This window comes from Bacteroides sp. 41_26 (genome assembly GCF_949740115.1).
Classification (GTDB): domain Bacteria; phylum Bacteroidota; class Bacteroidia; order Bacteroidales; family Bacteroidaceae; genus Bacteroides; species Bacteroides nordii.
Genome location: NZ_CATJGZ010000086.1, coordinates 1 through 104,644, shown reverse-complemented (window position 1 = coordinate 104,644; position 104,644 = coordinate 1). Strand labels below are relative to the sequence as shown.

The following is a 104,644-nucleotide window of genomic DNA, read 5'->3' as shown; positions in this document are numbered from 1 at the left end:
TCGCTTTGTGTCATCTGTGTCCCCTGTGAAACTCTGTGCCACTCTGTGGTGAACCAAAGTAAACACCGCCTGGAGAAAACTACCCGTGCGGGAAGCACAATATAAAGAGCGATAGGACGTTATATATTAGTAAATCTATATTTATATGCAATTTATTGATATTCGACGTATAAAGGTTGTATTGGTTGTTTCTGCTGTAGTTATAGCCGTGGCTTCTTTGTACATTTCTCATCAGCTGGTTAGAGATCTTTCAATGGAAGAAAGGCTTAGGATGGAGGTTTGGGCGGAGGCCATGCGCGCTTTTAATACAGCTGATGAAAAGACAGACCTTAATCTGGTGTTGAAGGTATTAAATGCTAATAATACAATTCCTGTAATTGTAGCAGGCGAGGCAGGAGATATCCAAACCTATCGTAATATAGACGTTGCTTCCAATGACTCTGTTTCTTTCTTATATAAACGGTTGGAACATTTGAAGCAATATGGAAGTGTGATCCGTATTAATTTGTCTCCAGGGAGTGATTATATAGATGTTTACTATGAAGATTCCCTGATGTTGACTCGCCTTTCTGTTTATCCTTATGTGCAGTTGGGAGTTGTTCTGATATTCGTATTGGTAGCTATTTTTGCTTTACTTAGTTCTAAAAAGGCTGAGCAGAATAAAGTTTGGGTTGGCCTTTCTAAGGAGACGGCTCACCAGCTGGGAACTCCTATTTCTTCTCTTATGGCCTGGACGGAGTTACTAAAGAGTGAATACCCTTCGGATGGTCTTATTCCCTGTATGGCCGAAGATGTAGCCCGTTTACAGATGATTGCTAATCGCTTCTCTAAAATTGGTTCCGCACCAGAAATGGAGGAAGTTGATTTGCGGATACTATTAAAAGAGGTGACCGAATATATGGCACGCCGTACCTCAGATAAAGTGAAAATTGTTACTCACTTGCCGGAAACCTCAGTAACTCTTCCTTTGAACGCTTCTTTATTTGGCTGGGTAATAGAAAATTTGTGTAAAAATGCGATAGATGCTATGGATGGTGTAGGAAGAATTACCATCTCAGTCACGAACTCTTCAAATCGCTGGTACATTGATGTGGAGGATACGGGAAAAGGAATTATAAAAAGTAAGCATCAAACAGTCTTTACACCGGGCTATACAACTAAAAAAAGAGGATGGGGGCTTGGCTTGTCATTGGCTCGCAGAATCGTCGAGGAGTATCATTCCGGACGTATTTTTGTGAAACAATCGGAATTAAATAAAGGTACAGTATTTAGAATAGAACTTAAAAAGTGAATATTTACTGATGATTTGTGTGTTATGAGGATTATTATTTGTATCTTTGTCGCCCGAATTCTGTCCATCTAATTGTCCTAAATCGGAAAATAACTGGTGAAGAACAGAATATTTAGGCTTTTTTTGTACCTTTGCAACGATTAAAAAAGTAAAGCTTTGGGAAAGTTTGATAAATACAAAATTGATTTGAAAGGAATGCAGTCAGACTCTGTTAAGTATGAGTTTGTACTGGATAATCTTTATTTCACTCACATTGATGGCCCTGAGGTTCAGAAAGGTAAGGTTAATGTGGAATTAACTGTAAAGAGAACATCTCGTGCTTTTGAACTGAGTTTTCAGACCGATGGTATGGTATGGGTGCCGTGTGACCGTTGTCTGGATGAAATGGAACAGCCTGTTAGTTCTTCTGATAAGTTGATGGTGAAATTTGGTCATGAATATGCAGAAGAAGGTGATAACCTTATTGTGATTCCTGAAGAAGAAGGAGAGATCAATGTAGCATGGTTTATGTATGAATTTATAGCTTTATCTATTCCGATGAAGCATGTACATGCTCCCGGAAAATGTAATAAAGCGGTAACAAGTAAGTTAAGTAAACATTTAAGAACCAATGCTGATGATGACAACGAAGATTCATATGAATCTGTCGGAGGAAATGATATTGTTGTGGAAGAAGAGACAGAGGAGCAAATAGATCCTCGATGGAATGAATTAAAAAAAATATTAGATAATAATTAAAGTTTAAAGAAAAATGGCACATCCTAAGAGAAGACAATCAAAAACAAGAACTGCAAAGAGAAGAACTCACGATAAGGCAGTAGCTCCTACATTGGCTATTTGCCCAAATTGTGGAGAATGGCACGTTTATCACACTGTATGTGGCGCCTGCGGCTATTACAGAGGTAAACTCGCTATCGAAAAAGAAGCAGCTGTATAAATTCTGGTACAGTCTGAATAGACTTATACTTAAATAAACAGCCAGGGAGCTTGCTCTCGGGCTGCTTTAAGTATTATAAGTATTGCTAAATTAAATTTGAATTGATGGAAAAAATAAACGCAGTAATTACAGGAGTCGGCGGATATGTACCTGATTATGTCTTGACTAATGACGAGATATCAAAGATGGTAGATACAAACGACGAGTGGATTATGACTCGTATTGGAGTAAGAGAAAGACGAATCCTGAATGAAGAAGGATTAGGTACCTCTTATATGGCTCGTAAAGCCTGCAGACAGTTAATGCAGAAGACTGGTGCTAATCCTGATGACATTGATTTGGTTATTGTTGCTACTACTACAGCTGACTATCACTTTCCTTCCACTGCTTCTATTCTTTGTGATAAACTCGGATTAAAAAATGCATTTGCTTTTGATTTACAAGCTGCTTGTAGTGGTTTTTTGTTTGCAATAGAAACTGCAGCAAATTATATCCGTTCGGGAAGATATAAGAAGGTGATTCTTGTGGGAGCTGATAAAATGTCATCGATGGTGGACTACACGGAACGTGCTACATGTCCTATCTTTGGAGACGGTGCAGCTGCTTTTATGATGGAACCAACTACTGAAGAGCTTGGTGTTATGGATTCTCTGTTGAGAACAGATGGTAAAGGTTTGCCGTTTCTCCATATGAAGGCTGGTGGTTCTGTTTGCCCCCCTTCTTATTTTACTGTAGACAACCATATGCATTATATCTATCAGGAAGGTAGAACTGTATTTAAATATGCTGTTTCAAACATGTCTGATAGTTGTGCTGCTATTGCTGAGCGGAATGGTCTGAACAAAGACAATATTAATTGGGTTATTCCTCATCAGGCTAATATGCGTATCATTGACGCAGTGGCTCATCGTTTGGAGCTTCCGATTGAAAAGGTTTTAATCAATATAGACAGATATGGTAATACCAGTGCTGGTACTTTGCCTCTTTGTATCTGGGATTATGAAGATAAACTGAAGAAAGGTGACAACTTAATCTTTACTGCATTCGGTGCAGGTTTTACCTGGGGAGCTGTTTATGTGAAGTGGGGTTATGATGGAAAGAAGGAATAGTAACAAATGTTACTAAAATATAACATATAAAACGCATCTTATTTCGATTCGATGCGTTTTTTTGTCTAAATCAATAAATGAAAGGCGATGCATAAAGCAGGTTTTGTAAATATAGTAGGTAATCCGAATGTCGGAAAGTCGACGTTGATGAATGTGTTAGTGGGCGAGCGTGTTTCTATTGCTACCTTTAAGGCACAAACCACTCGTCATCGTATTATGGGGATCTATAATACGGATGATATGCAAATAGTTTTTTCCGATACTCCGGGAGTTCTGAAACCAAACTATAAATTGCAGGAGTCTATGCTGAATTTTTCTACTTCAGCATTGACGGATGCAGATATATTGCTTTATGTGACAGACGTGATAGAGACTCCTGATAAAAATAATGAGTTTGTTGAGAAGGTGCGTCAGATGACAGTTCCGGTGTTGCTACTTATTAATAAAATAGATTTAACAGATCAGGAGAAGCTTGTTAAACTTGTAGAAGACTGGACTAATTTACTTCCGCAAGCAGAGATTATTCCTATTTCGGCAACATCAAAATTCAATGTGGATTATGTGATGAAGCGAATAAAGGAATTGCTGCCGGATTCTCCGCCTTATTTTGAAAAAGATCAATGGACTGATAAGCCGGCTCGCTTTTTTGTAAACGAGATTATTCGTGAGAAGATTCTTCTGTATTATGACAAGGAGATACCTTATGCAGTAGAGGTTGTCGTGGAAGAGTTTAAGGAAGAGGCGAAGATGATACATATCCGTGCGATAATCTATGTGGAGCGAGACTCTCAAAAAGGGATTATTATCGGAAAGCAGGGAAAAGCTTTGAAGAAAGTGGCTACTGAAGCTCGACGGGATCTGGAACGTTTCTTTGGGAAAACTGTCTTCCTGGAGACGTATGTAAAGGTGGATAAAGATTGGCGTAGTTCGGACAAGGAATTGCGTAACTTTGGTTATCAGCTGGATTAAGAAAATATTCATACGACTGTGATAGTCGCAAAAACAACACGTGAACTATGGGAAATTTAGTTGCAATTGTTGGACGTCCCAATGTGGGAAAGTCAACTTTATTTAATCGCTTGACAAAGACTCGTCAGGCAATCGTGAATGATGAAGCGGGTACAACCCGTGACAGACAATATGGCAAGTCGGAATGGCTGGGACGTGAGTTCTCAGTAGTTGATACCGGCGGTTGGGTTGTCAACTCGGATGATATATTTGAAGAAGAAATTCGTAAACAGGTATTGATGGCAGTTGACGAAGCTGATGTAATACTGTTTGTGGTGGATGTGATGAATGGTGTTACTGATCTGGATATGCAAGTAGCAGCGATTTTGCGTCGTGCGAAAAGTCCGGTAATTATGGTGGCTAATAAAACGGACAATCATGACTTACAGTATAATGCTCCTGAATTTTATCGTCTGGGACTAGGTGATCCTTACTGTATTTCGGCTATGACCGGTAGTGGTACAGGGGATCTGATGGATCTTATTGTTAGTAAATTTAAGAAGGAGTCAGCTGAGATTCTGGATGATGATATTCCTCGTTTTGCTGTAGTAGGCCGTCCGAATGCAGGAAAGTCATCTATTGTTAACGCTTTTATTGGTGAAGAGCGTAATATTGTTACTGAAATAGCCGGTACGACTCGTGACTCAATCTATACCCGTTATAATAAGTTCGGTTTCGACTTTTATCTTGTTGATACAGCGGGTATTCGTAAGAAAAATAAGGTCAATGAAGATTTGGAATATTACTCGGTTGTTCGTTCTATCCGTTCCATAGAAAACGCGGATGTATGTATTCTTATGGTTGATGCAACCCGTGGTATAGAAAGTCAGGATCTGAATATATTTTCTTTAATCCAGAAGAATCAGAAAGGACTTGTAGTAGTTGTGAATAAGTGGGATTTGGTAGAGGACAAAACAGCGAAAGTAATGAAAACTTTTGAAGAAGCGATTCGTTCTCGTTTTGCACCTTTTGTGGATTTTCCTATTATATTTGCTTCAGCATTGACCAAACAGCGTATTTTAAAAGTACTTGAAGAAGCACGCGCTGTTTATGAAAACAGGACTATAAAGATACCTACTGCGCGTTTGAATGAAGAATTACTTCCATTGATAGAAGCTTATCCGCCTCCCGCAATAAAAGGGAAATATATAAAGATTAAGTATATTACTCAATTGCCTAATACACAAGTACCCTCTTTTGTGTTTTTTGCTAATTTGCCGCAATATATTAAAGAACCATATAAGCGATTCCTTGAGAACAAAATGCGTGAGAAGTGGAATCTGACTGGAACTCCTGTAAATATTTATATTCGTCAGAAATAATATGAAATAAATAATGCAAGATCTTCATTTTTCTAATGATAATATTTATATTTGTCAAAAATAGCAACAGACAATAAAATAGTATGGTAGAGAAAGCGGAGATTTTGCTGGTTGATGATCATGCATTAATCCTGGAAGGGATATGTCATATTCTTAAACGGCTTCCGGAAGTTGTAGTAGCAGACGCTGTAACAACTGGTGAGGAAGCCGTTGGATTAATAGCCGAGCGTGATTATGATATTTATATTTTGGATGTTGGGCTTCCCGATGTATCTGGATTTGAATTGATAGATATGATTCGTGAGCTCAATGAGGATGCGCGTATTATTGTAAATACGATGCATGAAGAAATATGGTATATTAACAGGCTTGTACGGCAAGGGGTAAATTCTGTAATTCTAAAGGCTTCAGATTCAATTGAAATAGAAAATGCAGTGAAGAGTGTACTACGAGGCGAAGCTTATACTTGTCCACGGTTTGAGGGGATACGTAAGAAACTGGGACATACATCTTCACAAATACATCCTAAAGATGTGCCTACTAAACGTGAAATAGAAGTATTACAGGCGGTGGCTGAGGGACTCTGTACACATGAGATTGCAGGACGATTGCAGATTACGGAGAATACAGTTGAAACATTTCGTAGGAGGCTGATTCAGAAGTTTAATGCAAAGAATGCTATTGATATGGTAGTAAAGGCAATGGCACAAGGATGGATTAATGTTTTGTAAACAGATTTTTTCTTTTGTCACGGTTTTCGGTGATGTTTCTGTGTGAATTTTCGACTATCTTTGAAGCGGTAATTGAAATACTCTCTTTTAGAGTTTTATAAAGAAAAGGGACAGTCAATATGTCGTGATGATATATGTCAATTCTATTAACTGGTTTTTACAATTAAGAAGGGCGCATTCTGAAGTGAGTGCGCCCTTTTTCTATACTATGCATTGTGCTATTTAACCTTCTATGTTTTGTATTTCTACATCTTTCACTTTACGAAGCAAGTCGGAAGCAAAGATAAAGTCGTTCAAACGTTTATTGGTCGATGTAAAAATGTCATCTTTTGTACCTTCCCACTCTTTTGTACCTTCATAGATATAAATAATTTTTTCCCCAATACCCATAACGGAGTTCATATCATGTGTATTGATAATAGTAGTCATGTTATATTCGCGGGTAATGTCATGTATAAGATCGTCAATTACCAATGAGGTTTTGGGGTCAAGACCAGAATTGGGTTCATCACAAAATAGATACTGGGGATTTAATGCAATAGCCCGTGCAATAGCTACACGTTTTTGCATACCTCCACTGATTTCTCCCGGATATTTATCTTTAGCTTCTGTCAGATTTACACGGTCCAGGCAAAACATTGCACGCTTGGCACGGTCCCGTACCGTATCATTGCTAAACATATTCAACGGGAACATCACATTGTCCAACACGGACATGGAGTCAAATAAGGCAGCACTCTGGAATATCATTCCCATTTCCCGTCGGAGCATCTTTTTTTCCTTCTTTCCCATGGTTAGAAAGTTACGATGGTCGTATAGTAACTCTCCTTTTTCCGGGACAAGCAAACCAACGATGCATTTCATCAATACAGTCTTTCCCGAACCACTCTGACCAATAATCAGATTGGTCTTTCCATTTTCGAAGGTGGCATTGATATCTTTCAGTACCGTTTTGTCCTCGAATGACTTATAGAGCTTTTTTACTTCAATCATCCCATTAAAAGTTTAGTTAATATCAGGTCGGCAAATAAGATTAGTACACTACTGGAAACCACAGAGTCTGTAGATGCTTTTCCTACGGCTATCGAACCACCCTCTACTGTATAGCCGAAGAAAGAAGATACACTGGCAATGATAAATGCAAAGAATAGTGATTTTATGATACCGCACCACACAAACCATTCTACGAACATATATTGCAGACCATACTCTAAATTGGTAGCCGTCATAATGCCCCCAAACCAACAGGTGGCAAAGGCACCGATAATACCAGCAAAAATACTAAACGTTACCAGAATCGGAATGGTTGTTACCATTGCGGCTATTTTAGGAAGTATCAGGTAGTTAGCAGAGTTAACTCCCATTATTTCGAGAGCATCTATTTGTTGTGTTACACGCATTGTTCCCAATTCTGAGGCAATATTAGAGCCCACTTTACCTGCCAGTATCAAACACATGATGGAGGAGGAGAATTCCAGTAACATGATTTCGCGGGTTACGTAGCCCACCGTCCAACGAGGCATCCAGGGGCTTTCGATATTCAGCTTGATTTGTATGGTGATAACCGCTCCTATGAAAAATGAAATCAGCAGTACGATTCCGATAGAGTTCACACCCAGCTGTTCTATTTCATTGAGATATTGACGGAAGAACATTCTCATACGTTCAGGCCGTGAGAAAGTGCGCCCCATCAGCACCATATATCTTCCAACCGTTCTTAATGCTTTGATCATAACTTCGTATATTTGTCTGCAAATGTACGTTTTTTCGGCTTATTTTTGCTACATTTGCCGCAAAATAACAAAGATATGGAAGAAAGCAAGATGGTGCTTCGTACGGAGGACCTGGTAAAAAAGTACGGTAAGAGAACTGTGGTTAGCCATGTTTCCATTAATGTGAAGCAAGGTGAAATCGTAGGTTTGCTGGGACCGAACGGTGCTGGTAAGACTACCTCATTCTATATGACCGTGGGCCTGATTACTCCTAATGAGGGCCGTATCTTCCTCGATGATCTTGAAATAACAAAATATCCGGTGTATAAGCGTGCGCAAACTGGTATCGGTTATTTGGCACAGGAGGCTTCCGTATTTCGTCAGATGAGTGTGGAAGATAACATTGCTTCTGTGCTTGAAATGACAAACAAACCGAAAGAATATCAGAAAGAAAAGCTGGAAAGTCTGATTGCTGAGTTTCGTTTGCAGAAAGTGCGTAAGAATAAAGGTAACCAACTTTCGGGAGGAGAGCGCCGTCGTACGGAAATAGCTCGTTGTCTGGCTATTGACCCCAAATTTATTATGCTTGATGAACCTTTTGCCGGAGTTGACCCTATTGCAGTAGAAGACATTCAGCAAATTGTCTGGAAACTAAAAGACAAGAACATCGGTATTCTTATTACTGACCATAATGTGCAGGAGACGTTAAGTATTACGGATCGTGCCTATCTTCTGTTTGAAGGAAAGATCCTTTTTCAGGGAACTCCGGAGGAACTTGCAGCGAATAAGATTGTTCGTGAAAAATATCTGAGTAACAGTTTCGTGCTTCGTCGTAAAGACTTCCAGTTAGAGAAAGATTAATCTTTCTCATTCGGGAGGTACTTCAAATAAATCATATCTATACATTGTTCGCCGTTGTCTTCGAATATAGGTTCGGGATAGTTGTCAACGAAGAAGTTTCTGATAATGTGTGAATCAACAAAACCGCATTTCCGGTAGAATGCCAATTGGTAGAATTCCCGTTCAGGGATACCGGTACTTCCTGTACCAACAATGATTTCAGGAATTTCTTTGAAATAATTGAAAATAAATGAAATCATACGGCTGGCATATCCTTTTCTTAAATGATCGGGATGCGTAACCAGATTTTTAATTTCTGCAGTGGAGCCATCTGATACAACTACGGCTGCGCATACAATCTCTTTTTTTACCTGCATAGTAAATAAATGCCCCTTGCTGAGATATTTATTTATCATGTCTACTGAAGGATCTGCTATTAGCAGTAATTCGATGAAAGCTTCTTTATTCTCAGTGATTTCCTCTATCACCATGTCTTGTGGATATTTCATATAGACAAATATAACAAAAAAGAACCTTCCGACAAAATTAAGTATATCGGAAGGCCATTTCTTTTTTTCTTTTGTTAGAATTTGGGTCTTGCCTCTTTAACCACCATTGTACGGCCATGGTATTCTGCGCCATTCAATTCGGTGATAGCTTTTGAAGCAGCAGCATCGTCTTCCATTTCAATAAAAGCAAAACCTTTTGATCTGCCGGTTTCGCGATCCATAATAACTTTTACTGAAGATACTGTTCCGTAGTCTTCCATGACTTGTTGCAAATCTGCTTCCTTAACGCGGTAGTTAAGGTTTCCAACATAAATGTTCATAGTGAAAATGATAAAAAATAAATAATGAAATAAAACTCTCAGGAAGATGATTGATAATAAAAAGATTAAAACGACAGAGAGTTTACAAATGCGTTTTTCAAACGAAGTAAAGCCTTGTAATAGAAATCGAGAAACTAATACATCATCATTCCGTAACAAAGAAAAACATAAAAAATGAAAATACAATTATTTTTCTTGTGTTTTTTTGCTGTTAATGTGATGATATACTGTGCTTTTGTTCGTTTTGTAGTATAAATTGGTGTATTTTAGAGGGGCTTTTTCCGATAACAAGGATTTGCTGAAAATTAGTTCCGGATAGTTTATAAAACCACCTAAAGACCTGTTTTTATACAGATATCTTTAGGTGGTTTCTCTTTTTTGTTAGATAAAGAGAGAGAGAATATCATTCGATTACAACTTTTGTTGCATAGGATACCTGGTCTTTTGTGATTTTTACAATGTATAATCCGGCAGAAGTTCCCATCTTTCCTATGGCTTCCAGTACCTGATTGGCTGCGGAGATTGATTTATATGATCGGTTCCACAAGGCATACGGATCTTCTTGCCCGTTCAGTTTCTTATCGGCATATATCAAAAAGAGGTTCGTACATTGTAGTTTCAATGACAGGCTGTTCAGTTTCCAGTTGGCTATCAATGCTTTTGGGAAATCATAAGACAAGCCTATTTCTTTCATTCGGATAAATCCGCCGTCAGCAATGCGCATATCAGAATAGTTGTAGGCATTGTAGGCCCGGCTTAAATAAGGATCCAGTCTGTTTTGGCGCGTACTGGCTATTACGGGTATATTAGTAAACTTTTCGTCTCCCGGCACCATCCAGCGGTTTTTGAATTCTTTTGGAGTAGCGGTGAGGTCGGAATAACTGGAACTGAAAACATTGTCCAGACACACCACGTTGCCGAATGAATAGGTGATGAATAAGTTTAGTTTAAACCCTTTATAGCCGAATGTATTCCCGAAACTACCCAGATCTGTTGGGGCAGCAGCTCCCGAATATTTCAGGAAATCAAGTTTTTTACTTTCCTGAAAGTTGATATCTGTTGTTGTAATCTGTCCGTCCTGATTGAGGAAGGTAGGTATACCATCTTTGTTTAATCCCTGAAATGGAATAGAGAAGATAGAACGTACCGGATAGTAAACCATATCCGGATACCAGCCCCATCAGTGTCTTGTTTGATTTTAGTTTGGTAATCTCGTTATGGGTATGAGAATAGATGAAGTCGGTAGTCCAGCTAAAATCTTTAGTCTGGATGTTTCTTGTTGATAGAGTGAACTCTACACCATTGGATTTCAGCTCGGCGATATTACCCATTTTCAAAATCTCGCCTCCGGCTCCCTGAGTACTTACCGGTCCTATGAGGTCATAGTTGTTACGCTGATACCAGTCTACTGCAACACTGATACGATTGTCCAGCAATCCTACATCAACTCCTATGTTCAGTTCATGTTTTTTTTCGTAAGTCAGATCAGAGTTTCCAAGATTCACTACCTGCAATCCCATTTCACCTGTAGAGGCTGTTGGTCTCCAGGGCTTATAAGCGGATAAGATGGCTGTGGAGTTTGTTACACTTTCGGGACCACGGTCTGTTGTCAAGCTATAAGATGCTTTAAGCGATAAATGAGATAGAGCCGGTTCCCAGTCTTTGAAAAATTCTTCCTCATGGATATTCCATGCCCCCGATATATTCCATGTTGGTAACCAACGGGACGAGCGTGTCTTTCCCAGCGTATTGGAACCTTCGTAACGAATCGTACCATTGAGGGTATATATTCCTTTATAAGAATAGGTCGCATTGGCGAAGAAGGCAATGTTACGCACCCTTCCCTTTGCGATTGAATAGTAATCAGTGCCTTCTTCGGCACCTTTTTTAAATACCTGATAAGCATAGAACGGTACTTCACCCATTGAGTACTGAAGCCCCCATCCGCGTATCCACTTTCTTTGCCGGTCAATATAGTTTGATTCCATACCGCCAAATAAGTTCACGATATGTTTCTCTTGTAAATACCACCTTCCGGGAGTATGCTGATAGGCGGTGCATGTGGATTGTCCGGATCACGGTATAAATGAGGGGTTTGGTCTCTGATGCTGGAAGTGGGCATGGTCCTGTAGGCCATTGCCTAATTGGAAAAGTCAGTGATAATATGTTCCTGCGATGTTGATGAGTACTTCAGGTCGGATGCGTTGATATCCATGTAATTATTCTCCAGTTCATGGAAAATATTGAAAAGGAACATAATTACGGGTATAGCTTGTTATACTATAGTAATAAGAATATAATTTCATTATCAATATTGGTTGTTTTTTATTACAAGTCGTGATGAAAGTATTTTTTGAGATTTATGTTCCTTGTCATCTTTTATGAATAACTTGTCGGTTTCTCACCGAGAAACGCCTCGTTTGTCGTAGAGAATCGGTTCGATCTTCGTAGAGTTTCGACGCGTTTCTCGTAGAGAAAAAATATGTGTATTTAATATATTGATATTCAGTGTTTTGTTAGCGCTTGTCTATGTCTTGTATTTTCTTAATAATACAATCTTGCTTATTTCTTCTTTTCTTTGTGTTTTTATTTTATAAATAATTACAGATGCGGGTTTAGGGGTGAATGTTATTTTTATATTTAAGAATGGTAATACTTTCGGTGGTTTTTTATCAATTTTGGTAGAAATATTTATGGGAAGTATGGCAAGCGATGCTTGGTTGAAATGCATGTTAACTCAGACTCTCGAAAATAAAAAGATGTGTAAGATAAAGAAAAACAGTTTTTTAATCTCTGTTTTATTGAATACTAATACTTAGTAGAACTTTGTGTGGTTCTGTGATGAGTTTAACTCATTTATTGATTCATATTAAAAAATCTTCAATACGTTAGTTATATAAATAATTCTTCCGCGTTTTTTTGATAATTGAAAGATTAGCACTAATTTTGCACCCTCATTTGAATATAGAATAAAGTATAAATCAAATAAATAATTGTCAGAATGAACGTTTCATTTCAAAACATTGACAAAGTAAGCGCATTGCTTACAGTAAAGCTGGAAAAAGCTGATTATCAGGAAAAAGTAGATAAATCTTTGAAGACATTCCGTCAAAAAGCTCAGATTCCGGGATTCCGTAAAGGGATGGTACCGATGAGCCTGGTGAAGAAAATGTATGGTAAATCAGTGGTTGCTGAGGAAGTAAATAAACTTCTTTCAGAAAAAGTATATGATTATATTAAGAGTAATAATATAAATATGCTGGGCGAACCAATGCCTAACGAAGAAAAGCAGCAGGTGATTGATTTCGATACAATGGAAGATTTTGAATTTGTATTTGATATTGCTTTGGCACCTGAATTTAAGGCAGAAGTAAGTAGTAGTGATAAGGTAGACTACTATACAATCGAAGTAACTGATGCAATGGTAGACAACCAGGTGAAAGCTTATACACAGCGTAATGGTAAATACGAACAGGTTGCTGCTTACGAAGATAACGATATGCTGAAAGGTCTGATTGCAGAACTGGATGAAAACGGTAATACTAAAGAAGGTGGCATCCAGGTAGAAGGTGCAGTATTGATGCCTTCTTATATGAAGAACGATGAGCAGAAAGCTATCTTTGCCAATGCAAAAGTAAATGATGTATTGGTGTTCAATCCGAATACTGCATATGACGGACATGCTGCTGAAATCGCATCGTTACTGAAGATTGAAAAAGAGGCTGCTGCTGAAGTGAAATCTGATTTCAGTTTCCAAGTGGAAGAAATTACTCGTTTTGTGTCAGGTGAATTGAATCAGGAAATCTTTGACCAGGTATTTGGCGAAGGTGTTGTGAAGACTGAAGAAGAATTCCGTGCTAAAATTAAGGAAAGCATTGCTGAGCAGCTTGTAGCCGACAGTGACTATAAATTCCTGATTGACGCTCGTAAGATGTTGATGGAAAAGGTGGGTAAACTTGAATTCCCGGATGCATTACTGAAACGTGTAATGTTGCTGAACAACAAAGAGAAAGGCGAAGAATTCGTAGCTGAAAACTATGACAAGAGCATTGAGGAACTGACTTGGCACCTGATTAAAGAACAATTGGTGAAAGACAACGAAATTAAAGTTGAGCAGGAAGATGTAATCAAGATGGCTAAAGATGCTACCAAAGGACAGTTTGCTCAGTATGGTATGATGACAGTGCCCGAGGATATTCTTGAAAACTACGCTCAGGAAATGCTTAAGAAAAAAGAAAATGTTGATGGCCTTGTAGGTCGCGTGGTTGAAGCTAAATTGGCTACAGCGCTGAAAGCTAAGGTGACACTGAACAACAAGACTGTTCCGATGGAAGAATTTAACAAGATGTTCGAATAATATCCTTTTACAGGAAAGAACATAAAGTCACAGAAACACAGAGTTTTTATAAAATTATAACTCTGTGTTTTTTTGTGTCTCTGTGTTCTTTTTTGTTTCTTTGCAGTTACATATTAAAAATAAGAAAGGAACATAAAAATGGATGATTTTAGAAAATACGCAACCAAGCATTTAGGAATGAACAGCTTGGCACTGGATGATGTGATTAAATCACAGGCTGGGTATTTGAATCCCTATATTCTTGAAGAAAGACAACTCAATGTAACACAACTTGATGTGTTCTCGCGTCTGATGATGGACCGCATTATCTTTCTTGGTACCCAGATAGATGATTATACAGCCAATACTTTACAGGCTCAGTTATTATATCTGGATTCAGTGGATCCAGGTAAAGACATCTCTATCTATATTAACTCTCCGGGAGGATCTGTGTATGCCGGATTGGGCATCTATGATACAATGCAATTCATTTCCAGTGATGTGGCTACTATCTGTACGGGTATGGCTGCTTCTATGGCTGCTGTTCTGCTGGTAGCGGGCACAGAGGGCAAACGCTCCGCTTTAAAGCATTCACGCGTAATGATTCACCAGCCGATGGGGGGGGCACAAGGACAGGCTTCGGACATCGAAATCACTGCCCGCGAAATAATGAAGTTAAAGAAAGAACTCTATACTATTATTGCAGACCATTCTCATACAGACTTTGAAAAGGTATGGGCGGATTCTGACCGTGATTACTGGATGACAGCAGAAGAAGCCAAGGAGTATGGTATGGTAGACGAAGTGTTGATTAAAAAATAAAAATGGCTGAATCAAAAAATAATAAAAAGAGATGTAGTTTTTGCGGCCGTACGGAGAATGAAGTCGGCTTCCTGATAACAGGAATGAACGGCTATATTTGCGATAGTTGTGCTACCCAGGCTTATGAGATAACTCAGGAAGCGTTGGGGGCTGACAAAAAGGGCGTAGGAACTACAACACTGAATCTGAAAGAACTGCCTAAACCGGTAGAAATTAAAAAGTTTCTGGATCAGTATATTATCGGACAGGATGATGCGAAACGATTCCTGTCTGTGTCAGTGTATAACCACTATAAACGTCTTTTGCAGAAAGATACAGGAGATGATGTGGAGATTGAAAAGTCGAACATTATTATGGTGGGAAGTACCGGAACCGGAAAAACTTTATTGGCACGTACAATTGCGAAGCTGTTACATGTGCCGTTTACTATTGTAGATGCTACAGTGCTTACTGAGGCTGGTTATGTAGGAGAAGACATCGAGAGTATTCTCACTCGTCTGCTCCAGGTAGCCGATTATAATGTACCCGAGGCAGAACAGGGAATTGTATTTATAGATGAAATAGATAAGATTGCCCGTAAAGGTGATAATCCTTCTATTACCCGTGATGTTAGTGGTGAAGGCGTACAACAAGGGCTACTCAAACTATTGGAAGGGTCTGTTGTGAATGTACCGCCTCAGGGTGGCCGTAAACATCCGGATCAGAAAATGATTCCTGTGAACACCAAAAATATTCTGTTTATTTGTGGTGGCGCTTTCGATGGTATTGAAAAGAAGATAGCACAACGCTTGAATACGCATGTAGTAGGCTATAGCGCTTCACGTAAGACAGCTACGATTGATAAAAGCAATATGATGCAGTATATTGCACCGCAAGACCTGAAATCATTCGGGTTGATACCCGAAATTATTGGTCGTTTGCCGGTGCTTACTTATCTGAATCCGTTGGATCGTGATGCACTTCGTGCGATACTGACCGAACCGAAAAACTCTATTATCCGTCAATATGTGAAGTTATTTGAGATGGATGGAGTCAAACTGACGTTTCAGGATGAGGTGTTTGAGTACATCGTAGATAAAGCAGTTGAATATAAGCTCGGAGCACGCGGATTGCGTTCCATTGTAGAGACAATCATGATGGATGTCATGTTTGAAATCCCTTCGGAAAATGAAAAAGAGTACGAAGTAACATTGGACTATGCGAAACAGCAGCTGGAAAAAGCAAATATAGCAAGATTGCAAACTGCTTAAAATCAAAAGGTAAGAAGTATCGGATGGTTCGTTTCTGTTTTTTATTGAAAAATATTAGTCGAATTATGCTTGATATTTAAGAAGTTGTTTATAACTTTGTTAGAGCTCTTTTACAGAAAGAGTTTTTAAAGTTAAACCATGAACTGAATAAAACAACCTATTTAAGATGGCAGGGAAGATTAATTTGACAGACCAACTGAAACAGTATTTCGGATTTGATAAATTCAAAGGAAATCAGGAAGCGATCATTCAGAACTTGCTTAATGGTGGCGATACTTTTGTGTTGATGCCTACCGGTGGCGGCAAATCTTTATGCTATCAGTTGCCTTCTCTTTTGATGGAGGGTACGGGAATTGTTATTTCTCCATTGATTGCATTGATGAAGAATCAAGTGGATGCAATGCGTAACTTCAGTGAGGAGGATGGTATAGCCCATTTTATTAATTCTTCATTAAATAAAGGTGCGATAGATCAGGTGAAGTCTGATATTCTTGCCGGAAAGACAAAGTTGCTGTATGTGGCTCCTGAGTCATTGACAAAGGAAGAGAATGTGGAATTTTTGCGGTCAGTAAAAATCTCGTTTTACGCAGTAGATGAGGCTCACTGTATTTCGGAATGGGGACATGATTTCCGTCCGGAATATCGAAGAATACGTCCTATTATTAATGAGATAGGCAAAGCGCCACTTATTGCGCTTACAGCAACTGCAACACCCAAAGTGCAACACGACATCCAGAAGAATCTGGGAATGGTAGACGCACAAGTCTTTAAATCGTCGTTTAATCGGCCGAACTTATATTATGAAGTACGTCCGAAGACTACAAATATAGATAGAGATATCATTAAGTTTATCCGAAATAATCCGGAAAAGTCAGGTATTATTTACTGTCTGAGCCGGAAAAAAGTGGAGGAACTTGCTGAAATTCTTCAGGCGAATGGTATTAATGCGCGAGCTTATCATGCAGGTATGGATTCGGCTACAAGAACTCAAAACCAGGATGACTTCCTGATGGAAAAAATTGATGTGATTGTGGCAACCATTGCTTTTGGTATGGGCATCGATAAACCGGATGTCAGGTATGTAATGCATTATGATATACCAAAGAGTTTGGAGGGATACTATCAGGAGACAGGACGTGCCGGTAGAGATGGCTGTGAGGGTAAGTGTATTACCTTTTATACCAATAAAGACTTGCAGAAACTGGAGAAGTTTATGCAAGGCAAACCTGTGGCAGAACAGGAAATAGGCAAGCAGCTTCTGCTGGAAACTGCTGCATATGCCGAATCTTCCGTTTGTCGCCGTAAGACCTTACTACATTACTTCGGCGAAGAGTATACGGAAGATAATTGTGGAAATTGTGACAACTGTTTAAACCCTAAAAAACAAGTGGAGGCTCAAGAATTATTGTGTGCTGTGATTGAAGCGGTCATAGCGGTAAAAGAAAACTTTAAGGCAGACTATATAATAGATATTTTACAAGGAAGAGAAACTTCTGAAATACAAGCACATTTACATGAAGATCTGGAAGTATTCGGATCGGGTATGGGCGAAGAAGATAAAACCTGGAACGCTGTTATTCGTCAGGCATTAATTGCCGGTTACCTAAGTAAAGACGTTGAGAATTATGGTCTGTTGAAAGTGACAGAGGAAGGACATAAGTTTCTGAAGAAACCTAAATCGTTTAAAATTACAGAAGATAATGATTTTGAAGAGGTAGAAGAAGAAACTCCGGCCAGAGGTGGTGGATCTTGTGCTGTAGATCCGGCACTTTACTCTATGCTTAAAGACTTACGGAAAAAACTTTCTAAGAAACTGGAAGTTCCCCCTTATGTTATTTTCCAGGATCCTTCTTTGGAAGCAATGGCAACGATCTATCCGGTAACGCTTGATGAACTTCAGAATATTCCGGGAGTTGGTGCTGGAAAAGCAAAACGTTATGGTGAGGAGTTCTGCAAACTGATTAAGCGTCATTGTGAAGAGAATGAGATAGAACGTCCTGAGGACTTACGGGTGCGTACTGTTGCCAATAAATCTAAGTTAAAGGTTGCTATCATTCAGGCTATTGACCGTAAAGTTGCATTGGATGATATTGCTTTGTCTAAAGGAATTGAATTCGGTGAACTATTGGATGAAGTAGAGGCAATTGTTTATTCGGGCACAAAACTGAATATTGATTATTTTCTTGATGAGATAATGGATGAAGATCACATGCTTGATATTTATGATTATTTCAAAGAATCAACAACAGACAAAATAGATGATGCCCTGGATGAATTGGGAGATGAGTTTACCGAAGAGGAAGTGCGTCTGGTGCGTATCAAGTTTATCTCGGAAATGGCTAATTAAAAAACAGCAAAATATTTTTTGCGGAGAATAGTAAAAGTCCGGTTACCTGTTGAGGTAGCCGGACTTTTTTTATGAAGGAAAATGAAGGTTTCTTTTTGCAATGTTGTAATACTGAATTGTTATAAAAACACGACTTTTCCCTTTCATTTGGATGGAAATGGGAAATTTTAACAATAAAGTAGGAGTTTTTACGGAATTATATTTAACTTTGTAGCATAAAATAAAAAAATACAAGTATAAGTTTCACACCTGACAAAACAAGTTTATCATGAATGGAGACTATTTAATAAATGTATTAACTGCACACGCTCTGAATATTTGGGTCAAGATAAAAAAGTGCCCTGTCTGAATATCTTCTCTTGAGCTGTTATAATAATGTATTCAAAAGTGATTTTCTCACTTTTGCTCTTTTCTGTATACATTGAAATTGCTCATACTATAAATATCCTAACGAAAAGATTTTTTTTATTATAATCAATGTTATCACACCTGACAAAACAAGTTTATCATGGATGAAGATTACTTAATTGCTGTTTTTCCTGTACATGCTTTAAAAAATATTTGGGTCAAGATAAAAAAGTGGCCTGTTTGAATACTCTCTTTTAATCGTATTAAAGTTTATGCGAAAATAGTTACCCTCTTTTAAAGAGGGCTGGATTTGTTTTATCATATCTGATTGCATCCCCTGCCTTTGTACGCATATGAATAGTCTAAATAGTATATAGAATAAAGTTTAATTAAAAAGAACGCAGAAGATGAGAAAAAGTATCCTTTTGTTTGTACTTTTTTCAGTTTTGCATATCTCAATGCTCTATGCACAGGGGTATGTTGTGAGCGGACATATCATTTCGGTTGAAGATAATCAGCCTTTGATAGGTGTTTCTGTCCTGGAAAAAGGTACAACGAATGGTGTAATTACCGATATAGATGGTAATTACAGACTGAATGTAACAAAGTCTCCGGCAACCTTGCAATTCTCTTATATAGGAATGACAATGGTAGAAAAGCAGGTGACAGGTACTTCAACAATTAATGTTACAATGGAAAATGCCACTCAAATGGTGGACGAAGTTGTAGTAGTAGCTTACGGGGTAAAGAAAAAAGGGACAATAGCCGGTTCGGTTTCCGTAGTTAAAGGGGATAAGATCGAAAATACACCCACAGCCAGCTTCGATCAGGCACTACAAGGTAAGTCTGCCGGATTAACCGTTTTACAGAATACAGGAGAACCGAGTGCTGCTGCCAGTTTTCAGATTCGCGGAACGAATTCAATTAATGCAGGTACTGCACCTCTTTTTATAATGGATGGAGTTGCTATCTCTGCTGATGATTTTTCGTCTATCAATCCCAATGATATAGAAAGTTTTACAGTACTGAAGGATGCATCGTCTACTTCAATTTACGGAGCTCGTGCTGCCAATGGTGTGATTGTAATTACAACAAAGAGGGGGCGTACGGCTGAAAAAGGAAAAATCATTCTTCGTGCTCAATATGGTTTTTCTGATCTGGCCTATGGCAAGTGGGACCAGATGAATACAACGGAACGCCTTAACTATGAGGAACAGATTGGGTTACGCGTGCCGGGTACGTATGACCGTGAAGCATTAGAGCGCATTGATATAAACTGGCGCGATGTAATATACAATAATAATGCCCCCATGTATTCTTATGAATTGAGTACATCGGGTGGAAGTAACAAGTTCAACTATTTTGTTTCAGCAGCTTATTTCGGTCAGGAAGGTATTGCGGTAGGATCTGATTTTGAACGCTATTCGGTTCGTGCCAATTTGGAAGTCCGCCCGGTGGAATGGTTGAAAATCGGCACGAATACTTCTTTGTCATATGAAAAAATAAAGGAAGCAGATGAAGGTGATTATAATGTAGTAACTCCGGTTTCGGCTTCTAAGTTTATGTTACCTTATTGGAATCCTTATAAGGAAGACGGCTCTTATACATCTATAGGAGACGGTTCCTGGAATGGTACGAATCAGAATCCTTTGGAGTGGCTGGATAATAATCCGGTAAAACGGAATCGTATGAAGGTATTGACCAGTCTGTTTGCTGAGTTGAGACCCATTGAAGGATTGGTACTACGTACTGTCGGAGGTCTCGATGCATCGGACAATCGTCTGACTGCTACCTCTAATCCTTCGTACGTCCCTAATTATGGTTCCGGTACGGTAGCCAAATCATTTGAGCGTTATAGTAACCTGACATGGACAAATACTGCCAATTATACATTTACGATAAAGGACGATCACAATATTAGCCTGCTGCTTGGACAAGAGGCGGTTATTAACCAGTCTGAAGGATTCAATGTAACCACAAGAGGACAATCCAATGACAAACTGTTGACCATGGCTACTGCCACCTCTGCCACTTCATGGGACGACATTGTATCAGAAGCTACTTATTTGTCCTTCTTCGGGCGTGCGGAATATAACTATAGTAATAAGTATTATGCTGATTTTTCAGTTCGTAGAGACGGTTCTTCCAAGTTCGGTAAGGATGCACGTTGGGCCAACTTCTGGTCGGTAGGTGCAATGTGGAATCTGAAATCAGAAGACTTTTTAAAGGATATAGATTGGCTGACCAATCTTCAATTGATTGCAAGTATCGGAACATCGGGGAACTCTTCCATTCCTAATTATGATCATACAGCCTTGTTTGCGGCTGGGCCGCAGTATTCCGGTAAAACAGGTATTGCACCTTATTCACGTGGAAATGAGGACTTAACCTGGGAAAAGTTAATGACTACCAATGTTGGTGTGAAGATCGGGATTTTTGACCGTTTGAACCTGAACGTTGAGTTCTATAATAAAAAGACAACCGACATGTTGATGGAAGTTCCCATAACTTTTGGTAATGGTTTCAGTACTAAATGGGATAATATCGGAGCAATGATTAACAGAGGAGTGGAGTTTGATGTGGATGCAGATATTATTCGTACGAAAGACTTTACATGGAATATCTCAGCAAATGCTTCTTATAATCATAATGAAATAACAGAATTGTATAACGGTTTGGATGAATATGAAATAAGTACGACTGGGTTACTTTTGAAAGTAGGACATTCTTATGGTGAATTTCATGCAGTACGTTATGCCGGAGTTAATCCAGCCAATGGCGATGCTTTATGGTACACTAAAGAGGGAGAACTGACAAATCGTTTTAGCAATGAAGACCGTGTGCTATTGGGTAAATCTTATGTAGCTCCTTGGCAAGGTGGTTTTGGTACAACCTTTTCTTATAAAGGTATTCAGCTATCTGCCCTGTTTAGTTGGGTAGCAGACCGTTGGATGATGAATAATGATCGCTTCTTTGATGAAAGTAATGGTACATATGCTGTTTATAACCAATCTGCTAAATTATTAAATCGCTGGCAGAAACCTGGTGATATAACAGAAATTCCCCGTGATGGAGCCCAGACGCAGCTTGATAGCCATTTGGTAGAAGATGCTTCGTTCATGCGTTTGAAAAATTTGGCGCTTAGTTATACTTTCCCGCAATCGTTATTGAAAAAGACAAAAGTGATAGAACGTGCTAAAGTATTTGGGCAAGCACAGAATTTATTGACTTTCACTAAGTTCACAGGTCTGGATCCGGAATCTAATTTGAATATGTACCGGGCGTCGTATCCGTTGTCCCGTCAGTTCTCATTCGGCATTGAAGTTACATTCTAATAAGTAGAAGAAAAAGTATGAAAAAGATAAGAATATATTTATTAGTGGCACTATTGTGTGGAATGTCCTCCTGTAGTGATTTTCTGGACAGATACCCGGATACAGCTGTGCCCGAAGAAGAATCGATGACCGATCTGGTGTCCAGTGAACAAATTGTAATCGGTATTTACAGTAGTTTTAAGAACTCGGCTCTGTATAGCGGAACTTTAACCTTGGCCCCCGATGTACAGACTGATCTGGTATATGCTGTTAAAGGGTATACAAATGTATATGGCCCGATGTATCGTTGGGATTTCCGGGATAGTGATACCAGCATTGAGTCGGTGTATTCGGGTTTGTATCAAGTGATAGCCCGTTGTAATTTCTTTATGGATCATAAAGATGAAGTATATAGTAAACTAACAACAGAGGCTGATAAAACTACTTTCAAGAAATATGAAGGGGATGTTTATTTTTTCCGTGCGTTAGCTTATTCTGATTTGATACGTATGTATTGTGAGGCTTATGATCCGGATAATGCGGAAAACCAGCTGGGAGTTTCTTTGTATTTGCGCTATCGCAAAGAGGGTGAAGACAGTTCTATTGAACCTCGTTCTTCATTAGCCGATTCTTATAAGCAAGTATTAAGCGATCTGGAACAAGCGGAGAAATATGCAACCCGTAAGGGAGCAGATACGCAGTGGATTACAATAGGAGCCGTGCAGACTTTGAAAACAAGAGTTTTTCTTCATATGAAGAATTGGGAAAAGGTGATAGAGTATGCTACAAAGGTAGTTGACTCTAAAGTATATACCTTGGCCGATGCAATGAAAGCAAAATGGGTAGATGAAGAAACTGGTAATACGATGACCGACTATCAACGGATGTGGAAATATGATGAAGGTGATGAAGTGATCTGGCGTGTACAAATGAGTACGACGGATAGAGGCGGAGCTTTGGGAACAATTTTCCTGAATTATAATAATGTGGCTTATCTGCCCGATTATGTACCGGCAAAATGGTTACTCGATTCATATAGTGCAAATGATATGCGCTATTCTGCTTTCTTTTATTCCATTAAGACCGGATATTCTCATGGATTAACCTGGCCTATTGTTATCAAATATTTGGGTAATGCGGATATTGATGCCGGTGTTGGTAAGTATTATACAAATATGCCTAAAGTATTGCGTTATGCTGAAGTCTTTTTGAACCGTGCTGAGGCTTATGCACAATTGGGAAAAACGAAAGAGGCCAATAATGATTTGACTAAGTTGAGAAGAGCGCGTATTGCAGATTATGGCAGTGCATCCTATACTCAGGATAAACTGATGAAAGCAATTCAGGATGAACGTGCAAAAGAATTATTTATGGAAGGTTTCCGTTTGTCTGATTTGAAGCGTTGGAATTTGGGTTTTGAACGTATGCCCCAAACCGGAACGATAGATGGAGCTTTAAATAATTCATTGAAAATAGGAAAAGACAATCCGGCCTTTATATGGCCTATCCCGAAACATGAACTTGATGCTTCGATGGGATTGGTTAAACCAAATGAAAGCAATAAATAAGAGAGATGATTATGAAGAAAAGTATATATAGTTTATGTACACTGTTTGCAATTCTACTGGTAGGTTGTGACAGTAAAGAGGTGCTTTATTCAGATGCTTCGTATGTCATGTTTACCGATTCTGCCATGGTAATGCCTGTGACGGTGAATTCGGAAAGAACTTTTGATGTTGTGGTTGCTGCCACTCAGGCAACGGATTATGACCGGAATTATGTGGTTAGTGTAGATGTAGATCATACGAATGCCATTGAAGGATATCATTTTGAGCTTTTGAATAAGAATGTTTTGATAAAATCGGGTGAGCGGACAGGAACTGTAACGATAAAGGGGTATTTTGATAATATGAATCGTACAGATAGCCTGGCAGTGACTTTGAAACTGATCAACGATAAGAATGAAACGATGAGCCTGTATGGGAATAAGACAAATATTTTTTTATTTAAATGCTATCCGTTTAATATAAATGATTACATAGGTGATCTGCGTATGACATGTACATTCCCATTCAGTGAGGACTCAAAGAGTTTTTTAGTGAAAAGCGAGAAAGTAGACGATCATACTATACTTATCAAGGCACCCTTTGACGACAGTTATGATTTAAAGGTCAAATTTAATGCGTCGGATGAGGAACCGATGAATGATGGAGTAACTGTTGTGGAACAGGAAGCGTTTCTTGACGCAGGATATGGATTAGTTTTTGCACAATCGGTGGCAAGTAATCCGAGCTTTTTCATAACAGCAGATAGAGGAGTAGTTCTCTATTTGAATATATTCCTTCCTAAAGTGGGTTCATTTGGAACGTACCTGTATATATTTGAGTGGATTAGCCCTTATGAGGCTGAAGCAGAAAAGAACGGTATTACTCCTCCTTATGACATTAAAGTACAGCCTAAGGGATATTCATTGAAGAAATAATCGATTAAAAGAAAGAAAATATGAATACAATTACCCATTTGAAAAATCGGTTGGGCTATTGGGCGTTACTCGTAATGACCTTTGCCATTGTAGCCTGCTCGGATGATAAGGAAGAATCACCGGAGGTGCAGGGAAAAACAACGTTTGATGTTGAAGATATAGTTTTTGTAAGTGAAAAAGGAGAACAGGAGACAACCTTCTCTTTTGAAGCAGGAAATGAATGGACGGCTTCTTTTTCGGAAGGTGGCAGTGTGTTTTTCTCGGCTTCACAAACTAAAGGAAGTAAAGGCAAAGCGGAAATTACCATACAACCTTTGAGAACAAACCTGGAAGCACAGGTACGTACAGCGGAACTCCGTATATCAGTTGTTGGAGATGAAACGGTATATGTAGTGAAGATCTCTCAATTGGGCAAAGGGGCCAGTCTCGTGGTTGACACAGAAAGCTTGGTTTTAGAGGCAGATAATGTTGGAGAGTACTTTGTAGATACGTTGACTGTAAGTTCTGATCAAGCTTGGGAGCTGGTTGATGCAACCAGTGGAATACTTTTCTCTTTTATAGACGAACATCAGTCTGACCAGATTACTACTAAGAAGTTAGAAGTGAAAGTACTGTTTACCGATTTTGAATCAATGGTTCTGGAGGGTGGGTTCAATATTAAGGCTGGTACTACTCTAAAATATATTTCAGTGAAAGCTACAGCTGAATGTAAAGCTTATCTGACAGAAGAAATGGACGCTGCAGTTGAAAAGTTGGAATTGTTGATAGATCCCGCTACCCCTGGAGTCTATATGGCCCCTCTGTATGTTTCTTCAAATATCCAGTGGAAATTGGAATTGCCAGAATGGCTGTCTACTCCTCAGCCTACTAATATTACTGTATCGGGAACGTTGGCTACGAATCCTTTATATGTAGAAGTGCGCATAGCTGACGGTATGATTCCTGCGTCAGAAAAAGAAGATGTGATTATATTATCGGATATTCGTTCCAAGCAACTGATTACTATTCCGATCCACTTTGCCGGAATTAGTGATGATTATATTAATCATAATTTTGAGTTTCCGGCATTTGACCCGTATGGAAATGATTTTGCATTTGATCCGATACCTGGTACGGCACGGATACTCGAATTGCCATTTATGATTGAAACAGGTAAAAATTATACAGATGTAACCGATGCACCATTCAAGTTACTTTTATGTAAATGTGTGAACGGTGCACTTGAACGGACAGCTGTTCATTGGGCTACTCTGCATATAGGCGATTCTTCCAAAGATAAGACATCCAATGGGGTATACACAAAAGAACTTTATCTGGCAGCCAATCAGCGTGGTGACGAAGATGATATGAATAAGATTACTTCGATGGGAGAAGATAGAGAGGCTTACCTGTTTATTGTTCCCAATTCGGTAAGTTTTGATGATTTGTTTGAAGATCCGGTTTCTACTACTTTGAAGAGTCAGTATATAGGGTCATATATACGGCAAAAAAATGCTTTTCTGGAGTATAAGATGAGCGTAACCGGTATTGAAAATGGAGCAACAATCACCTTTCCGGCAGCAGGTGAAACCAAATCTTTTGATATGCTTTCTGATGCAGTGAAAATTTTTACATCCCGGTTAGATGTGACAGAAGTCGTAACAGGAGTTGAGAACCCACGTACTTTTGTTCCTAATGATGTAAATATTGAGTTTAAAATGAAAGATGGAGTGGTCGATTTAACGAAGTTCGTACTTGCCGTAGGAAAAAACAAGGATAAACGGGATCGTGTAATCAAGATTGAGTTCAAGGCATTTAGAGGTATTAATCCGGAAGATGGTAGTGACAATACCTTTACGATGTTTACTTTTTATATTAAACAACCATTTCAATAATTAAATATACTGTTAATAATGAAGTTATTATATCAAATATTAGGGGTGTTTGTTGCTTTTCTGGGACTTGTTTTGGCCGGAAGTTGTTCTGATGATGAAATAGCCGCTTCTCAGGAAGGTTACGGATATATGCAGCTTCAGTTGCATAAGAAGGGTGCGGACTCCCGCGCGCTGGATAGCGGAAAGGAACTCAGCTATCTGAAAGATGTACGTAAGATTCAGGTTACCTTGACGTCTGCCGATAATCAATCTTTCAGTATGGCATTGATGCCGAAGTCTGTCAGTGAGGAAGGTGCTGAATTTGGATTATCTACTGTACCGGTGCAGTTGATGCCCGGTACCTATAAGATCACTTATTTTGTTGTTTATGGAGATGAGGTGGTAGACGGACAAGCTGAAATCTTACAGTCGGGGACGCCTGACGAGGAGGTTCGTTTCCGGATAGAGAATGATCGTCTGACAGAGGTTGACTTTGCATTGGAAGCTGTTTTGTATGGTAAATATGCAGCGGTATTTGGAAAAGATTTGTCGGCTATTGAGTCTCCTCTTTCCCGCGCCACTGTTGATAACAGTAGGGTGAAATATGAAGACATTGCTTCGGCAGTGTTCACATTCAAGTATTCAAATAATGGCATTAGTTATATTGAGAGCTATCCGGTAAAGGCAAAAAAGGAAAAGAAAGCTCAGCTGTTTTCTACCGATACGATTCAGATGAAACAGGGAGATTATGTTCTGTCTCATTATAAATTGTATAATAAAAACAAGGAGCTGATCTATGCAATGGACAAAGAGCAGAATGTAAAGATTGAACATTTTAAGCTTTTACGTGATACGGTAGATGTGAAACTATATGAGACGGCAGCGATTCGTGATTACATTGCTTTGTATAACATATGGAAGGCAATGGGTGGTGAAGAGTGGTCATGGAACGGTGAAGGTTATAATATAGGTTCAAACTGGGTGTTTAAGTTTGCCGACGGTACCCCGCGTCCTATCGACATGTGGGGAGATCAGCCAGGGGTAGGGCTTGGCAGTAATGGCAGGGTTACTTCTTTGAATTTGGGAAGTTTCAATCCTAAAGGTTTTGTACCCGATGCTATCGGAGATTTAACTCAGCTCGAAATGTTGTATCTTGGAAATCATGATGAGACAGGTGCTATTGTTGGAGATGAAGGGATGGAAGGTATTCTTAGCTCTTACTTGCTTGCCCGTGAAGGAGTGGATGTACGTGCACATCGTATGGACATTGCACGTGAAAGGTTTGTTTTGAGAAGGGCGCAGCTTCAGGTAGCTTCAAAATTAAAGTATGAAAGCAGAAATGTACGTCCTGTCGTATATACCAAATATGCTGGTAAGAATAAAGGTTCCATGTCAAACCGTATTACAGGTATTTCTGAACGTATCGGCGAGCTGGCAGGTACATTGACTATGGTTTACATAGCAAATGGCTATATAGAAGAGTTACCGGAATCATTTGGCAAACTGGAAAATCTTACAGATCTTGAAATCTATAACAGCCGGATGACTACCTTTCCGGAACAGTTGAAACAATTGCCCAATCTGATTTCTTTAAACTTTTCCATGAATGGGAATCTTGATTTAGAATCGACTTATAAGAATCTGGATGACTTCTTTACGAATGGAAAATCACAGGGGACGGTTCAACTGTTGTATCTGAATGATAATAAGTTAACAAAATTGCCATTCAGTATTCGTAATATGAAAAAACTGGGAATGCTCGACTTGGCTTATAACAAGTTGGTTGAACTTCCTCCCCTTGGCAATATATCTCCTGTTCAGTTTATGGTTGATTGCAATGAACTGGGAAATGAAGCTCTGGGAGCCGGAAGTAATCCAATTCCTAATAATTTCTGTATTACAAATGATTTAGAGCTATTCTCGGCTTCTTGTAATAAGTTGAAGAAGTTTCCGGTATTGTTGTCTAACATGAAAAATGATGGTAAATATTCCATTGAGGAGATAGACCTGTCTGTCAACCAGATTGATGGTTTTGAACCAGGTTTTAAAGGGGTACGTGCAGAGAAGCTTAATCTATGTTCTAACAGATTTGCCAAGTTGCCAGTCGAATTCTCCCAACATTCGTCGGTGATTAACTTCCTTCGTCTGTCTTATAATGAAATAACGGAGGTTTCATTTGAGTCGTTTAAGAACCTGAAAGCACTGGAGGCATTGGAACTGGCAGGTAATAAGATAAAATCTATGCCGAATGAATTCAATTCGGAATATCTGCCTCACTTCTCCGGAATAGATTTGAGCCAGAATCGTTTTGTTGCATTCCCTGTCAATATCTTATATGTGAATAGCCTCAATCAGTTGATTCTTAATTCTCAGGGATATTATACCGATGCCGCTCAGAAGAAATTCAAACGTACATTGGTTGAGTGGCCCACAGGTTTGGATCAGCACATGGCTTTGAAGGTGTTGGAGGTTTCCGGTAATGACCTGCGTATGATACAAACTTTCCCGGACAATCTTAATAAGTTTGATGTTTCGGATAATCCGAATATCAAGATGACTGTTCCCTCAGCGATTATTGCTCGTATGAATGATGGCTCATTCCTACTGGTTTATGATGAGACTCAGGATATTACAAATGTTAACAACTAATGACAAAGAAGATGAAATCAATCAGATATAAAAATAGAAATATCCAGGTTTTCCTGTTAATCAGCCTGGGGATAGTTGCTCTCTTCTCTTGCAAGGACGATGACGATATTCAGTCTTCTTTTTTTGGAGTAAGCGAAGAAGAATCAGAGTTTGTTGTTCCTGATTGTGGTGATACATATGCTGTCAATCTGTCCGCAGATCAGGATTGGTATGTAGAATCGAATGCAGAGTGGTGCATGGTATCACCTGCCAATGGCAATGCTTCCACGATTTGTGAATTGCGTGTAGATACCAGCTATTTGTATAAAGAACGGGAAGCGGTTATTACATTCCGTTCCGGTTCCAAAGCCTCTCAGGTAAAGGTGTTCCAGTATGGTTATGAGAAAATCATAAAGTTGGATAAAGAGGAGGTTGAAGTAGAGGATTTTGTAGATTACGAAAAGATGTTTACTGAGTTGAATGTTACTTCAAATGTTAAGTATGAAGTAATACCGGTTGATGCTGCCCAGAAATGGGTACGTGTGAGTGTTCCGGAGAAAAAGGTCGCTTCAGTACCTCGTCCGGATAAGGTACGTTTCGATTTCGACATTTACACACAGTCGGATGCGGATCGGGTGGCTAAATTTACGTTTCGCCAGACAGATGCAAAAGAGGGTGAAATACCTATAGAAAAAACATTCACTTTCCGTCAGAAGAAATCAGAAAGAATAGTTCCGTCACGTCGGGGAGATTCACTTGCCTTATTGGCTATCAGCCGCATGATGAAGTGTTATACTGTATGGGACGTAAGTCAACCGATGATTTACTGGAATAATGTAAAGACGGAAGAGGTTGACTATAAATATGTGGATGGTGATTTTGTACGGGATACAACCGAACTGCGTGTCGTTGGGGTAAACTTTTATATATTTAATACGGATAATAGTATTCCTTTCCAGATTCGTTATTTAAATCAGTTGAAAACATTGGTTTTTACGGGTAATGAAAATAGTTATCGCAAGTCTATTAAGCTGGAGGATGACGTGACCTATCTGGATAGTTTGGAGAACCTTGCCTTTATAGGCTATGGAATTAATTCACTTCCTGCCCGGATGACTAATCTGAAGAAATTGAAGGAACTGGAAATGACCGGCAATCCTTTACAGGAATTTCCGATGGATATTATTGAGGCTTTGGATAAGGATAGTTTGCTTTATGTGAACTTGAGTAATTGTCGTCATTACGAAGCTGGTAGTAATCTTTTTACGAACAAAAAAGACAGCATTGGCTTGGGTGGTGAACTTCCGGATCGTTTATTCCGGTTGAAACGGGTGGCTTATATTCACCTGTCATACAACTATTTTGAAGGCTCTATTCCAGCTATGGAAGGCGTAGCTGATGTGATGCCGCAATTAAGGGCTTTGTCATTGAATCTGAATTATCTGTCGGGTATGATTCCCGAGTGGATATTGAAGCATAAACGATTGAAATGTTGGGACCCCTATACATTAGTCTTTAACCAGACTTACAATGGCAGGGATAGTAAGAACCGGCGTGTTGGTTTCGATAATGAACCGGATTTCATAGAAACTCCGTGTCCTGATTGGGAAGAGAATACGAACAACACGGCTCTGACTCCATCTTCGTTTGATCGCACCTTTAGATGGTTTCACTATTATGATGCAAGTAAGAAACAATATCCCAAGCTTTCATTGGATGGAAACTGGGGTGAAATAGATGATTAAAACTAAAATGATTATGAGGAAGATTAAGAATATACTGGCGATTGTCTGGACAGCTTGTTTTTTACTGGTCTTAATTTCGGCTTGTAAAGAGGATGATAAGGATGCTTTGTTGCCCAATCAGGGAGAAATTTGTTTCCAGTTTACCAAGATAACAACCTATACATTGGCCGATCTGGATGATATTGCTACCGTAAAGATTGTGTTAGAGAAAGACGGGGTAAAAATAGAACTACCCAGTTGCCCGCTTACGGGAAACACTGAATTATTGTCTACTGAAAAAGTAAGATTAGAGGAAGGACATTATAAGCTTTTAAGTTATCGGGCTTTTGGTAAGGATGCTAATTTAATTGAAAATCTGGATATTACTTTGACAGAAGATAATGAGTTTGATGTGAAAGTAGGAGAACTGCAGGAATATATTTTACCGGTGAAGGTAAAAACAGTTGTTGATCCTACTAACAACTATACCAACGTGCTTTTTGCTATTTGTAAAGAGGTATTGGGGGATGATAGAAGTAAGTGGCCACCTTCTTGGGATGTGGAAGAAACTCTGGATACCTGGGCCGGACTCTCGTTTGAGACAGATGATTATGGAAATCTGCTTTATATTACCGATTTGGATATTGACGGCGACGGGAATTTGCCTGAATTCAAACATATGAAAAAACTGTCCCGGGCGATCATCAACTTCCCGAGTATGACGGGACTGCATATCAGTAATTGCGATCTGGAAGAACTTCCCGATAATATGGGTGAATCGAGGATTGCTTCTATTTATATTGAGAATACTAATTTTAGCACCTTTCCAAAGTCTTTCCGGGATATGAAAAAGCTGAATGACCTGACACTGATAAACAATAAAGTGACGGAACTTCCAGAATCGATAGGTGAGATTAAGACACTGAGAACCATTGACGTGGTTAATGAAAAGGTAAGCGAAATACCGGCTAGCATTGTCAATCTGACGGAATTGGTCAGCTTGCGTTTTATGAATACTGAAATTAGTGAACTTCCCGATGTCTTTGACCAGCTGTACAAAATATCAACGTTGGATATGCGCAACAACAAGAACCTGAAATCGTTGCCTCCTTCCATTGCCAATACGGTAATTGGTGAAGAAGGAAACCGAACCCGTAAATATCTGCGTGGCATGTTATTGGATGGATGTTCTTTTACTTCTATACCTAAAGAGGTACAGCATGAGAATATGCAACTATTGTCTATGGCTGATAATCAAATCCAATCTGTGACGAAAGAAGAATTAGAGAAGATGCCTAATCTGCATTCGCTGATATTAGATGGTAATAAATTGCCGTTGTTTCCTGCTATGAAAAGTGATAATCTATTGATGTTGAGCTTGATTAATTGTGGATTGAAAGCTACTGATATAGATCGGAGTAATCTACCTAATCTGAGATTCCTGTTTATGACACAGGAAGAATATGATGCAGTAATGAAAGGTTATGAAGTAAACGCGGACTATCTGCTTAATAATAAATAACTCTCTCTTAAAGAAAGTTGTTAGGAAGGCTGCCGTTGTGAAGCCATAGGCCTTCCGAAACAACTTTATAGAGAGTTATTTTAATATATGAATAAGAATGAAGACTTTAAACTGTACTATTACCATACTATTAGGCTGTATATGTGCGGTCTTTACTGCTTGTAAGGACGACGACCCTATTGTGCAACCGGTTACTCCATATGAAAAGCAATATGGTGAAGCAACTGTTGTGTGGGAGGCTACTCATCAGAGCTTGTTCAATTTTAAGGGAAATCCACTCTATGTACAGGTGTCAGAAGAGAGCACGGACGACGACTTGGCAGTATTCAATGTAACCAAGAAATATCTGTTCGACAAACGAGGGCACTTGCTAATCTATAATCCAATCAATGAATTTACTGATGTAGTATCCGGCTTAACGAGAGGATGGATTACTGCCGGTGATGCTATGAGGTATTCTTATGGATATGATTCTGCCGGGAGGCTGGCGGTAGTTACCGAAACAGAGTTGGGAGGCACTTCCGTCGTTTATGAATTGAAATACGGCACTCATGCTGTATACGTACCTTTTCCTTTATCATTTGCTGGTTTACCTCTCTTCTTGCTGAAAGGATTGGTCGCGGTAGAAGGTGATAATGGCTTCAAATACGAATTTGATGGAGAGAAAGCTGTTTGCGAGACTGACAGCTGGATGGGGATTACCCGAACAGAGTACTTGTTTCGGAACTCTTACCCGTCAATGTGTACCAAACAGCTGATCAGAGGTGACGAGGTACTTCAGCATGAAGAAACGGTCTATGCTTTCGGAGAGAAAGGGTTATTGCTTGGAATGACAATTTCCGTCCGTACCAATGATGATCCCGATATGGTTCAGAAGCAATCATTGATTTATGCTTCTCCCTGGTTACAGGTAAAGGAAGTTGCTTATGAAGCCGGATTGGTGCAAGAAAGAACTGTGTATGCATATACAGAAGAGGGTTTTCTACTCTCTGCCACTAAGAGCGATAACGAGGAAAATATGGCATCTGTCCATTTGAACGCTTATGAGCTGGATGTGCAAGGAAACTGGACTTTTGCCGAGCGTGTCATCAAAGGCTACTTTAATGATTATTGGCCGGAGGGTACGATGACTTTGAAACAAGAATTTTCTTATAAATAAACTTAGTAATTAATTAAAATTTAGTGTAACATGAGAAAAAAGAACTACTACTTTTTGCTAATGTTTGTCATGATGAACATTATGGCAGTGGCTACATCTACCGTAAAGGCGGAGGCGTGGGATGGTTCGTGGAGAACTATCAGATTTGAATCCGGGGAGGATGAAATAAATTTAGAGTTTACAGCTCCTGAAGCTAAAACTTATACTTTTAAGAGCGATACCCAAGAGTTTGGGATAAAAATTAAAGCTGTATGTGGAGAGGTGACCGAGTGGTCTGATGCACTTCATGGTTGGTTTGGTGCAACAGTCAGCATTGAGGCTAAAGCTAATGAAGTTATTAAGTTGACAGTTGTAACTGATGGAGAAGAATTTTTCCCTATAATAGTGCCAATGGAATTGGTTAAAGACAGTGGGGATGATACTGCCTGGGATGGTACAAAGAAAGATATTACTATTACAGGAGCTGATGATGCAATGACTTTAACATTTACTCCTACTGAATCAAAGCAATGTACTTTTAAGTGTGATACAAAAAGTTATGCAGTAAAAATAAAGGCTACTTGGGAAGGACAGAGTTCTGCAGCATGGTCTGAGGGACTTTACGATTGGGCTGGCGCAACGTTAACAGTAGATGCTGTTAAAGACCGGGTTATTACATTAACAATAACCGCAGCAGAGGAAGAGTCATATCCTGTAACTTTCCCGCTTGAACTGGGTGATGGTAACGGTGATGATGATACTCCTGCTGAACCTTGGGATGGAACTACTATGGCTATTACTTTAAACGATGTGGCTACTTCTAAAACATTCAGTTATACAGCTACTCAAAATGGAATGTTCTATCTCTTTTCTAAAGCTGAGGCTTATGATGTGAAATTTGCAGGTGGAGTAGTTGGAGAACCTGATCTCGTATTAGAGTGGGAGGCTTATGATAATCTGGTAGGTGGTTATTCGGCTATAAAGCTGATGGAAGGCGATGTGCTGAAATTTACTGTGACTTCTACTGAGTTCTTAGAAGGACAAGGTGCAGAGTTTCCTCGTCAATTTTCAATTAGCAGTTTGGTTGTACCAGTATCAGGTTTTTTCCTTCCGGGGGCAACTTTTGAGAATGCAGTCAACTTGCAACCGGATGTAGAGACAATTATTCCTGTAAACGAGAATACCAATGTAGACGATTTTCCTGATTTTGCAAGTTATTCGGAAATGTCATGGTTGCAATTTACAGCACCGATAACAGGGCTTGCCAATATAGATATTGAGCAGTATGTATTGTTTGTATATGAAGGAGAAGATAAAATAGGGGCTGTGGATTATAAGCCGATGATGGTTGTACAAGATGAAAATAATAATAGCCATAAATTTGCAGTAAAAGCCAATACTACTTATTATGTAGTAACTACTAATAATCGTCCAACAAAAGCAACTTTGAAGCTTACGGAAGTTGAAGAAGGCAATGATTGTATTATACCTATTAATATCACTTCTACGACTTCGGCTCTTTCTGTAAAAGCAGGATCTACCTGGTATAACTATACTATAACAAAGAGCGAAGATAGTGCATTTAATTTGTTGGAACTGGCTTCTAATAAAGGTTGGACAGGAACGATCAGTTATTATGTGGATTGTTCAGATGCCGAGCCTGTGATAGATGAAGTGGCAGCCAGTGCTAAATCATACTTTGAAATGGATGTTACCAGAACTAATTATCTTATCTGTGTGAACAGTGCTAAGGCTGTTGAAGATGCTATTAAATTAGTACAGCGTGATCCTAAACCAGGTGAGGCGAAAGTCAATCCGTTAAATGCTAAATTAGGTGATAACGAATATGGTGGTGAAAAACGTAATTATTGGTTTAAGTATATTGCTACTCAGGATTGTATGTTGAAACTTACTTATCCGGAAGATGCATTGACTATGATAACTTTGAATTCCGGTACAACGAATATTGCTAATTATGGTTCTACAAGCTGTATAGTGAGAGTAAATGCAGGCGAAGAGTATAGAATGAGATTTGTGGCATCAAGTACAGATAAGGCTACATTCACAGTTGTTGAAGATGAGAATATTCCATTAGGAGATTATTGCGATTATCCGAGACCGTTTAATCTGGATGAAGATATTGTAATGAAGAACCGGGACGCTCGGGAAGAATGGTATCTATTTACCGCTCCTGATGATGGTACTGTAGAATTTGAAGTGGAAGATAAAATATGGGTTAGAGATCACTGGTCATGTGGCATAGTAAAAGAATGTGGTACTACACAGGATAAATTGTCGTTTGAAGAATTGATGGGAAGGCTTACTTACCGTTATTCTGTAATCAAAGGCGAAACATATCGGTTTACTGTTTATCAGTTTAAGAATGAAGAAGGAGCAGATATTGTAATCAAAACTAAGTTTACTGCAGCAGGTGAAGGCGAATCTTGTGACAAAGCCATCAGTATTGATTTTGATAAAACTGTGATATGCAAAGATGTTGCCAGTGAGACATGGTATGAATTTGTTGCTCCTGAAATTGGCGAATACTACCTGGTAAGTTCATTGGGACAAGGTGCTGGTGTATCTTATAAGATTAATGATTGTAGTACAAAAGCTACAGCCGCAGAAGTGAAAGACTTTATGTATGGAAGAGCGTATACAACACTAAATCTGGTAAAAGACCAAGTTGTAAAAATATGCGCTATTATATCAAAGGATAAGCCGGAAGATCAGGATTATGATTATTCATTAATTGTAAGAAAGAAAGCTCAGGGCGATGATTTGGAAACTCCGTTTGTTGCTAAGGCTGGAGAATATTATGCATTGGGTGCCGGAAATGTAACAACTGCAGCTACTCTGGAAGGATATGTTTATTCTATCACTACCACAGATGATAAACTGGAATTTACTATTCTTACTAAAGAGGCATATTTTAGTGGAAACTTCTTCGTTTATTATGAAGGAAACAGAATTGGATTTACTCCGGCCAAGGTCAAAACAGATAATGGGGATGGTACATATACTTATACCTATACGTTGACTAATACAGCTATTGAAGCGGGTAAAACTTATACTGTTCTCTTCCCGTTCACTGTAGATGGTTTCAATCTGGGTACTTCGTTGATTACAGGAATCGAATCAACCGAATCTTCTGATAAGATTATTGTTTGTCCTAATCCGAATGACGGAAACTTCTGGGTTACTTTAGGTGAACTGGCTACCAATGGTGCTTTGGTTGAAGTTATTAATATGGCAGGTGTAGTTATTTATAAAGAATATACAACGTCAACTATGTTTTCTGTAAATCTGAAAGGTATTACAGCAGGGGTTTACTTTGTCAGGGTATATGCTGATGGTAAAAATGCAGTTGCTAAGCTGATTGTTCGTTAATCGTTTGTCTGGTTATATTATAAAGAATCCTCTTGCCTTCTGGCAGGGGGATTTTTTTATTTCTATTTTTGTCTGTATTGAATAAAAACCGTATATTTGCACGCAATAAATTTTAAACGCATAGCCCTATGTCATTTATTGCTGATAAGATTGTAATGGATGGATTAACGTATGATGACGTTTTGTTAATCCCTGCCTATTCAGAAGTTTTACCGCGCACTGTCGAGCTCTCGACAAAGTTTTCAAGAAATATTGAGTTAAAAATTCCTTTTGTTACTGCCGCCATGGATACGGTTACTGAGGCTAAAATGGCTATTGCCATAGCTCGTGAAGGAGGAATTGGTGTTATTCATAAAAATATGCCGATAAAAGATCAGGCTAAGCAGGTGGCCACTGTGAAGCGTGCTGAAAATGGTATGATTTATGATCCGGTAACTATCAAAAAAGGCTCCACCGTGCGTGATGCGCTTGCTTTGATGGCTGAATATAAGATTGGTGGTATTCCGGTAGTGGATGATAACAGATATCTGGTTGGTATTGTTACCAACCGTGACCTTCGTTTTGAACGTGATATGGATAAACATATCGATGAAGTAATGACAAAAGACAGGCTGGTAACTACTAATCAGTCTACTGATTTGGAAGCTGCTGCACAAATCCTGCAAAAATATAAGATAGAAAAGCTACCGGTAGTTGATAAGGATAACAAACTGATTGGATTGGTAACATACAAAGATATCACCAAGGCAAAAGATAAACCGATGGCTTGTAAAGATTCTAAGGGGCGTTTGCGTGTAGCTGCCGGTGTAGGAGTGACTGCCGATACGATGGAACGTATGCAGGCTTTGGTGGATGCCGGAGTGGATGCTATTGTTATTGATACAGCTCATGGACATTCTAAATTTGTAATTGAAAAATTGAAGGAGGCAAAGAGTCGTTTTCCTAATATTGATATTGTAGTAGGTAATATTGCTACCGGAGAAGCTGCTAAAGCATTGGTCGAAGCTGGTGCTGATGGTGTAAAGGTTGGTATCGGACCAGGCTCTATTTGTACAACACGCGTAGTGGCCGGTGTGGGTGTACCTCAATTATCTGCTGTCTATGATGTAGCAAAAGCTTTGAAAGGTACAGGTGTTCCTTTGATTGCAGATGGCGGGCTTCGTTACTCAGGTGATGTTGTAAAAGCACTTGCAGCCGGAGGATATTCTGTAATGATCGGTTCTCTGGTTGCCGGTACAGAAGAAAGTCCGGGTGAAACTATTATTTTTAATGGACGTAAATTTAAGTCATATCGTGGCATGGGCTCTTTAGAAGCGATGGAAAACGGATCGAAAGACCGTTATTTCCAGAGTGGAGAAGCAGATGTGAAGAAACTTGTTCCGGAAGGTATTGCTGCACGTGTACCTTATAAAGGAACACTGTTTGAAGTGATTTATCAGTTGACTGGTGGTCTGCGTGCAGGTATGGGGTATTGTGGTGCGCAGAATATTGAAAAGTTACATGATGCTAAATTTACACGTATTACCAATGCAGGTGTGATGGAAAGTCATCCTCATGATGTAACAATTACAAGCGAGTCGCCTAACTATAGTCGTCCGGAATAATATAATTCTCGATAACGTGGGAGCTACTGAGTTTACCACGAGTTGATGCGGAGTCTCACAGAGTTATTTTTCTACTATCGTATGGTAAGAAAAAGAATAATACTCTGTGGGACTCTGTTTTACTCTGTAGGAAGTCCTGTTTTTTATTATCGTTAAATACAATTTTTCCAGTCTTTCAGCGTTTAATAGAACGTATGTATATAAACGAAGCTTTGTATGAAAAGAAACTTGGTTTTATTAGTAACTTGTCTGTTGGGACTTTCTGCTGTTGCACAGCAAGATCCTGTATTGATGCGGATAAACGGAAAAGATGTAACTCGTTCTGAATTTGAGTATATCTATAATAAGAATAACTCTCTTAATGAACAAGAGTCAAAAACACTTGATGAGTATGTTGATCTTTTTGTCAACTTTAAGTTGAAAGTTGCAGCTGCTGAAGCTGCTGGCATTGATACCACCCGGACTTTTCGGGAAGAGCTGGAAGGATATCGCAGGCAATTAGCGAAATCTTATTTGACGGATGAAGAAGCCGAAGAAGCGTATGTGCGTCAATTTTATGATGAAATGAGTGCTAAATCCCGGGCTGGTTATGTACAGGTGATGCATATCTTTAAATATCTTCCTCAAACTGTATCAAAATCGTATCTGAATGAAACGGAGGTTCGGATGGATTCAATTTATAAAGTATTATCTGCTGCACCGAATACGGATGACTTTGCAACTTATGTAGAAAAGTTCTCAGATGATAAGAAACCGTTTTGGGTAGGGTTTCTTCAGACACCGGAAGAGTTTGAAGATGTTGTTTTCTCTTTGAATAAAGGAGAAATTTCTAAACCTTTTTTTACTCCTCAGGGTATGCATATAACAAAAGTTCTTGATACCAAAGAGTTGCCTCCGTTTGAAGAAATAAAGGGAGAAATAGCCCGTCGGCTTACCCGTAAATTCGGAGTTGACAAAGGAACAGAGTCAATGGTAGAAAAATTAAAGAAAGAATATAACTACCAGGTGGACGGTGAAGGTATGAAAGAACTGTTGTCTAAGGGTGAAACAGAAAAAGCGCTCTTTACATTAGATAATCACTCGTATACCGGTTTGGATTTTAAACGTTTTGCTGCGTCATTTCCGAGAGGTCTTAAAACACAAGTAGATGCTTTTGTATTAAAAACTGTATTGGATTACGAAAATGGGCGTTTGGAACAGAAATATCCCGCTTTCCGGTTGTTGATGCAGGAATATAAAGAAGGAATGTTGCTGTTTGAGATTAGCAATCGTGAGGTTTGGGAACGCGCAGTGGCCGATGAACCCGGACAGATAGCTTATTTTGCTTCTCATAAGTCAAATTATAAATGGAAAGAACCGCGTTATAAGGGCGTTGTAGTCCATTGTGCCGATAAAAAAACAGCTAAGCAGATTAAGAAATTAATCCGGAAGCTTCCTGAAGAAGTATGGACAGATACAATAGCAAAAACTTTTAATGATTCTGTAGAAGTTGTAAAAGTAGAAGGGGGCGTGTTTGCTAAAGGTGATAATAAATATGTAGATAAACTGGTTTTTAAAACCGGAAGCTTTGATTCTCTGGAGTCTTATCCTTTTACTACTGTTTTTGGTGAAAAACGGAAAGGTCCTGATAGCTATACAGAAGTGCGAGGGCCGCTTGCAGCCGATTATCAGAACTTCCTTGATTCGCTTTGGATAAAGCGTCTACGCGAAGAAAGTAAGGTTGAAATTAACCAAGAGGTTTTAAAAACAGTTAATAACCACTGATATAACCGATTATTGCATTATCTTCGTACCTTGAATATAAGTATAATTTCAGTTGACAATGCGAATAACGGGCCTCTTGCTGGTTTCTCTTTTTTTCTGTATATCATGTGCTGAAAAGCATGATCATAGGGGAAGAACACCTCTGGTGGAGGTTAATGGAACTTTTTTATACAAAGAGGATCTTCAATCTGTACTTCCTGCCGGGTTGACTAAAGATGATAGTTTGCTTTTCGCAGAACATTACATACGCACTTGGGCTGAGGATATTTTGTTGTATGAGAAGGCTCAGAATAACATTCCTGACAATGAAGAAATAGACCGTCTGGTGGAGAATTATCGTAAAGCATTGATTATGCATACTTATCAAGAAGAATTAATCGACCAGAGACTTACCAAAGATATCCCTGAACAGGAAATTGCTGAATATTACGAGAAAAACAAAGAACTTTTTAAACTGGATCGTCCTTTGGTGAAAGGATTGTTTATAAAAGTTCCGTTGACAGCACCACAACTTACCAATGTGCGTAAGTGGTATAAATCCGAAGCACAAGAAGCCGTAGAACATTTAGAGAAGTACAGCTTTCAGAATGCGGTGAAGTATGAATACTTTTATGATAAATGGGTTTCATTGGCAGATATCCTCGATTTGATTCCTTTAAAGACAGATTCACCGGAAGAATATATCAACAAGAATCGGCATGTGGAGTTGAAAGATACCGCTTTTTATTATTTTCTTAACGTCAGTGATTATCGGGCGATAGGAGAGCAGGAACCTTATGAATTTGCAATGCCTGAAGCAAAAGATATGCTTGTTAATATAAAGCGGGTTGACTTTATGCGTCAGGTAAAAGATGACTTGTATAAGCGGGCCATAGATCGGAAAAAGATTATATATAATTATTAAATACAAAGAATGAAGAAGTTTGTAAACTTTAGATTTGTTGTTTTATTTGCCTTAGTAATGCTTGCTAATGTGGTAGCATACGGACAGGACAACGTGATTGATGAAGTGGTCTGGGTCGTAGGTGATGAGGCTATTTTGAAATCGGAAGTAGAAGAGGCACGTTTGAGCGCCCTGTATGAAGGACGTAAAATAGATGGTGATCCTTATTGTGTAATTCCGGAGGAGTTAGCAGTGCAAAAGTTGTTTTTGCATCAGGCGCGTCTTGATAGTATTGATGTTCCCGAAAGTGAGGTTATCCAGCGTGTGGATGCTATGACAAATCACTGGATACAGATGTTGGGTTCAAGAGAGAAAATGGAGGAGTATTTCTTCGAACAGCAGAATAAAACTCCGTCACAGATACGTGAAACCTTGCGTGAAAATGCGCGTGAAGGACTTACTGTGCAAAAGATGCAACAAAAACTCGTAGGTGATATCAAAGTGACTCCTTCTGAAGTGCGCCGTTACTTTAAAGATCTGCCACAAGATAGTATTCCTTATGTACCAACTCAGGTGGAGGTGCAGATAGTTACTTTGCAGCCCAAAATTCCTATTACTGAAATAGAAGATGTAAAAAGTAGGTTGCGTGAGTATACGGATCGTGTGAATAAGGGAGAAACTGAATTTTCTACTTTGGCTCGTATGTACTCGGAAGACCGTGGCTCTGCTATGCGGGGCGGTGAAACCGATTTTATGGGTAAAGGTATGATGGACCCGGCTTATGCAGCGGTTGCTTTCGGTTTGCAGGATCCTAAGAAAGTTTCCAAGATTGTAGAGTCTGAATATGGTTATCACATTATTCAGTTGATTGAAAAACGTGGTGACCGTGTGAATACTCGTCATATATTGTTGCGTCCCAAAGTTTCCGAGAAGGAGTTAATAGAGGCTTGTGCACGTTTGGACTCCATTGCTGATGATATTCGTGTCGGGAAGTTCTCTTTTGATGATGCAGCCGCCGCACTTTCTCATGATAAGGATACAAGAAACAATCATGGATTAATGGTGAATACTAATTCCAATGATGCCATGGCTACTTCTAAGTTTGAAATGCAGGAATTGCCACAGGACGTGGCTAAGGTGGTAGATAAATTGAACGTGGGTGAGATTTCGAAGGCATTTACAATGGTTAACGAGAAAGATGGAAAAGAAATTTGTGCTATTGTAAAGTTGAAAACTCGTATCAATGGTCATAAAGCAACGATTACAGAAGATTATCAGAACCTGAAAGAGATTGTTATTGCTAAACGCCGGGAGGAGATGTTACATAAGTGGATTCTGGAAAAACAGAAACATACGTATGTTCGTATCGATGAAAACTGGAAGAATTGCGATTTCAAATATCCAGGTTGGATTAAAGATTAATGAGAACTAACAACTTCTTTTTTAAATGCATCCTCACGGGGATGCTATGCTTGTTTGGTGTATACCTTCTTTGGGCACAGGGGCAGAAACCACAACAGAAGCCTCAGAAGAAAAAAACGAAAGTGGATCTTCTGCATGCTGATGAGGGGAGGGCAGACAAATTGGCCCGTCCGGATGTGCAGGTGCTTATCGGTTCAGTAAAGTTGCGTCATGATAGTATGTATATGTATTGTGACAGTGCGTTGATCTATGAAAATACGAACTCATTTGAAGCATTCAACAATGTGCGTATGGAGCAGGGGGATACATTGTTTATTTATGGTGATTACCTGTATTATGATGGAATATCCCAATTAGCCCAGCTTCGTGAAAACGTAAAGATGATTAATCGGAATACGACTTTGTTGACCGATAGTCTGAATTATGATCGTATTTATGATCTTGGATATTATTTCGAAGGTGGTACATTGATGGATGAAGAAAATGTACTTACTTCTGACTGGGGTGAGTACAGTCCTGCTACGAAGCAGTCTGTTTTCAATCATGATGTCAAGTTAGTAAATCCCCAGTTTATTCTTACCTCAGATACTTTAAAGTATAATACTTTGTCTAAAGTGGCCACTATTCTCGGTCCGTCTGAGATAGTAAATGAAAAGAATCATATTTATTCGGAACGGGGTATTTATAATACATTGACGGAACAGGCTGAGTTACTTGATCGCTCTGTGTTGACCAATGAGGGGAAACGAATGACCGGAGACAGTCTGTTTTATGACCGTAAGTTAGGTTATGGAGAAGCCTTTGACAACGTGATAATGAATGACAGCATTAATAGAAATATGTTGACTGGTGATTATTGTTTCTATAATGAACTAACTGACAGTGCTTTTGCTACAAAACGTGCAGTCGCTATTGACTATTCACAAGGAGATAGTCTTTTCATGCATGCTGATACTTTGATGATGGTTACATCTCATCTGAATACTGATTCTATGTTTCGTGAGATGCGGGCTTATCATAAAGTTCGTATGTATAGAACTGATGTTCAGGGCGTTTGTGATTCATTGGTTTATAATTCAAAAGACTCTTGTGTGACAATGTACCGTGACCCTATTCTTTGGAATGAAGGACAGCAGTTACTGGGAGAAGAAATTAAAATCTACCTGAATGACAGTACGATTGACTGGGCACATATTATCAACCAGGCATTGACGGTAGAGATGAAAGATTCGTTGCACTATAACCAGGTGTCCGGAAAAGAAATTAAAGCGTATTTTGATGAAGGGGAAATGCGGAAAGTCGATGTTATAGCCAATGTGCTTGTGATTTTCTATCCGCAAGAGGAGGATAGTACTATGATTGGTATGAATACTTCGCAAACCAGTTTGTTAACAATGCATTTGAAAGACCGCAAAATGAAAAGGATGGTCATGAGTCCGAAATCGGATGGAGTGCTTTATCCGATGGATCAGATTCCTTCGGACAAAATGAGGTTGCCTACATTTGTGTGGTTCGATTATATACGTCCTCAAAATAAAGAGGATATATTTGAATGGAGAGGTAAAAAAGAGGGTGAAACATTGCGTAAATCTACCCGAAAACCATTAAATTCGCCCAAGCGTGAATTAATTAATATGAAATAGCTCTATGGGAATGTTTAATAGTGGTATGAGAAAGCCGCGTCGCTTTAATCATCAGTACATTTACGTGAACGAGCGGAAAGAGAAGCTTGATAAAATGGAAGAGCAGGCCAAGCGCGAATTGGGTATGCTATCTGAAAAAGAGTTCTCTCCGGAAGATATTCGTGGGAAGTTCGTAGAGGGAACTACTCATCTGAAACGCCGTAAGGAAAGTGGACGAAAACCTGTACATCTGGGAGTGATCCTTTTGATTATTGCCCTGTTGCTTTTCCTTTGGCATTATTTGCAAACCGGTAGTTGGGCGCTATGATTTATGAGGGAGGTATGTCCTAACTCCTGCTTACTCCTAACTACTAAATTCTAACTACTAAATATTATGAGTGATATCATTCATTTGTTGCCAGATTCAGTTGCTAACCAGATTGCAGCTGGTGAGGTGATACAACGTCCGGCATCTGTCATTAAAGAGTTGGTAGAAAATGCGATTGATGCTGAAGCTTGCAATATACATGTATTAGTGACTGATGCGGGTAAGACCTGTATACAGGTTATTGATGATGGAAAGGGAATGTCTGAAACAGATGCCCGCTTGTCTTTCGAGCGTCATGCAACTTCTAAAATCCGTGAAGCATCCGATCTTTTTGCTTTGCGTACAATGGGATTTCGTGGTGAAGCGCTGGCATCTATCGCGGCTGTAGCACAAGTAGAACTTAAAACCCGCCTTGAGGCTGAAGAACTCGGAACGAAATTGGTTATTGCAGGTTCTAAAGTCGAAAGTCAGGAAGCAGTATCCTGTCCCAAAGGGAGTAATTTTTCTATTAAGAATCTTTTCTTCAATATCCCGGCACGTCGAAAATTTCTGAAAGCCAATTCTACAGAGCTTAGTAATATACTTACTGAATTTGAACGCATTGCTCTTGTACATCCCGAAGTGGCTTTTTCGCTTTATAGTAATGATTCGGAATTATTCAATCTTCCGGTGAGTTCTTTGCGGCAACGTATTCTCGCTGTTTTTGGTAAAAAGCTTAATCAGCAATTACTGAGTGTGGATGTGAATACAACGATGATAAAAATTTCGGGTTATGTAGCCAAACCTGAAACCGCTCGTAAGAAAGGCGCCCATCAGTATTTCTTTGTAAACGGGCGTTACATGCGGCATCCCTATTTCCATAAGGCTGTGATGGATGCCTATGAACAGTTGATCCCGGTAGGTGAACAGATTTCTTATTTTCTTTATTTTGAGGTAGACCCTGCTAATATTGATGTGAATATTCACCCTACAAAGACCGAAATCAAGTTTGAGAATGAACAGGCTATCTGGCAGATTATCTCAGCAGCTGTTAAGGAGTCATTAGGCAAGTTTAATGCTGTTCCTTCGATTGATTTTGATACGGAAGATATGCCTGATATTCCGGCTTTTGAACAAAATCTTCCACCGGAGCCGCCACGTGTACAATATAATTCGGACTTTAATCCTTTCAAAACTTCTTCTTTCGGATCTGGAGGAAGCGCTGCGGGGTATTCCCGTCAAAAAGTGGATTGGGAAGATCTTTATGGCGGATTGGAAAAGGCCAGTAAAATGAATCGGCCTGTTATCGATGAACCAGAGGCAGAACCGGATTATTTCTTTCCTACTGATGCAGAGGTTCAGTCGGTGACTCCTCCGACTTTATATGCTAATGAACCTATTATGGAAAAGGGAAATTTGCATTTACAGTTTAAGGGGCGTTTTATTCTTACTTCTGTAAAATCCGGTCTAATGCTTATTGACCAGCATCGTGCTCATATCCGGGTATTATTTGATCGTTATATGATGCAGATTAAGCAAAAGCAAGGAATGTCCCAGGGAGTTCTTTTTCCGGAAATATTGCAATTACCCGTTTCTGAGGCAGCTGTGTTGCAAAGTATTATGGACGATCTTGCTGCTGTGGGTTTTGAACTTAGTGATCTGGGTGGAGGAAGTTATGCTATTAATGGAATTCCTGCTGGTATCGAAGGGTTGAATCCGGTAGAACTGGTGCGTAGTATGTTACACACAGCAATGGAAAAAGGTAGCGATGTGAAAGAAGAAGTACAAAGTATTCTGGCACTGACTTTGTCTCGGGCTGCTGCTATTGTTTACGGTCAGGTTTTGTCAAACGAAGAGATGGTGAATCTTGTAGATAATCTGTTTGCCTGTGTGGCCCCTAACTATACTCCCGATGGCAAAGTGGTACTTTCCACAATAAAGGAAGAAGAGATAGAGAAACTCTTCAGATAGTGCTTCCCGCACAGGGAGGTACGCCAAGCGATGGTTAATTGATAAAAAAATGAGCTTAATAGATTTGTTTTCTATATGGCACACGGATGAGCCAGATCAGGCAGATGATAACAGGTCTTTCATTTATTGGTAATCAGGGAAAAGAAAATTTGATCCGTCGTCATCTGCCTGATCTGGCTTATCCGTGTGCCATAGAAATAGAACGCTGTTTCACTTAAAAAGCTGATTAATAATCTGTCAATATGCCAATTCATCAATTAGATTAAAGCTAATCATAAAGTAGTATGCCGACTGCTCCATCAGGCTCTTCACTCTCCTTTTCTCACAAGAAAAAACATAAAATCATCTATTTTCAGAACCTTTTATTTCCCTTGGTGTTATTTAAACAGTTTCAATAGGAAAAATAATAACCACTTTAACTATTTAGGTATATGAAAAAGATTCTAATGTTGCTGGCGTTTGCCGGCGTTACTGCTGTAGCTTCTGCTCAGCAGGTTACTGTAACCGAGTTTGAAGAAATTCAGGTTCAAGACAAATATCAAGTGTTAACCAACCCGTTCTGGAGTAACTGGTTCTTTTCTGTTGGCGGAGGTGCTCAGGTGCTTTATGGAAATGGTGATAAAGCCGGAGCGTTCAAAGACCGTATCAGTCCTGTATTAAATGTTGCAATTGGTAAATGGTTCACTCCCGGATTGGGATTGCGTTTGCAATATAGCGGACTTGAAGCTAAAGGTTTTACATACGATAAAACTGCCCCTTATGTAACCGGTAATGAACTGGGTGATGGATATTACAAACAGAAATTTGACTACATGAATCTGCATGGTGATATTATGTTCAATCTGAATGCCCTTTTTGGTGGTTACAATTCACATCGTGTATATGAGTTGATTCCTTATTTGGGAGCTGGTTTCACTCATGCTTACACAAGACCTCACGTAAATGCATTAACAATAAATGCAGGTTTGATAAACCGTTTCCGTATTTCGAGTGCAGTTGATATCAATCTTGAGTTAAGTGCTACGGGAGTAGAAGGCAAATTTGATGGTGAACATGGTGGCAAGCACGACTACGATGGTATTTTCGGAGCTTCTATAGGTTTGACTTATCGTTTCCCGAACCGTGGATTCCAACGTCCGTTCCCGCAGATTATCTCTGAATTGGAATTGAGAAATATGCGCGAACAGATGAATGCAATGGCTGCTGCCAATCTTACATTGCAACAGCAACTACAGGAAGCAGAAAGTCAGCCAACAACAGAAGTTGTGGAACAAGAGGTTATCGTAGATGCTAATATCGCTCCTCGTACCGTATTCTTTAATATTGGTTCTGCCGAGATATCTCCTCGTGAAGCAATGAACTTGTCTTATCTGGCTGAACAGATGAAGAAATTCCCGGATACTAAATATGTTGTAAACGGATATGCAGACTCTGCAACAGGTACTCCAAGCTTCAATAAAGAATTGAGTATGAAACGTGCACAAGCTGTTGTGAATGTATTGGTTAAACAATATGGTATTTCAGCAAACCGTCTGAGCGTTGATGGTAATGGTGGCGTAGATAAATTCGGACAACCTATCCTGAACCGTGTTGTATTGGTGAAATCTAACAATTAAGAGATAGGATTATATAAAAAAGAAAGCCCCGCTATCGGTTTACCGGTAGCGGGGTATTTTCATAAATGATTCTCAACGTTGCTTACTTTTCAGGAGTGCTGAACTTTTTTACTTGTTCTGCTATCAGATCTGCGTCGTCAAAGTAATTGATCTTCATAGATCTGCGAACATCTGCCAGTGTATCGGCCGCAGCGGCTCTTGCCACTTCGCATCCTTGTTTCAACATCTCATAGATGGCAGGAATATCTTTCTCGAACTCTTTCCGGCGGTTACGGATCGGCTCCAATGTCTCCTGCATGATGGCATTTAAGAAACGTTTTACTTTCACATCTCCCAGTCCACCACGCTGATAGTGGGCTTTCAACTCATTCAAGTTCGGATAATCCGGCAGATAACGCTCGAAATGTTCCGGATGGCAGAATGCATCAAGATATGTGAATACAGTGTTGCCTTCTATCTTACCCGGATCCTGTACACGCAGATGATCGGGATCGGTGAACATGCTCATTACCTTTTTCTGTATTTCGTCAGCATCTTCGGAGAGATAAATACAATTACCCAATGATTTACTCATTTTAGCCTTACCATCGGTACCCGGCAGACGTAGACAAGCAGCATTATCCGGCAACAGGATTTCCGGCTCTACCAAAGTTTCACCATAGATGTAATTAAAGCGGCGTACAATTTCTCTTGCCTGTTCAATCATAGGTTCCTGATCTTCACCTACCGGAACCGTTGTTGCACGGAATGCAGTGATATCAGCAGCCTGACTGATGGGATAAGTAAAGAAACCTACCGGGATACTCGTCTCAAAGTTACGCATTTGGATTTCTGTCTTTACCGTCGGATTGCGTTGCAAACGTGATACAGTCACCAGATCCATGAAATAGAAAGACAATTCACAAAGTTCCGGAATCTGTGACTGAATGAAAATAGTAGCTTTGGCCGGATCGAGTCCGCAAGCCAGATAGTCGAGAGCTACTTCAATAACATTCTGACGTACTTTCTCGGGATTATCAATATTATCCGTCAAAGCCTGTGCATCAGCAATGAAGACAAACATCTTACTGAAGTTGCCGGAGTTTTGGAGGTCTACTCTTCTTTTCAAAGAGCCCACGTAGTGTCCGATGTGAAGTCTACCTGTCGGGCGGTCGCCCGTTAATATGATCTTTTCTTTTCCCATTTTCTTTATACTTTTATATATTAGGTGCAGCTTATTTTCGCTTTGGCAAAGATACGAATAAAAAAGGATAAAATAAAAAGGCGGCTATCGCATCGTTTAGAAAGTCCAACCCAATCGGAGAACCGGTTCTATATAAGTCTTAACCTTTGTTGTAATAGCCTTATCGGTCGTTTCTTCGAGGTAATTGGTTTTATCTGCCACTGCTCTGTAAGTCATTTTGCTCGATTTACGGTTCTCCAGTTTCAGCCCAAGCTCTGTACCTACATAGAGTCCTTTGTATACGTAAAAATCCAGACCGGTGAAAATTGCTGCATTGATTCCCCAGTAAGCCCTGTCATTCACGGCTGGCAACATATTTTCAATATCCAGCTCGTCTGCATTTGAGTCAGGGGTAATGGCTCCATTGGTGATTTCGCCCTTGAATGTGGTTGAGAGTTCATTAGAAACAGTTTCTAACTTAGTGGAGGCAAAATGACGGGTGAATCCAAAAGAACCTCCAACATAGATGTTCACTCTTTTGCTGATATCGAAATGACGTTCGTAACCTGCATCCAGACGGAAGTCTCCCACATTATATTTAAATTCGGTCGAAGTGTAATCTGCCTGTGTTTCACCTTCTTCTTTATTTGTAAAGTTAGAATGGTCCAGATTGAATCCCAGTTTCAGGCGAATAGCGTCTTTGTCTGTTACGAAGTAGCGGAACTTTAGTCCGTCCAATTTGAACGTTTCTCCGTTTTGATCAAACGGGTTAAACTGAACTTCAGTACCAAATGAACCTTTACCTGGTTTGTTTTGAGCAGATAGGTTTGCTGCAATACATAATGCGGCAAACAGAATAAGTGTAAGTCTTTTCATGTTTTGAAATTATTGATGTTTACGAGGTGCAAATATAGGAAACAAAATGATGTCGAATACTACTTTGTAGGAAATATTCTTTCCCGAATCTTTTGTATTTATAGAAATAAGTCGTTACTTTGCACAAATTTTAAAAATAGCAATGAATCAACAGGAAATAAGAAGTAAGCAATATCTTCGTTCGGATGTTTTCCATCCGGAATCTGTATACTTCTTCTATTTTCTCCAAAAACGATATTTTAGTTCTTTGGTAATGCGTTAGTCCTTTTGTTAGGGTAACGCATTTTTTTTATGTGGTAACTTTAAGAAACAACAACATTATAACAACAAGAGAAATGGAAAAGGAAATGAAGAAAGTCCTGGTTCTGGGTTCAGGAGCACTCAAAATCGGACAAGCCGGGGAGTTTGACTACTCTGGTTCGCAGGCACTGAAGGCCTTGAAAGAAGAAGGTATCAGTTCGGTATTGGTTAATCCGAACATTGCAACCATTCAGACTTCTGAAGGAATTGCTGATAAAGTGTATTTCCTTCCCGTGACAACCTACTTTGTAGAAGAGATTATAAAGAAGGAACGTCCTGATGGAATTCTCCTTGCATTTGGTGGTCAAACGGCGCTGAATTGTGGTGCTGAACTTTACACAAATGGTGTTCTCGACAAATATGGTGTGAAAGTATTAGGTACTTCTGTTGAGGCCATCATGTATACAGAAGACCGCGACTTGTTCGTGAAGAAGCTCAATGAAATTGACATGAAGACTCCTATCAGCCAGGCGGTGGAGAATATGGAAGATGCCATTGCTGCTGCACGTCGCATCGGATATCCGGTAATGGTTCGTTCGGCTTATGCATTGGGAGGTCTTGGAAGCGGTATTTGTGCCGACGAAGAAGAATTCCTGAAATTGGCTGAAAGTTCATTTGCATTCTCCAAACAAATTCTTGTAGAAGAGTCTCTGAAGGGATGGAAAGAAATTGAGTTTGAGGTAATTCGTGATGCCAACGATCACTGTTTCACAGTGGCAAGCATGGAAAACTTCGACCCGCTGGGTATCCATACAGGTGAGTCTATCGTGGTAGCTCCTACCTGCTCGCTGGATGATAAGGAACTTACATTACTGAAAGAACTTTCTACAAAATGTATTCGTCATTTGGGCATTGTAGGCGAATGTAACATTCAATATGCTTTCAATTCCGAAACGGATGACTATCGTGTCATCGAAGTAAATGCCCGTTTGAGCCGTTCTTCTGCCTTGGCTTCCAAAGCTACCGGTTATCCGTTGGCATTTGTTGCTGCCAAAGTTGCTTTAGGCTATACACTCGATCAGATTGGTGAGATGGGAACTCCGAATTCTGCTTATCTGGCTCCGCAACTTGATTACTATATTTGTAAGATTCCCCGTTGGGACCTTACTAAATTTGCCGGTGTATCCCGTGAGATCGGTTCAAGTATGAAGTCGGTAGGTGAAATTATGTCTATCGGTCGTTCTTTCGAGGAGATCATCCAGAAAGGACTACGTATGATCGGGCAAGGCATGCACGGATTTGTAGGCAACGATGACGTGACTTTTGATGACCTTGACAAAGAACTGGCTAATCCTACTGACCTGCGCGTATTTGCTATTGCACAGGCTTTGGAACAAGGATATACGATTGACCGTATCCACGATCTGACTAAGATTGATCCGTGGTTCCTTGGCAAATTGAAAAATATTGTTGACTATAAAGTGAAACTTTCTACTTATAGTAAAGTAGAGGATATCCCTGCCGATGTGATGCGCGAAGCGAAGATTCTTGGTTTCTCTGACTTCCAGATAGCTCGTTTCGTATTGAATCCGACCGGCAATATGGAAAAAGAAAATCTGGCAGTTCGTGCACATCGTAAATCGTTGGGTGTTCTTCCGGCTGTAAAACGTATCAACACAATTGCTTCTGAACATCCGGAACTGACCAATTATCTCTACATGACGTATGCTGTAGAAGGGTATGATGTAAACTATTATAAGAATGAGAAATCAGTAGTCGTTCTCGGTTCGGGTGCATATCGTATCGGTAGCTCGGTAGAGTTTGACTGGTGTTCGGTAAATGCTGTACAGACAGCTCGTAAGTTAGGTTACAAATCTATCATGATTAACTATAACCCCGAAACGGTATCTACTGACTATGATATGTGCGACCGTCTGTACTTTGACGAGCTTTCCTTTGAGCGTGTACTCGATGTTATCGATCTCGAACAGCCTCGTGGTGTCATTGTTTCCGTGGGCGGACAGATTCCGAACAACTTAGCAATGAAACTTTATCGTCAGTCGGTTCCTGTACTGGGTACTTCTCCGGTTTCTATCGATCGTGCCGAGAACCGTAATAAATTCTCTGCTATGCTCGATCAGCTGGGCATTGACCAACCGGCATGGATGGAGCTCACCAGTCTTGAAGAAGTGAAAGGCTTCGTTGAAAAGGTAGGTTATCCGGTGTTGGTTCGTCCGTCTTACGTACTTTCGGGTGCAGCAATGAATGTTTGCTATGACGATGAAGAGTTGGAGAACTTCCTGAAGATGGCTGCTGAGGTTTCAAAAGAATATCCGGTAGTTGTTTCTCAGTTCCTCGAAAACACGAAAGAGATAGAATTTGATGCAGTAGCTCAGAATGGTGAAGTGGTGGAATATGCCATCTCTGAACATGTTGAGTTTGCCGGTGTTCACTCCGGTGATGCTACATTGGTATTCCCTGCACAAAAGATCTACTTTGCAACAGCTCGCCGCATTAAGAAAATCAGCCGCCAGATTGCAAAAGAACTTAATATTTCCGGTCCGTTCAACATCCAGTTCCTGGCTCGCAACAACGAGGTGAAAGTAATTGAATGTAACCTGCGTGCCTCACGTAGTTTCCCATTCGTGTCTAAAGTACTGAAACGTAACTTTATCGAAACAGCTACCCGTATCATGCTTGACGCTCCGTACAGCCGTCCGGACAAGTCTGCCTTTGATATCGACTGGATTGGTGTGAAGGCTTCTCAGTTCTCATTCTCTCGTCTGCATAAGGCCGACCCTGTTTTGGGTGTAGATATGTCTTCTACCGGTGAGGTGGGTTGTATCGGTGATGACTTCTCCGAAGCCTTGCTGAATGCGATGATTTCTACCGGATTTAAGATACCTTCAAAAGAGAAAGGTGTTATGTTCTCTTCCGGTGCCATGAAATCAAAAGTTGATTTGCTGGATGCCAGCCGTGCTCTGTTTGCGCAGGGATATAAGATTTATGCTACTGCCGGAACGGCTGCTTTCCTCAATGCACACGGTGTAGATACCACTCCGGTGTACTGGCCCGATGAAAAGCCGGGAGCAGAAAACAACGTGATGAAGATGATTGCTGACCATAAGTTTGACTTGATTGTCAATATCCCGAAGAATCATAGCAAACGTGAGTTGACGAATGGATATCGTATCCGTCGCGGTGCTATTGATCACAACATTCCGTTGATCACCAATGCCCGTTTGGCAAGTGCATTTATTGAAGCATTCTGCGAGTTGAAACTGGAAGATATCCAGATAAAGAGCTGGCAGGAATATAAATAAGTTTCTCTTACTATAAAGAGTTCAGGGTGGTAATGCGTGGCATTATCACCCTGTTTTTTTTCTTATGCGGAAGTGTGTTGGGCGATCGAAGGGAAGGTGACTTACTAAAGTCGTAGTCGAACTCACAGAGAGTCGTAATGGAACGTTGTTTTACATGTACATGTATTACTGCTTTACATGTACATCTAACGCTGCTTTACATGTACATGTTTAACAGCTTTACATGTACATGTAAAACAACGCTCCTCACCGGGAAAGATAGAGTTCCTTTACTTGGTAGAGATCGTTCGTCGGTGAAGGATAAATAACAGTATTAGACCAGTACACCTTCCTTACTCAAAAGGAGGGGGGAGGTGTACCGATATAACGCAGCCAATTGGCATATTGACACATTATTTATGTTCCGATACCTCTTTGAAATTTTTCTTCTGTTGTTCTCTATATTGCCGTGGAGGCATATTATACTTCTGTGAAAATATCTTATAGAAAGTTCCGCGATTTATAAATCCCGATTTGTCCATGATTTCTTCTATTGACAAATTAGTAGTAAGCAATAGATTTTTCGCTATGGCTAATCGATATTCTTTGATGATATCGGCAGGAGTCTTTTCTGTAATCTCCTTCAGCTTTCGGTAAAAATGCCGGGTACTATACCCTAAGGAACTGCTTAAAAATTCAACAGACAATTCATCGTTGGTAATATTCTTATCAATCAATTGCATCATTTTCTCAAAAAACACCTTATTCTCTTTGTGTAAGAATTGCCCGTCGTCCAGCTTGAAAGTACTGAGTATTGAATTATAATACTCCTTCAATTCTTTTTCCCGCAGGATAAGCCGTTCTGCCAGTTTCATCAGATACTCCGCATTGAAAGGTTTGGTGACGTAGGCTTCTGCTCCGGACTCAATGCCCTTCATCTGATCGTTCACACTATTGAGCGCCGATAATAAGATTAATGGGATATGTGTAAGCAGCTTGTTCGATTTCACTCTTTTTGCGAATGATATTCCGTCTATATCCGGCATCATTACATCTGAGATAATCAGATCGGCAGATTTGAGTTCCAGTTGTTCTATCGCTTTTGCTGCATTATCGAATGAAAGCACATTGTATTTGCCTGCAAACAAATCGGAAATAAACCATAACATAGAAGGATCGTCATCGATAATGACTACCGTTTGCCTGGAAGGATCATAAGTTGCCGGTATATTTTCTAATTCAACCGGTTTGTTATCTGCCTGTACAGGTGGTTCTGTGAGTATACTTTCTTCGGGAACAGAAGCTGTTGTAACAGCCAATGCCGGCAGAGTAACTTCAAAAGTGGTGATCTGACCGGGTACACTTGTTACCTGAATCTGACCGTCCAGAAGGTTTACCATGCTATGGCAAATGGCGAGTCCCAATCCGTTTCGGGGAGAAATACCATTCTTGTTTTGCACTTCAAAATTCTCCAATATCTTGTAGCGGTCGAATATCTTGGTTAGATTCTCCTTAGCAATTCCCTTCCCCGTATTTGAGATACGAATGCAAAGCTGTCCTTCTGCTATACGTTGTTCTACGATTATGCTTCCATTCTCCGGCGTATATTTGAAGGCATTGGACAATAGATTATTTACTATCTTATTGAAGCAACTGGTATCCGAATTCCAGTAAACATCTTCTTCTATTTTCAATTGATAGTTTATCTTTTGACTCTCGGCCAGTTCACAGAAAGATTCGGCTATGTCCTTCGTCTGTTCGGATATAGGGAGCTGTTTTATTTCAAGTGTTTTATTTCCGGTTTCCAAACGACGGAATTCTATTAACTCCAGAATCAATGCATTCAGCTTCTGAGCGTTCTGTAGAATCATCGTGGCATATTTGTGAACATAATTATCTGCTTCCGTATGTGATAATATCTTCTGGCAGGGACCATAGATCAAGGTTAACGGAGTGCAGAACTCATGAGTGACATTGGTAAAAAAACGAAGTTTAGACTCATACAATTCATTGCGTTGTTGGCGGTTCATTTGCTCGATCATGCGATCCCTTTTGTGCCGATACCGCTTAATTAACATGTAAATACACCCGGATACGAATCCGAGAAATAGCATAAAGTAAATAGAGTAAGCAATAGTAGTTCTGTACCAGGGAGGGATGATACGGATAATCAGGGATTGGGGAGTGCTTTCCTCTCCCGTGATATTGCTCCGGTATTTTACCAATAGTGTATACTGTCCGGGGGAGAGGTTAGAAAATACAGCTGTAGTAGAAAGCCCGTTCTCTATCCAATTTTCACTCAAACCGTCAATCTTGTAATAGTAAGTGTAATTATTTCCATTGACATAGTCGATAGCTATGAATGACAGGCTAAAGAAGTTCTGGCTATAGTCCAGTTCCAGTACCTTTTGCTTTTTGTCTTCCCTGAAGAAATCATATATATCATATTCCTTGCCAAAGATAGACAAACGATTGAATTGCAGGGCGGGCATATATTCTATGGCCGTGGAGTTGTTCTCATTAATCGTTATAAAACCGTTCGTACCACCAAAGAAAAGAGTATTCGTGCGTTTGTCTTTAAAGTAAGCTCCGTCACTGAACTCTGTCACTTTCAGATCATTTCGCTGATGATAAGTCTGCACAGCATTGGTTTGGATATTAAATCTTACCAGACCTTGATTGGTACTGATCCACAGATTTTGTTTCTGGTCTTCAAGAATGCCATGAATCGTATTATTGAGAAAACCGTTGGTCTCGTTATATATGTAATAATCGTCATTATAAATACGCGTCAGCCCGAAGCTTGTACCGAACCAATATCCCGCATCATTTTTCAGAATAGCAAAGATGTCGTTTACTGTCTGGCTTTTTATCGCCTGATCAAACAGATAGGTTTTCATTTGCCCCGTATGCGTATTGATCCGATAGGCTCCGTATCCGCGGTTGCCAAACCACATGACGGAATCACTTTCCTGGAAAGAAACAAAAAAGTAGTTGGATGCACGTTTGCCTTTGTCCAGGATAATCCTTTCCGCACTTTTTACAGTGGGAGAACTACCGGAACCATTTAAAGACACTTTCACAATACCTTCTCCTACTGTGGCAATCCAGAGGGTACTATCGTTTTGTTCGCAGATAGAATGGACATACTTTACTGTTTTTCCTTCTGCCAGAACGGGGAACTGTTTTATTTTCCGGTCCGGATACGAATAGTAGTTTATACCGTTCTCGGTTCCTATCCAGAGTCTTTTCCAATGACTCGGAGCAAAACAATAGACAGAGTTGTCTGTAAGTGTACTGTTGTTGGTCAGCAGTTGTTCTGTTTTGAGGCTTATATCCGTCTCTGCCTCCGGATGATAGTTGAACATGCGTAATATCCCATTTCCTTTCGTTCCGATCCATAGCGTTTGTTCATCATCAAGATAGAGTGCGCGAACCGGATTGTTTATCTGATAGGCCGGTGTATTTAGGAGGGTGTTTTTTATAGAAAATGTATCAGCAAAATACATGTACACTCCTTGTCCGTCTGTACCTATCCAAATGATGTCCTGGTATTTATCTTTCAGCAGACAAAATATTCCGGTGCGGATATCGGTAGGTTGTATGATATACTTTATTTTCTGGTCGGGCTGATACTTCAGTTGGATCAGGCCGCTGCTCTTAAATCCGATATAGTAATCATTTTGTTTCTTTATAATGGAGGATACTTCCCCGCGTTGATGTATCTCAGATTCGAGATCAACGATATAATATTTCTTTTGGCTATTCAAGTCATATTCATAGAAAGCGTAAGTACTGTCTATGAAATAGAGCAGGTCATTTTCAGTTGAAGCCCAAAGCAATTTCTCCGGGTGATTAAAATGATTGCGTGGTGAGAGTTTTATTTCGTTCCTCTCTTTTTCTATTGCATAACTTTGGTTGCTACCGTCTGAAGAGAAAATCCAAAGAATGTCTGAACTGTCTACAACTATTTGCAGGACATTCTCAAAAACAACCGTTCCTGCATCTAATCTTCTGAACTCTTTGTCGTGCCGGTTGAAATAATAGATGTTACCGTCATCTTTGATGATATATACGTCTCCTGCTGCACTCTTTGCCATTTTGTTGATGTCTTTGAACTCCTTGAAGCTCTGAATCGTCTGCTGGTGAGAGTCGAAGCGGTCAAGACCATAATTAGTCTGTATCCATAATACATCTTCTTCGGTCTCCATTATATTGCCTATGATATTGCCGGAGAAACCAATACGGGAATTTGCAGGTTTGTACAGTCGTGGGGTAGTTCCATCGAAAATATTTAGTCCGTCACAGGTTCCTATCCACATTAAGCCATTATTATCTTGGCAAAGAGATAGAATCGCACTGTTCGATAAACCGTTCTGGCTGGAATATTGCCGTAGGTTATATGCGTTGATTTCACTTGTCATATTAAATAGAAATAGCAGAAGTGAAAAGGTATAGTATAGATAGGAGGTTCTCATAAAATATAGTTGTGTGTCACGATTAATATAAAGAGTTCCTGTACTTGCTGCAAAATTAAATAAAAAAGAGTGATAATGGTAGAAAGGGAATTTAAAAAGTATACGATTTTATGACATATATGTTTATTCCTCTGTCTTTCGGGTCTTTAAGTACACTAATGTCATAAAAATATATACTGATAATCTAATTGGAGTCATAGTTTTGTGACGTCTAATTAGAATAACAATAGGTATAGTATAAAGGGGTAAAAAAGATTGTTGCTGGGATAACAATTCTGTAATAAGGCGGGTATAATGATTACTCGTTTTTGAATTTAAATTAATGTACAGGTTTAATGACATGAAGAACATTCTTTTCTTTTTCGGTTTTATTTCGTTGATAACTTGTCGACTTTCGGCACAAGAGTTAAAATCACCGGATTGCAATTGATAGCGGATTTGCCATCAGCTTATTCGAAATAACGGATAACAAACAGAAGAAATGAATTATTAAATGAATATCAATACAATTAATTTGTAAAGTAAATATGAAGGCAGGATATTTTTTAGTAGGCTTGTTATGTGCTGCTTCTTTGGTAGGTTGTGTCCACAAAGAACAGGTAAGTATGAATCCTAATTTAGCCAAAGCACAGGAAACATTAGATTCTATCTATCAATGTTATTCACGGCCGGGTGTTAACCTGTTGCGGGAGAATTACCCTTTTGATGAGCAAAGCAATGTTACCTATTTAGCATCAGAAGAGCAGGCAAATTTACCTAACCAGTATTCTTATCTTTGGCCTTACTCCGGCATGTTCTCTGCGGTAAATGCGATGTATGAGGCAAGTGGTAAAAAAGAATATAAGGAATTACTGGATGAAAGGGTTTTGCCTGGGCTGGAAGAGTATTTTGATATAAAAAGAGAGCCGCACGCTTATTCGTCTTATATCCGTACCTCTTCTCCTTCAGATCGGTTTTATGATGACAATGTATGGTTGGGTATTGACTTTACGGACATTTATCAAATGACCCAAGAGGCTGCATACCTTGAGAAAGCTCAGTTGATATGGAGGTTTATCCTGAGTGGAATGGATGATCAGCTGGGGGGAGGTATCTACTGGTGCGAGCAGAAAAAAGAAGCTAAACATACGTGCTCCAATGCACCGGGAGCTGTTCTGGCATTGAAACTTTTTAAAGCAACGAAAGACAGTATCTACTATACGCAGGGAAAAGAATTGTATGAATGGACGAAAGCCCATTTGCAGGACTCTACAGATTATCTCTATTTTGATAACATTCGTCTTGATGGCAAGATAGGAAGAGCGAAGTATGCATACAACAGCGGACAAATGATGCAGGCTGCCGCTTTGCTTTATCAGTTGACCGGACAACCGGAGTATCTGGCTGATGCGCAGAATATTGCTAAAGAATGCTATAACTATTTCTTTATGGACTTTACACCTGCTACCGGTGAATCTTTCAAGCTACTGAAAAAAGGAGATATCTGGTTCAGTGCTGTCATGCTGAGAGGTTTTATCGAACTCTACCAACAAGATCAAAATAGAACGTATCTGGATGCATTTAATAAAAGTCTGGAATATGCTTGGAATAATGCCCGCGATGATAAGGGGTTGTTTAGCGTAGATTTGAGTGGAAACGACAAAGATGATAAAAAGTGGTTGCTGACACAGGCCGCTATGGTAGAAATGTATGGTCGGCTCGCTGGTATTAAAGAATTGATTAACTAAAATATAAAGACGAATGAAAAAGAAAAACATCAGTTTGTGTGCTATCACAGCCGCTCTATTTTTCGGAAACCATGTAAATGCAGCCGACTTTGTTGTAGCAAAAGACAATACAGTTGTAATCAACCAGGCTTGTCTGGCGGCCGCTTATAAGAGTAACCGGCCGGAGATGAAGAAGAGATTGTTTACCTCTAAAGCGGTAGAGGCCGAAATTGTGCGGGTTAAGAAGTTGTTGACTAATCAGAAATTGTCCTGGATGTTTGAAAACTGTTTCCCGAATACACTTGAAACGACTGTACATTACCGTACGACGGATGGTAAACCAGACACTTTTGTATATACGGGAGATATTCATGCTATGTGGTTGCGTGATTCCGGGGCACAGGTTTGGCCTTATATACAGTTGGTAAACAAAGATCCGGAACTGAAGAAAATGCTTGAAGGAGTCATTCGTCGGCAGTTTAAGTGTATCATTATTGATCCGTATGCAAATGCTTTTAATGATGGAGCGAAAGGGGGCGAATGGATGAGCGACCTGACGGATATGAAACCGGAACTCCATGAGCGTAAATGGGAAATTGATTCTCTTTGTTATCCGCTTCGATTGGCTTATCAGTACTGGAAAGAGACAAGAGATGCCAGTATTTTTGATAACGAATGGATACAGGCCATTACCAATATTCTGAGAACATTTAAGGAACAGCAGCGTAAGGATAAAGTGGACTATTACAAGTTCCAGCGTAAAACGGAGCGTGCGCTCGATACGCTGAATAATAATGGTTTGGGAGCTCCTGTAAATCCGGTAGGATTGATAGTCTCTTCTTTCCGTCCGTCGGATGATGCTACAACACTGCAATTTCTTGTCCCTTCAAACTTTTTTGCCGTATCTTCACTTAGAAAAGCTGCAGAGATATTGACAGCAGTAAATCAGAGAACTGATTTGGCTCAGCAATGTACGGATCTTGCGCAGGAAGTGGAAGGTGCACTGAAGAAATACGCAACCTATAATCATCCCAAATACGGAACAATTTATGCTTTTGAAGTAGATGGTTTCGGAAATCAGTTGTTGATGGATGATGCGAATGTACCCAGTCTGATAGCTATGCCTTATCTGGGCGATATGGATGTGAATGACCCGATCTATCAGAATACGCGTCGTTTTGTATGGAGCAAAGACAATCCGTATTTCTTCAAAGGAAAAGCCGGAGAAGGTATCGGAGGTCCACATATCGGTTATGATATGATCTGGCCGATGAGTATTATGATGAAAGCTTTCACAAGCCAGAATGACGAAGAGATAAAGACTTGTGTGAAGATGCTTATGGATACGGATGCAGGTACAGGGTTTATGCATGAATCCTTCCATAAAGATGATCCGGCCAATTTTACCCGTGCCTGGTTTGCATGGCAAAATACACTGTTTGGTGAATTGATATTGAAATTGGTTAATGAGGGGAAAGTTGATTTATTGAACAGCATACAATAAGTGATATTGAAGAAAGGTGAACAGCTGAAAGTCGATGTCTTTTGGCTGTTCGCTTTTTGTATCTATTGAAAGGCATAAACTAATAATAGTAGGAAAGAACATGAAATCTCAGAAAATTATAGCATTGTTTTTAATCATCCTGGCTCCTTTGGGAGTGTCGGCACAGAAGTGGTATACTTCTGATATTGATGGCAAGGTGGATGATATTCTAAAGAAAATGACAGTGGAAGAAAAGCTGTCTTATATAGGAGGAGTTGATTGGATGTATACAAGGAATATCGATCGTTTAGGTATACATCGTATGAAAATGTCTGACGGACCACAGGGGCTGGGCACTCATGGGCAATCTACTGCTTATCCGGCTACGGTATTACTGGCTGCTACCTGGAATGAAGAACTTGCTTATGAATATGGAAAGTCTTTGGGACGCGACTGCAATGCCAGAGGTATAAATGTTGTGTTGGGGCCGGCGGTAAATATATACCGTGCTCCTATGTGTTGAGTATATGGGTGAGGATTCTTATCTGGCAGCACGTACCTCTGCCGGACCGTGAGATGGACCGGTGTGGTACGCCCGGATATAACAGGAGAGTATGAATTTTCTGTAGGCGGCGATGATGGTTATCGCTTGTATCTTGATAATGAACTGGTTGCTGATCAATGGGGTGTAGGTAGTTTCCGCAACTCTTCTGTAACAAAAACATTGGGAGCAGGTAAGAAGTACGACATTCGCTTTGAATACTTTCAGGAAGGTGGAGGTGCCGCAGTTGCTTTAATCTGGGGGCATAAAGGTGAAAAGAAGGATGCTTTTGTAGATCAGCTGAATCGTGCAGATATGGTGATTGCTTGCTTCGGGCATAGTTCGGACACAGAAGGCGAAGGTGCTGACCGTACTTTTGCATTGCCTGATGCCGATGCTAAAATGATTGCAAGGACATTGAAATGTAAGAAACCGGTAGTCGGAGTAGTCAATGCAGGTGGTAATGTAGAGATACAGGCATGGGAACCCGGATTGAAAGGTCTGCTATGGGGATGGTACGCCGGACAGGAAGGCGGTACGGCGGTAGCTGATGTGCTGTTTGGTAATGTAAATCCTTCTGGCAAACTACCTATGACTTTTGAGAAACGCTGGGAAGACAATCCGGTATATAATAGCTATTATGACCCGGATGGTGATAAACATGTTGCATATACGGAAGGTATTTTTGTAGGGTATCGTGGTTATGATAAGTTGCAGCGTGAAGTACAGTATCCTTTTGGTTACGGTCTGTCTTATACGGATTTCTGTCTTTCCAACTTGTCTGTTTCTGAACCTTTGGCAGATGGATCGGTAGAAGTAACCTGCAAACTTTCCAATACGGGAAAACGTGATGGAGCACAGGTGGTACAGCTATATCTTGGAAAAGAAGGAGGCATTGTAGAACGTCCGGAGAAGGAATTGAAGCAATTTAAGAAGGTGTTTCTGAAAGCGGGCGAATCGGCAACGGTGAAGATGATGGTTACTAAAGATGCTTTCATGTATTATGATGTTGCTGCCAAAAGGTTCTTACAGGATAAAGGGAACTATAATGTGATGGTTGGTTTCTCTTCACGTGATATCGTTTCGTGGGGAAGTATCCGTATTCTTTGATGCATATACGTATCGAGGTTACCAATTATCCTCTCATCGCACCTCTTATTCATTAAACTGAGTTTTAGAAAGAGGTACGATGAGAGGTGTTTTTTTAATTTGAGCAGTGCTTATTTGTTATTTAGGGTGACTCCCGGCCAGTCGTCAGTGCGGAAAGGAGAAGCTGGCAGTCCTGTTTTATTATACAGATTACATTCCGGATTATTAGCCCAGGCATAACGTACAGCTACAGGATAGGGCACTTTTTCCGAGGAAACAATCACTTTGTTATCTACAATTCGGGCCGTAGCCGGATAGAATTTGTGATCAACACCTGCAATGGTGAATCCTTTTAATTCTTCTCCTTTAGCGATTAATTGCCCATCAGTATGTTTGAAAGTGACTTCGATTTCATTGTTTTTTAAGCACATATGACTGTACTGTGGTCCGGAGTAGCTGTTTTTCTTGTCGTATGCCTGATTTAATGCAATTAGCGAAAGTCGGCGTCCTACTTCTTGCTTATTCTTAGGATGAATGTCATTCGCATCCCCTATATCGATGGTAACAGCCATTCCCGTATTCTCTAATTCCAGTGTCTGAGCCTGAGCTTCACGGAGTTCAGCCCATGCTGATTCTTCCGGCTTATCTGCACGTTGCATGAAGTTTGCTAATTGTACAAAGTAGAAAGGGAAGTCTTTGTTCCATTGACTGCGCCAATTCCGAATCATTAAAGGAAACAGATCACGATATTGATAAGCACGGCTTGCGTTAGCTTCTCCCTGGTACCAGATAACTCCCTTCATTTCAAATGGAATTAATGGACGCAACATTCCGTTAAACAGTACAGCAGGGTAGTATTGGCAGGTCTGGAATGACAAAGGTTGCCGTGGCACTTCATTTCTATTGAGAATGCTGATACGTTGTTTCCACTCTCCTGCCAAAGATATTTTTTTCTTGCCATTGGTAACATAAAGCATAGAAGGATCTCCGGGGATTCCACTGTTTCCACCCGTATCACCTAAGTGGATTGTTAGTACATTCTTTCCTTTTCTCAATAAATCACGTGGCACTGTGTAATGACGTACAGTGCCTATGCCGTAGGTACGTCCTATTTCTTGTCCATTGAAGAAGGTAATATCATTATCGTCAATTTGGTTCAACTCTATTTTTAAATCACGTTTCAGCCATTCATCCGATAGTTCTATTTCGCGGCGTAACCACATGAAACCTTCGAATTTCGGATTTACCTGTTCTTCAATAAATCCCGGTAATTGTATTGTTCCCCATGAATCGTCGTTGTAATCAATTGCTGCCCATTTGGCTTGTCTGCCCTCATATCCCGGATCTTTCTTTCTGACTCCTGTTTCCCATTCATCCATCATCTGATTGTATGTTGCCATCGCTTCGGGCATATTTTCTTCTGCTTTCCGAAGAAGCGTTACTTCGTTATGAAAATCGGACATTAAATTTAGGGTACCTGTACTGGTCCAGCTTTCGGCTGGTGTTCCTCCCCAGGTAACATCAATGACTCCCACCGGAACGTTTAACTTTTGATTTAGTTCTCGGGCAAAGAAATAAGCGATTGCAGAAAAATCTTCTACTGTTTGCGGAGAGCAGTTCTGCCATCCCCCCATAGTACTTTCTCCTGTTGTGAGTGGGATAGGACTCACGGTCTTTTTCACTTGATATAAGCGAATATCAGGATGGTTGGCATTATCAATTTCCTGTTGGAAGTTTAGCACTCTACCCCAGCCTTTAACGGGCATTTCCATATTGGATTGTCCGGAGCAGATCCATACCTCTCCAATCATCACATTGGATAATTTTATTTCTTTTCCATCCGAGATACTGATATTATATGGCCCTCCGGCCTTAGGGGTTGGAATTTCAACTTTCCAGTTCCCTTCTGCATCGGTGAAAACTGTATATGTTTTTCCATCCCATGAAGGAATCACTTTTATTTTCTTTCCTTTGTCGGCCTGACCCCATATCGGGACTTGTGTTTGTTGTTGTAATACCATGTTGTCGGAGAATACTGCCGGTAAGACAGGCTTGGCGTTAATACTCCAGCAGAAGGACATTGCTACAAGAGATAATGCTGTTATTTTCTTCATGTTAGATCTATTAAATAAATTTGTTTTTTTTGTTATTGTTGATACAAAGATAGGAAATATAAGTTATTTATTTAACTTATTTTCCTATCTCTTACCTGACTTTTAAGACATTTTACTCTTTAACAAGTTTCAAAGAACAACGAGTATTTTCTGTACTGACTTGTACTAAATAAATCCCTTTTTCCATATTGCTTATATCGAATTTATTGCTAAAAAATTCTCGTTCTATCTTTCCTGACAAATTGAATATTTTTACGTCTCTGATTTTTTCAGAATCAGTTCCTTCTATGCAGCAGTACCCTTTTGTAGGATTGGGAGATAGATACAACGGTTTTTCGGAGGTAGTAAGGGGATTTATACCGGATGGAAACGAAAAATGCAAAAGCCTTTATTTCTGCCAAATCTTCCAGCGAATATGCAAAAATCAATGGTATCGGAGAGATTGCTTTATCTGATGGTCTGAACGAACTGAATATAGAGGTTGTTTCGGAAGACGGAAAAAACAAACAGACCTATACCGTTATGCTCTACAATACGGCGAACTTACTGAGTGTAGCTTCTGCTGACGGTAAGGGCAAACGTATTGTCAATATTGACAGTTACAGCGGAATGACAGGGGCTCATGAAAATCCTTTCAGAATGCTGAGAGGCTGGAAAGTGAATCTAAGTGGTGACAATACAATGAAATGGCGGACGTACTTTAATGAAGAATGGAAAAGAGTTCGATAACACTGCTTCTTCTTATTGGGATCACGAACGTTATCAGAATGCTTTAAAGTACGATCCGGATACCGTTGTTATCAAATTGGGAACAAATGATGCGAAACATATTAATTGGGATAATATTAAAAATGAATACGTGGGCGATTATATAGCGCTTGTAAATTCATTTAAAGCCCTTTCCAGCCAACCGAAAATCTATATCTGTTATCCTCTTCCTTTGTTTGGACCGAATAATTGGATTAATGATGATAAGGTAATGACTGAGGATATGATGCCTATGATTGATCAGGTTGCCAAAGAAACCGGTGTAACGATTATAGATTGTCACTCTCCGTTTGAAGGGAAGGCTTATCTGACAGGTGATAAAATCCATCCGAATGATAAAGGCTATGTTCTTTTAGCTAATATTATTACACGCAGTATCGCTCCGGAGGCAGATATACCGGCTCTTCCGGAAGATCTGTTTTTGCAGATTGCCGAATATGATAAAAGTGATTCCGGGATAGTAACAGAAACCTCTGTTAGCGGAATAGACACAACCCCTTTGTGGGACAATAATGCAAAAACAATTCTTGAGACTCCGTTCCCGGATCAGCAGGAATGCTGGTTCTCAGTGGAAATGTCTCGTCCGGTTGGCTTGAAAGCATATGCTATTACATCGGGTAAAGATGCTTCTAAAGCTCCCATGTCCTGGAAACTGGAAGGTCGTACGAAAACATCAGCTATATGGAGAGCTGTCGACAAGCAGGTAGGGATCACATTTGGTGCTAATGAAACAAAGATTTTTGACGAAAAAGTTAGTTTCTCTGCATATGACTATTTCCGTTTATCGGTGACAGCAGTGAATGGTAGTAATAGTTTGGCTATTGCAGAACTCCAGTTGTTTGGTTGTGACAAACCGTTATGTAGCTCTTTGATGGATAAGACAAACGGAGGTATGCTGAGTGCTCAGTTTAATACACTTCCTCACGAGGGATATGGTAATCTGGGTGATGGCAACATAAATACTAAGTATTGTACACAAATATCTACAGGCAATAGTATCTGGATACAGTATGATTTACCCGAAGCAGTGAAGATCGGAGGTTACTCTTTGATTTCGGCTAATGATTCTCCCGATCGTGATCCTTCCGAATGGACTCTGTATGGTTCTGCTGATGGTAAAAAATGGGACAAACTGGATGCGAGAAAGAACCAATTGTTTTTGGGACGTTATACAATGCTGGAATATCCGGTACTATCCGGAAGGCATATAAAAGCTTTAAACTCAATGTGACAGGGAAAACCGGATTGTTTCAGCTTGCTGAGTGGCAGTTGTTTAAAGCGTCGGATGGAGTAGGTATTGAAAATACTATTGTATCGGACTTTACGATTCGGACAGGTAACAGCCACTTGTTAATAGAATCTCATGCCACGGTTACAGGGTATTATGAGTTTTATTCCATCTCCGGGCAGTGTATAACCAAGGGAAAGGTAGAAACCGGAGCAACAGCAAGCATCGATTTATTGCCGGGAACTTATCTGGTAACCTTGACTACCGGAGGACAAAAAGAAATCCGGAAAGTAATTATCGGATATTAGAATATATTTCACCACAGAGGACACAGAGTTTTTTAGACATAAGAACAAAAGAACATATTATTTGCATAATCCGTCTTTATGCTCTAATCTCAGTTTTGTGTTCTTATGTCTAAAAAACTCTGTGTCCTCTGTGGTGAACCCCAAAAGCGTAATTAAAAGACTTTTTCCTGCTTCAACACATACAAATCAGCAAGTGCTCCTGTGATGGGCTGTTTGTCTGCATCCAGCATTACTATCCGGCCTTCTTCCACCTTATAATAAGATTTATCTCCTTCTTTGGAAGTCGTAGTCAATATATTGCCTTCTATTACGAAAGTACCTGCTTCATCAAATTCCGCATCTTTTCTTTCCTGGTAAATATATTTCTGTGTATACGTATGATCCTTGTTGAATACCAGAGTAACATCTATCCCCGGACAGTCAGCTGCGGGAATTGTTCCTTTATACTCTCCAAAATAATCAAGTGAGGTTTCTGCATTGTGCATATCTGCTATCTGTGTAGTATCTGCACTCATACTGTCGGTATTATTTGTTTTTTTACTGTTTGTACACCCTGTCATAATAAAAGCACAGAGCATTGCTGCAAAATAAAACTTCTTTCCCATACTGATTGTTATTTTTATTAAATGAACAACAAAGGTACAACTAAAAAGTTTAACTTTGCTCTAAACTAATATCAATCGTAAATCCTCATTTGTGATTTGCCAATTGTCATTTATCAATCGTAAATCGTAAATTATTAAATCGTAAATCCTCCATTTATGCTTATACTTTTATCCTGTGCCAAAACCATGAGTGATGTTTCGAAAGTGAAAGTCCCTTTTACCACTATACCTAATTTTCAGAAAGAAGCGGCAGAAGTTGCTTTAGAGATGTCGCAGTTTTCTGTAGAAGAGTTAGAGCATTTGTTGCGTGTGAATCCCAGGATTGCTGTCGAGAATTACAAACGTTATCAGGCTTTTCATTCAGAGGACACCCGTACGCTTCCGGCCCTGCTTGCCTATACAGGTATTGTTTTTAAGCGGTTGAATCCGAAAGATTTTTCAGAAGATGATTTTCGTTATGCACAGGAACATCTTCGGCTTACTTCATTTTGCTACGGTTTACTTCGTCCGTTAGATCTTATCCGTTTGTACCGTCTTGAAGGAGATGTAAGACTCCCTGAGCAAGGTGGTAAAACTCTGTTTTCTTATTGGCAGTCCCGGCTTACCGATTCATTTCTCAAAGAGATCAAAGCCACCGGAGGCGTGCTATGTAATCTGGCAAGTGATGAAATGCGTGGTTTGTTTGACTGGAAGCGTATAGAACAGGAAGTGACGATTGTTACTCCCGAATTTCATGTATGGAAGAATGGCAAACTTTCTACAATTGTAGTTTACACCAAAATGTCTCGTGGGGAGATGACGCGTTTCATTCTGAAAAACCGGATAGAATCTCCGCAGGATTTGAAAGCTTTTCACTGGGAAGGATTTGAGTTTAATGAACGATTATCAAACGAAAAAAAATTAATATTCACTAATGGAGCAACAGAATAAGATGAGTGAAGTAGAAAAAATGCGTAATGGGCAACTGGCTGATATGTCTGTGCCGGAAATGCAGGTACGTTTTGAGAAAGCTAAAAAGTTATTGGCCCGTATGCGTGGGTTGAGTACTTATGACGAGGAATATCGTCCTTTGCTCGAGGAGCTGATACCGGATATCCCTGTTACATCTGTTATTTGCCCGCCTTTTCACTGTGATCACGGTGATGGTATTCGGCTAGGCGAACATGTATTTGTCAATGCTAACTGTACTTTTCTGGATGGTGGATATATAACGATCGGAGCCCATACACTGGTAGGTCCTTGTGTGCAGATTTATACCCCTCATCATCCGGTGGATTATATAGAACGGCGTGAACCGAAGGAATATGCTTATCCGGTTACGATCGGTGAAGACTGCTGGATTGGTGGCGGCGTTGTTATCTGTCCCGGAGTGACGATTGGAGATCGTTGTATCATTGGAGCAGGAAGTGTAGTTACTAAAGATATACCGGCTGACAGTGTTGCCGTGGGTAATCCGGCACGGGTTCTAAAGAAAGTAAAATAACCGGGCAACCTATCGGGTTGTGAGAAATTAAAGAGGCGAAAAGGTGATTTATTATCTTTCCATCTCTTTTTGTGTATATTAGTGCAATCTTTTGAGAAAATACTTCAATTCTCTCTATAAAAAAAGAGGTTAATTTGCAACCGTTAATCTATTATTAATATATAAAGATGGAATGCAATGAGAAAAACACTACTTCTTTTTAAATCTTTCCTGATGAGCGTGTGTGCGCTCACACTGACCGCTCAGGCACAAAGTTTATCTGATGTAACTAATATCAATGTAGGCGAATGCTATATTTATGATTCATTTTTGTCGGCAGTTTGGGGGAATGAGTCCATGGCGCCCGGCAACGGAAGCACTGCGAATGATTATTGGGCTAAAAGTTGGATTACAGGGACCCGCAAGGTCTACAAGGGTTCAGAGGTGGCAAATATTGGCGGAACTGAACTTGAATATATAGTGAAACAAGTGCGTCCCGGAAATTATAATAACTCTATCGGCATGCTGAATATGAAAAATTTATATAGAGCCGATGCATCGGAGGCATTTAAAGAATCTCATATAACCAGTAGTTTAACTTTACCGGAACTACCCAGTGTCGGTAAGATAGCCCTGTTTCTGTTGAAACCTTATAAGTCGGGCGTATCAGATGGCATTGCACTCGATAAAAAAAATGCAGATGGTTCCTGGACAGAGGTGATACAGGTGAAACATCCTTCTGCAGACGGCTGGGTCTATCTGCATTATATTAATAAAGAAGCTATTATTTCTCAGGTTCCGGTGACGTATCGGATTCGTTCTTATTCATATAACTCAAGAACCGCAGAAGGGTATGGCCCTATTTTGGGAGGCCTGATTGTTCAGAAATATCTGGAGAATGACAATTATACCAAACCGCTTACCCGGCCTTATTATCCGTTAGGAAATAACTCATCTACTTTGTCGAATGCCAAAAAACTGGTAGACACTTATACGGAAGCTGAATGGCTGGGATTAGTTCCCACACAAGCCCCCCGTAGCTTGCAACACAGTCCGGCTTCTGTTAATAGTACGGATTGGACATGGGATCCCGCCCGGCCGGACCAAATAACCTGTAAGGCTACCGGTACTGTGTTTCCAAACAGTAATTATACGGTTTTATATGCCAATGCGGAGGTTATGACCGGAAAGATCGTTAAAGTCCCGTATTATAAAACGTCCAAAGGCAACACCTATGTACAGGCTCAGATTGATTATGGAAAAACAGCCTTTATGACTAAGAACTTACCAATTCTGGGAGCAGCCTATCAACTGACAAAAGATGAAAAGTATGCCCGTTATGTAGCTTTGGCTTTGGACAAATGGGCAAATGCGGTTCCTGATTTCTTTATGACCGAAGGATGGAATAAAGACCGGATTGTGAATAAGAGTGACCTTTCGAAATATCCGAATGTACAACGTGCTTCGGATCATAACGGGTTGACTCATGAATTTCATGAGGGAGAACTACTATCGTTTGATCGTATTTATGAAAGTCAGGCGCTAAAGGAGCTTTCGGCAGAGAGAGGCTACGATGTACGCCGGCATATTGTTGATGATTTGTTCCTTAATATAGGATTATGGGTGATTGACCAGCCGATGTCTACTCATCAATCTACCAATCTGGTGGGACATATTGGTGTGCTGATTCAGGTGGCTGCTATTATTGAAGACGAAGTAATGAAAGAAAAAATCATCGATTTTGTCGATCGTTATTACACGTTGTGTATTGCAAACAACTTCAAGCGTGACGGTATGTATCCTGAGTCCTTCTCTTACCACAGAGGATATGCCGATGAGAACTATGCAAACGTAAAGCTGTTGGAAGATTATTTCAGTATGTTTGAACCGAAAACTGACGCGATGCGCCGTATTGCTGCAAAATCTGTTACACGTAAGGAGTTTACTCAGCGCACGACGTTGGTTCATAAACAGGTTGGATTTCCGAATGGAGATATGGCTCCGTTTGATGATACCACGGCCGGATACAGCGATAAGCGAACTTCTACCAAATCTTATTTATTGCCGGCTTACTACCATGCCATGTTGGGAGCAGGTACGGGCGATCAGCAGATTCAATCGAATATCGGAGCGAATGATAAAGCCAATCATGTGGGCAATAGTGTGATGTCTATGACCCTTTATGCCAATGGAGAAGAGCAGATTGGTGATATCCGTTATTCCCGTCTTCCGGGACGCGATTATACGAATAGTGTGACGGCTCATAACCTGGTTGCCGTTGACGAAGAACTGACCCAGTATTTTACATCAGGCCGCCAGGTTCTTGGCAATAGTGGACACGTATTTACAAATGGTTACTTCACCTTGTTTGAACCGGGGCTCGACGGGGTGGCTGCAACAGAGGTTTATAGTAAAACGATCCGTCCGGGAAAAGTAGAACGTTATCAGCGTATTCATGTTTTGAATACGATTGATCCGTCTCGTCCTTATCTGCTCGACTTATTTGTGGTAAAGGGAGGAACGAAGCACGACTATCTGTTACACGGTTCTACACAGTATGATCAGACGACTGAAACCAGCCTGTCTATGACGAAGATTAACAGCCAATACCCACTTTTGCCAACCGGAGTAACCTATAAAGATCCGGTGGTAGAAGGTGATAAAACAAACTGGTATGGTGCTTTTCGTGAAATGTCAAAAGCGCAATCTCCCGGAGAATGGAACGTGACTTATGTACAGGATGCTTCCAGAGGTGTTAAGATTTTTGCTGTGGATGATGCCCGGTCTACGGTATATTTAGGTAAGTCACCTAATTCCTATCGTCGTGCTACCGGAACAACGATGTATGAATATTGGCGTCCGGCTTTGGTGGAACGCCGCACCGGAAACAGTGGCATGCGTAGTCTGTTTACCCATGTGATGGAGGCGTATAATGGTGGTTCTAAGATTGTTTCGGTAAAACAAGTTCCGTTAAATCAGAATAGTGAAGAATATGTGGGAGTGTCTGTCACCTTTACCGATGGCCGTGAAGACGTGATTCTTGTGAATCTGAACAATACGCTGATTACAGGTATTGATCCGGCAGAGAAGATATCGACAGCCGATGGACGTTATGCAATGGAAGGTAAGATAGCTGTTTTCTCAAAGAGTAAAGACGCAGAGAAGGCGAAGAGTATTTTGATTAACGGTTCCCGGTTGTCCGTGGGAGAAGAATCGGTAGAAATAGAGAACTACAAATATTCCGGAACTATCACCTCTACTGTACGCAAGGAAGACGGCGCTTCCTGCAATGCTTTTGTTACCGATGCTATGATTCCTGCCGGTGATGAGTTAAAAGGGCGCTGGATGTCGGTTAAATTTGGATCTTATAAAGTGATTAACCCACCTTCGGGTGCTGTGAAAACACAGGAAGATATGAACGAATTGTTTCAAATAGATCATGTAGAGCAGGTGGGTAGTCAAACTTATATTGTAACTGTCGAAGACCATTGTCTGAAGGTGGATGGTGAAATGGCTGAGGAGATAATGCGTCCGCAACGCCAGTTTACAGGGGCTACGACATTTACAATTTTAAAGAGCCAGTCCGGTCTGTTCGGAGGAGGTACAGGATTGTCTGCCGTGTCCGCCGAAAAGGATGTGCAAATCTATCCGAATCCGGTAAATGATATCCTGTATGTGCGTGCTGATCAGGAAATTAAGCGTGTTCTCATTTATTCACTAACCGGTTTTGCTGTGCGTGAACTTTTGTTTACCGGACAAACAGAAGTTACTGTTCGGGCAATGGATCTGGCAGAGGGCAACTATATTGTGACAATTGAGTTACAGGATGGTTCTGTTAAAAATGAACGGCTGATGATTACGCGTTAACTTCTTGATTAGTAAGTTGCTATAAGAGGGGCAAAAGTAGAATTCGCTATTATTAAAACGCAGATTAGCGCTAATTTACGCAGATTTAATTTAATTTTTGCGTAACTTAGCGTCAATCTGCGTTTCTAAATTTATATATTAATAGCTTTCTCAGGTTTTTGACACCTTCTTGTTATTTATACTGTTTTTGAATAAGAGTAGTCGTATGTTATATGATTAAATCTTCTGCAAAACCTTGCATATGATTGTAAATCTTGCTAATATTGCATGTAGACTTCTCTGGTGAGTTGAATATAAACAGGCTCTTATAATCTATTTTTATCATATCATAGAACTATGACTAACCAAAATCTGATAGCGCAGTGCAATGAGGCAGTCATTCATTTTGCGAACGAATGTATAAAATGGCAGGAACAAATAGAAGTACTTTCTTCTACTATGGACGAATCTCTTGCAGTTCCATTGGGAAAGAAACTGTGTGCTTTGTCTGCATCCCGGGAAGAAATGGATATTTACCGTCGGATGTTTGCTGCCAACGAAGAGTGTGGTCCTATGAATGTCGGAGAGATATGCAGAAAATACATTAATGATTATAATAGTGATAAGAATCACAAAAAATATCATAATATGTATCGGAAAAAAGACGCTCGTGAAGTAAGAACACGAAGGTTGAATCAGATTCTGATAGCTCCGGATATAGAGACACCCGAACAAAAACGAGAGGCCTGGACTTTGTATAATTATTCGCCTTTATTTAGGTTGGTATTTACGCAAATACTGGATAATGCTGTTAAATATAGTATGCCGAACACTACTATCGATATGCAGATGGAAGTGCATGATGAATATAAACAGATTACTTTTTCTAATTTTGGCCCCCGGCTGGAAGAGGACGAAGCAAAGCGTGTTTTAGAACATGAATATCGTGGGATTAATGCTCAGTATTTGACAACTGAAGGACATGGATTGGGGTTGAGCATAGTGAAAGAAATAGCCGATTCGCAAGAGGTACAGGTCATAGTGGAAAGTGGTGAAGAAGCCAGCAACAGTTACGATAATGTACCTTATGAACTTTTTTCGATTATCTTAGTGTTCCCTCATCGTGATATCCCTGCTTCTGCTCCTGCATTTTTACAGGGTATTTCAGATAATACAGCGATAGGTATCTATCTTCATGAAATGAATCGTGTGATACGTACCTGTTATCGGAAATTATCGGATATCTGCAATTGGGCTACTTCTAACCGTCTGGAATTGCCCGAAGAGATGTTTTTTATATGTAATTGTATGCGGGTCTCCTATTTACATATGCAGGCATTGTTTTTTTATATTGATTATCTTCTGCTGCCACAAGACATGTGTGTGTATGGCAATCCGTTGGAAAAGACGGTTTCGCTGGATACAATTCTGAATAATATATGTGTGGCCTATCGGGATGAGATAGAATATGATAAAGACTTTTTGCCTTCTTTTTCTTTTCCGGCCAAAGAACTTCTTTTATATATCTATTTGAATGGCATTATATATCATTTGCTGGAGCATCGTAAGGTGAAAGAAGAAAAGTTGGAAATGAATATTGATATTGAAACAAGTTCTGTTGTTTTCCGGGCGAAAAGTGGCTTTAATGATTTAGGAAGGAATGAAAAGCCCGTTTCTCTGGCAGAAATGGAACATCTGGACTGTCATAGATGGGGATTTTATAATTCCATTTTGCAAAACACAACAAGCGGATTTACATCAGTTATTAATAAAACAGTAATCTTGTATATAAAATAGATATGAAAAATTTCTTAAAGGAGGTTCTGAAAACAACGCTTAGCACTTATTTTGCATCTGTTGTCACAGGTGTAGGTGGTGTGTCATCTTTGATTGCATTATTTCATGATGTATCAGGACATTATGTTATCTATTTATGTGCTCTATTGCTGTTTCTTAGTTGGTACTGCTTTTATCTGTCAAAGCAGAATAAGGCAAATGCAAAGCGGGAGGAAAGTAATATTAAGGTAACGAAATGTTCTTCTGTGACTTCCTTAAAAGAGAGAACATTTAATATCCTTGCTATTGATGACCAATATAAAACGCGGCAGTATTTGAAAGAAAGTTTTCAGAGCGAATGCCTCACAGTGATAGAAGCTATTCCTACCCCTTTGTTTGCTGAGGGATTTGATATTATTATATCCGATTTGATAGGTGCCGGTCCCGGTAAAAAAGAGAATGCAACGCAGATATTACAGGGAATAAGAAAACGTTATCCTTATAAATATCTGATAATCATGTCATCTGAACCGTTGCTTCTTGTAGAAGTTGCCCAATGGGCGGATGCAACTATAACAAAGACTGAGACGGACAGTTTGTATGAGAAACTTTCAGTTGCATTGCTAAAAGCAAAGGAAGAGTTATCCAATCCCAAAAAGCGTTGGGAGAATCTAAAGGTACAGGGAGCGATTTTGCAGGACTCCTATAATAAAGAAGAGGAATATAGTTTATTTCTTGCTTCGCATCACCCTTCTACCCTAATTAAATGATACCATCATTGAAACGCAAATGATCGCAGATTTTCGCAGATTAAATGGCTGCGCTATACGTAAGCTATGATACTCTTTGCGTGAATCTGCGAGTTTCTGCGTTTCAACAATTAAAACTCCGTGTAACTCTGTGGTGAGTCTTACCTTACTTTTTTCTTTCTTCCTCTACTCTCTTTTTCCATCTCTGGAACGATTTCATGAGGGCATCTTCGTGTTTGTCTTCAATGTGATATTTATCCATAAATAATAGCAGTGATTTTTTATACATGATTCCGTTCCGGAATTTATTTTTCAGCATGATACTGTGTAACTCAGTTTTCAGCATTGTTTCTATTTCCTCTTCGATGATGATGACACTGTTGTGCCCCAGGTAATTGTATGTTTCGGGTTCTTTCCCGTATCTTGGGGCGGGTATTATGAGAGTCAGATTTCCGGTTTCCCGCCATGATACGTCTCGTGGACGTTTAACTGTGAGGTTTTTGATAACATGATACAAGTTTTCGATACTTTTTAACCTGATAGCATTGAGCTCCGTGACTACGCTGTTTTGATAGCGTACATACATGTAAGCCGCCAGATAGGGCTTTACATAGATGGTTGTTTTGACCATTCTGATTAGATTTTTATGTAACAATTCTTTTATCTTCATGGCCGTCTTCGACGGTTGAATTCAGTGCCATTGTGTTGAGAAAAAATCAACACTTTTTGGAGCTTCTTGGCACTTCTGTAAGAAGTTGTATATCAAATGGTTACAAGGTCTATTTCTTCCTCGTAGAGAAATCTTGTTTTTCTCTACGAGGAACGGGGCTTTTCTCTACGAGGAATCGATCGAATCTCGTAGAGAAATGTGTGCTTTCATAAAATCCAAACTACAAAAGTAAAATAAAATCTATTTCATATATTTTCTTGTTTTTGATTGGTTTAGTTGTTTTGTAATAAAATATGGGTGTGTGGTTGCGTGTTGGTTTATATCGTACATATGTATGAACGAATGTTGGTAAATGAGATGGTTTTCCTCGTTTAATCTATTAACTAAATTTAAATAAGAAGATTTGAAATGGGAGTGAACTCATTTTGCAGGGAAAGTATAATTTCTACTTATACTTATTGTCAGAAAAATGCGAGTATTTGGAGTGTTTTTCGGAATATTATTATCAATACAAAGTAAGAGTGAAATAGGGATTCTTAATTGTTGATTAATAGTAGTTTGATATTATTCTTTTATTTGAATAGTGTTTCAATAAACGTTCGTTTATTGGCACAAAAATATGTCCTTTTTTTTAATGTACAAAATATTTTTCAATAAAAATGATCAGATCATATCTTAACTAGAATATATCTTATTGATTCATAGTAAATTGAGTGTATATATATAAGAATAATTAGTTTATTATTAATTTAACCTGAATAGGAATAAAGGTCTTTCTAAAATAGTGTGCCAATAAACGAACGTCTATTGAAACACTATTTGGTGTTAAATGTCTTGTTTATAGTTTTTTATGTGCTAATAGATATAAAATAGTGCATAATACATATCTCCCCTCTTTATGTTTTGTCTCCTGTGATAGGGAAACTATTGAGGGCTAGTGTATTTTAAGAATTGATAATCCATTTTATACACGCTTGACCGGAAGGAGTTTTATTACCCCGGTGTCCCCAAAGAATATCCAATTGTGAACAAATCCACAGACATCTGTTGGTATCCACTTCGTGTCACCTATAGCCGTGAGTTACAGTTGAAAGAAGTGCTTGATGCCGAGCGTATAGAGAATTTCATTCCGATGCATTATGAGTACGTGAAGCAAGGAGAACGTAAGATACGAAAATTGGTTCCTGTTGTACATAACCTTGTGTTTGTTCATAGTTCCTTTGTTTGTATTGATCGTGTCAAACGGTCTCTTGGTTCTTCTTTATCTGTACGCTATATCATTGACCGTGAGACGAATCGTCCACTTATTGTTCCGGATTCGCAGATGCGAAGTTTTATTGCAGTTTCAGGTAATTACGATGAACAGATTGTTTACCTTGATCCAGCCCTTACCTCTTTACGGAAAGGGGATCGTGTACGTATTGTCGGTGGTGTTTTCGAAGGGGTGGAAGGTGTTGTTATCCGTGTAAAAGGCGATCGCCGTGTCTCTGTTTGTATCAAAGGCATTATGGCTGTGGCCACTGCATATATTCATCCTTCTTTGATAGAACTGATCCCCGATACTATTTGTGAATAAAAGAAAATGATTAGTTCCGTATTTTTTTATCAATAGTCAACTGTAAATCGCTAAACTGTAAATCTATCTATATGTTGTCTTTTCAATCACAAGTTGATACTTTGTGCCGTATAACCCGTGATCTTCTTAATCTGGGTTTTGATGGGACTCCTCTTTATTCCAATGAATTTTGTGCACTCAATACAGAAGTCTACCGTCAGGCTGAGGCTCTTTTTGTATTGCGGGGTTCTAATATTGAAGAGGAAGCACAGCGTTGTTATGTTTTATTGACTGCTTATCATGCTACTATTTATGATCATGGTAATAAAAATTTAAAAATCCAGTCCTTGCTTGATCGTAGTTGGCAATTGTTTGAACAGCTCCCTGCTTCCTTACTGAAGTGCCAGCTTTTAGTGGCCTGTTATAGTGAAGTTTTTGATGAGGATTTAGCTCAGGAAGCACGTGCAATTATGAATAGTTGGACTGGACGTGAATGGACTAAAGCGGAATGTGAAGTTTCCGATTATTTGGATAGTCTGGAAACCAATCCCTGGCCTGATTGGGAGATTGTAGAGTGAGTCATATTGTAATTTACGGAATTGTTTTAATAGCTGTTTTATGAGAATGAGATTTCTGAATAATTGTTTGCTGTGTCTGTTGGCGCTTTTTGTCTCCTGTTCTGCTCCCAAAGAGGTGCTTTATTTACAGGATATTACTTCTTTGAAAGAAGAGGTTATTGATAAGAACTATGAAGTTATAATCCATAAGGATGATTTGTTGGCTATCCTTGTGAATAGTAAAGATCCGGAATTGGCAATGCCATTCAATATGCCTATGGTTACTTATCAGATAGGTAGTAATACTTCCGGACAACAACGTCTTTTAGGTTATCTTGTCGATCAGAACGGTGATATTGACTTTCCTATCTTAGGACAGCTTCATGTGGAGGGATTGACTCGTATGCAGGTTACCGAACTGATCAAACAAAAACTCATCAGTGAGGATTTGATAAAAGATCCTATTGTTACTGTCCAATTTCTGAACTTTAAAGTTTCTGTGATGGGCGAAGTAGCACGTCCTGGTACATTCGATATTTCCGGCGACCGGATAACTCTGCTGGAAGCCTTGAGTATGGCAGGTGATTTGACTATTTATGGTCGTCGTGACCGTATAGCCGTTATTCGCGAAAAAGATGGTAAACGTCTCATTCTGTATCATGACCTTCGTTCTTCCGATATTTTTCAGTCTCCGTGCTACTATTTACAGCAAAATGATATTGTGTATGTAGAGCCCAACAAGGCGAAGACTGGTCAGAGCCGCATCAACTCCAATAACTCTGTGGGCGTTTGGTTGTCTGCCGTTTCGGTATTGGCGTCTATCACTTCTTTGATGGTAACTATGTTTAAATAATTCCGGATATTAAGAAAGAATCAATGAATACTGAATACAAAAACAATGATGTCCGCAAACAAGAGCCGGAAATTAATATCACCGATATTCTCCATCTTATATGGGTTAATTGGTATTGGTTTGTACTGTCTGTTTTGGTTTGTGGCGGGATCGCTTTCTTTTATTTAAAGTCTTCTTCCAAAGTATACAGTCGGAAAGCATCCGTTCTGATTCGTGACGATTCCAAAGGTGGTGGAATGAGTGAATCTGCGGCTTTTTCTGATCTGTCTCTTTTCGGTGGTAAACGTAATGTGGACAATGAAGTACTTGTCTTTCAATCCCGTCATCTGATGGAAGAGGTTGCGCGGCGTTTGCATTTGGATATGAGTTATAAGGTAAAAAATGGTTTGCGCAATGATGAACTTTATACCCATGCTCCGGTCACCGTTTCTTTTCCTGAGGCGGAGGAGCGTCAGGTTATAACGGTAGTGGTTACCCCTGTGGATTCCGTTACGGTACGTCTTTCCGGATTCTCTTTAGCTGTAGGGGGTGGGGGAGTTCATTCGGAAGAGGCTTTGGATGTACATCTGAATGATACGGTTTCTACTCCGATCGGTCCGATGGTCATTACTCCTACGTTATACTATACGGATGCCTTTTATGGTAAGCCTGTAAATGTAGTCAAATCCAATTTGGAGAGTGTTATTGAAGGGTATCGTGGCAGGTTGAAAGTATCTCTTGCCAGCAAGACGGCTACCATTATCAACCTGGTTCTGGATGATGTATCCACTGCCCGTGCAGAAGATGTTCTGAACATGCTTATTGCTGTTTATAATGAGGATGTTATCAATGATAAGAACCAGATAGCTGTGAATACTTCCAAGTTTATTAATGAACGTCTGATTATCATCGAACGTGAATTGGGTAGTGTGGATGCCAATATCGAAAGTTTTAAACGTGAAAATCAACTGACGGATATTACTTCCGAAACAGGTATGTACCTTGCTAATACGAGCCGTTACCAGCAGGAAGGTCTCAGTCTGGAGAATCAGTTGAGTATTGCCAGATACATTAAGGAGTATTTGACTGATCCTCAAAAGAATTCAGATTTGATTCCTGCCAATACCGGAATTTCAGATAACAGTGTTGAGGCTCAGATTAAGGAATATAATGATATTCTCTTGAAGCGTGACAAACTGGTGGTGGGCAGTAGTAGTAAGAATCCGATAGTGATAGATCTGAATAACTCTTTGGGTGCTATGAAGCAGACGATTATCCGTTCGGTAGATAACCTGATTGTCGGTCTGAATATCCAGTTGAAGAATATCCGTGAGCAGGAAGAACAGACCTCGAAGCGTATTGAAGCTGTACCTGCCCAGCAGAAATATGTACTTACGGTAGAGCGTCAGCAGAAAATCAAGGAAGAACTTTATCTGTATTTGTTGAATAAACGCGAAGAAAACGCTTTGACACAAGCTATTACCGAAAGCAATGCCCGTATCATAGATTCCGCTTCGGGCAGTAGTGCTCCGATAGCTCCTAAAACAATGACAATTGTCCTGGCTTCCATTGTTTTAGGGCTGGCTATCCCTGTGGGCGTATTTTGGTTGTTGAATGTGATGGATACTAAAGTTCGTACCCGTAAGGAGTTGGATGAAGTTTTGACTATTCCTTTTTTGGGTAATGTTCCCCGTCATGGCAATAATAATAAGGGTAAGGATTCGGATGGCATTGTTGTTCGTGAAAACGGTCGTGATTCTGTTTCCGAGGCTTTCCGTATCATTCGTACGAACATGGATTTTATGCGTGTGAAGTCTGAAAAGTTACAGGTGGTCATGTTTACTTCCGCCAATCCGGGTGCAGGGAAGACATTCGTATCGAGTAATCTTGCCATGAGCATCGCTCAGACAAATAAAAAAGTTGTTCTGGTTGACGTTGATATCCGTAAGGGAACATTGAGCGGTATTTTCTCTAATTCTTCCAATCGTATGGGGTTGACGCACTACCTTTCCGGCAGTACGGATAAGGTGGACGATATTGTGGGCATGAGTGAAGAGTTTGAAAAACTGGATGTTATTTTCTCCGGTCCCGTACCTCCCAATCCTGCCGAATTGTTGTTGAGTGAGCGCTTTGATCGTCTGATAGCCGAACTACGTAAACGCTATGATTATATCATTGTGGATAATGTTCCTGCAGGCATAGTAGCTGACGCTTCTATCGTAAACCGTGTGGTCGACCTAACTATTTTCGTAGTCCGTTCGGGTGTAATGGATCGTCGTCAGTTGCCTGAGTTGGAGAATATGTACCGTCAAGAACAGCTTCATAATCTGTCTGTGATACTGAATGGCGTTCCTTTGGAGCATAGGGGATATGGTTATGGATATGGTTATGGATACGGGTATGGTTACGGTTACGGTGATGAAGGTCACAAACATAAAAAAATGAAAAGGTTGAAAAAGTTTTTTTCTCACTTTCTGAAACGGTAGAAAACGGGTTTTTATTTATAATAAATATTGAATATAAACACACACACATTGCTACTTCAGATTAAGGATGTGAATTTCTTAATTTGAATCAATTGAAATGGATAGATGAAGGATAGATTATTAAAATTATTTTTTGAGTATTTTAGTAAAGGAGCATTGCCCTATTGGTTCATACTTTTTATTGATTCCTCTGTAGTTGTTGGAGCAGGATTGTTTGCTCAAGTGCTTCATGTCAACTCTTCTGATATTTTTGCAAACTTCTTTGGTATTACAGTCTCACTGTGCTGTTACTTGTTGGCCTATTTGATTGGCTTCAGGATAATGCATACTTATAGTAGTATCATTCGTTACTCGTCGTTCGTAGACCTTTACCGTATTGCAATGGCTAACTTTATTGGCGTGACAATTGTGGCTTTTGTCCGACTATTCATTCCGATTGATCAAGTGTTAGTATCACTTTCATGGCAAGTACTGCTTATTAGTTTTATTGTGGGGACAGCTGGAATGTGGGGTTTACGTATCTTAGTAAAATATGTATTTGATATATGCTTTGTAAGTGCTTCGGCGCAGAAAGTATTCATTTATGGTGTAAAAGAAGGAGGGATAGCACTGGCTAGGAGCATTCACTCGCAAGGATCACAGTTTGTTGTTGCTGGTTTTGTGAGTGACGATTCTAAAGATTGGCAACACATATTGATGGGTACCAAGATTTATCCCAATAACGGGAATCTTGTAGCCAAGATGCGACAGAAAGGTGCCACTGTATTGATGGTTTCACCTTTGAAGACAGAATGTCTACGCGATAACCGACAAATGATTGACTCATTGGCCGAAGCCGGAGTAAAAATCATGGTTCACTCGAGCCAGGAATGGGATGGAAAAAGTGACCTGCGCCATACACAACTCAAGGAGATTGACATTGAAGATCTCCTGCCTCGTAATCAGATTGAGGTTGATCTCGATGCGATCGGTAAGATTCTTACAGGTAAATGTGTTATGATTACCGGTGCTGCCGGTTCCATTGGTGGTGAAATTGTCCGTCAGGTAGCTTCTTTCAAGCCTTCACAGTTAGTGCTTATAGATCAGGCTGAGACTCCATTGCATGATATCCGTTTGATGATGAAACGTAAATTTGCCGATATCCCTGCTCTTACACTTACCGCCAGTATAGGTCATAAATTACACATGGAGGTTGTGTTCAGGGAGTATAAGCCGGATTATGTATTCCATGCCGCTGCTTACAAACACGTGCCAATGATGGAGGATAATCCTGGCGAAGCTGTTGCCAATAACATAGATGGCACACGTATTATAGCTGATCTTGCCGTTAAATATGGTACCAAAAAATTTGTAATGGTAAGTACCGACAAGGCAGTTAATCCCACTAATGTCATGGGGTGTTCAAAACGTATTTGCGAGATGTACTGTCAGAGCCTTAACAAAGCTATTATCGATGGGAGGATAAAAGGCTGCACCCAATTTGTAACCACTCGTTTCGGCAATGTTCTTGGTTCAAATGGTTCAGTCATCCCTATTTTTAAGGAGCAGATAAAGAACGGTGGCCCTGTAACTGTTACTCACCCCGATATTATACGTTACTTTATGCTTATTCCTGAAGCTTGCCGTCTTGTTTTGCAAGCGGGTTCTATGGGTAACGGTGGTGAAATCTTTGTCTTTGATATGGGTAAACCGGTGAGAATCGCTGATCTTGCAAAACGAATGATTCTACTTTCTGGTGCGCAGGATGTACAAATCAAATATACTGGTTTGCGCGATGGTGAGAAACTCTACGAAGAACTTCTAAACAAAGAAGAGAATACCAAACCGTCCTCACATCCTAAAATAAAACTTGCTACTGTACGTGAACTTGGATATGAGGAAGTTAGTGAGCAGATAAACAAATTAGTTGAAATTACCAAAAACAGTTATAATGACATGGATATTGTTCGCCAGATGAAGGTGCTCGTTCCTGAGTTTAAAAGTAAGCACTCAAAATATGAGGTGCTGGATAAATGAAGTCTGGGATTAAAAAAATATAAATATATGAGTGTATTTAAAGATAAAGTCCTGTTGATTACAGGTGGTACAGGAAGTTTTGGTAATGCTGTATTGCGCCGTTTTTTAGAAAGCGATATCAAAGAGATTCGTATCTTTTCACGAGACGAGAAAAAACAAGATGACATGCGGCATGCCCTCCAGAATCCTAAAGTTAAGTTTTATATTGGTAACGTGCGTGAAAAACAGTCGGTTGACATTGCTATGCGTGGTGTTGATTATGTTTTCGCTGCTGCAGCTCTGAAGCAGGTTCCTTCCTGTGAGTTCTTCCCCATTGAGGCAGTCCGAACCAACGTAGAAGGTACTAACAATGTACTTCTCTCAGCAATAGGACATGGTGTGAAGAATGTAGTTGTCCTCTCAACCGACAAGGCTGCCTATCCTATCAATGCAATGGGTATCTCCAAGGCTATGATGGAGAAGGTTGCCATAGCCAAAGGGCGTGAGCTTGGTGAGGATGCACAGACTACCATCTGTTGTACACGTTATGGTAATGTAATGGCCAGTCGCGGTTCTGTAATTCCTCTTTGGGTGGAACAGATGGTACAAGGTAAGCCCATCACTATTACAGACCCTAACATGACCCGTTTCATGATGACACTCGACGATGCAGTAGACCTCGTGATCTATGCTTTCACTCATGGACACAATGGTGACCTCTTCGTACAGAAAGCACCTGCCGCCACATTGGATGTTCTTGCAGAAGCTTTGAAGCAAATCTATTCTAAGGTAGATTCTAAATACGGTGAGACAGAAGTTAAGGTCATCGGTACTCGTCACGGTGAGAAACTTTATGAGACTCTTGTTACTCGTGAAGAAATGGCCAAGGCTATTGATTGTGGCAACTACTATCGCATCCCTTGTGATACTCGTGACCTTAACTATGACAAGTTCTTTGTGGAAGGTAACGAAAAGGTATCAACAATTGAAGACTATCATTCGCACAATACCGCACGTTTGGATGTTGAGGGCATGAAGGAGCAGCTCATGCGTCTGCGATTCATTCAGGAAGATCTTGGTCTTATCGAACGTGCAAAGTCTAAAGAAATTCGTTCTGAATAATGAATATACTTGTAACAGGCGCAAAAGGATTTGTGGGAAAGAACCTTTGTTCCGAGCTCTATAACATCAAAGATGGTAAAACTCATTGTTATGGCGCGCTTACCATCGATGCTGTCTATGAATATGATATAGACAGTAGCCTTGAAAAGTTGGACACCTACTGTTCGGACTGTGACTTTGTCTTCAATCTTGCAGGTGTGAATCGCCCTAAAGACCAGTCTGAGTTTATGACTGGTAACTTTGGTTTTGCATCAACGTTACTTGATACTTTGAAGGCCCACAAGAATAACTGTCCTGTGATGCTTTCTTCCAGTATTCAGGCTACATTGATTGGTCGTTATGGCACAAGCGATTACGGTAAAAGTAAGCTGGCAGGTGAAGAATTATTCTTTGAGTACGGCAAGGAGGTAGGTGCAAAGGTCTTGGTGTACCGTTTCCCTAACCTCTTCGGTAAGTGGTGCCGTCCTAACTACAACAGTGTGGTTGCTACCTTTTGTAACAACATTGCCAACGACCTTCCTATACAGGTAAACGATTCATCTGTTGAATTGGAGTTACTTTATATAGATGATCTTGTACACGAGATGATAAATGCGCTGAAAGGCGAAGAACACCACTGCGAGTTTGATGGTATAGAGACCGTGTTGAAAGCCGATGGCCGCTACTGTGCCGTACCTACCACTTACAAGGTAACCCTTGGTGAGATTGTTTCTTTGCTAAAGTCCTTCAATGTACAACCTCAGACACTGATAATGCCTGAGATTCCTGAAAATTCATTCGCCAAGAAACTTTATAGCACTTTCCTGAGTTACTTCCCCGCGGAGAAGGCAATCTTCCCGTTGAAGATGAGTGTTGATGATCGCGGCAGTTTCACTGAATTGTTGAAAACCGTTAATTGCGGTCAGTTCAGTGTGAACATCAGCAAGCCTGGTATCACTAAGGGTCAACACTGGCACCATACGAAATGGGAGTTCTTTATTGTGGTAAGCGGTAAAGCCCTTATCCAACAGCGCAAAGTAGGAACAGACGAAGTGCTTAACTTCGAGGTTAGCGGTGGTAAAATAGAGGCTGTGCACATGTTGCCTGGCTATACTCATAATATAATTAACCTCTCTGATACAGAGAACTTGATAACTTTGATGTGGGCAAATGAATCTTTTGACCCCAATAACCCTGATACTTATTTCTTATCAGTAGAATAAATAAGAAAACAGAAATGGCAGACATAAAGACAAACTATAGCGACGTAAAATTTGCAGACAATGGCAAGTTGAAACTTTTGATTATTGTTGGCACCCGTCCCGAGATTATCCGCCTTGCAGCAGTTATCAACAAGTGTCGTAAATATTTTGATACTGTATTGGCACATACCGGACAAAATTATGATTACAACCTCAACGGCGTATTTTTCAAGGATTTGAAGTTGACTGCTCCTGAGGTTTATATGGATGCAGTGGGTGATGACCTGGGGGCAACTGTGGGTAATATCATTAATTGTTCTTATAAGTTGATGAATGCTATCAAGCCCGATGCGTTACTTATCCTTGGTGACACCAATTCTTGTCTTAGTGCCATCGCTGCCAAGCGTTTGCATATACCTATTTTCCACATGGAGGCGGGTAACCGTTGCAAGGACGAATGTTTACCGGAGGAGACCAACCGTCGTATCGTAGACATCATTAGCGATGTGAACTTAGCTTATTCAGAGCACGCGAGAAGGTATCTGCACGAATGTGGGCTTCCCAAAGAACGCACTTACGTCACTGGTTCACCGATGGCTGAGGTATTGCATGCTAATCTTGCTGACATTGAGGCCAGTGATATTCACCAGCGTCTTGGATTGAAGAAAGGAAAGTACATCCTGCTCTCTGCACACCGGGAAGAGAACATTGACACAGAGAAAAATTTCCTTTCTCTGTTTAATGCCATCAACGCTATTGCCGAGAAGTACGATATGCCCATCCTCTACAGTTGTCATCCCCGCTCACGTAACCGCATAGAAAAGAGTGGGTTCAGGCTGGATAAGCGTGTCATCCAACACGAACCCCTTGGCTTCCATGATTACAACTGCTTGCAGATGAATGCTGCCGCTGTAATCAGTGACTCAGGTACACTACCTGAAGAGTCTTCATTCTTCACCAGCGTTGGCCATCCTTTCCCAGCTATTTGCATCCGTACAAGCACCGAGCGTCCAGAATCCTTGGATAAGGCTGGTTTCATCCTCGCAGGTATTGACGAGGCATCTCTGCTCCAGGCGATTGATATCGCCATTGCTATGAATGCCGAGGGTGATTATGGTATTCCCGTTCCCGTATATGTGGAGGATGTTGCCAACAAGGTTGTGAAAATTATTCAGAGTTACACGGGTGTAGTTAACAAAATGGTTTGGAGAAAGAACTAGTGATATAACATTATATATATAATCCTATTTGGCATTAAAGAGGTTGAAAATGGGGATGAGTAAATAAATTTGGGAAAGATATATCAATATTATGATTTTGACATATATGGTATGTCCTAAAAAAGACATTATGTGTCACATGTAAAATCAGGACGCTAACAAAATAATGAATATAAGTAATCTGTTTAAGGGTAGACAGAAAACAGTACAGGATACAGGGCTCTATTTATTGGCTTCTATAATCCCTATGATGCTGTTAATAGCTGTCAATCCATTTCTATCAAAGGGATTATCGCCATTTGATTATGCTATTATTGGCTATTTATCCTCGTTTGCTGCCATTGAGACTCCATTGATTCAATTTTTTGTTATGCGTTATTTTTTGTCCAATTATTATAGGATTGGATTTGAAGAACGTAGAAAAATTAAAACAGTAGTAGTTCAGTTACTGATTGTTTTTTCGTTTTTAATGGCCATAATAGTAGGAGGAGGTATCTGTTGTTATCATTATCTTTTTAATAGGGATTCAACTATACCATTATTCCCTTTTCTCATTTTCTCAGTTAGTACCATTTGGATTGGTGGATTATATAGTTTTCAGTTAGCTGAATACAGAATAGAAAGGCGGACTAAAGAATATTGCATTTATTGCGTTACTAATGGTATTTTTAAAGTTGTACTTATTTTTCTTTGTGTTGTATGTTTGAAGCAAGGTGCATGGGGATATGAATTTGCTACGTTCTTGTCTGCTTTTGTTTTTTTTGTAATAACGTTTTATCGTTTTAGAGAATATATTTTTCAGAGATTAGATGGAAAATTGGTAAAACAAATACTTATATTTTGTTGGCCTTTAGCGTTAGCTGGATGTTTGGAATTTTTTACAGATGGTTATAGCCGAGTTCTTGTAGAACGAGTGGGTAATAATGAAGAATATGGCATATATTGTGTAGGTAATCAGTTTGCAAAGTATATAAACATCTTTACTATGACCTTGTATTCTACATTTAATCCTGATTTGTATGAGTCCGTGGCAAATCATAATAAAAAGAAATTGCTTAAGGTTTGTGGTGTTATATTTGGTGCAGAAATAGTTGTTGTACTAGTGTATATTATTTTGGCTCCCTTTGTAATTGACATTTTAACAGCAGGTAGGTATGTGGAATCTGTTCACTATTCGCAAATCCTAGCAGTAGCACAAATTTTTGTTATAGGATTCTATCTGATGAATGACATTACCATAGCTGCAGGTTTTTCAAAAGTTGTATTATCCACTAAAATAATAGCAAGTACTGTTTCAATATTTATATTGGGATATATAGTAAGTAAGTGGGAGTTTTATGGTGCTGCGTATGGACAAATATTAATGTTTATCGTGTTCATCTTTGTTAATTTCGTTTGTTTTATTTGGAAAATAAAATATAAATAATACTTCATTGTATGGATACTGAACTTACAACTCCGGTTTTATTATTGGTGTTTAATAGACCAGAAAAAACTAAAATTATTTTTGATACGATACGCTCTGTACGTCCTACAAAACTTTATGTCGCAGCAGACGCTCCAAGAGAAGGACGATTTAATGAACGTGCATTATGTGAGCAAGTGAGAAGTGTGGTAAAAAATGTTGATTGGAAGTGTGAAGCTCATTACTTGTTTCACGACAAAAATTTAGGTTGTGCTTTAAGTGGTGTGACTGCTTGGAATTGGATTTTCGAGCATGAGGATAGAATGATTTTTTTGGAAGATGATGGTTTGCCAACCAAATCGTTTTTTTTCTATTGTCAGGACTTATTGGAAAGGTACAAAGATGATGATCGTATCGGATACATTGGAGGTGTAAATTTTGGTCAGCATTATGGTGATGCCTCCTATTACTATTCGCGTATTCCTGCATCAACCTATGGAATGGCTACATGGAAACGCACTCAGCAGAAATATGAGTTTGGATTGGAAAGCTATTATGTTGTTGCAAAAACTAAAGAATTTAAATCTAATTTTAATGGTTGGTTTGAAAGAATATGGTATACAAAAAAAATAGAAAGATATTTATTAGAAAAAAGAAGGGGGAAGATTAGTAATAGCTATGATATTCAAATGTTATTCATGTCGTTTAAGTATGGCTTGTATAATATATATCCTCAGGTGAATATGGTTTCAAATATAGGTTTTGATACTGAGGCAACAAATTATGATCCTAACTATGATGGAGGTATGGCCAAAGATTTTGCAAACAGGCCAACGTATGAGATAGAAACAATAAATTATAATGATACTGTTTACATAGACAAACAGTTTGAAGATCGTATGTTCAGGCAAAGAGGGCTTTTTAATAGAAGCTATTGTTGGGCATTAAAAGATTTGTTTGTTTACTCTTATTTACGCCAGATACCATTTATGTATATGATTGGTAAATGGTTAAGAAAGTTTGTTCATTAATGAAGATTGTTCAAATTAATGCCACTTGTGGAACTGGAAGTACAGGCAAAATCTGTGTAGCAGTTAGTGAATTACTTGCCAAACAAAGAATAGAGAATTATATATTATATTCTTCTGGAAATAGTGAATACTCGTTGGGCATTAAATATACAACAGATGAGTATTTAAAAAGGCAAGCTCTTAAATCGCGCATTTTAGGTAATTGTGGCTTTAATTCTAAACAGGCTACAAAACATCTTATTGAGGAAATTGACAGAATCGCTCCGAATATTGTTCATTTGCATAATTTACATAGCCATAATTGTAATTTAATTATGCTATTTGATTATTTCAGAATGAAGAGGCTCAAATTGTTTTGGACTTTTCATGATTGTTGGGCGTTTACCGGATATTGTTCTCACTTTGTTATTGCGAAATGTGATAAATGGAAGACTGGTTGCAACCATTGTCCACAATATAAGACATCAAGTTGGTTCTTTGATAGAAGCAGTGAGATGTATAGTCGTAAAAAACATTTGATAGAAGGGGTGGATTTGACAATTATTACCCCCTCTCAATGGCTTGCAAATTTAGTGAAGCAGTCGTTTTTTAAGAACTGTCCGGTCAATGTTATTAATAATGGTATTAATTTGGATATTTTTAAGCCCACTCCGAGTGATTTCAGAGAAAGGTATGGACTGAATAATAAGAAAATAGTTTTGGGGGTATCATTTGGGTGGGGATATAGCAAAGGCTTGGATGTATTTATAGAGCTTTCAAGGGTGCTATCCAATGATTATTCCCTCATTCTTGTTGGAACAAATCGGGAGACTGACAAACAGTTACCTTCAAACGTGATTTCCATTCATAGAACAGTAAATCAGCTTGAGCTGGCTCAAATATATTCAGCAGCTGATGTTTTTGTGAATGCTACTCGGCAAGATACATTTCCGACCGTTAATATGGAAGCTATTGCATGCGGTACTCCTGTAGTAACGTTTAGGACTGGAGGTAGTCCTGAAATTGTGAATGAGCAAACGGGTGTTGTTGTGGAATGTGACGATGTTCAAGCGTTGAAAAAGCATATAGTGACAATTTGCAATAAACAATTGTTATCAAACGAGAAAATTATAGAAGTTTCTAAAGTGTTTTCCCAAGACCTGCGTTTTGAAGAATATGTCTCATTATATCATTAAATAATAGTCATGAATATCTTGAAAAAAATCATATACTTTAATATTGTGCCTTTGGTAGGATTTCTCAATAATAATAAAAACAAATTTATTAATGTCATATACTATCACGATATTGTAAGAGGTAAAGGCTTTGGTAGTCAGCAGACAAATGTAAATACATTTAAAACTCAGATGCAATATCTTCATGATTATGGATATGTAACCTATACTTTTGATGAGTTAGAGAACCCTGTGAATTTGAAGTTTCATAAAAAGCATGTACTTATAGCCTTTGATGATGGCTGGATTTCAAATTATACTGAAATTTTTGAATTTATGAGATCTCTTGGGATAAAATACAATGTTTACTTAACAATGGGTAAGATTGGAGTTGATGTCAATTATCTTAATTGGGCTCAAGTGAGAGAAATGCATGATAGTGGCTATGTTGGTTTTGGAGCACACACCTATACGCATCCGTCTATGAGAGATATTTCTTCTATTGATGTAAATCTGGAGATCGTAGAGTCTGATAAGAGATTTAAGAAGGAACTTGGTTATGAACCACATGATTTCTGTTATCCTTTTGGTTATTTTTCTGAAGTATCTAATGATTATCTTGTAAAATGCAGTAACTATACTAGAATATATACTTCCCAAATGAGTTACTCATATCTAAAAGATGGGAATATAATATTTGGTAGAAATTCAATTGTAAACGAGGAACCCTTTAGGGTTTTTAAAAATAAATTGAAGGGATATTATAACGTGTTTAATTCGCTGACAAAATTGAAATTATACCAAAACAAATAGAACCATTAATGAAAAATATTCTATTTTTTTGTACACGTTATCCTGGCTTAGGTGGTATTGAAAAAGTGACAGAATATCTTGCAAATGAATTGTCATCAGGATATAATGTTTCCATTTTCTCAGCATCTCCTTTGGTGGATGAAAGTTTGCTACAAAAACTTAATTCGTCTGTTGATTATTTTTATAGTAGAACAAGTCTAAAAGAGGACATCCTACATGTACTTGATGAGGGTAGAATAGATTTTTTTATATATCAAGATAGCTATTATAATAGAGAGAATGAGGTCCTTGCTGCCATCAAAAATGCTAAAAAGAAACCAGTATTAATTGTCGTTGAACATAATACACCTGACTGTTATTTAATTAGTAACAAACTATCGTCATGTAATTTAGTGTTGAAAAGGATTAAGCGACTGGGAATAATGGTCTATACAATGTATAGACATAGAAAAATGTACAGAATGGCAGATAAGTATGTATTGCTTTCTAAACGCTTTGTTCCAATTTTTAAGAAAATTACTTTTATAAGAAATCCGAAAAAATTGATGTGGATAAATAATCCAACCACATGTGATATTCCTATTGAGATTGATTTTAAATCAAAAGAGAAATTGTGTGTTTTTTCAGGGCGTTTAGTCCCTCAAAAGGGGATACATTTATTGTTGGAAATTTGGAATCGCGTCTCCAAATTACATCCAGATTGGAAACTTAAAATTTTAGGTGATGGTGAGAAACGAGAGTGGATGGAACAATATGTAGTGAATAATAATCTACAAAATACGGTTACATTTGAAGGATTTCAAGTTAATGTGGAAGGTTATTATAAAAGGGCGTCCATTCTTACAATGACAAGTATATACGAGGGATGGTTGTTAAGTCTTTGTGAATCAATGCAATATGGGTGTCTTCCAATGCTGTTCGCTTCGTACCAAGCAGCTTATGATATTGTTGATAATGGCTACAATGGCATCTTAGTGGATGCTTTTGACATAGAAAAATATGTTAATCAGTTAGATACTTTGATGACCGATTCCAATAAATTGAGAAAGATGCAAATAGCAGCAATTGATAAGGCGTCTCATTTTTATATTCAAAACATAGGAGATAAATGGCGCAAATTGTTAAATACGTTTGAATCATAAATTAGTAAAATGGAAAAAGATAATATTGTAGTAAGAAAAGTTGAGGCTAATGATTTTGATAATCTTGTTAGACTCTATAATGAGGTTTGGCCGGCAAAGGTTGGTGAGAATGAGGCAGATCACTACAAAATATGGGCTACAAAGGCCGGATTTGTTTTAAAAGAATCTACCGGTGTTAGTTATTTAGCTGAAAAGGATGGTAAAATTGTAGGAAGCCGTACATCTTTTTTTGTAAATGCTTATTATGGAAATAGAAAATTAACTTGTGTTCAATTTGCTGATTCATGTGTAGCTAAAGAATGTAGAGGTAAACATCTTTTTTTAAGACTGAATGAGGCTTTTTTGAATTCATTTTTTAATGATAAAAAGGGGGAGCTTATTTATAATATTAGTGTAGAAGCTTCGCGTAAAGCATATGAAAAGCTTGGTTGGGTATACATTAAATCGCTTACTGGTTTTAGAAAATATACGTCCCCACTAAAAACATTATGGAAGTTGCGTTTTAATATCAAGAAACTGTCTGGGGCTCCAATATGGGATACAGAGACAATTGTAACTCCAATAGACGAAAAACTTTTGGAAGTACGCGAAACTGAAATGCTGAAGTATGAGAATATTCACATTAAATACGACAATGAGACATTTCAGTGGAGAATGAAATCAAAGAATGGTATTAAGATGTGGAATAGAGATGGTTTGGGTTGCATTGTATATAAATATGGTAAAAAATTACATGGTACAACTGTTGTATTTATTGGAGAAGTTTTCCTTTATAATTATACAAGAGAGGATTTTAAGACCTTGTTAAGTGCTTTTCTCAAAGATATAAAACCTGAAATAGTTCTGGCGGATGTCGCCTTGGGACATCCATTGTTTAATTTTTACAAAGGTTTCGGTTTTAAAGTTTCCAAAGAATTCGTAAATCATGGAGTAAAGGTTTTGTCTGACGAAATGAAACATATTTGCTTAAATCCTGAGAATTGGGCTATTTCATTTATGGATATTGATACCTTTTAAAGTTTAAATAAAGTTTTTTGATTACTGAATGCAATTACTAAAAACATATATAATAACAGGTAGGGATAAGTTTTTTTTGGTAGTATATTCTTTATTCGCAGCTTTCATCCTTGTACCTTTTGTGTCGGATATTACGCCCTTAAATAGTCAGATTGTAGACTTGGCTGTTTTTGTAACTTGTATTCTGTTATATCCGAGAGCTTATGGTAATAGGTTAATGTTGTGGACATTTGCGTATTTCATGGTGCTATTTCTGTTTGTTATTTCAGGGAATGATATTACTATAGGGATTGGAAAAGTTGCGCCGTCAAAGAAGTTACTCATTGAGCTTGCATGGTTGTTACCTTCAATTTGTGTAGTAAGTATTCTTCGTTATAAAGATAATTTGAAATTATATTATTATGTCGCTATTATTTCGGTATCTTTATACATCATTTCTTTTTTATCGGTTCTTCCAATTATCATGGAGTATGATATGAGGGTTATTGCTATACAGGAAGAAGCGGGAGTATCCATACATGGTATTCCCAGTTATACTTTGATGCATGCTTTTGCTATATCTTTACCTGCTGCATTTATGTCATGTAAGGCATTTATTGGTAAACAAAGACTGGTTATGTTAGCGTTAGCTGTATGTAACATTATTCTTGTTGTAAATACAAATATTACTACTTCAATAGTAGCTTTGTTGATATGTATCATTTTCTTTCTCTCGTATGGTGGAACTCAAGGCTTTAATTTCTTTCGTTTGGCAATATTGTCAATATGTATATTTGTAATATGGAATTTGGGGCTTGTAGAGATATTTTTGAATTATATGTCCGGATGGTTTGAAGGCACTGCTGTCCAACCCAAAATAGAGTCTTTCATTGCAGTATATCAGAGTGGAGATTTGGCTGCTGATGAAACTGGTTCTATTTCTGGCCGTGAAACTCTACATGCGATATCTATAGACTCTTTCTTATCAAATATTTTTTTGGGTGGTGGTCAAGTTGGGGGGCACTCAGCAATTCTTGATAGATTAGGTGGAATGGGGTTGTTTTGTGGAATACCATTTATTATGATTCTTATTAGTCAAATTGTAATTTGGAAAAAAAAGATCTATGACCATTTAGCACTCATGTATTACTATTTGGGTGTATTAGTTGCTTGTATATTTCTTTATACCAAGGGCTTATTTGGGGAGCAGGGATGGTTTATGATTTCGATATTTGTACCAGTCGTGATATATGTTTGTAGTTTAAAGAAATCATGATTGAGTTACAAACAATATAAGCTCGTATAGATATTGATTTATATAGTTGTAATATTTACTAATGTATTATGGCAAGAATATTAGTAACTTCAATTCCTGCATGGAGTAAAAGTACGGGATATGATTCTTTTAGCACTCTTTTTGAGGGTAATAGAGAACATGAGATAGCTAACTTATACATGCGCGCTGAATTACCTGATTCTGAAGTGTGCTCTCAATATTTCAGAATATTAGAGGGAAAGGTGGTAAAAAGCGTTTTCTGGCGTAATATCACAACCGGCTCTTGTGTAACAGTGCAGTCTGCAAATGATGGTAATGCAGAATTGAAGGCTGAAAAGAAAAGATATGCTTATTTCTCAAAAAATAGAAATTCCATTTTTTTATTAGGAAGGGAACTTGCATGGAAAATGGGTAATTGGAAAAGTAATGAATTAAAGGCCTTTTTGGGAGATTACCACCCTGATATACTAGTTTTCCCTATTGAGAGCTATATTTATTTTAACCGTATAAATGAATTTATAATAGATTATTGTAAGCCTAAGCGTGTTATAGGAATATTATGGGATGATAATTTTACATATAAGCAGAATAATAAAATCTCGTATAAGATTGGGCGGTTCTTTACACGTCGTTCTGTGAAAAGATTAGTAAAAAAATGTGATGAAATATTGACTGTCTGTCCTAAGATGAAGAAGGAATGTGATAGTGAGTTTGGAATCAATTCTACTATTGTCACAAAACCTATCATATCGTTGCCATCGTCTTTAAAACCTTACACTCCTACAACTCCACTCCGGCTCATTTACACTGGCAAACTGAACATTGGTCGCGACAAAGCGATAATGGCTATTGTGCGTGCATTGAAGATTATAAACCAGAATGGGTGTAAAGCCTATATTGATATTTATACACAGACCGACCTTACGGATGAACAGGTAAGGCTACTTACTGTTTACGGAACAAGTTTCCTGAAAGGAGTAATCCCTCAGAACCAAGTTAAAGAGGAACAGGCTAAATCTGATATCTTAGTTTTTGTGGAAGATATTTATGACAAACATAATAAAACAGCAAGGTTGTCTTTTTCCACAAAAATTACAGACTATCTGAGCCAGGGCCGCTGCATATTGGCTATCGGTCCCTCTGATATCGCATCTATTGAATATTTTTCAGAAGAAAAGGCTGCTATTGTATGTAATGTTGAAGATGAGATATTGAAAGCTTTGCAAAGAGTTGTAGATTCTTCTGAACTTTTGACAGAGTATGCAGTGAATGCCCGTTTGTGTGGTGAACGTAATCATAGCATGTTGCATATAAAGACCCTTTTTATGGAAAAATTGTTAGGCGAAAGTTTGTGATTATAGTGTAAATTTTATCGAAATATATGTACATGGTAAATAATGTAATTTGAGTGTATGGTAGCACGAAGTAAACCACATAATATATTACAAATAATTAATTTGGCAAGTAGTGCCAGGAACTTTATTGGTGGCCAGTTTATGTATCTAAGGCAAAATGGGTATAACATGCATCTGATTTGTAGTCCAGATAAGATGATGGATGAATATGCAGCGATTAATCAGATAAAATACTATCCAATTCAATTAGCAAGAACTCTGTCACCGTGGAATGATTTTAAGGCTTTCGTGAAGATATGTAAATACATCAGGTCTAATAACATCGATACCGTGATTACGCATCAGGCAAAAGCGAGACTGCTGGGGACTACGGCTGCGTATCTAATGCATGTCCCGAATAGGATAATTTTCGCTCATGGAGTATTGTTTGAGACACTTCGAGGATTAAAGCGTGAACTCGTTATTCTGATGGACAAAATAGTTGCAGCTATGGCTCATAAAACAGTTTGTGTGAGTCAATCAGTTGCCAGAATACGACAGGCGTATAAGATAGAGAATGTGTCACAGGAGTTTTTCTTAGGGGCGGGAACGTGTGGAGGAATTGATACTCAGAATCTATTTAATCCAGATAGGTTAGTAGAATCCGAACAGGAGTTGTTGAAAAACGAATTAGGGATAAAGAACGGAGATTTTATTATTGGCTTCTGTGGTCGACTGGTACGAGATAAAGGGATCAAAGAATTGGTTGATGCCTTTAAGTTAATAAAACAGAGGTATGCTGATTCAAGTAACATTAAATTGTTCGTTATCGGAAATGGGGAGGTTCGTGATAGTATCAGTATGGAACTTATGGATTATATCAATAATAGAGTCGATATCATCCATGTGGATCGAGTAGAGTATACTAATATATATAAGTATTTTGCTTTGTTTAGCGTGATGGTGTTACCGTCTTACCGGGAAGGTTTCGGAATGGTGACTATTGAATGTGCCGCAATGGGAGTTCCTGCCATTGTTTCGAAATCAACAGGTTGTATTGATTCTATTGAAGAAAATAAGACTGGTATATATTGTGATATTACAGCTGAATCTATAGCAAAGCAGATAGATTATATGATAGCTAACCCTAGGATAAGAAAAGAAATGGGTGAGTATGCTAGAAAAATTGTAGTTGAATTGTATGATTCGTCAGTAGTGTGGCCACATGTAATAAAAGTAATAGAAGCATAAAAATATGGAGACGAAAAAGTTTTCGTTAACCTATAGACTATTGCGTGGTATAGGTTTTAATTATTCAGAAGAAGAATATGGGCAAGTTTCATTGTGTGCTGTTATTTACCGTGTATGTAAAACATACCGTGATACCTTTTTAATAAAATATGTGATGGACTCTTGGTTGCTTTCACCGCTGCTTCCAAGGAAAATACGCCCTTGGATTTTGAGGAGAGTTGGTTGCCATGTTGGCAAAAATGTATTCGTTGGTGACCACGTCTGGATTGATTCAGGACATGCGGATCATATATATATAGAAGATCATGCTCATATTGCCGCAAGTTGTAGATTGCTATGCCATCAACGTAACTTGAGTAATTATTGCGTTGGTGACGATTATGCTAAACTGGGTTATCGTTTAGGAGAAATTCATCTTAAAAAAGGTAGTCTTATAGGAATGGAAACTTTTGTGATGCCTGGTGTTACAATAGGTGATGGTGCCATTGTAGGTGCTGGCTCTTTGGTCACAAAAGATGTTCCGGCTTGGACCATCGCCACAGGAAGACCAGCAAAGGTTGTAAAAGAAATACCTAAAAGAGAAGAATAAGATGAACGTATTATCATATGATATAGAAGAGTGGTATATTGAAAAGAAGTTCAATGGTGGGCGTAAAGAAAAATATATGGAGTATGATGTATACTTGCATCGCATTCTCGATTTACTCGATAAACACAGTATAAAGGCTACATTTTTTTGTGTTGGAGGTATTGCCATTGATTTTCCCTATGTTGTTAAGGAGATAGCACAACGTGGACACGATATTGGTTGTCATTCTAATGAACATATTTGGCTCACTAAAATGACTCCCATTCAATTACAGGAAGACACAAAGGCGGCTATTGCCGCTTTGGAAAATTGTTGTGGTAAAAAGGTGGTAAGTTATCGCGCTCCTGCCTTTTCTATAGGTGAAGACAATAAATGGGCTCTTGAAATTCTTGCTGAGTGTGGTATTGAACGAGACTCGTCACTTTTTCCTGCAAAACGCGATTTCGGAGGATTTGATGGATTTCCCACAACAAATCCTTCAATAATAGAATATAATGACGTTAGAATAAAGGAATTTCCAATAATGCTTACTCCTATTATTAGTAAGCAAATAGCCTATTCCGGTGGAGGGTATTTTCGTTTCTTTCCATATTGGTTTATAACGAGCAATATGAAAAATAATAATTATAACATATGTTACTTTCATATTGGAGATCTCATTTACAGCCAAAATCATATGATGACACGAAATGAATATGAAATTTATTTTCAAGAGAAGGGCTCTTGCTTCAATCGCTTGAAGCGGCATTTTAAGTCTACTGTTGGAACCAAGGGAGCTTTTGGAAAAATGGAAAAACTTATAGGTCAGTACGATTTTGTAAACTTGGCACAAGCTGATAATGATATTGATTGGAGCAAAATAAACATTGTTAAGTTATAGATATTATACAATAGAATAAGCTTGAAATATTTTACATTGAGTATTATATTATTATAACATATTCAGATTAATCCTATGTATAAACATCTTTTTAAAAGGCTTATTGACTTCTGCATTGCTTTTATAACGTTGAGCATTTTATTTATTCCGTTGGTTATCATAACCCTGTGGTTACACTTTGCAAATAAAGGTGCCGGGGTATTTTTCTTCCAAGAGCGTCCCGGCAAAGACAGTAAGATTTTTAAGATTGTAAAGTTCAAAACCATGACCGACGAGTGTGATGCCAACGGCAATCTTCTGCCCGATGAGATGCGGTTAACGAAAGTTGGAAAATTTGTGCGTTCTACAAGTATTGATGAATTACCGCAGTTTTGGAATGTGTTGGTTGGCGACATGTCGTTAATTGGTCCTCGTCCATTGCTGGTGCAATATTTACCTTTGTATAGCCAGGAGCAGGCTCGTCGTCACGAAGTGCGTCCCGGAATCTCTGGCTGGGCGCAGTGTCATGGTCGCAATTCGTTGTCATGGAACGAGAAATTTGCCTTGGATGTGTGGTATGTTGATCACTGTACATTAATAACAGATATTAAAGTGATTTTCATAACAATCAAAAAGGTACTTGTTCGCGACGGAATTTCACAAGAAGGCAACGCCACAATGGAACCTTTTAACGGAAATAACTAATGTATTTATATGGAGCAAGTGGTCATGCCAAAGTGATCATTGATATTATAAAAGCACAAGGTGGAGTAGTTGAAGGCTTGGTGGACGATAACCCCAACCTTAAAGAATTAAGTGGTACTCCAATCTTGCATGATGCCACTGGGTTGTCTCCTTTTATTATCAGTATTGGTAACTGTAAGATTCGTAAGATAATTGCAGAACGGCTTAATTGTAAATTTACTATGGCAATTCATCCCACAGCAATCATTTCGTCTACTGCCATAATTGGAGAGGGTTCTGTGATAATGCAAGGTGCTATTATCCAAACAGAAGTAAAGATTGGTAAGCATTGCATCGTCAATACGAAGGCCAGTATAGATCATGAGTGTGTGATTGGTGATTACGTTCATATAGCACCTGGTTGCACGATTAGCGGTGATGTACATGTGGGGGAAGGAACCTGGGTTGGCGTTGGTTCGACCATTATTCAAGGTGTTAGAATCGGCAAAAACTGTTTTATTGGTGCCGGTAGTGTGGTAGTTAAAGATATTCCAGATAATTGTAAGGCATATGGTGTGCCTTGTAAAATCATACTAGAAACAACAAAATAAAATATAAACAATGGCTTACGTTCCTAAAAAGACGATTTATCTCTGCCTTGCCCACATGAGTGAAGAGGGCATTGAGCAGAAATTTGTGAAAGAGGCGTTCGATACCAACTGGGTGGTACCTTTGGGACCGAACGTGAATGCGTTTGAAAATGACCTTAAAAAATTTGTCGGAGGTAAGAGTGAAGTTGTTGCACTCTCGGCTGGTACGGCTGCTGTGCATCTTGCATTGCTTGCTTGTGGTGTTCGGGCTGGTGATGAGGTAATAGTACAGTCGTTTACCTTTTGTGCTTCGTCGCATCCGATTACTTATCTTGGCGCAAAACCAGTGTTTGTGGGTTCTGAAATAGATACGTGGAATATGGATTCCATACTTCTTGAGGAGGCCATCAAAGACCGTATCGCTAAGACTGGCAGGAAGCCTAAGGCGATTGTACCTGTGGCACTTTATGGGATGCCTTATGACTGCGAGAAGATCATGGAGATTGCGAACCGATATGATATTCCGCTTATAGAAGATGCTGCAGAAGGCTTTGGTAGCAAGTTTGACGGTAAAGTACTGGGTACATTTGGTAAGTTTGGTGTACTGTCATTTAACGGTAATAAAATGATTACTACATCGGGTGGTGGAGCTTTGGTTTGCCAAAATGCTGAAGATAAGAACACCATTATGTGGTATGCCACTCAGGCACGTGATGCTTATCCTTATTATCAACATACAGCTATCGGGTATAATTATCGTATGAGCAATATCTGTGCTGGTATTGGTCGTGGTCAGATGACTGTGGCAGATGCGCATATTGCCCACCACAAGCATGTACAGGCTTTGTATGAGAAACTATTGAAGGATGTAGAGGGGATTCATGTCCATAAGCAACCAACGGACTCACGCTATGACGCAAACTTCTGGTTGTGTACTGCTACCATTGACCCTGATGTGAGGATTGTTGGTCAGGAGAATGCTTATAAGGAAATTGTTAAGACTGCTGTGGGGGGGGCTGCCGGTGTAATTAAAGCTGTGAACAGTGCTACAACAGATTGTCAGCCCAATCAGAATGTGGAAGCATTGCGTGTATTCATGCTTTCGAAAATGATTGAAACCAGGCCGGTATGGAAACCGATGCATAAACAACCGGTTTATGCCGATGCTCCTTTCTATACTAACGGTGTAGAAGAAGAGATATTCAAGACGGGTTTCTGTTTGCCTGCTGGTCCTTATGTGACGGATGATAATGTGTGTTATATCGTGGAATCAATCAAGGAGGCGATTGTGAAATAGTTGACGGATATTCTTGCTTAAGTGACTCATTTCTTCTATGGGTTTTTGTGTAACGGGTTAAGATGCAATTTATATTGTTGTGGAGATTAAAAAACGTATGAAGAAATAAACTCTTGATGAGGATTTTTTTGAGTCTGCTGAAAGGACTTTTCTTGTTTTTCTGTATTCCCTATTTTGTCTGGAAACAGAAGACGACTGTATAAACCCAAACATTGGATTCGTCCAATGCTTTCTTCTTTACTCTAAAGATTAAGATGGAGTAAGGAGTGCCGGATTATTCTGATGTGAATCATGGTAATCTTGCTTAATATTATTGTTTGTTTGTGTAGCCCTCCTTTATAAGGCCTGGCGTGGCTTATAAAATAGAGGAGGGCTTTTATTTAGAATTCAATGCGTCCTTTTTAAATATGATGCTACATTCTTTTCATCTCAAATGTAGCTATCAATAGCCAGATTTCTCTGTTTTACGGAGAAGTTTGGCTATCTTTATTTTGTGATATTGAAACTCACACTAAATATAAAGAAAGGCCGGAGTTGTAAATGTGCAATTCCGGCTTTTGGGGGTATTCTGGTTTTTAATGTAGTTTTAGATTATGCTTACTTGCCGGGAAATAGAAATAACTCTTTTATTACCTTCCCTCTCTCCCTTTCTTGTCCTGTAATTGTCTCTTTTTATATATTAAATCGTATTAAGAGGATGCTGTAACCTGTCTTTTTGTCTCTGAGGTGAATGTCGCATCTTTGCAATGTTAACGTTAGCGAAGTAATAACATTGAGTATTTATTTAAAAAAAAGAAGATTATGGCAATTAGATTTAAAAGAATTTTACGTTTGAGTGATCCGACAGACAAAAGTTCAGTTAAAAGAACGTATCCTATTATTTCTTATAAGTATGACACCGCGGCAACACTAAAAGAGGTGGCGCAGGAAATCAGTGGAAATTCGGGTGTGAGTGAAGGTGAGACAATCAGTGTACTGAAAGATTTTCGGACACTGCTGCGTAAAACTCTTCTGGGTGGACGTTCGGTTAATATTGATGGGATAGGTTACTTTTACCTGTCGGCACAAAGTAAAGGAGCCGATAAACCGGAAGATTTTTCGGCAAGTGACATTACAGGATTGCGTATCTGTTTTCGTGCGAATAAGGATATACGTATTAATGCGGGAGCATCCTCTACCCGTACCGATGGATTGACGTTTAAAGACCTGGACAGAATCAATGATGAAGGCTCCGGTACTCCTTCCGGAGGAGAAGGGGAAGGAGAGGATCCTTCTGTATAACGTAAGTTAGGTGTCGTTGACAACAATTATGGCCTTCATCACTGCCATTGGCGGGCTGGAGGCCATTAAATGGCTCGTGCGATTGGTTACTTACCGAAAAATGGATGCCCGGAAGGAGGAGGCATCAGTGAGTTGTATAGAGGAGGAGAATCGCAGAAAGAAGGTGGATTGGCTTGAAGAGCGCCTGGAACAGCGCGATGGGAAGATTGACGGACTTTATGCTGAACTACGGAAGGAGCAGGAAGATAAAATGGGGTGGATGATCCGTTGCCATGAAGTAGAACTGGCACAGAAGGAGTCGGAAATAAAGAAATGTGAGATAAGAGGGTGTGGAAAACGTATTCCTCCGTCGGATTATTAATCTTAAAAAATGAGTATTATGAGGAGAATCGATTCGATTATAATTCATTGTTCGGCTACGCAGGCGGGAATGGATTTCAGCGCTAAAGATATAGATCGTTGGCATCGTGCCCAGGGGATGAACGAAATAGGATATCACTATGTGGTACGGTTGGATGGAAGTGTGGAACCCAGGAGAGAGATTACGCGGATGGGGGCTCATTGTATAGGATGGAATGAGCGGAGTATTGGTATCTGCTACATTGGTGGGTTGGATGCCGGGGGACATCCGGCTGATACACGAACCAGGGCGCAGAAAGAAACGTTGAAACGGCTTATCGGGGAGCTGAAACAACGCTATGGGATAGTGACGGTGATGGGGCATCGGGATACTTCGCCGGACCTGAATGGAGATGGGAGGATAGAACCGGGTGAATTTATAAAGGTATGCCCTTGTTTTGATGTTAAGAAATGGTTGTTGATAGGGGTGATTTTGCCTTTTTTGTCGGCATGTGGCAGTTCTCATTTCCGGATAGAACGGAACGTGGAAATAGACTCTGTTACTGCAAAAGGGCATTATGAAAGAGTGGATAACGTACGAAAAACGGAATGGAAAAATAACAGGCAGACTGATGAACATATAGAAGAAACTGTCTTCTCTTGGAAAGAGGATACCATGGGAGTAGGTCATGAGAATGGAAAAGCAGTACAAAGGAAGTCTTTTTCCGTTACTAAAAAGGTTATTGATAGAGGAAGGACGCAATTGCAGAAAGGATGTGCGGAACACTCTTTTGTAAAAGCCGATTCTTCTTTTGCGGTTGGTAAATCGTTGATAAAAGTGGATGAACGGGAGAAAAAACAGAGGAGGCAGATAGGAGGGGTATGGGCATTTGTAGCGATAGCCGGATTCCTGGTGATATGTATCTTATTTTTTAGAAAGTTTTTGTTGTTGATAATCAGTAACTTCGTTTCTTCTGGAATAAAATAGTGAAAAAATAATTATCGAAAGTTTTGGAATTCTCAAAATAAGCTGTACCTTTGCATCGCTTTTGAAACGGAAGTGTACGGGCGCTTAGCTCAGCTGGTTCAGAGCATCTGGTTTACACCCAGAGGGTCGGGGGTTCGAATCC

At 39.3% G+C, this 104,644-nt stretch carries 79 protein-coding genes and 1 pseudogene; 68 read left to right on the top strand and 12 right to left on the bottom strand.

Annotation, left to right across the window (positions count from 1 at the left end):
* The first annotated feature begins 145 nt into the window (after positions 1-145).
* From QX565_RS13010 to QX565_RS12980, 7 genes are all read left to right on the top strand, one after another.
* The gene (locus QX565_RS13010; protein WP_289292965.1) at positions 146-1,291 is read left to right on the top strand and encodes a sensor histidine kinase; all 1,146 of its coding nucleotides are present in this window, start codon (positions 146-148) and stop codon (positions 1,289-1,291) included.
* 156 nt (positions 1,292-1,447) lie between these two features.
* Positions 1,448-2,029: a YceD family protein gene (locus tag QX565_RS13005; RefSeq protein ID WP_221649798.1), complete on the top strand. Its 582-nt coding sequence runs from the start codon at positions 1,448-1,450 to the stop codon at positions 2,027-2,029.
* A 13-nt stretch (positions 2,030-2,042) separates the two neighbouring features.
* Complete coding sequence (rpmF, locus tag QX565_RS13000) at positions 2,043-2,228, top strand: 50S ribosomal protein L32 (RefSeq protein ID WP_002562387.1); 186 nt, start codon at positions 2,043-2,045, stop codon at positions 2,226-2,228.
* A 104-nt stretch (positions 2,229-2,332) separates the two neighbouring features.
* Complete coding sequence (locus QX565_RS12995; protein WP_002562386.1) at positions 2,333-3,337, top strand: beta-ketoacyl-ACP synthase III; 1,005 nt, start codon at positions 2,333-2,335, stop codon at positions 3,335-3,337.
* 87 nt (positions 3,338-3,424) lie between these two features.
* Complete coding sequence (era, locus tag QX565_RS12990; RefSeq protein ID WP_221649797.1) at positions 3,425-4,306, top strand: GTPase Era; 882 nt, start codon at positions 3,425-3,427, stop codon at positions 4,304-4,306.
* 47 nt (positions 4,307-4,353) lie between these two features.
* Complete coding sequence (der, locus tag QX565_RS12985) at positions 4,354-5,667, top strand: ribosome biogenesis GTPase Der (RefSeq protein WP_221649796.1); 1,314 nt, start codon at positions 4,354-4,356, stop codon at positions 5,665-5,667.
* A gap of 83 nt (positions 5,668-5,750) precedes the next feature.
* A complete protein-coding gene (locus QX565_RS12980; RefSeq protein WP_221649795.1) occupies positions 5,751-6,398 on the top strand; it encodes a response regulator in 648 nt (215 codons plus the stop codon).
* A gap of 222 nt (positions 6,399-6,620) precedes the next feature.
* Here QX565_RS12980 and QX565_RS12975 read toward each other — a convergent pair whose 3' ends face one another.
* Both QX565_RS12975 and QX565_RS12970 read right to left on the bottom strand, forming a co-directional pair.
* Positions 6,621-7,391 carry an ABC transporter ATP-binding protein gene (locus QX565_RS12975; protein ID WP_221649794.1) on the bottom strand — a complete coding sequence of 257 codons (771 nt, stop codon included), beginning with the start codon at positions 7,389-7,391 and terminating at the stop codon, positions 6,621-6,623.
* Positions 7,388-8,131 (bottom strand): MlaE family ABC transporter permease, encoded by a 744-nt coding sequence (locus QX565_RS12970; RefSeq protein WP_002562380.1) that lies wholly within the window; start codon positions 8,129-8,131, stop codon positions 7,388-7,390. The genes QX565_RS12975 and QX565_RS12970 overlap by 4 nt, the downstream gene beginning before the upstream one ends.
* Positions 8,132-8,206: 75 nt before the next feature.
* Between QX565_RS12970 and lptB the strand changes: the two genes are divergently transcribed.
* Complete coding sequence (lptB, locus tag QX565_RS12965; RefSeq protein WP_002562379.1) at positions 8,207-8,971, top strand: LPS export ABC transporter ATP-binding protein; 765 nt, start codon at positions 8,207-8,209, stop codon at positions 8,969-8,971.
* Here lptB and QX565_RS12960 read toward each other — a convergent pair.
* The 3 genes and pseudogenes from QX565_RS12960 to QX565_RS12950 all read right to left on the bottom strand — a co-directional run.
* Positions 8,968-9,459, bottom strand: coding sequence for a GNAT family N-acetyltransferase (locus QX565_RS12960; protein ID WP_221649793.1), 492 nt, complete (start codon positions 9,457-9,459; stop codon positions 8,968-8,970). The two genes, lptB and QX565_RS12960, sit on opposite strands and share 4 nt — an antisense overlap.
* Positions 9,460-9,533: 74 nt before the next feature.
* The gene (rbp, locus tag QX565_RS12955) at positions 9,534-9,779 is read right to left on the bottom strand and encodes an RNA-binding regulator (protein ID WP_221649792.1); all 246 of its coding nucleotides are present in this window, start codon (positions 9,777-9,779) and stop codon (positions 9,534-9,536) included.
* A 550-nt stretch (positions 9,780-10,329) separates the two neighbouring features.
* Positions 10,330-12,049, bottom strand: a pseudogene (locus tag QX565_RS12950) (SusC/RagA family TonB-linked outer membrane protein); the annotation flags it as partial.
* A 731-nt stretch (positions 12,050-12,780) separates the two neighbouring features.
* Between QX565_RS12950 and tig the strand changes: the two are divergent.
* The 22 genes from tig to QX565_RS12840 all read left to right on the top strand — a co-directional run bounded on the left by tig (position 12,781) and on the right by QX565_RS12840 (position 48,122).
* Positions 12,781-14,136, top strand: coding sequence for a trigger factor (gene tig / locus QX565_RS12945; protein WP_289292960.1), 1,356 nt, complete (start codon positions 12,781-12,783; stop codon positions 14,134-14,136).
* A gap of 138 nt (positions 14,137-14,274) precedes the next feature.
* Positions 14,275-14,937 (top strand): ATP-dependent Clp endopeptidase proteolytic subunit ClpP, encoded by a 663-nt coding sequence (gene clpP / locus QX565_RS12940; RefSeq protein ID WP_002562365.1) that lies wholly within the window; start codon positions 14,275-14,277, stop codon positions 14,935-14,937.
* A gap of 2 nt (positions 14,938-14,939) precedes the next feature.
* Complete coding sequence (gene clpX / locus QX565_RS12935; RefSeq protein WP_289292959.1) at positions 14,940-16,187, top strand: ATP-dependent Clp protease ATP-binding subunit ClpX; 1,248 nt, start codon at positions 14,940-14,942, stop codon at positions 16,185-16,187.
* 166 nt (positions 16,188-16,353) lie between these two features.
* Positions 16,354-18,534 (top strand): DNA helicase RecQ, encoded by a 2,181-nt coding sequence (gene recQ, locus QX565_RS12930; RefSeq protein ID WP_289292958.1) that lies wholly within the window; start codon positions 16,354-16,356, stop codon positions 18,532-18,534.
* Between the two features lie 755 nt (positions 18,535-19,289).
* A complete protein-coding gene (locus QX565_RS12925; RefSeq protein ID WP_289292957.1) occupies positions 19,290-22,217 on the top strand; it encodes a SusC/RagA family TonB-linked outer membrane protein in 2,928 nt (975 codons plus the stop codon).
* 17 nt (positions 22,218-22,234) lie between these two features.
* Positions 22,235-23,764 carry a RagB/SusD family nutrient uptake outer membrane protein gene (locus QX565_RS12920; protein WP_289292956.1) on the top strand — a complete coding sequence of 510 codons (1,530 nt, stop codon included), beginning with the start codon at positions 22,235-22,237 and terminating at the stop codon, positions 23,762-23,764.
* Between the two features lie 11 nt (positions 23,765-23,775).
* On the top strand, positions 23,776-24,678 hold the full coding sequence (locus tag QX565_RS12915; protein ID WP_289292955.1) for a DUF4984 domain-containing protein: 903 nt from the start codon (positions 23,776-23,778) through the stop codon (positions 24,676-24,678).
* A 20-nt stretch (positions 24,679-24,698) separates the two neighbouring features.
* On the top strand, positions 24,699-26,552 hold the full coding sequence (locus QX565_RS12910; protein WP_289292954.1) for a hypothetical protein: 1,854 nt from the start codon (positions 24,699-24,701) through the stop codon (positions 26,550-26,552).
* 18 nt (positions 26,553-26,570) lie between these two features.
* The gene (locus QX565_RS12905; RefSeq protein WP_289292953.1) at positions 26,571-29,180 is read left to right on the top strand and encodes a DUF4458 domain-containing protein; all 2,610 of its coding nucleotides are present in this window, start codon (positions 26,571-26,573) and stop codon (positions 29,178-29,180) included.
* Positions 29,181-29,191: 11 nt separating this feature from the next.
* The gene (locus QX565_RS12900; RefSeq protein WP_221649784.1) at positions 29,192-30,904 is read left to right on the top strand and encodes a BACON domain-containing protein; all 1,713 of its coding nucleotides are present in this window, start codon (positions 29,192-29,194) and stop codon (positions 30,902-30,904) included.
* Positions 30,905-30,917: 13 nt separating this feature from the next.
* Positions 30,918-32,405: a leucine-rich repeat domain-containing protein gene (locus QX565_RS12895; protein WP_221649783.1), complete on the top strand. Its 1,488-nt coding sequence runs from the start codon at positions 30,918-30,920 to the stop codon at positions 32,403-32,405.
* 97 nt (positions 32,406-32,502) lie between these two features.
* Complete coding sequence (locus QX565_RS12890) at positions 32,503-33,564, top strand: hypothetical protein (RefSeq protein ID WP_221649782.1); 1,062 nt, start codon at positions 32,503-32,505, stop codon at positions 33,562-33,564.
* Positions 33,565-33,594: 30 nt separating this feature from the next.
* Positions 33,595-36,933 (top strand): T9SS type A sorting domain-containing protein, encoded by a 3,339-nt coding sequence (locus QX565_RS12885; RefSeq protein ID WP_289292952.1) that lies wholly within the window; start codon positions 33,595-33,597, stop codon positions 36,931-36,933.
* Between the two features lie 128 nt (positions 36,934-37,061).
* Positions 37,062-38,537 carry an IMP dehydrogenase gene (guaB, locus tag QX565_RS12880; protein ID WP_221649780.1) on the top strand — a complete coding sequence of 492 codons (1,476 nt, stop codon included), beginning with the start codon at positions 37,062-37,064 and terminating at the stop codon, positions 38,535-38,537.
* A gap of 216 nt (positions 38,538-38,753) precedes the next feature.
* Positions 38,754-40,301: a peptidylprolyl isomerase gene (locus QX565_RS12875; RefSeq protein ID WP_289292951.1), complete on the top strand. Its 1,548-nt coding sequence runs from the start codon at positions 38,754-38,756 to the stop codon at positions 40,299-40,301.
* 58 nt (positions 40,302-40,359) lie between these two features.
* Positions 40,360-41,205 (top strand): peptidylprolyl isomerase, encoded by an 846-nt coding sequence (locus QX565_RS12870; RefSeq protein WP_221649778.1) that lies wholly within the window; start codon positions 40,360-40,362, stop codon positions 41,203-41,205.
* A gap of 9 nt (positions 41,206-41,214) precedes the next feature.
* Positions 41,215-42,606, top strand: coding sequence for a peptidylprolyl isomerase (locus tag QX565_RS12865; protein WP_002562350.1), 1,392 nt, complete (start codon positions 41,215-41,217; stop codon positions 42,604-42,606).
* A gap of 41 nt (positions 42,607-42,647) precedes the next feature.
* Positions 42,648-44,249 (top strand): OstA-like protein, encoded by a 1,602-nt coding sequence (locus QX565_RS12860; protein WP_412664139.1) that lies wholly within the window; start codon positions 42,648-42,650, stop codon positions 44,247-44,249.
* A gap of 4 nt (positions 44,250-44,253) precedes the next feature.
* Positions 44,254-44,556, top strand: coding sequence for a hypothetical protein (locus QX565_RS12855; protein WP_221649776.1), 303 nt, complete (start codon positions 44,254-44,256; stop codon positions 44,554-44,556).
* Between the two features lie 66 nt (positions 44,557-44,622).
* The gene (gene mutL / locus QX565_RS12850) at positions 44,623-46,506 is read left to right on the top strand and encodes a DNA mismatch repair endonuclease MutL (protein WP_221649775.1); all 1,884 of its coding nucleotides are present in this window, start codon (positions 44,623-44,625) and stop codon (positions 46,504-46,506) included.
* Between the two features lie 86 nt (positions 46,507-46,592).
* Positions 46,593-46,724: a hypothetical protein gene (locus QX565_RS12845; RefSeq protein WP_255585636.1), complete on the top strand. Its 132-nt coding sequence runs from the start codon at positions 46,593-46,595 to the stop codon at positions 46,722-46,724.
* 213 nt (positions 46,725-46,937) lie between these two features.
* Complete coding sequence (locus QX565_RS12840) at positions 46,938-48,122, top strand: OmpA family protein (protein ID WP_025867898.1); 1,185 nt, start codon at positions 46,938-46,940, stop codon at positions 48,120-48,122.
* An 82-nt stretch (positions 48,123-48,204) separates the two neighbouring features.
* Here the strand turns inward: QX565_RS12840 and trpS are convergent, their stop codons facing one another.
* The gene (trpS, locus tag QX565_RS12835; protein ID WP_195571415.1) at positions 48,205-49,305 is read right to left on the bottom strand and encodes a tryptophan--tRNA ligase; all 1,101 of its coding nucleotides are present in this window, start codon (positions 49,303-49,305) and stop codon (positions 48,205-48,207) included.
* 96 nt (positions 49,306-49,401) lie between these two features.
* A complete protein-coding gene (locus tag QX565_RS12830) occupies positions 49,402-50,160 on the bottom strand; it encodes a BT1926 family outer membrane beta-barrel protein (RefSeq protein WP_122201951.1) in 759 nt (252 codons plus the stop codon).
* A gap of 335 nt (positions 50,161-50,495) precedes the next feature.
* Between QX565_RS12830 and carB the strand changes: the two genes are divergently transcribed.
* Positions 50,496-53,723 (top strand): carbamoyl-phosphate synthase (glutamine-hydrolyzing) large subunit, encoded by a 3,228-nt coding sequence (carB, locus tag QX565_RS12825; RefSeq protein WP_289292949.1) that lies wholly within the window; start codon positions 50,496-50,498, stop codon positions 53,721-53,723.
* A gap of 392 nt (positions 53,724-54,115) precedes the next feature.
* On the opposite strand, the gene QX565_RS12820 is transcribed toward carB, so the two are convergent.
* Positions 54,116-58,180: a two-component regulator propeller domain-containing protein gene (locus QX565_RS12820; RefSeq protein WP_321029027.1), complete on the bottom strand. Its 4,065-nt coding sequence runs from the start codon at positions 58,178-58,180 to the stop codon at positions 54,116-54,118.
* A gap of 527 nt (positions 58,181-58,707) precedes the next feature.
* On the opposite strand from QX565_RS12820, the gene QX565_RS12815 reads away from it, so the two are divergent.
* The 4 genes from QX565_RS12815 (at position 58,708) to QX565_RS12800 (ending at position 63,020) form a co-directional block, all read left to right on the top strand.
* Complete coding sequence (locus tag QX565_RS12815) at positions 58,708-59,907, top strand: glycoside hydrolase family 76 protein (protein ID WP_289292947.1); 1,200 nt, start codon at positions 58,708-58,710, stop codon at positions 59,905-59,907.
* A gap of 13 nt (positions 59,908-59,920) precedes the next feature.
* Complete coding sequence (locus QX565_RS12810; RefSeq protein WP_289292946.1) at positions 59,921-61,390, top strand: glycoside hydrolase family 125 protein; 1,470 nt, start codon at positions 59,921-59,923, stop codon at positions 61,388-61,390.
* A 100-nt stretch (positions 61,391-61,490) separates the two neighbouring features.
* Positions 61,491-61,892 (top strand): glycoside hydrolase family 3 N-terminal domain-containing protein, encoded by a 402-nt coding sequence (locus QX565_RS12805; protein ID WP_255585631.1) that lies wholly within the window; start codon positions 61,491-61,493, stop codon positions 61,890-61,892.
* Between the two features lie 48 nt (positions 61,893-61,940).
* Complete coding sequence (locus QX565_RS12800; RefSeq protein ID WP_289292945.1) at positions 61,941-63,020, top strand: glycoside hydrolase family 3 C-terminal domain-containing protein; 1,080 nt, start codon at positions 61,941-61,943, stop codon at positions 63,018-63,020.
* Positions 63,021-63,130: 110 nt separating this feature from the next.
* Here the strand turns inward: QX565_RS12800 and QX565_RS12795 are convergent, their stop codons facing one another.
* Together QX565_RS12795 and QX565_RS12790 are read right to left on the bottom strand one after the other, a co-directional pair.
* Positions 63,131-65,113: a sialate O-acetylesterase gene (locus QX565_RS12795; protein WP_289292944.1), complete on the bottom strand. Its 1,983-nt coding sequence runs from the start codon at positions 65,111-65,113 to the stop codon at positions 63,131-63,133.
* Between the two features lie 112 nt (positions 65,114-65,225).
* The gene (locus tag QX565_RS12790) at positions 65,226-65,441 is read right to left on the bottom strand and encodes a T9SS type A sorting domain-containing protein (RefSeq protein ID WP_289292943.1); all 216 of its coding nucleotides are present in this window, start codon (positions 65,439-65,441) and stop codon (positions 65,226-65,228) included.
* Between the two features lie 35 nt (positions 65,442-65,476).
* Between QX565_RS12790 and QX565_RS12785 the strand changes: the two genes are divergently transcribed.
* The 3 genes from QX565_RS12785 to QX565_RS12775 are packed head-to-tail and all read left to right on the top strand — an operon-like array spanning position 65,477 to position 67,417.
* The gene (locus tag QX565_RS12785; protein ID WP_289292942.1) at positions 65,477-65,842 is read left to right on the top strand and encodes a hypothetical protein; all 366 of its coding nucleotides are present in this window, start codon (positions 65,477-65,479) and stop codon (positions 65,840-65,842) included.
* Positions 65,817-67,112, top strand: coding sequence for a GDSL-type esterase/lipase family protein (locus tag QX565_RS12780; protein WP_289292941.1), 1,296 nt, complete (start codon positions 65,817-65,819; stop codon positions 67,110-67,112). The genes QX565_RS12785 and QX565_RS12780 overlap by 26 nt, the downstream gene beginning before the upstream one ends.
* The gene (locus QX565_RS12775) at positions 67,109-67,417 is read left to right on the top strand and encodes a T9SS type A sorting domain-containing protein (RefSeq protein ID WP_289292940.1); all 309 of its coding nucleotides are present in this window, start codon (positions 67,109-67,111) and stop codon (positions 67,415-67,417) included. Before QX565_RS12780 ends, QX565_RS12775 begins: the two co-directional genes overlap by 4 nt.
* 152 nt (positions 67,418-67,569) lie before the next feature.
* On the opposite strand, the gene QX565_RS12770 is transcribed toward QX565_RS12775, so the two are convergent.
* Positions 67,570-68,022, bottom strand: coding sequence for a copper resistance protein NlpE (locus QX565_RS12770; RefSeq protein ID WP_289292939.1), 453 nt, complete (start codon positions 68,020-68,022; stop codon positions 67,570-67,572).
* Positions 68,023-68,178: 156 nt separating this feature from the next.
* Between QX565_RS12770 and yaaA the strand changes: the two genes are divergently transcribed.
* The 5 genes from yaaA to QX565_RS12745 all read left to right on the top strand — a co-directional run bounded on the left by yaaA (position 68,179) and on the right by QX565_RS12745 (position 75,876).
* On the top strand, positions 68,179-68,952 hold the full coding sequence (yaaA, locus tag QX565_RS12765) for a peroxide stress protein YaaA (RefSeq protein WP_221649767.1): 774 nt from the start codon (positions 68,179-68,181) through the stop codon (positions 68,950-68,952).
* A gap of 1 nt (position 68,953) precedes the next feature.
* Positions 68,954-69,505 (top strand): sugar O-acetyltransferase, encoded by a 552-nt coding sequence (locus QX565_RS12760; RefSeq protein WP_221649766.1) that lies wholly within the window; start codon positions 68,954-68,956, stop codon positions 69,503-69,505.
* Positions 69,506-69,682: 177 nt separating this feature from the next.
* Positions 69,683-73,351 (top strand): T9SS type A sorting domain-containing protein, encoded by a 3,669-nt coding sequence (locus QX565_RS12755; protein ID WP_289292938.1) that lies wholly within the window; start codon positions 69,683-69,685, stop codon positions 73,349-73,351.
* Between the two features lie 336 nt (positions 73,352-73,687).
* Positions 73,688-75,127 carry a sensor histidine kinase gene (locus tag QX565_RS12750; protein WP_289292937.1) on the top strand — a complete coding sequence of 480 codons (1,440 nt, stop codon included), beginning with the start codon at positions 73,688-73,690 and terminating at the stop codon, positions 75,125-75,127.
* Positions 75,128-75,129: 2 nt separating this feature from the next.
* On the top strand, positions 75,130-75,876 hold the full coding sequence (locus QX565_RS12745; RefSeq protein WP_007487189.1) for a response regulator: 747 nt from the start codon (positions 75,130-75,132) through the stop codon (positions 75,874-75,876).
* Between the two features lie 145 nt (positions 75,877-76,021).
* On the opposite strand, the gene QX565_RS12740 is transcribed toward QX565_RS12745, so the two are convergent.
* Entirely contained in the window at positions 76,022-76,486 is a 465-nt protein-coding gene (locus QX565_RS12740; RefSeq protein ID WP_007487190.1) for a hypothetical protein, read from the bottom strand.
* 1,063 nt (positions 76,487-77,549) lie between these two features.
* On the opposite strand from QX565_RS12740, the gene QX565_RS12735 reads away from it, so the two are divergent.
* The 25 genes from QX565_RS12735 to QX565_RS12615 all read left to right on the top strand — a co-directional run bounded on the left by QX565_RS12735 (position 77,550) and on the right by QX565_RS12615 (position 104,502).
* Positions 77,550-78,101, top strand: a complete 552-nt coding sequence (locus tag QX565_RS12735) for a UpxY family transcription antiterminator (RefSeq protein ID WP_007487192.1) — start codon at positions 77,550-77,552, stop codon at positions 78,099-78,101.
* A gap of 71 nt (positions 78,102-78,172) precedes the next feature.
* Positions 78,173-78,658: a UpxZ family transcription anti-terminator antagonist gene (locus QX565_RS12730; protein ID WP_007487194.1), complete on the top strand. Its 486-nt coding sequence runs from the start codon at positions 78,173-78,175 to the stop codon at positions 78,656-78,658.
* Between the two features lie 40 nt (positions 78,659-78,698).
* Positions 78,699-79,490, top strand: a complete 792-nt coding sequence (locus tag QX565_RS12725; RefSeq protein WP_221649763.1) for a polysaccharide biosynthesis/export family protein — start codon at positions 78,699-78,701, stop codon at positions 79,488-79,490.
* Between the two features lie 23 nt (positions 79,491-79,513).
* Entirely contained in the window at positions 79,514-81,955 is a 2,442-nt protein-coding gene (locus QX565_RS12720; protein WP_289292936.1) for a GumC family protein, read from the top strand.
* A 105-nt stretch (positions 81,956-82,060) separates the two neighbouring features.
* Complete coding sequence (locus QX565_RS12715; RefSeq protein WP_289292935.1) at positions 82,061-83,971, top strand: polysaccharide biosynthesis protein; 1,911 nt, start codon at positions 82,061-82,063, stop codon at positions 83,969-83,971.
* Positions 83,972-83,998: 27 nt separating this feature from the next.
* Positions 83,999-85,072 carry a polysaccharide biosynthesis protein gene (locus QX565_RS12710; RefSeq protein WP_007487199.1) on the top strand — a complete coding sequence of 358 codons (1,074 nt, stop codon included), beginning with the start codon at positions 83,999-84,001 and terminating at the stop codon, positions 85,070-85,072.
* Positions 85,072-86,274, top strand: coding sequence for a polysaccharide biosynthesis C-terminal domain-containing protein (locus tag QX565_RS12705; protein WP_289292934.1), 1,203 nt, complete (start codon positions 85,072-85,074; stop codon positions 86,272-86,274). The genes QX565_RS12710 and QX565_RS12705 overlap by 1 nt, the downstream gene beginning before the upstream one ends.
* A 14-nt stretch (positions 86,275-86,288) precedes the next feature.
* Positions 86,289-87,473: a UDP-N-acetyl glucosamine 2-epimerase gene (locus QX565_RS12700; RefSeq protein WP_007487201.1), complete on the top strand. Its 1,185-nt coding sequence runs from the start codon at positions 86,289-86,291 to the stop codon at positions 87,471-87,473.
* 166 nt (positions 87,474-87,639) lie between these two features.
* Positions 87,640-88,899, top strand: coding sequence for a lipopolysaccharide biosynthesis protein (locus QX565_RS12695; RefSeq protein WP_007487202.1), 1,260 nt, complete (start codon positions 87,640-87,642; stop codon positions 88,897-88,899).
* Between the two features lie 11 nt (positions 88,900-88,910).
* A complete protein-coding gene (locus tag QX565_RS12690; RefSeq protein ID WP_007487203.1) occupies positions 88,911-89,909 on the top strand; it encodes a hypothetical protein in 999 nt (332 codons plus the stop codon).
* Positions 89,885-91,084 (top strand): glycosyltransferase, encoded by a 1,200-nt coding sequence (locus QX565_RS12685; RefSeq protein WP_081504757.1) that lies wholly within the window; start codon positions 89,885-89,887, stop codon positions 91,082-91,084. Before QX565_RS12690 ends, QX565_RS12685 begins: the two co-directional genes overlap by 25 nt.
* Positions 91,085-91,093: 9 nt before the next feature.
* A complete protein-coding gene (locus QX565_RS12680; protein WP_007487205.1) occupies positions 91,094-91,876 on the top strand; it encodes a polysaccharide deacetylase family protein in 783 nt (260 codons plus the stop codon).
* Between the two features lie 8 nt (positions 91,877-91,884).
* Positions 91,885-93,018: a glycosyltransferase gene (locus tag QX565_RS12675; protein WP_289292933.1), complete on the top strand. Its 1,134-nt coding sequence runs from the start codon at positions 91,885-91,887 to the stop codon at positions 93,016-93,018.
* Between the two features lie 9 nt (positions 93,019-93,027).
* Positions 93,028-94,035 (top strand): GNAT family N-acetyltransferase, encoded by a 1,008-nt coding sequence (locus QX565_RS12670; protein ID WP_007487208.1) that lies wholly within the window; start codon positions 93,028-93,030, stop codon positions 94,033-94,035.
* Positions 94,036-94,063: 28 nt separating this feature from the next.
* Complete coding sequence (locus QX565_RS12665; RefSeq protein WP_007487210.1) at positions 94,064-95,290, top strand: hypothetical protein; 1,227 nt, start codon at positions 94,064-94,066, stop codon at positions 95,288-95,290.
* Positions 95,291-95,358: 68 nt separating this feature from the next.
* Positions 95,359-96,645: a glycosyltransferase family protein gene (locus QX565_RS12660; protein ID WP_007487212.1), complete on the top strand. Its 1,287-nt coding sequence runs from the start codon at positions 95,359-95,361 to the stop codon at positions 96,643-96,645.
* A 57-nt stretch (positions 96,646-96,702) separates the two neighbouring features.
* Positions 96,703-97,875 carry a glycosyltransferase gene (locus QX565_RS12655; protein WP_007487213.1) on the top strand — a complete coding sequence of 391 codons (1,173 nt, stop codon included), beginning with the start codon at positions 96,703-96,705 and terminating at the stop codon, positions 97,873-97,875.
* 4 nt (positions 97,876-97,879) lie between these two features.
* The gene (locus QX565_RS12650; RefSeq protein WP_007487215.1) at positions 97,880-98,464 is read left to right on the top strand and encodes an acyltransferase; all 585 of its coding nucleotides are present in this window, start codon (positions 97,880-97,882) and stop codon (positions 98,462-98,464) included.
* A 1-nt stretch (position 98,465) separates the two neighbouring features.
* A complete protein-coding gene (locus QX565_RS12645; RefSeq protein ID WP_007487216.1) occupies positions 98,466-99,344 on the top strand; it encodes a polysaccharide deacetylase family protein in 879 nt (292 codons plus the stop codon).
* Positions 99,345-99,419: 75 nt separating this feature from the next.
* Positions 99,420-100,028 carry a sugar transferase gene (locus tag QX565_RS12640; protein WP_289292932.1) on the top strand — a complete coding sequence of 203 codons (609 nt, stop codon included), beginning with the start codon at positions 99,420-99,422 and terminating at the stop codon, positions 100,026-100,028.
* Positions 100,028-100,618, top strand: coding sequence for an acetyltransferase (locus tag QX565_RS12635; RefSeq protein WP_289292931.1), 591 nt, complete (start codon positions 100,028-100,030; stop codon positions 100,616-100,618). Before QX565_RS12640 ends, QX565_RS12635 begins: the two co-directional genes overlap by 1 nt.
* A gap of 10 nt (positions 100,619-100,628) precedes the next feature.
* Positions 100,629-101,894, top strand: coding sequence for a DegT/DnrJ/EryC1/StrS family aminotransferase (locus tag QX565_RS12630; RefSeq protein ID WP_289292930.1), 1,266 nt, complete (start codon positions 100,629-100,631; stop codon positions 101,892-101,894).
* Between the two features lie 801 nt (positions 101,895-102,695).
* Positions 102,696-103,175, top strand: a complete 480-nt coding sequence (locus QX565_RS12625) for an HU family DNA-binding protein (protein WP_289292929.1) — start codon at positions 102,696-102,698, stop codon at positions 103,173-103,175.
* A gap of 10 nt (positions 103,176-103,185) precedes the next feature.
* Positions 103,186-103,536, top strand: a complete 351-nt coding sequence (locus QX565_RS12620) for a hypothetical protein (RefSeq protein WP_025868321.1) — start codon at positions 103,186-103,188, stop codon at positions 103,534-103,536.
* A gap of 18 nt (positions 103,537-103,554) precedes the next feature.
* Positions 103,555-104,502 (top strand): N-acetylmuramoyl-L-alanine amidase, encoded by a 948-nt coding sequence (locus tag QX565_RS12615; protein WP_289292928.1) that lies wholly within the window; start codon positions 103,555-103,557, stop codon positions 104,500-104,502.
* The last annotated feature ends 142 nt before the right edge of the window (positions 104,503-104,644 follow it).

Bases quoted from the DNA above. Each gene is read 5' to 3' on its own strand.
- QX565_RS12840 (WP_025867898.1), top strand. From the start codon at position 46,938: ATGAAAAAGATTCTAATGTTGCTGGCGTTTGCCGGCGTTACTGCTGTA.
- QX565_RS12715 (WP_289292935.1), top strand. From the start codon at position 82,061: ATGAAGGATAGATTATTAAAATTATTTTTTGAGTATTTTAGTAAAGGA.
- QX565_RS12680 (WP_007487205.1), top strand. From the start codon at position 91,094: ATGAATATCTTGAAAAAAATCATATACTTTAATATTGTGCCTTTGGTA.
- carB (WP_289292949.1), top strand. From the start codon at position 50,496: ATGGAAAAGGAAATGAAGAAAGTCCTGGTTCTGGGTTCAGGAGCACTC.
- QX565_RS12700 (WP_007487201.1), top strand. From the start codon at position 86,289: ATGGCAGACATAAAGACAAACTATAGCGACGTAAAATTTGCAGACAAT.
- QX565_RS12645 (WP_007487216.1), top strand. From the start codon at position 98,466: ATGAACGTATTATCATATGATATAGAAGAGTGGTATATTGAAAAGAAG.
- QX565_RS12655 (WP_007487213.1), top strand. From the start codon at position 96,703: ATGGTAGCACGAAGTAAACCACATAATATATTACAAATAATTAATTTG.
- era (WP_221649797.1), top strand. From the start codon at position 3,425: ATGCATAAAGCAGGTTTTGTAAATATAGTAGGTAATCCGAATGTCGGA.
- guaB (WP_221649780.1), top strand. From the start codon at position 37,062: ATGTCATTTATTGCTGATAAGATTGTAATGGATGGATTAACGTATGAT.
- QX565_RS12755 (WP_289292938.1), top strand. From the start codon at position 69,683: ATGAGAAAAACACTACTTCTTTTTAAATCTTTCCTGATGAGCGTGTGT.
- QX565_RS12845 (WP_255585636.1), top strand. From the start codon at position 46,593: ATGAGCCAGATCAGGCAGATGATAACAGGTCTTTCATTTATTGGTAAT.
- QX565_RS12970 (WP_002562380.1), bottom strand. From the start codon at position 8,131: ATGATCAAAGCATTAAGAACGGTTGGAAGATATATGGTGCTGATGGGG.
- clpP (WP_002562365.1), top strand. From the start codon at position 14,275: ATGGATGATTTTAGAAAATACGCAACCAAGCATTTAGGAATGAACAGC.
- QX565_RS12915 (WP_289292955.1), top strand. From the start codon at position 23,776: ATGAAGAAAAGTATATATAGTTTATGTACACTGTTTGCAATTCTACTG.
- QX565_RS12770 (WP_289292939.1), bottom strand. From the start codon at position 68,022: ATGGGAAAGAAGTTTTATTTTGCAGCAATGCTCTGTGCTTTTATTATG.
- QX565_RS12925 (WP_289292957.1), top strand. From the start codon at position 19,290: ATGAGAAAAAGTATCCTTTTGTTTGTACTTTTTTCAGTTTTGCATATC.
- QX565_RS12720 (WP_289292936.1), top strand. From the start codon at position 79,514: ATGAATACTGAATACAAAAACAATGATGTCCGCAAACAAGAGCCGGAA.
- QX565_RS12785 (WP_289292942.1), top strand. From the start codon at position 65,477: ATGGAAACGAAAAATGCAAAAGCCTTTATTTCTGCCAAATCTTCCAGC.
- QX565_RS12635 (WP_289292931.1), top strand. From the start codon at position 100,028: ATGTATTTATATGGAGCAAGTGGTCATGCCAAAGTGATCATTGATATT.
- der (WP_221649796.1), top strand. From the start codon at position 4,354: ATGGGAAATTTAGTTGCAATTGTTGGACGTCCCAATGTGGGAAAGTCA.
- QX565_RS12685 (WP_081504757.1), top strand. From the start codon at position 89,885: ATGGTTAAGAAAGTTTGTTCATTAATGAAGATTGTTCAAATTAATGCC.
- QX565_RS12725 (WP_221649763.1), top strand. From the start codon at position 78,699: ATGAGAATGAGATTTCTGAATAATTGTTTGCTGTGTCTGTTGGCGCTT.
- QX565_RS12810 (WP_289292946.1), top strand. From the start codon at position 59,921: ATGAAAAAGAAAAACATCAGTTTGTGTGCTATCACAGCCGCTCTATTT.
- QX565_RS12705 (WP_289292934.1), top strand. From the start codon at position 85,072: ATGAATATACTTGTAACAGGCGCAAAAGGATTTGTGGGAAAGAACCTT.
- clpX (WP_289292959.1), top strand. From the start codon at position 14,940: ATGGCTGAATCAAAAAATAATAAAAAGAGATGTAGTTTTTGCGGCCGT.
- QX565_RS12670 (WP_007487208.1), top strand. From the start codon at position 93,028: ATGGAAAAAGATAATATTGTAGTAAGAAAAGTTGAGGCTAATGATTTT.
- QX565_RS12630 (WP_289292930.1), top strand. From the start codon at position 100,629: ATGGCTTACGTTCCTAAAAAGACGATTTATCTCTGCCTTGCCCACATG.
- QX565_RS12875 (WP_289292951.1), top strand. From the start codon at position 38,754: ATGAAAAGAAACTTGGTTTTATTAGTAACTTGTCTGTTGGGACTTTCT.
- QX565_RS12695 (WP_007487202.1), top strand. From the start codon at position 87,640: ATGAATATAAGTAATCTGTTTAAGGGTAGACAGAAAACAGTACAGGAT.
- QX565_RS12805 (WP_255585631.1), top strand. From the start codon at position 61,491: ATGAAATCTCAGAAAATTATAGCATTGTTTTTAATCATCCTGGCTCCT.
- QX565_RS12890 (WP_221649782.1), top strand. From the start codon at position 32,503: ATGAAGACTTTAAACTGTACTATTACCATACTATTAGGCTGTATATGT.
- QX565_RS12910 (WP_289292954.1), top strand. From the start codon at position 24,699: ATGAATACAATTACCCATTTGAAAAATCGGTTGGGCTATTGGGCGTTA.
- QX565_RS12650 (WP_007487215.1), top strand. From the start codon at position 97,880: ATGGAGACGAAAAAGTTTTCGTTAACCTATAGACTATTGCGTGGTATA.
- QX565_RS12795 (WP_289292944.1), bottom strand. From the start codon at position 65,113: ATGAAGAAAATAACAGCATTATCTCTTGTAGCAATGTCCTTCTGCTGG.
- rpmF (WP_002562387.1), top strand. From the start codon at position 2,043: ATGGCACATCCTAAGAGAAGACAATCAAAAACAAGAACTGCAAAGAGA.
- QX565_RS12885 (WP_289292952.1), top strand. From the start codon at position 33,595: ATGAGAAAAAAGAACTACTACTTTTTGCTAATGTTTGTCATGATGAAC.
- QX565_RS12730 (WP_007487194.1), top strand. From the start codon at position 78,173: ATGTTGTCTTTTCAATCACAAGTTGATACTTTGTGCCGTATAACCCGT.
- mutL (WP_221649775.1), top strand. From the start codon at position 44,623: ATGAGTGATATCATTCATTTGTTGCCAGATTCAGTTGCTAACCAGATT.
- QX565_RS12920 (WP_289292956.1), top strand. From the start codon at position 22,235: ATGAAAAAGATAAGAATATATTTATTAGTGGCACTATTGTGTGGAATG.
- QX565_RS12860 (WP_412664139.1), top strand. From the start codon at position 42,648: ATGCTATGCTTGTTTGGTGTATACCTTCTTTGGGCACAGGGGCAGAAA.
- QX565_RS12870 (WP_221649778.1), top strand. From the start codon at position 40,360: ATGCGAATAACGGGCCTCTTGCTGGTTTCTCTTTTTTTCTGTATATCA.
- QX565_RS12830 (WP_122201951.1), bottom strand. From the start codon at position 50,160: ATGAAAAGACTTACACTTATTCTGTTTGCCGCATTATGTATTGCAGCA.
- QX565_RS12975 (WP_221649794.1), bottom strand. From the start codon at position 7,391: ATGATTGAAGTAAAAAAGCTCTATAAGTCATTCGAGGACAAAACGGTA.
- QX565_RS12750 (WP_289292937.1), top strand. From the start codon at position 73,688: ATGACTAACCAAAATCTGATAGCGCAGTGCAATGAGGCAGTCATTCAT.
- QX565_RS12760 (WP_221649766.1), top strand. From the start codon at position 68,954: ATGAGTGAAGTAGAAAAAATGCGTAATGGGCAACTGGCTGATATGTCT.
- QX565_RS12625 (WP_289292929.1), top strand. From the start codon at position 102,696: ATGGCAATTAGATTTAAAAGAATTTTACGTTTGAGTGATCCGACAGAC.
- QX565_RS12640 (WP_289292932.1), top strand. From the start codon at position 99,420: ATGTATAAACATCTTTTTAAAAGGCTTATTGACTTCTGCATTGCTTTT.
- QX565_RS12980 (WP_221649795.1), top strand. From the start codon at position 5,751: ATGGTAGAGAAAGCGGAGATTTTGCTGGTTGATGATCATGCATTAATC.
- QX565_RS12960 (WP_221649793.1), bottom strand. From the start codon at position 9,459: ATGAAATATCCACAAGACATGGTGATAGAGGAAATCACTGAGAATAAA.
- QX565_RS12865 (WP_002562350.1), top strand. From the start codon at position 41,215: ATGAAGAAGTTTGTAAACTTTAGATTTGTTGTTTTATTTGCCTTAGTA.
- QX565_RS12660 (WP_007487212.1), top strand. From the start codon at position 95,359: ATGGCAAGAATATTAGTAACTTCAATTCCTGCATGGAGTAAAAGTACG.
- QX565_RS12855 (WP_221649776.1), top strand. From the start codon at position 44,254: ATGGGAATGTTTAATAGTGGTATGAGAAAGCCGCGTCGCTTTAATCAT.
- QX565_RS12745 (WP_007487189.1), top strand. From the start codon at position 75,130: ATGAAAAATTTCTTAAAGGAGGTTCTGAAAACAACGCTTAGCACTTAT.
- QX565_RS12995 (WP_002562386.1), top strand. From the start codon at position 2,333: ATGGAAAAAATAAACGCAGTAATTACAGGAGTCGGCGGATATGTACCT.
- QX565_RS12710 (WP_007487199.1), top strand. From the start codon at position 83,999: ATGAGTGTATTTAAAGATAAAGTCCTGTTGATTACAGGTGGTACAGGA.
- rbp (WP_221649792.1), bottom strand. From the start codon at position 9,779: ATGAACATTTATGTTGGAAACCTTAACTACCGCGTTAAGGAAGCAGAT.
- lptB (WP_002562379.1), top strand. From the start codon at position 8,207: ATGGAAGAAAGCAAGATGGTGCTTCGTACGGAGGACCTGGTAAAAAAG.
- QX565_RS12905 (WP_289292953.1), top strand. From the start codon at position 26,571: ATGAAGTTATTATATCAAATATTAGGGGTGTTTGTTGCTTTTCTGGGA.
- QX565_RS12815 (WP_289292947.1), top strand. From the start codon at position 58,708: ATGAAGGCAGGATATTTTTTAGTAGGCTTGTTATGTGCTGCTTCTTTG.
- trpS (WP_195571415.1), bottom strand. From the start codon at position 49,305: ATGGGAAAAGAAAAGATCATATTAACGGGCGACCGCCCGACAGGTAGA.
- QX565_RS13010 (WP_289292965.1), top strand. From the start codon at position 146: ATGCAATTTATTGATATTCGACGTATAAAGGTTGTATTGGTTGTTTCT.
- recQ (WP_289292958.1), top strand. From the start codon at position 16,354: ATGGCAGGGAAGATTAATTTGACAGACCAACTGAAACAGTATTTCGGA.
- QX565_RS12690 (WP_007487203.1), top strand. From the start codon at position 88,911: ATGGATACTGAACTTACAACTCCGGTTTTATTATTGGTGTTTAATAGA.
- yaaA (WP_221649767.1), top strand. From the start codon at position 68,179: ATGCTTATACTTTTATCCTGTGCCAAAACCATGAGTGATGTTTCGAAA.
- QX565_RS12780 (WP_289292941.1), top strand. From the start codon at position 65,817: ATGAAGAATGGAAAAGAGTTCGATAACACTGCTTCTTCTTATTGGGAT.
- QX565_RS12675 (WP_289292933.1), top strand. From the start codon at position 91,885: ATGAAAAATATTCTATTTTTTTGTACACGTTATCCTGGCTTAGGTGGT.
- QX565_RS12820 (WP_321029027.1), bottom strand. From the start codon at position 58,180: ATGAGAACCTCCTATCTATACTATACCTTTTCACTTCTGCTATTTCTA.
- QX565_RS12895 (WP_221649783.1), top strand. From the start codon at position 30,918: ATGAGGAAGATTAAGAATATACTGGCGATTGTCTGGACAGCTTGTTTT.
- QX565_RS12900 (WP_221649784.1), top strand. From the start codon at position 29,192: ATGAAATCAATCAGATATAAAAATAGAAATATCCAGGTTTTCCTGTTA.
- QX565_RS12615 (WP_289292928.1), top strand. From the start codon at position 103,555: ATGAGGAGAATCGATTCGATTATAATTCATTGTTCGGCTACGCAGGCG.
- QX565_RS12665 (WP_007487210.1), top strand. From the start codon at position 94,064: ATGCAATTACTAAAAACATATATAATAACAGGTAGGGATAAGTTTTTT.
- tig (WP_289292960.1), top strand. From the start codon at position 12,781: ATGAACGTTTCATTTCAAAACATTGACAAAGTAAGCGCATTGCTTACA.
- QX565_RS12740 (WP_007487190.1), bottom strand. From the start codon at position 76,486: ATGGTCAAAACAACCATCTATGTAAAGCCCTATCTGGCGGCTTACATG.